Origin of the sequence: Halomonas halophila, from assembly GCF_030406665.1 — a bacterium.
Classification (GTDB): Bacteria; Pseudomonadota; Gammaproteobacteria; order Pseudomonadales; family Halomonadaceae; genus Halomonas; species Halomonas halophila.
Genome location: NZ_CP129121.1, coordinates 1,854,240 through 1,965,730 on the forward strand (window position 1 = coordinate 1,854,240; position 111,491 = coordinate 1,965,730).

At 66.7% G+C, this 111,491-nt stretch carries 108 protein-coding genes, 5 tRNA genes and 2 pseudogenes (2 of these 115 cut by a window edge); 54 read left to right on the forward strand and 61 right to left on the reverse strand.

The annotated features are described in order from the left end of the window. From QWG60_RS08515 to pdxH, 7 genes are all read left to right on the forward strand, one after another. Positions 1-105, forward strand: the 3' portion of a protein-coding gene (locus QWG60_RS08515) for a type II toxin-antitoxin system HipA family toxin (protein ID WP_046078661.1). The gene continues 1,200 nt to the left of window position 1, outside the view; the window shows 105 of its 1,305 coding nt (coding positions 1,201-1,305); the start codon falls outside the window, past its left edge; the stop codon is at positions 103-105. A gap of 80 nt (positions 106-185) precedes the next feature. Beyond that, the gene (locus QWG60_RS08520; protein WP_107181890.1) at positions 186-614 is read left to right on the forward strand and encodes a gamma-glutamylcyclotransferase family protein; all 429 of its coding nucleotides are present in this window, start codon (positions 186-188) and stop codon (positions 612-614) included. A 142-nt stretch (positions 615-756) separates the two neighbouring features. Continuing rightward, positions 757-1,224 carry an MgtC/SapB family protein gene (locus tag QWG60_RS08525; RefSeq protein WP_046078659.1) on the forward strand — a complete coding sequence of 156 codons (468 nt, stop codon included), beginning with the start codon at positions 757-759 and terminating at the stop codon, positions 1,222-1,224. Between the two features lie 100 nt (positions 1,225-1,324). Next, positions 1,325-1,666, forward strand: a complete 342-nt coding sequence (arsC, locus tag QWG60_RS08530; RefSeq protein WP_046078658.1) for an arsenate reductase (glutaredoxin) — start codon at positions 1,325-1,327, stop codon at positions 1,664-1,666. 31 nt (positions 1,667-1,697) lie between these two features. After that, positions 1,698-2,315, forward strand: coding sequence for an NAD(P)H:quinone oxidoreductase (wrbA, locus tag QWG60_RS08535; RefSeq protein ID WP_046078657.1), 618 nt, complete (start codon positions 1,698-1,700; stop codon positions 2,313-2,315). Continuing rightward, positions 2,312-2,707 (forward strand): DUF2069 domain-containing protein, encoded by a 396-nt coding sequence (locus QWG60_RS08540; protein ID WP_046078656.1) that lies wholly within the window; start codon positions 2,312-2,314, stop codon positions 2,705-2,707. The genes wrbA and QWG60_RS08540 overlap by 4 nt, the downstream gene beginning before the upstream one ends. Positions 2,708-2,927: 220 nt before the next feature. Then, the gene (gene pdxH / locus QWG60_RS08545) at positions 2,928-3,569 is read left to right on the forward strand and encodes a pyridoxamine 5'-phosphate oxidase (protein ID WP_035593279.1); all 642 of its coding nucleotides are present in this window, start codon (positions 2,928-2,930) and stop codon (positions 3,567-3,569) included. A 78-nt stretch (positions 3,570-3,647) separates the two neighbouring features. Here pdxH and QWG60_RS08550 read toward each other — a convergent pair whose 3' ends face one another. After that, positions 3,648-6,398, reverse strand: coding sequence for a bifunctional acetate--CoA ligase family protein/GNAT family N-acetyltransferase (locus QWG60_RS08550; RefSeq protein WP_146909789.1), 2,751 nt, complete (start codon positions 6,396-6,398; stop codon positions 3,648-3,650). Positions 6,399-6,506: 108 nt separating this feature from the next. Between QWG60_RS08550 and QWG60_RS08555 the strand changes: the two genes are divergently transcribed. The 5 genes from QWG60_RS08555 to QWG60_RS08575 all read left to right on the forward strand — a co-directional run bounded on the left by QWG60_RS08555 (position 6,507) and on the right by QWG60_RS08575 (position 10,401). Continuing rightward, the gene (locus QWG60_RS08555; protein WP_046078653.1) at positions 6,507-7,439 is read left to right on the forward strand and encodes a histone deacetylase family protein; all 933 of its coding nucleotides are present in this window, start codon (positions 6,507-6,509) and stop codon (positions 7,437-7,439) included. 155 nt (positions 7,440-7,594) lie between these two features. Next, positions 7,595-8,227: a helix-turn-helix domain-containing protein gene (locus tag QWG60_RS08560; RefSeq protein ID WP_046078652.1), complete on the forward strand. Its 633-nt coding sequence runs from the start codon at positions 7,595-7,597 to the stop codon at positions 8,225-8,227. 110 nt (positions 8,228-8,337) lie between these two features. Further along, a complete protein-coding gene (locus tag QWG60_RS08565) occupies positions 8,338-8,679 on the forward strand; it encodes a DUF1244 domain-containing protein (protein WP_146909786.1) in 342 nt (113 codons plus the stop codon). Continuing rightward, positions 8,676-9,197: a molybdenum cofactor biosynthesis protein B gene (gene moaB, locus QWG60_RS08570; protein WP_146909784.1), complete on the forward strand. Its 522-nt coding sequence runs from the start codon at positions 8,676-8,678 to the stop codon at positions 9,195-9,197. Before QWG60_RS08565 ends, moaB begins: the two co-directional genes overlap by 4 nt. Further along, the gene (locus tag QWG60_RS08575; RefSeq protein WP_146909782.1) at positions 9,190-10,401 is read left to right on the forward strand and encodes a molybdopterin molybdotransferase MoeA; all 1,212 of its coding nucleotides are present in this window, start codon (positions 9,190-9,192) and stop codon (positions 10,399-10,401) included. The genes moaB and QWG60_RS08575 overlap by 8 nt, the downstream gene beginning before the upstream one ends. Here the strand turns inward: QWG60_RS08575 and QWG60_RS08580 are convergent. From QWG60_RS08580 to QWG60_RS08605, 6 genes are all read right to left on the reverse strand, one after another. Continuing rightward, complete coding sequence (locus QWG60_RS08580) at positions 10,351-10,980, reverse strand: acyl carrier protein phosphodiesterase (RefSeq protein WP_146909779.1); 630 nt, start codon at positions 10,978-10,980, stop codon at positions 10,351-10,353. The genes QWG60_RS08575 and QWG60_RS08580 overlap by 51 nt on opposite strands. Before the next feature lie 10 nt (positions 10,981-10,990). Then, a complete protein-coding gene (locus QWG60_RS08585) occupies positions 10,991-11,344 on the reverse strand; it encodes a TusE/DsrC/DsvC family sulfur relay protein (RefSeq protein ID WP_046078648.1) in 354 nt (117 codons plus the stop codon). A gap of 2 nt (positions 11,345-11,346) precedes the next feature. Then, a complete protein-coding gene (tusB, locus tag QWG60_RS08590) occupies positions 11,347-11,637 on the reverse strand; it encodes a sulfurtransferase complex subunit TusB (protein WP_035593303.1) in 291 nt (96 codons plus the stop codon). A 21-nt stretch (positions 11,638-11,658) separates the two neighbouring features. Beyond that, entirely contained in the window at positions 11,659-12,039 is a 381-nt protein-coding gene (gene tusC / locus QWG60_RS08595; protein ID WP_146909777.1) for a sulfurtransferase complex subunit TusC, read from the reverse strand. Positions 12,040-12,052: 13 nt separating this feature from the next. Continuing rightward, positions 12,053-12,445 carry a sulfurtransferase complex subunit TusD gene (gene tusD, locus QWG60_RS08600; RefSeq protein ID WP_146909774.1) on the reverse strand — a complete coding sequence of 131 codons (393 nt, stop codon included), beginning with the start codon at positions 12,443-12,445 and terminating at the stop codon, positions 12,053-12,055. 70 nt (positions 12,446-12,515) lie between these two features. Next, on the reverse strand, positions 12,516-13,184 hold the full coding sequence (locus tag QWG60_RS08605; protein ID WP_146909772.1) for a Bax inhibitor-1/YccA family protein: 669 nt from the start codon (positions 13,182-13,184) through the stop codon (positions 12,516-12,518). Positions 13,185-13,925: 741 nt separating this feature from the next. Between QWG60_RS08605 and QWG60_RS08610 the strand changes: the two genes are divergently transcribed. Both QWG60_RS08610 and QWG60_RS08615 read left to right on the forward strand, forming a co-directional pair. Continuing rightward, positions 13,926-15,236 carry a tyrosine-type recombinase/integrase gene (locus QWG60_RS08610; RefSeq protein WP_146909770.1) on the forward strand — a complete coding sequence of 437 codons (1,311 nt, stop codon included), beginning with the start codon at positions 13,926-13,928 and terminating at the stop codon, positions 15,234-15,236. A 210-nt stretch (positions 15,237-15,446) separates the two neighbouring features. Further along, complete coding sequence (locus tag QWG60_RS08615; RefSeq protein WP_290130894.1) at positions 15,447-16,463, forward strand: IS481 family transposase; 1,017 nt, start codon at positions 15,447-15,449, stop codon at positions 16,461-16,463. A gap of 46 nt (positions 16,464-16,509) precedes the next feature. Here the strand turns inward: QWG60_RS08615 and QWG60_RS08620 are convergent. Next, a pseudogene (locus tag QWG60_RS08620) lies at positions 16,510-16,986 on the reverse strand (gamma-glutamyltransferase); the annotation flags it as partial. A gap of 27 nt (positions 16,987-17,013) precedes the next feature. Between QWG60_RS08620 and QWG60_RS08625 the strand changes: the two are divergent. The 4 genes from QWG60_RS08625 (at position 17,014) to QWG60_RS08640 (ending at position 19,995) form a co-directional block, all read left to right on the forward strand. After that, on the forward strand, positions 17,014-17,328 hold the full coding sequence (locus QWG60_RS08625) for a hypothetical protein (RefSeq protein ID WP_146908659.1): 315 nt from the start codon (positions 17,014-17,016) through the stop codon (positions 17,326-17,328). Between the two features lie 92 nt (positions 17,329-17,420). After that, complete coding sequence (locus QWG60_RS08630; protein WP_146908657.1) at positions 17,421-17,606, forward strand: helix-turn-helix transcriptional regulator; 186 nt, start codon at positions 17,421-17,423, stop codon at positions 17,604-17,606. Next, the gene (locus QWG60_RS08635) at positions 17,606-17,923 is read left to right on the forward strand and encodes a hypothetical protein (protein WP_146908654.1); all 318 of its coding nucleotides are present in this window, start codon (positions 17,606-17,608) and stop codon (positions 17,921-17,923) included. Before QWG60_RS08630 ends, QWG60_RS08635 begins: the two co-directional genes overlap by 1 nt. Further along, on the forward strand, positions 17,920-19,995 hold the full coding sequence (locus QWG60_RS08640) for an AAA family ATPase (protein ID WP_146908652.1): 2,076 nt from the start codon (positions 17,920-17,922) through the stop codon (positions 19,993-19,995). Before QWG60_RS08635 ends, QWG60_RS08640 begins: the two co-directional genes overlap by 4 nt. A 301-nt stretch (positions 19,996-20,296) precedes the next feature. Here the strand turns inward: QWG60_RS08640 and QWG60_RS08645 are convergent, their stop codons facing one another. After that, positions 20,297-20,653, reverse strand: coding sequence for a phage minor head protein (locus tag QWG60_RS08645; protein ID WP_146908650.1), 357 nt, complete (start codon positions 20,651-20,653; stop codon positions 20,297-20,299). Between the two features lie 211 nt (positions 20,654-20,864). On the opposite strand from QWG60_RS08645, the gene QWG60_RS08650 reads away from it, so the two are divergent. The 8 genes from QWG60_RS08650 to QWG60_RS08685 all read left to right on the forward strand — a co-directional run bounded on the left by QWG60_RS08650 (position 20,865) and on the right by QWG60_RS08685 (position 26,592). Then, positions 20,865-21,221 (forward strand): hypothetical protein, encoded by a 357-nt coding sequence (locus QWG60_RS08650; RefSeq protein ID WP_146908647.1) that lies wholly within the window; start codon positions 20,865-20,867, stop codon positions 21,219-21,221. Then, positions 21,218-22,609, forward strand: coding sequence for a hypothetical protein (locus QWG60_RS08655; RefSeq protein ID WP_146908645.1), 1,392 nt, complete (start codon positions 21,218-21,220; stop codon positions 22,607-22,609). The genes QWG60_RS08650 and QWG60_RS08655 overlap by 4 nt, the downstream gene beginning before the upstream one ends. A 393-nt stretch (positions 22,610-23,002) precedes the next feature. Then, entirely contained in the window at positions 23,003-23,809 is an 807-nt protein-coding gene (locus QWG60_RS08660; RefSeq protein ID WP_146908643.1) for a hypothetical protein, read from the forward strand. Positions 23,810-23,811: 2 nt separating this feature from the next. Then, entirely contained in the window at positions 23,812-24,273 is a 462-nt protein-coding gene (locus QWG60_RS08665; protein WP_146908641.1) for a hypothetical protein, read from the forward strand. Next, positions 24,270-24,425, forward strand: a complete 156-nt coding sequence (locus tag QWG60_RS08670) for a hypothetical protein (protein ID WP_186810064.1) — start codon at positions 24,270-24,272, stop codon at positions 24,423-24,425. The genes QWG60_RS08665 and QWG60_RS08670 overlap by 4 nt, the downstream gene beginning before the upstream one ends. Further along, a complete protein-coding gene (locus QWG60_RS08675; RefSeq protein ID WP_146908638.1) occupies positions 24,422-24,694 on the forward strand; it encodes a hypothetical protein in 273 nt (90 codons plus the stop codon). The genes QWG60_RS08670 and QWG60_RS08675 overlap by 4 nt, the downstream gene beginning before the upstream one ends. After that, positions 24,694-26,157 carry a lytic transglycosylase domain-containing protein gene (locus QWG60_RS08680; RefSeq protein ID WP_146908636.1) on the forward strand — a complete coding sequence of 488 codons (1,464 nt, stop codon included), beginning with the start codon at positions 24,694-24,696 and terminating at the stop codon, positions 26,155-26,157. Before QWG60_RS08675 ends, QWG60_RS08680 begins: the two co-directional genes overlap by 1 nt. Further along, entirely contained in the window at positions 26,158-26,592 is a 435-nt protein-coding gene (locus QWG60_RS08685; RefSeq protein WP_146908634.1) for a hypothetical protein, read from the forward strand. A 49-nt stretch (positions 26,593-26,641) separates the two neighbouring features. Here QWG60_RS08685 and QWG60_RS08690 read toward each other — a convergent pair whose 3' ends face one another. The 5 genes from QWG60_RS08690 to QWG60_RS08710 all read right to left on the reverse strand — a co-directional run bounded on the left by QWG60_RS08690 (position 26,642) and on the right by QWG60_RS08710 (position 30,504). Next, positions 26,642-26,965, reverse strand: coding sequence for a hypothetical protein (locus QWG60_RS08690; protein WP_146908631.1), 324 nt, complete (start codon positions 26,963-26,965; stop codon positions 26,642-26,644). A gap of 333 nt (positions 26,966-27,298) precedes the next feature. Continuing rightward, positions 27,299-27,388: transfer RNA gene (locus tag QWG60_RS08695), tRNA-Ser, on the reverse strand. Positions 27,389-27,501: 113 nt separating this feature from the next. Continuing rightward, positions 27,502-28,089, reverse strand: coding sequence for a recombinase family protein (locus tag QWG60_RS08700; RefSeq protein ID WP_046078644.1), 588 nt, complete (start codon positions 28,087-28,089; stop codon positions 27,502-27,504). Positions 28,090-28,320: 231 nt separating this feature from the next. Further along, entirely contained in the window at positions 28,321-28,479 is a 159-nt protein-coding gene (locus QWG60_RS08705) for a YqaE/Pmp3 family membrane protein (RefSeq protein ID WP_035593311.1), read from the reverse strand. A 318-nt stretch (positions 28,480-28,797) separates the two neighbouring features. Further along, the gene (locus QWG60_RS08710) at positions 28,798-30,504 is read right to left on the reverse strand and encodes a potassium/proton antiporter (protein ID WP_035593314.1); all 1,707 of its coding nucleotides are present in this window, start codon (positions 30,502-30,504) and stop codon (positions 28,798-28,800) included. Positions 30,505-30,680: 176 nt separating this feature from the next. On the opposite strand from QWG60_RS08710, the gene QWG60_RS08715 reads away from it, so the two are divergent. Then, positions 30,681-31,859 (forward strand): ABC transporter substrate-binding protein, encoded by a 1,179-nt coding sequence (locus QWG60_RS08715; RefSeq protein WP_146908629.1) that lies wholly within the window; start codon positions 30,681-30,683, stop codon positions 31,857-31,859. Between the two features lie 24 nt (positions 31,860-31,883). On the opposite strand, the gene QWG60_RS08720 is transcribed toward QWG60_RS08715, so the two are convergent. The 3 genes and pseudogenes from QWG60_RS08720 to QWG60_RS08730 form a co-directional block, all read right to left on the reverse strand. Then, positions 31,884-32,660: an alpha/beta fold hydrolase gene (locus tag QWG60_RS08720; RefSeq protein ID WP_146908626.1), complete on the reverse strand. Its 777-nt coding sequence runs from the start codon at positions 32,658-32,660 to the stop codon at positions 31,884-31,886. 18 nt (positions 32,661-32,678) lie between these two features. Then, a complete protein-coding gene (locus QWG60_RS08725) occupies positions 32,679-33,353 on the reverse strand; it encodes a 7-cyano-7-deazaguanine/7-aminomethyl-7-deazaguanine transporter (RefSeq protein ID WP_035593322.1) in 675 nt (224 codons plus the stop codon). 126 nt (positions 33,354-33,479) lie between these two features. Continuing rightward, positions 33,480-35,208: pseudogene (locus QWG60_RS08730) on the reverse strand (AMP-binding protein). A 295-nt stretch (positions 35,209-35,503) separates the two neighbouring features. Between QWG60_RS08730 and QWG60_RS08735 the strand changes: the two are divergent. Then, entirely contained in the window at positions 35,504-35,830 is a 327-nt protein-coding gene (locus QWG60_RS08735; RefSeq protein ID WP_146908624.1) for an ArsR/SmtB family transcription factor, read from the forward strand. A 5-nt stretch (positions 35,831-35,835) separates the two neighbouring features. Here QWG60_RS08735 and sohB read toward each other — a convergent pair whose 3' ends face one another. Then, positions 35,836-36,873 carry a protease SohB gene (gene sohB / locus QWG60_RS08740; RefSeq protein WP_146908622.1) on the reverse strand — a complete coding sequence of 346 codons (1,038 nt, stop codon included), beginning with the start codon at positions 36,871-36,873 and terminating at the stop codon, positions 35,836-35,838. Between the two features lie 164 nt (positions 36,874-37,037). Here sohB and QWG60_RS08745 point away from each other — a divergent pair, with 164 nt between their 5' ends. Next, complete coding sequence (locus tag QWG60_RS08745) at positions 37,038-37,352, forward strand: SCP2 sterol-binding domain-containing protein (RefSeq protein WP_046078638.1); 315 nt, start codon at positions 37,038-37,040, stop codon at positions 37,350-37,352. 65 nt (positions 37,353-37,417) lie between these two features. Here the strand turns inward: QWG60_RS08745 and nudC are convergent, their stop codons facing one another. From nudC to QWG60_RS08765, 4 genes are read right to left on the reverse strand one after another with little or no spacing between them, the layout of a single operon-like run. After that, positions 37,418-38,188 (reverse strand): NAD(+) diphosphatase, encoded by a 771-nt coding sequence (gene nudC, locus QWG60_RS08750; RefSeq protein WP_046078637.1) that lies wholly within the window; start codon positions 38,186-38,188, stop codon positions 37,418-37,420. Further along, positions 38,188-38,946, reverse strand: a complete 759-nt coding sequence (gene dnaQ / locus QWG60_RS08755; RefSeq protein ID WP_146908620.1) for a DNA polymerase III subunit epsilon — start codon at positions 38,944-38,946, stop codon at positions 38,188-38,190. The genes nudC and dnaQ overlap by 1 nt, the downstream gene beginning before the upstream one ends. 40 nt (positions 38,947-38,986) lie before the next feature. Further along, positions 38,987-39,430: a ribonuclease HI gene (gene rnhA, locus QWG60_RS08760; protein ID WP_375700486.1), complete on the reverse strand. Its 444-nt coding sequence runs from the start codon at positions 39,428-39,430 to the stop codon at positions 38,987-38,989. 23 nt (positions 39,431-39,453) lie between these two features. Next, complete coding sequence (locus QWG60_RS08765; protein WP_046078634.1) at positions 39,454-40,221, reverse strand: methyltransferase domain-containing protein; 768 nt, start codon at positions 40,219-40,221, stop codon at positions 39,454-39,456. A 99-nt stretch (positions 40,222-40,320) separates the two neighbouring features. Between QWG60_RS08765 and gloB the strand changes: the two genes are divergently transcribed. The 7 genes from gloB (at position 40,321) to QWG60_RS08800 (ending at position 50,173) form a co-directional block, all read left to right on the forward strand. Then, positions 40,321-41,088 (forward strand): hydroxyacylglutathione hydrolase, encoded by a 768-nt coding sequence (gene gloB / locus QWG60_RS08770; RefSeq protein WP_046078633.1) that lies wholly within the window; start codon positions 40,321-40,323, stop codon positions 41,086-41,088. 68 nt (positions 41,089-41,156) lie between these two features. Beyond that, positions 41,157-42,347 (forward strand): transglycosylase SLT domain-containing protein, encoded by a 1,191-nt coding sequence (locus QWG60_RS08775; protein WP_107181870.1) that lies wholly within the window; start codon positions 41,157-41,159, stop codon positions 42,345-42,347. A gap of 45 nt (positions 42,348-42,392) precedes the next feature. Beyond that, the gene (locus QWG60_RS08780; RefSeq protein WP_146908617.1) at positions 42,393-44,213 is read left to right on the forward strand and encodes an extracellular solute-binding protein; all 1,821 of its coding nucleotides are present in this window, start codon (positions 42,393-42,395) and stop codon (positions 44,211-44,213) included. Positions 44,214-44,476: 263 nt separating this feature from the next. Continuing rightward, a complete protein-coding gene (locus QWG60_RS08785; protein WP_146908615.1) occupies positions 44,477-45,553 on the forward strand; it encodes a microcin C ABC transporter permease YejB in 1,077 nt (358 codons plus the stop codon). A gap of 2 nt (positions 45,554-45,555) precedes the next feature. After that, a complete protein-coding gene (locus QWG60_RS08790) occupies positions 45,556-46,653 on the forward strand; it encodes an ABC transporter permease (protein ID WP_146908613.1) in 1,098 nt (365 codons plus the stop codon). Next, positions 46,650-48,242: an ABC transporter ATP-binding protein gene (locus tag QWG60_RS08795; protein WP_146908611.1), complete on the forward strand. Its 1,593-nt coding sequence runs from the start codon at positions 46,650-46,652 to the stop codon at positions 48,240-48,242. The genes QWG60_RS08790 and QWG60_RS08795 overlap by 4 nt, the downstream gene beginning before the upstream one ends. 191 nt (positions 48,243-48,433) lie before the next feature. Further along, positions 48,434-50,173, forward strand: a complete 1,740-nt coding sequence (locus tag QWG60_RS08800) for a GGDEF domain-containing protein (RefSeq protein WP_146908609.1) — start codon at positions 48,434-48,436, stop codon at positions 50,171-50,173. 25 nt (positions 50,174-50,198) lie between these two features. Here the strand turns inward: QWG60_RS08800 and QWG60_RS08805 are convergent, their stop codons facing one another. Next, positions 50,199-50,900, reverse strand: coding sequence for a pseudouridine synthase (locus QWG60_RS08805; RefSeq protein WP_046078625.1), 702 nt, complete (start codon positions 50,898-50,900; stop codon positions 50,199-50,201). Beyond that, complete coding sequence (locus QWG60_RS08810) at positions 50,900-51,715, reverse strand: amidohydrolase (protein WP_046078624.1); 816 nt, start codon at positions 51,713-51,715, stop codon at positions 50,900-50,902. Before QWG60_RS08810 ends, QWG60_RS08805 begins: the two co-directional genes overlap by 1 nt. Positions 51,716-51,840: 125 nt before the next feature. Here QWG60_RS08810 and rarD point away from each other — a divergent pair, with 125 nt between their 5' ends. Then, positions 51,841-52,746 (forward strand): EamA family transporter RarD, encoded by a 906-nt coding sequence (rarD, locus tag QWG60_RS08815; RefSeq protein WP_035593360.1) that lies wholly within the window; start codon positions 51,841-51,843, stop codon positions 52,744-52,746. Here rarD and QWG60_RS08820 read toward each other — a convergent pair. Then, positions 52,729-55,035, reverse strand: coding sequence for an EAL domain-containing protein (locus QWG60_RS08820; RefSeq protein ID WP_146908607.1), 2,307 nt, complete (start codon positions 55,033-55,035; stop codon positions 52,729-52,731). The genes rarD and QWG60_RS08820 overlap by 18 nt on opposite strands. 345 nt (positions 55,036-55,380) lie before the next feature. Between QWG60_RS08820 and QWG60_RS08825 the strand changes: the two genes are divergently transcribed. The 3 genes from QWG60_RS08825 (at position 55,381) to QWG60_RS08835 (ending at position 57,637) form a co-directional block, all read left to right on the forward strand. Continuing rightward, positions 55,381-56,565, forward strand: a complete 1,185-nt coding sequence (locus QWG60_RS08825; RefSeq protein WP_246124665.1) for an NAD(P)/FAD-dependent oxidoreductase — start codon at positions 55,381-55,383, stop codon at positions 56,563-56,565. A 75-nt stretch (positions 56,566-56,640) separates the two neighbouring features. Next, a complete protein-coding gene (csiR, locus tag QWG60_RS08830; protein WP_146908605.1) occupies positions 56,641-57,327 on the forward strand; it encodes a DNA-binding transcriptional regulator CsiR in 687 nt (228 codons plus the stop codon). 91 nt (positions 57,328-57,418) lie between these two features. Continuing rightward, entirely contained in the window at positions 57,419-57,637 is a 219-nt protein-coding gene (locus tag QWG60_RS08835; protein WP_035593372.1) for a hypothetical protein, read from the forward strand. Positions 57,638-57,643: 6 nt separating this feature from the next. Here QWG60_RS08835 and QWG60_RS08840 read toward each other — a convergent pair whose 3' ends face one another. The 14 genes from QWG60_RS08840 to osmF form a co-directional block, all read right to left on the reverse strand. Beyond that, the gene (locus QWG60_RS08840) at positions 57,644-58,600 is read right to left on the reverse strand and encodes a 5-oxoprolinase subunit C family protein (protein ID WP_046078620.1); all 957 of its coding nucleotides are present in this window, start codon (positions 58,598-58,600) and stop codon (positions 57,644-57,646) included. Next, positions 58,597-59,316 carry a 5-oxoprolinase subunit PxpB gene (gene pxpB / locus QWG60_RS08845; RefSeq protein WP_146908603.1) on the reverse strand — a complete coding sequence of 240 codons (720 nt, stop codon included), beginning with the start codon at positions 59,314-59,316 and terminating at the stop codon, positions 58,597-58,599. Before pxpB ends, QWG60_RS08840 begins: the two co-directional genes overlap by 4 nt. Next, a complete protein-coding gene (locus QWG60_RS08850) occupies positions 59,313-60,080 on the reverse strand; it encodes a 5-oxoprolinase subunit PxpA (RefSeq protein ID WP_146908601.1) in 768 nt (255 codons plus the stop codon). Before QWG60_RS08850 ends, pxpB begins: the two co-directional genes overlap by 4 nt. A gap of 78 nt (positions 60,081-60,158) precedes the next feature. After that, entirely contained in the window at positions 60,159-61,406 is a 1,248-nt protein-coding gene (locus tag QWG60_RS08855; RefSeq protein ID WP_146908599.1) for a hypothetical protein, read from the reverse strand. Beyond that, a complete protein-coding gene (locus QWG60_RS08860) occupies positions 61,403-62,029 on the reverse strand; it encodes a condensin complex protein MksE (RefSeq protein ID WP_046078775.1) in 627 nt (208 codons plus the stop codon). Before QWG60_RS08860 ends, QWG60_RS08855 begins: the two co-directional genes overlap by 4 nt. Positions 62,030-62,070: 41 nt before the next feature. Further along, positions 62,071-65,751 carry an ATP-binding protein gene (locus QWG60_RS08865; RefSeq protein WP_146908597.1) on the reverse strand — a complete coding sequence of 1,227 codons (3,681 nt, stop codon included), beginning with the start codon at positions 65,749-65,751 and terminating at the stop codon, positions 62,071-62,073. Positions 65,752-65,984: 233 nt separating this feature from the next. Next, on the reverse strand, positions 65,985-67,841 hold the full coding sequence (locus QWG60_RS08870) for a protein kinase domain-containing protein (RefSeq protein WP_146908595.1): 1,857 nt from the start codon (positions 67,839-67,841) through the stop codon (positions 65,985-65,987). A 29-nt stretch (positions 67,842-67,870) separates the two neighbouring features. Continuing rightward, on the reverse strand, positions 67,871-69,181 hold the full coding sequence (locus tag QWG60_RS08875; RefSeq protein ID WP_146908592.1) for a 2-oxo acid dehydrogenase subunit E2: 1,311 nt from the start codon (positions 69,179-69,181) through the stop codon (positions 67,871-67,873). 22 nt (positions 69,182-69,203) lie between these two features. Continuing rightward, positions 69,204-70,181 carry an alpha-ketoacid dehydrogenase subunit beta gene (locus tag QWG60_RS08880; protein ID WP_146908590.1) on the reverse strand — a complete coding sequence of 326 codons (978 nt, stop codon included), beginning with the start codon at positions 70,179-70,181 and terminating at the stop codon, positions 69,204-69,206. A 1-nt stretch (position 70,182) separates the two neighbouring features. Further along, on the reverse strand, positions 70,183-71,388 hold the full coding sequence (locus tag QWG60_RS08885) for a thiamine pyrophosphate-dependent dehydrogenase E1 component subunit alpha (RefSeq protein ID WP_046078611.1): 1,206 nt from the start codon (positions 71,386-71,388) through the stop codon (positions 70,183-70,185). Positions 71,389-71,546: 158 nt separating this feature from the next. Further along, the gene (locus QWG60_RS08890) at positions 71,547-72,299 is read right to left on the reverse strand and encodes an ABC transporter permease (RefSeq protein WP_146908587.1); all 753 of its coding nucleotides are present in this window, start codon (positions 72,297-72,299) and stop codon (positions 71,547-71,549) included. Then, complete coding sequence (locus tag QWG60_RS08895; RefSeq protein WP_046078609.1) at positions 72,292-73,236, reverse strand: ABC transporter ATP-binding protein; 945 nt, start codon at positions 73,234-73,236, stop codon at positions 72,292-72,294. Before QWG60_RS08895 ends, QWG60_RS08890 begins: the two co-directional genes overlap by 8 nt. Beyond that, a complete protein-coding gene (locus tag QWG60_RS08900) occupies positions 73,233-74,426 on the reverse strand; it encodes an ABC transporter permease (protein ID WP_146908585.1) in 1,194 nt (397 codons plus the stop codon). The genes QWG60_RS08895 and QWG60_RS08900 overlap by 4 nt, the downstream gene beginning before the upstream one ends. After that, positions 74,423-75,349, reverse strand: a complete 927-nt coding sequence (gene osmF / locus QWG60_RS08905; protein ID WP_146908583.1) for a glycine betaine ABC transporter substrate-binding protein OsmF — start codon at positions 75,347-75,349, stop codon at positions 74,423-74,425. Before osmF ends, QWG60_RS08900 begins: the two co-directional genes overlap by 4 nt. Positions 75,350-75,445: 96 nt before the next feature. Between osmF and QWG60_RS08910 the strand changes: the two genes are divergently transcribed. Beyond that, positions 75,446-76,402, forward strand: coding sequence for a DUF1853 family protein (locus QWG60_RS08910; protein ID WP_146908581.1), 957 nt, complete (start codon positions 75,446-75,448; stop codon positions 76,400-76,402). Between the two features lie 472 nt (positions 76,403-76,874). Continuing rightward, positions 76,875-77,093 (forward strand): hypothetical protein, encoded by a 219-nt coding sequence (locus QWG60_RS08915; RefSeq protein ID WP_046078604.1) that lies wholly within the window; start codon positions 76,875-76,877, stop codon positions 77,091-77,093. A gap of 75 nt (positions 77,094-77,168) precedes the next feature. Here QWG60_RS08915 and cysS read toward each other — a convergent pair whose 3' ends face one another. Together cysS and QWG60_RS08925 are read right to left on the reverse strand one after the other, a co-directional pair. Then, positions 77,169-78,578: a cysteine--tRNA ligase gene (gene cysS, locus QWG60_RS08920; protein WP_107181848.1), complete on the reverse strand. Its 1,410-nt coding sequence runs from the start codon at positions 78,576-78,578 to the stop codon at positions 77,169-77,171. Between the two features lies 1 nt (position 78,579). Beyond that, the gene (locus tag QWG60_RS08925; RefSeq protein ID WP_146908579.1) at positions 78,580-80,259 is read right to left on the reverse strand and encodes a glutamine--tRNA ligase/YqeY domain fusion protein; all 1,680 of its coding nucleotides are present in this window, start codon (positions 80,257-80,259) and stop codon (positions 78,580-78,582) included. A 152-nt stretch (positions 80,260-80,411) separates the two neighbouring features. Between QWG60_RS08925 and QWG60_RS08930 the strand changes: the two genes are divergently transcribed. Beyond that, complete coding sequence (locus QWG60_RS08930; protein WP_046078599.1) at positions 80,412-80,918, forward strand: peptidylprolyl isomerase; 507 nt, start codon at positions 80,412-80,414, stop codon at positions 80,916-80,918. A 77-nt stretch (positions 80,919-80,995) separates the two neighbouring features. After that, positions 80,996-81,760 carry a UDP-2,3-diacylglucosamine diphosphatase gene (locus QWG60_RS08935; RefSeq protein WP_046078598.1) on the forward strand — a complete coding sequence of 255 codons (765 nt, stop codon included), beginning with the start codon at positions 80,996-80,998 and terminating at the stop codon, positions 81,758-81,760. A gap of 163 nt (positions 81,761-81,923) precedes the next feature. Here QWG60_RS08935 and QWG60_RS08940 read toward each other — a convergent pair whose 3' ends face one another. From QWG60_RS08940 to QWG60_RS08990, 11 genes are all read right to left on the reverse strand, one after another. After that, a complete protein-coding gene (locus QWG60_RS08940; protein WP_146908577.1) occupies positions 81,924-82,976 on the reverse strand; it encodes a CobW family GTP-binding protein in 1,053 nt (350 codons plus the stop codon). Between the two features lie 239 nt (positions 82,977-83,215). Then, positions 83,216-85,036 carry a SurA N-terminal domain-containing protein gene (locus tag QWG60_RS08945; RefSeq protein WP_146908575.1) on the reverse strand — a complete coding sequence of 607 codons (1,821 nt, stop codon included), beginning with the start codon at positions 85,034-85,036 and terminating at the stop codon, positions 83,216-83,218. A 178-nt stretch (positions 85,037-85,214) separates the two neighbouring features. Further along, positions 85,215-85,487: an HU family DNA-binding protein gene (locus tag QWG60_RS08950; RefSeq protein WP_016855018.1), complete on the reverse strand. Its 273-nt coding sequence runs from the start codon at positions 85,485-85,487 to the stop codon at positions 85,215-85,217. A gap of 177 nt (positions 85,488-85,664) precedes the next feature. After that, positions 85,665-88,073, reverse strand: coding sequence for an endopeptidase La (gene lon / locus QWG60_RS08955; RefSeq protein ID WP_035593426.1), 2,409 nt, complete (start codon positions 88,071-88,073; stop codon positions 85,665-85,667). Between the two features lie 164 nt (positions 88,074-88,237). Next, complete coding sequence (gene clpX, locus QWG60_RS08960; protein ID WP_035593428.1) at positions 88,238-89,515, reverse strand: ATP-dependent Clp protease ATP-binding subunit ClpX; 1,278 nt, start codon at positions 89,513-89,515, stop codon at positions 88,238-88,240. A gap of 76 nt (positions 89,516-89,591) precedes the next feature. Beyond that, positions 89,592-90,212 (reverse strand): ATP-dependent Clp endopeptidase proteolytic subunit ClpP, encoded by a 621-nt coding sequence (gene clpP / locus QWG60_RS08965; RefSeq protein ID WP_016855021.1) that lies wholly within the window; start codon positions 90,210-90,212, stop codon positions 89,592-89,594. Between the two features lie 235 nt (positions 90,213-90,447). Further along, positions 90,448-91,803 carry a trigger factor gene (tig, locus tag QWG60_RS08970; RefSeq protein ID WP_035593431.1) on the reverse strand — a complete coding sequence of 452 codons (1,356 nt, stop codon included), beginning with the start codon at positions 91,801-91,803 and terminating at the stop codon, positions 90,448-90,450. Between the two features lie 306 nt (positions 91,804-92,109). Beyond that, positions 92,110-92,184: transfer RNA gene (locus QWG60_RS08975), tRNA-His, on the reverse strand. A gap of 23 nt (positions 92,185-92,207) precedes the next feature. Then, positions 92,208-92,282, reverse strand: a tRNA-His gene (locus tag QWG60_RS08980). 50 nt (positions 92,283-92,332) lie between these two features. Next, positions 92,333-92,409: transfer RNA gene (locus tag QWG60_RS08985), tRNA-Arg, on the reverse strand. A gap of 68 nt (positions 92,410-92,477) precedes the next feature. Next, positions 92,478-92,554 (reverse strand) — tRNA-Pro (locus tag QWG60_RS08990). A 263-nt stretch (positions 92,555-92,817) separates the two neighbouring features. Here QWG60_RS08990 and folD point away from each other — a divergent pair. The 4 genes from folD (at position 92,818) to QWG60_RS09010 (ending at position 96,031) form a co-directional block, all read left to right on the forward strand. Beyond that, on the forward strand, positions 92,818-93,678 hold the full coding sequence (gene folD, locus QWG60_RS08995; protein ID WP_035593433.1) for a bifunctional methylenetetrahydrofolate dehydrogenase/methenyltetrahydrofolate cyclohydrolase FolD: 861 nt from the start codon (positions 92,818-92,820) through the stop codon (positions 93,676-93,678). Between the two features lie 157 nt (positions 93,679-93,835). Beyond that, positions 93,836-94,309, forward strand: coding sequence for an S-ribosylhomocysteine lyase (locus tag QWG60_RS09000; protein WP_046078594.1), 474 nt, complete (start codon positions 93,836-93,838; stop codon positions 94,307-94,309). A 42-nt stretch (positions 94,310-94,351) separates the two neighbouring features. Continuing rightward, the gene (gene mtnN, locus QWG60_RS09005) at positions 94,352-95,086 is read left to right on the forward strand and encodes a 5'-methylthioadenosine/S-adenosylhomocysteine nucleosidase (protein WP_046078593.1); all 735 of its coding nucleotides are present in this window, start codon (positions 94,352-94,354) and stop codon (positions 95,084-95,086) included. A gap of 3 nt (positions 95,087-95,089) precedes the next feature. Further along, positions 95,090-96,031, forward strand: a complete 942-nt coding sequence (locus QWG60_RS09010) for an alpha/beta hydrolase (RefSeq protein ID WP_146909359.1) — start codon at positions 95,090-95,092, stop codon at positions 96,029-96,031. A 98-nt stretch (positions 96,032-96,129) separates the two neighbouring features. Here the strand turns inward: QWG60_RS09010 and pyrC are convergent, their stop codons facing one another. Beyond that, entirely contained in the window at positions 96,130-97,167 is a 1,038-nt protein-coding gene (pyrC, locus tag QWG60_RS09015; protein WP_046078591.1) for a dihydroorotase, read from the reverse strand. Positions 97,168-97,517: 350 nt separating this feature from the next. Between pyrC and QWG60_RS09020 the strand changes: the two genes are divergently transcribed. Continuing rightward, positions 97,518-97,940, forward strand: a complete 423-nt coding sequence (locus QWG60_RS09020; protein ID WP_035593445.1) for a hypothetical protein — start codon at positions 97,518-97,520, stop codon at positions 97,938-97,940. Between the two features lie 24 nt (positions 97,941-97,964). On the opposite strand, the gene QWG60_RS09025 is transcribed toward QWG60_RS09020, so the two are convergent. Both QWG60_RS09025 and QWG60_RS09030 read right to left on the reverse strand, forming a co-directional pair. Then, complete coding sequence (locus tag QWG60_RS09025) at positions 97,965-99,218, reverse strand: NAD(P)/FAD-dependent oxidoreductase (RefSeq protein ID WP_046078590.1); 1,254 nt, start codon at positions 99,216-99,218, stop codon at positions 97,965-97,967. Between the two features lie 69 nt (positions 99,219-99,287). Next, positions 99,288-99,743 carry a tellurite resistance TerB family protein gene (locus QWG60_RS09030; protein WP_046078589.1) on the reverse strand — a complete coding sequence of 152 codons (456 nt, stop codon included), beginning with the start codon at positions 99,741-99,743 and terminating at the stop codon, positions 99,288-99,290. Between the two features lie 13 nt (positions 99,744-99,756). On the opposite strand from QWG60_RS09030, the gene QWG60_RS09035 reads away from it, so the two are divergent. Further along, the gene (locus QWG60_RS09035; protein WP_046078588.1) at positions 99,757-100,218 is read left to right on the forward strand and encodes a DUF3592 domain-containing protein; all 462 of its coding nucleotides are present in this window, start codon (positions 99,757-99,759) and stop codon (positions 100,216-100,218) included. Positions 100,219-100,266: 48 nt separating this feature from the next. Here QWG60_RS09035 and QWG60_RS09040 read toward each other — a convergent pair whose 3' ends face one another. Together QWG60_RS09040 and QWG60_RS09045 are read right to left on the reverse strand one after the other, a co-directional pair. Continuing rightward, a complete protein-coding gene (locus QWG60_RS09040) occupies positions 100,267-101,175 on the reverse strand; it encodes a hypothetical protein (RefSeq protein ID WP_146909357.1) in 909 nt (302 codons plus the stop codon). A 142-nt stretch (positions 101,176-101,317) separates the two neighbouring features. Then, a complete protein-coding gene (locus QWG60_RS09045) occupies positions 101,318-102,319 on the reverse strand; it encodes an NAD-dependent epimerase (protein WP_146909355.1) in 1,002 nt (333 codons plus the stop codon). A gap of 213 nt (positions 102,320-102,532) precedes the next feature. Between QWG60_RS09045 and QWG60_RS09050 the strand changes: the two genes are divergently transcribed. Beyond that, positions 102,533-103,600, forward strand: coding sequence for a glycosyltransferase (locus tag QWG60_RS09050; RefSeq protein WP_146909352.1), 1,068 nt, complete (start codon positions 102,533-102,535; stop codon positions 103,598-103,600). Between the two features lie 2 nt (positions 103,601-103,602). Then, positions 103,603-104,307 (forward strand): lipopolysaccharide kinase InaA family protein, encoded by a 705-nt coding sequence (locus QWG60_RS09055; protein WP_290130895.1) that lies wholly within the window; start codon positions 103,603-103,605, stop codon positions 104,305-104,307. A gap of 29 nt (positions 104,308-104,336) precedes the next feature. Here QWG60_RS09055 and QWG60_RS09060 read toward each other — a convergent pair whose 3' ends face one another. Then, entirely contained in the window at positions 104,337-105,158 is an 822-nt protein-coding gene (locus tag QWG60_RS09060) for a hypothetical protein (RefSeq protein ID WP_246124690.1), read from the reverse strand. Between the two features lie 515 nt (positions 105,159-105,673). Between QWG60_RS09060 and QWG60_RS09065 the strand changes: the two genes are divergently transcribed. Next, the gene (locus QWG60_RS09065; protein WP_146909348.1) at positions 105,674-106,843 is read left to right on the forward strand and encodes a glycosyltransferase; all 1,170 of its coding nucleotides are present in this window, start codon (positions 105,674-105,676) and stop codon (positions 106,841-106,843) included. Next, positions 106,827-108,122 carry a PIG-L deacetylase family protein gene (locus QWG60_RS09070; protein ID WP_186810082.1) on the forward strand — a complete coding sequence of 432 codons (1,296 nt, stop codon included), beginning with the start codon at positions 106,827-106,829 and terminating at the stop codon, positions 108,120-108,122. The genes QWG60_RS09065 and QWG60_RS09070 overlap by 17 nt, the downstream gene beginning before the upstream one ends. Before the next feature lie 165 nt (positions 108,123-108,287). Here the strand turns inward: QWG60_RS09070 and QWG60_RS09075 are convergent, their stop codons facing one another. The 3 genes from QWG60_RS09075 to QWG60_RS09085 all read right to left on the reverse strand — a co-directional run. Further along, a complete protein-coding gene (locus QWG60_RS09075) occupies positions 108,288-109,457 on the reverse strand; it encodes a glycosyltransferase (protein WP_146909344.1) in 1,170 nt (389 codons plus the stop codon). Further along, complete coding sequence (locus tag QWG60_RS09080; protein ID WP_246124688.1) at positions 109,454-110,767, reverse strand: O-antigen ligase family protein; 1,314 nt, start codon at positions 110,765-110,767, stop codon at positions 109,454-109,456. Before QWG60_RS09080 ends, QWG60_RS09075 begins: the two co-directional genes overlap by 4 nt. Before the next feature lie 180 nt (positions 110,768-110,947). Further along, positions 110,948-111,491, reverse strand: partial view of a polysaccharide biosynthesis protein gene (locus QWG60_RS09085; RefSeq protein ID WP_246124687.1) — the 3' end only. 1,436 nt of this gene lie beyond the right edge of the window; the window shows 544 of its 1,980 coding nt (coding positions 1,437-1,980); its start codon lies off the right edge, out of view; it ends in the stop codon at positions 110,948-110,950.

The following is a 111,491-nucleotide window of genomic DNA, read 5'->3' on the forward strand; positions in this document are numbered from 1 at the left end:
GACCTCGCCGCCGACCTGCCCGCCGACTTCCCGGCGGCGACCAGCGACCCCATCCTCGAAGGCGTCCTCCAGCAGGCATCGAGACTGGCGGACTTCCTGGCCTGAGCCGCGACGCCCCGCCGTGCTGTTGCGCCGGTGGCGGCTATGGCAGCATGGCCCCCGTTCTGCCGCCCCGGAGTCTCCCCATGCCCTCCCCGCGCCTGCTGATCGGTCTGCCGCTGCTCGCCACCCCGCTGGCGATCGCCGCCTGGCTGTGGCTGACGATGCTCAGCCCCTGGACCTACGAGCGCCCCGAACATCTGGCGCCCATCGGCGAGGGCCCGCATGCGCTGTTCGTCTACGGCACCCTGACCCATGCGCCGATACGCTGGGTGGTCTATGGCCGCGCGGGCGATCCCGAGCCCGCCTCACTCCCGGGATACCGGCGCACCGGACTGGATCTGAAAGCCTGTGCCGACTGCACGGTGGAAGGCCTGGCGCTGACGGTCAGCGCCGAGGAACTGGCCCGCCTCGACCGCTACGAGCGGCTCGGCATACGCTACCTGCGGATCCGGGCCGAGCTATCCGACGGCAGCACCGCCTGGGTCTACCGCCGACTGCCTGACGCCGATTGATCCCGGCTCTTTCGCGATCCTCAGGATGGTTTCTAATGAATAGATAACGGTATAAATTTTTGGCGCGTATCGCCTTCGTGTTTCCTCCAACGGCACGATGCCGCACTATCGAGACGAGAGGACGCGACACGGAGGCATCACCATGGACGCCGGAATCACCCTGCTCGACATGTTCACTCGCCTGGGCGTGGCCGCCGGCCTGGCACTGGTGCTGGGCCTCGAACGCGAGCTACGCGGCAAGCCGGCCGGGCTGCGCTCCCACATGCTGGTGGCACTGGGCGCCGCCTCCTTCCTGATCGTCGGCCTCGAGATCCTGTATGCCACCGCCGAAGGTGACCCCTCCGCCCGCATCGATCCGACCCGCATCGTCGAGGGCGTGATCGGCGGCATCGGCTTCCTCGGCGCCGGCAGCATCATCCGCAGCGGTACCAGCGTCCAGGGCATCACCACCGGCGCCTCCATCTGGCTGGCCGGCGCCATCGGCATCGCGGCCGGGGTGCGCAACTTCCCGCTGGCGGGCATGGTCACCCTGATGGCGCTGGTGATCATGGTGGTGCTGGGTGGCATCGAACGCACCTTGCCGCACAACCGCCGACGCGGTGGCGACTGATCCGGGCCGGCAGTTGTGACGGCATTCGGCCGCGGCCTACAATGAGCCGCGTTTCTGACCTGCGATACGACGTTTCGGACAACACCAAGGACCCTCGCCCATGATCACCCTGCTGCATAACCCGCGCTGCTCGAAGTCACGCCAGGCCCTGTCGCTGCTGGAAGAGCGTGGCGTCGCCGTTCAGGTTCGTCGCTACCTGGACGACCCGCTCGACGGCGCCGAACTGCGTGCGCTGATGGCGCGCGTGACGGCCGAGCCGCGGGATCTGGTGCGTACCGGCGAGGCCGAGTGGAAGGCGCTGGGAGCGGATCGTGACGACCCCGAACAGGTGATCGAGGCCATCGTCGCTCATCCCAAAATCCTGCAGCGCCCCATCGCCGACGACGGCCAGCGGGCGATCATCGGCCGTCCACCGGAAGACATCCTCGCCCTGCTCGACTGACACTCTTTCCTCCCCGGTATCAGGAAGCTCCATGTCCGCCCTGCCCTATGTGCTGATCCTCTACTATTCCCGCTCTGGTGCGACCCGCGCCATGGCCGAGCGCCTGGCCGCCGGCGTCGAGTCCTGTCGCGGCATCGAGGCGCGACTGCGCACCGTGCCCCCGGTGTCGCCCACCTGCGAGGCGGTCGATCCCGAGATCCCCGCCGAGGGCGCCATCTACGCCGAGCTCGATGACCTGCGTCACTGTGCCGGCCTGGCGCTGGGCAGCCCCACGCGCTTCGGCAACATGGCCGCGCCGCTCAAGCACTTCGTCGACACCACCAGCGAACTGTGGCTGGGCGGCGCCCTGGTGGACAAGCCCGCCACCGCCTTCACCTCCACCGCGAGCCTCCACGGCGGCCAGGAGACCACCCTGATCTCGATGCTGTTGCCGCTGCTGCACCACGGCATGGTCTACGCCGGCCTGCCCTACAGCGAGACCGAGCTGACCGAGACCCGGAGCGGCGGCACGCCCTACGGCGCCAGCCATCTGGCCGGCAAGCGCAGCGACCGCCCCCTCGACGAGACCGAGCGCCAGCTCGCCTACGCCCAGGGCAAGCGCCTGGCGCGGCTGGCCCTGGCGCTCGAGGGTGTGGGGGATCGCTCATGAGGCGCTGGCTGGAAGACCTGGAAACCCGCCAGGGGCTCGACCAACTGACCGCGCGGTCGCGGCAGCTGGTCATCGGCAGCTACACCGTATTAATCGCCGCCATGCTGGGATGGGGCTGGCTGTTGAGCGAGAACGTCGGCAGCCTGGTACCGACCCTGGTCTTCGTGCTGCCGCTGGTGCTGTTCCTGCCGTCGATCCTCGCCCGGCGGGCCCGCGGCCACGCCTGGCTAGCCTTCGTCAGCCTGCTGTATTTCATGATTGGGGTGAACGTCGTCATGGTGCCCAAGGTCGGTGGGCTGGGTCTGCTGATCGCTTTGACGGCCCTTTCACTGTTCACCGGCTGCATGGGCTATGCCCGTTTTCGCAGCCGCCAGCTCAAGCCCCGGCAGTAAACCGACCGCCCGAGCGGCTGGAACCGCCTCTTGCGAGGCGGTTCACGCTCTCCTGTCCTGGCTGCCGACCCCGTGGCAGCGATGATCCAGCTCAATGGAATCCCGCTCACATGGCGTATGATAGCCATGGTCGACCCGTCCGCCTGCCCAGAGTCGACGGCACGAGGTTGAGCTTGGCGCGGCAAGCGGCGACCATGGGGGCACATTCGAGGAGAACACCATGACACGTGATATCGCCGATATCCGGCGCGACTACGAGGGCGGCCGCCTGGACGAGGCCCAGCTGCCCGAGCAGCCCATGCCGCTGTTCGAAGAATGGATGGCCCTGGCGCTGGACGCCGAAACCCAGGACGCCAACGCCATGACCCTGGCCACGGTGGACAGCCAGGGCCTGCCCCACGCCCGGGTGGTGCTGCTCAAGGGCGCCGACGAGCAGGGGTTCCAGTTCTTCAGCAACTACCACAGCCACAAGGGCAGCGAGCTCGCCAACGTTCCCCATGCCGCGCTGGTGTTCTGGTGGCCGTCGCTGGCCCGCCAGGTTCGCGTGGAAGGCGCCGTCGAGCAGGTCAGCGAACAGGAATCCGATGCCTACTTCGCCCGCCGCCCCCGCGCCAGCCAGCTGGGCGCCTGGGTCGCCACTCAGAGCGTGGTGATTCCCGGCCGTCAGTGGCTCCAGGAGCGTGAGACCCGCTTCGAGCAGGCCTACGAGGGACAGGACATTCCGCGCCCGGTGCACTGGGGCGGCTATCGCCTGATTCCCGAGATGATCGAGTTCTGGCAGGGACAGCCCAGCCGTCTGCACGACCGCATCCGCTTCGAACGCCGCGACGATCGCTGGCATCGCTTCCGCTTGGCGCCCTGATCCCCCAGGCCAGCGCCAGCAGGACCTTCCGACCCCGCCATCGCGCGGGGTCGGGCCTTTCCTCCTCGGCTTGTGTCCTCAGCCTGCTACCGAACTCTCCAGCCGCAGGCGCTGCCAGTCGCTCTCGGGCTCGTTGAGTCTGAGCACCGCGTCCATGACCTCCTCCTCCATGTTGTAGCTGAGCCGGAAGCCGAGATGCGCCATCAGCGCGCGCATCGGTCGGTTATCGACCATGATCTTGCCGATCATCTCCAGCGTCCCCACGCTGCGGCAGTAACGGATCATCTTGTCCATCAGCAGGCTGCCGATGCCCAGCCCCTGCAGGTCGTCGCGCACGATGATCGAGAACTCGGTGCGGATGTTGTCGGCGTCGTTCCATACCCGCACCACCCCGAGCATCTCCTTGCCCCCCTCGGGCAGCGGGTGCTCGGCGATGAAGGCCATCTGACGGTCGTAGTTGATGTGCGAGAGCAGCGACAGGTCCCGCTGGGTGAGATCGGCCTTGTGGTGAAAGTAGCGGAAGCGAATGCTCTCCTCGGACAGCCGCTGGTGAAAGCCGGTGATCAACGGCGCATCCTCGGCGCGGATCGGCCTCACCTCCACTTCCCAACCGTTGTTCAGGGTCACCCACTCACGCAGCTCTTCCGGGTAGGGCATGATAGCGAAGCGCGCCGGGGCGCCCAGGTCCATCGCGAAGTCCACCGCCAGCATGCCGTCGCGGTTGAGCACCAGCGGGTTGAGCTCGAGGCCGCGCAGCTCGGTGAGATCGCTGGCGATCTGCGAGAGCGTCACCAGCAGCTCGCCGATGCGGGTGAGATCCCGCTCGGGGTCGCTGGAATGCTCACGGATCAGCCGCGCGGCATGGGTCCGCCCGACCAGGTCGGCGGCCAGGCTCATGTTCAGCGGCGGCAGCGCCACCTGACGGTCGGCGAGGATGTTCACCTTGTACCCGCCGATACCGAACACGATCAGCGGCCCGAACACCGGGTCGCGGGTGATGCCGGCGCATAGCTGCATGGAGTGCTTGCCGCGCTGCATGGGCTGCAGGCAGTACTCGCGCACCGTGAAGGCGGGAAACTTCTCGGCCACCTTGTCGCCCAGCCGGGTCACGCCCTCGGCGACCCGCTCGGGGCCTTCCAGGTCCTGCAGCAGGCCGGCGGACAGCTTGTGGGGATGCTGACGATAGCGGAACGGCCGACAGTTGCCGTCATGCACCACCTTGAGCGCCAGCGGCCCGGCGAGCGTGCACGACGCCTCGGCCGCCTGCTCGGGGGTCGTCACGTAGCGGCTCTCGGCCACCGGGATGCCGTAGGCGGCCAGCACCCGGGCGGTCTCGGAGTGCGAGAGACACTCGCGTTGCTCGTTCTTCACGCGCTCGATCAGCGTCCGACAGGCGGCCCGGCTCTCCCGGGTGGTGGCGAACGGCAGGCTCGGCGGCGTCTCCTGCAGCAGCTTCTGGACCCGCTGGTAGTTGACCATGAGCATGAAGGCCTTGACCGCCTTCTCCGGCGAGAGATAGGTGGGGATGCCGGCCTCGTGACAGGCCTGTCGGGCGGCCAGTGCCTCGCCGAGGCCCATCCAGCTGGTCAGCAGGTTGCGCCGGAAGCGCTGTCGCGCGGCAATCAGCGCCTGGGCGGTGTCCAGGGACGGCGCCATTCGTGTCGGCGCATGCACCACCAGCACCGCATCCACCCCCGGGTCGGCGGCCACCAGCTCGATGATCTCGGTGAACCGTTCGGGGGTGGCGTTGCCGCCGATGTCCACCGGATTCTCCCCCGGCTTGCTGATGTCCATGTCGTCGCGACACAGCGCATGGTAGGTCGCCTCGCTGAACGTCGCCAGCCGACCGCCGGCGCTGATCAGCTTGTCGATGGCCAGCATCGCCGGCCCCAGGCCGTTGGACACCACCGCCAGCCGGTCGCGCTTGAGCGGGCGCATGCGCGACAGCGTCTCCAGGGCGTCGAACAGCTCGTCGGAATCGTCGACGCGCAACACGCCGGCCCTGGCGAAGGCCGCATCGAAGATCTGGTCGCGATGGGCGATGCCCGGCGTGGGCGGCAGGTTGGCGATGTCCGAGGCCGCCGTGCGGCCACTCTTGATCGCCAACACCAGGCGATGCCGCGAGGCCTCACGTACCGCGGTCATGAAGTGCTGGGCGTCGTGGATGTGCTCCAGGTGCAGCATCAGTGCCTGGGTCGGCGCGAACTGGTTCAGGAAGTCGATCATGTCCGGCAGCAGCACATCGACGCTGTCGCCGACGGTCAGCAGATGCGAGAAACCGATGTCGCGCCCCGCGGCCCAGTCGATCATGGCATTGCCCAACATGCCCGACTGGCCGAGATAGGCGACCCGCCCCTTCTGGACCGGCTGACTGGCGTAGGAAGCGTTGAGCCGCCGACCGGGAACGATCAGCCCCATGCAGCCCGGCCCCAGCACCCGGATACCGGATTCCCGCGCCGCCGCGAGCATGCGCGCCCGGATCGAGGCCTCACCGTCGCGCGCCTCGTCCAGGTTCGCCCCGCCGGACAGCACCAGGGCCGCCCGCACCCCGAATCGCCCGAGCTCGGCGATCACCCTCGGCACGCGAACGATCGGCGCACAGACCACGGCCAGGTCCGGCACCCGAGGCAGCTGGTGCACCCTGGCCACGGCGTCGACCCCGTGCACGCTGTCATAGCCCTTGGGGTTGACCGCCCACAGCGTGCCCGGGAAACGCCCCTCGAGAAGATTGCGGATCACGATACCGCCCATGGAGTGCGGCTTTTCCGACGCCCCGATCACGGCGACGCTGCGCGGCGAGAAGAAGTGGTGCAGGAAGCGTGTGCTCATCCGGGGCTCCGTGGCGAATCGGCTCAGCCTCCTGTGTACGACTTATGGCCACTGTCACGCAAGGCCCCATCACGCTTAGGGTAACCTTGTCGCACCTGGAGCCCCTGCATGATCACGGCCTATCTGACCCACCCCGAGTGCCATCGCCACCACATGGGGCCGGAACATCCCGAGAGCCCGAAACGCCTCGACGCCATTCACGCGCGACTGATGCGCGCCGGACTTCTTCAGCAGACCATGCAGGGCGACGCCCCCGCCGCCAGCGACGAACAGCTCACGCGGGTCCACCCCGCCAGCCATCTGAAGAGCCTCGAGGCCTGCGTCCCCGAGCACGGGCTGATCCTGATCGATGACGACACCCTGATGAACCCCCACAGCCTGCAGGCCGCGCGTCACGCGGCGGGCGCCGTGGTGCGCGGGGTCGACCGCGTCTTTCGCCACCAGGCCCACAACGTCTTCTGCGCGGTGCGGCCCCCGGGGCATCACGCCGAACGCGACCAGGCCATGGGGTTCTGCTTCTTCAACAACGTGGCGGTCGGCGCGGCCCACGCTCGCGCCCGATACGGCGCGAAACGGGTGGCGATCCTCGACTTCGACGTCCACCAGTGCAACGGCACCATCGACATCTTCCGCGACGACCCCGAGGTGCTGATCTGCACCAGCTTCCAGTCGCCCTTCTATCCCTGGCGCCACCTCGAGACCGAGGCGTCGAACGTCGTCCATACGCCGCTGCCCGCCGGCACCGACGGTGCTGCCTTCCGCCGAGCCATCGAGCGGGACTGGCTACCCGCCCTGAACGACTTCGCCCCGGAGCTCGTGCTGCTCTCGGCCGGGTTCGACGCCCACCGTCAGGACCCGCTGGCCGATCTCTGCCTGGAGGACGAGGACTACTACTGGATCACCCGGCTGGCGATGGACATCGCCGAACGCCATGCCGAGCATCGTCTGGTCTCGGTGCTCGAGGGCGGCTACGACCTCGATATCCTGGGCCGCGGCGTCGAAGCCCATCTCAAGGCGCTGATGGGCCAGCCCTCCGACTGAACACGGCGAGTTTCCCGCCCCCGGGAAACGGACCACCCGGGCAACCGACGACCCACGACATGTCGCAGCCCACCTGCCACGGGTCGCACCCGAGTCCGCAGGCCATCGGCGATATGATAGTCTGGAGGAAACCACGTTTCCGATAGTGAACCCGCATGCCCGCCAACAACGATCAAGACGCCGCCCTGCGCATCGCCTCCGGGCGCAAGGCCTTCGTCGAGCCGCTGCGGCTCGGCGAGCGCCTCAAGGAGATCCGCCTGGCCAACCAGTGGACCCTCGGCGACGTCAGCGAGCGTACCGGCCTGGCCCGCTCCACCCTGTCCAAGATCGAGAACGACCAGATCTCGCCGACCTTCACCGCGGTACAGAAGCTGATCAGCGGCTTGGACATCGACCTGCCGCAGCTGCTGTCACAACCGCGCCCCCAGGCCCGCACCATGGGCCGACGCGACCTGACGCGCCGTGGCGACGGCCAGCAGCACCCGACGCCGACCTACGAGCACGAGCTGCTCAGCTGCGAGATGGCACAGAAGCGCATGATCCCGTTCAAGACCATCGTCCGGGCCCGCAGCTTCGACGAGTTCTGTCAGTGGGTGCGCCACGACGGCGAGGAATTCCTGATGGTGCTCGAGGGCGAGATCCAGCTCTACTCCGAGTTCTACGAACCGCTGCACCTGGTCAAGGGCGACAGCATCTACTTCGACAGCGACATGGGCCACGCCCTGGTCTCGGTGAGCGAGGAAGACGCCACGGTGCTCTCCGTGTGCACGCCCCGCGAATCCCAGTAGCCCGCCCGGCTTCCTCTCCGCCACGCACGCCAGCACGCGCGCTAAGCCCGGCCGACTTTTGATAAGCTGGACGCCATCCCATGGACCGGAACGACAATGGAGCCCGCCCCATGCAACACCTGGACGACAGCACCCGCACCGAGCTCGAAGCCGCCGCCTTCCGTCGGCTGCTGAGCCACCTGGACGAGCACAAGGACGTCCAGAACATCGACCTGATGATCCTCGCCGACTTCTGCCGCAACTGCCTCTCCAAGTGGCTGGTAGCCGCCGCCGAGGAACGCGGCGAAACGCTGGACTACGAGGTCGCCCGCGAATACGTCTATGGCATGCCCTACAGCGAGTGGAAGTCGCTGTATCAACCCAAGGCCACGCCGGAGCAGCTGGCCGCCTTCGAGGCCCGCCAGGCAGAGAAAGCGGAGAAGCAGGACGGCCAGTCGGACGGTCAATCATGAGCGAGGCCATGATCCCGCTGTCGGTGGCGGTGCTGACGATCTCGGACACCCGCACCGAGGACACCGATCGCAGCGGCCAGGCGCTGGTCGAGCGGCTCACCGCCGCCGGCCACCGGCTGGCCGACAAGCGCATCGTGCCCGACGACGTCTATCGCATCCGCGCCGTGGTCGCCGACTGGATCGCCGATACCGAGGTACAGGTGGTGCTGACTACCGGTGGCACCGGCTTCACCGGCCGGGATTCCACCCCCGAAGCGGTCTCGGCGCTGCTGGACAAGCGCATCGAAGGCTTCGGCGAGCTGTTCCGCCAGCTGTCCTGGCAGGAGATCGGCAGCTCCACGGTGCAGAGCCGCTGCCTGGGCGGTCTGGCCAACGCCACGGTGGTGTTCTGCCTGCCCGGCTCCACCGGCGCCTGCCTCACCGGCTGGGACGGTATCCTCGCCGAACAGCTCGACAGCCGGCACAGGCCATGCAATTTCGCCAACCTGGTGATACCCGAGAGGGGCCAGCATGGCTGATCTCCAGCCCGTCGAGACGGCACTGTCGGCGCTGCTGGAAGGCGTCGCTCCGCTTGAGGCCGAACGCGCGGCGATCGATGCGGCCTCGGGGCGTGTGCTGGCCGAGGCGGTCAACGCCCGGCTCGACGTGCCGCCCTTCGACAACAGCGCCATGGACGGCTATGCCCTGCATCATGCCGATGCCGGGCGCTGGCTGCCGGTCCGTCAGCGCATCGCCGCCGGCCACACGGCCGAAGCGCTGGAACGCGGTCACTGCGCGCGCATCTTCACCGGCGGCGAGATCCCGCCCGGGGCCGACTGCGTGGTGATGCAGGAGAAGGTCGAGGTGGAGGGCGAGCGAGCCCGGATGCCCAAGGACGTGCCGGAAGGCGACAACCTGCGCCGCCGAGGCCGCGACGTGGCGGCCGGCAGCGTACTGCTCGATGCCGGCAGCCGGCTCGATGCCGCCGCGCTCGGGCACCTGGCCGGCCAGGGCATCACCGAGGTGATGGTGCGACGCCGCCCGAGGATTGCCCTGCTCTCCACCGGCGACGAGATCGTCGACCCCGGCCAGCCGCTGGGGCCGGGACAGATCTACAACTCCAACCGGCCGATGCTGACGACGCTGCTCCAGCGCTTCGGCGCCGACGTGGTCATGACCGCCGCGGTGCCGGACGATGCGCCGAGCACGCGACACCTGCTCGGCGAAGCGGCCGAGGTCGCCGACGTGGTGATCACTACCGGCGGGGTCAGCGTGGGGGAAGAGGATCACGTCCGCGGTGCGGTCGAGGCCCTGGGGCGGCTCGACCTGTGGCGGCTGGCGTTGCGTCCCGGCAAGCCGCTGGCGCTGGGCCGGCTGCCCGGCTCGGGTGCCAGCGGTGAGACGCGCTTCGTCGGCCTGCCGGGCAACCCGGTCTCGGGCTATGTGGGCGCCTGGCTGTTCCTGCGCCCGCTGATGGGCGCGCTGCTGGGCTGTCCCGCCATGGGCTCGCTGCCGGCGCTGAGCGCCCGCGCCGCCTTCGCCACTCGCACCGGGCCTCGCCAGCACTACATGCGCGTGACGCTGGACTTCGGCGCCGACGGCATCGAGGCTCATGCGTTCGCGGATCAGAACTCCGGGGTGCTCTCGTCCTGCGTCGGCGCCGACGCCCTGGCGGTGATCCCGCCCGAGGCGTCAGTGGCGCCCGGCGATGCGGTCCGCTGCCTGTGGCTGCGTGCCGACTGAGTCCGCAACGCCCGGCTCGACCGACACCTCGAGATGGGCTTCCAGGTCCGGCCACAGTCGGGTGAAGGCCTCGTCCAGCGCCAGATAGTCGCGTTCGAGCCACGGCAGCAGTGCGGCGAGACGGTTGGGGCCCGAGAGCCGGCGCCCCAGCCCCGCCACGGCGCGACAGGTGAAGCCGAAATCGGCATAGCCTCGCAGCCAGTCCTGGCGCACCAGGGCCGGCATCATGGTCGCCAGTCGCGCCGGTGCCGGCCGCGTTTCCAGCAGCCGATAGCAGCGCGACACCAGCCAGTCGCGTTCGACCACGGTCAAGCGGCGCGCCAGGCAATGATCCCACATCAGATCCAGGGCGATGCCGGCCACGCGACGTCCGTCGCGCGGTGCCCGTGCCTTGACCTCGAGCAGCACCGGATGGCGATCGATGTAGGCATCGACTCGCCGATGATGGCGGATGCCCGCCGCCACGCCGGATCCCCAGGCGTCGAGATCGACGCCCTTGACCCCGTCGGCGATCAGGTTGCCGTAGAGGAAGTCGTCGTTGCCGCCGCGGGCGAGCCAGCCGTGGGCCAGAAAGTTCATGGCGAGGCCTTCACAGGCAGTTGCTCGGCTTGGGCAGACCAGCCAGTCGCGCCGCCCGCTTGGCGGGGCTGTCGGGAAACAGCCGCATCAGGTGCATCGAACGCCCCTTGTCGGGGCCCAGCTCGCGCCCCACCGCCTTGACCAGCGGGCGCATCGCCGGGGCCATCTCGTATTTCACGTAGAACGCGCGCAGCACCTCGAGCACCTCCCAGTGCTCGGCGCCCAGCTCGATGCCTTCTTCCTCGGCCAACGCCTCGGCCACCGCCGGCGACCACTGATCGAGATCGACCAGATAGCCCTCCGGGTCGAGGCCGATCTCGGTCTCGGAGACGGTGAGATAACGGGTGATTTCGGTGCTTGCCATGCTCAGTACCAGCTCAGGGTGTGTTCGGCTTCCTCGGTCAGCTGAACGAAGCCATCGACGTCGACCACCTGCACCGAGCCGTCGCAGCGACCCAGCAGCCCGCGCGCCTCGAGGTCCTCGCGCAGCGCATAGAGTCGCCCGGCAATCGCCTCGAAGTGACGCACCAGCTGCGGCAGCCCGCCCTGCACGCCGTCCTCGATCAGCAGCAGGCGATCCTCGGGTCCCATGGCGGCCAGCGCCTGTTCGTGAACGCGATGACTGGCCGGCGAACGGTTCAGGATATGGAGTTTCATGGTTTCGGCTCCCGGGCCAGGCTAGAAGGTGAGCACACGCGGGTGATTCTGGACCGCCTCGGCGATCGCTCCGGCCTCGAGGGCGCGGGGAGCGAGCATCAGCTCGTCGGCCGTCAGGCCGAACCGCGTCAGCGCTTCGGCCTCGACCCACAGCGTCTCGATATCATACATCTCCAGCATCTCGAGCGTGGGCGCGGTGCCCTTCTGGCCCAGCGCTCCCGACGCCTGACCCTCGACCAAGGCCGTGACGCCCTCGCCCATGAACAGAAGCGAGACGTCGGTGCCGAAGGCCGCGGCCACCAGGGCGACATCCAGGCCCTCGCGCAGCCAGCTGCTGCCGTGAGGCGCATGGCGCAGGATCACCAGCAGATCGCCGGCAAGCGGTTCGTGTTGGTCACTCATGTCACACTCTCCCTCAGGCCCCGAAGGTCACCAGACGGTCGCAGCGCTGGCTCAGGTCGACCAGCTGGCCGACGCCGGTCAGCTCGAAGGGCGCCTCGACGCTGTGCCCCGTCTTGCCGTGGCGGGCCGCCTCGCGCTCGTCCATCAGCCCACGCCGCAGCGCCGCGGCGATGCACACCTGCATCGCCACGCCGTGCGCCTCGTGCAGTTCCACCCAGCCGTCGGTCAGATGCGGTTCGTCCTGGGGCGGCGCCGACAGCCGCGCGGCGTTGTAGACCCCGTCGTGGTAGAAGAACACCGCCTCCAGGCGGTGTCCTCGCGCCAGCAGCGCCCGGGCGAATCGCAGCGCCGAGTGGCTGGCCTGATCGCTGTAGGGGGACCCCATCAGCAGGATCGCGTAGCGCATATCATCCTCTCAGAAACAGGCTGGCCCCGCCGAAGCGGGGCCAGCAATTCTCGCATCGCCGTGGCTGGCGTCAATCCTGGCTCATGATGCCGAGCAGGGACAGCAGGCTGACGAAGAGATTGTAGATCGACACGTACAGGGTGATCGTGGCGAGGATGTAGTTGGTCTCGCCGGCCCGGTGCACGATCTCGCTGGTCTGATAGAGGATGGCCGCGGAGGCGAACAGCACGAAGCCGGCGGACACCATCAGCGACAGCGCCGGAATCTGGAAGATCAGCCCGGCGACCATGGCCAGCACCAGCACGATGGCACCCGCCATCAGGAAGTTGGCCAGGAAGCTGAAGTCCTTGCGGGTCACCAGCGCCACGGCGGAGAGGCCGAAGAAGGTCAGGCCGGTCAAGCCCAGCGCGGTCATGATCAGCTGGGCGCCGTTGGGCAGCGTCAGATAGTCGCTGAGGATCGGCCCCAGGGTGAAGCCCATGAAACCGGTGAAGGCGAAGGTCGCCAGCAGGCCCATGGCGGAGTTGGCGGTCTTGTGGACCAGGAACATCAGCCCGTAGGCGCCGATGAAGAAGACGAAGATGTTCATCTGCTGAACGCCGAGCGCCATGGCGGCACCGGCCGTGACGGCGGAGAACAGCAGGGTCATCGCCAGCAGGCCATAGGTGTTGCGCAGGACCTTGTTGGCACTGACGGCACTCGTCTGTTGCGTCGTCATTTGCGTGTCTTGGTAAGCCATCGATCCAAAGCTCCGTGTGGTTGATCTTGGCAATAGATACCTCACAGGATGCCGCCTGGACGGTGGGGACGCAAGTTTCGACCCGACACGCGTGTCCCCCTGCGGCGTTATGAGCGAGGCGCGACGACCCGCCGGTAACGAGCCCGAGGCAGGCTAGCGGCGTCTACGGCAACACTCATCGCAGGCGGAGGCGCGTGAAGCGCGCCGCCTGAGCGCCCTCACGGGGCAGCGGAGAAGCCGGCCGATCGCGCGATACACCCTCGCGAACGCCGCAGCGCGCGCTGCAGCATTGCGGCGCTCGATCTCTCGCATCTTCGGATCTGGATGGTGAAAGGCCATGGGCGTCGCTTCTCCTGATCCTCGAAGGCTAGCACGGCGACAGCAGCGGCGAGTCGGGCGACCCACCACCGGCATCTTTGAGGAAGGCAGGGCATGAGGCAGATAACGTGACCGGGAGCGGGCAAACGCCATGCTCACAATCCTGTGACAGTGAAACACCGGCCTAGCGTATGGAGGGGCTGCACAAACGAAAAAAGCGCCCGTAGGCGCTTAATTCTTAAGAATAAGGTGGCGGAGGGACAGCCCGCCTCTGCCATGTCTCGTCATGTCGCAATATCTATCAATTAGTCATTAAATATCAATAGCTTGTGCGGGGTAGGCCTTTTCTCCCGTCTTAGCTTGTCGCAATCCAAATCACCCAATGTTATTATTTATGTGGGGATAGATGATTGGAGTAGCGACATGCCTAAGAGAGCAAAAGAGCTTACCGCCACTGAGGTGCGGCGGCTGACGCAGAAACCGGGCTTCCACGCTGTGGGTGGCGTGGCTGGCTTGTATCTCTCCGTAGCAAAAGATCGTGATACCGGCGAGGCGACCGGGGCCGCCTCATGGATACTGCGCACCAAGATAGGCAATCGCCGCCGCGACATTGGCCTAGGCGGCTTCCCAGAAGTGAAGCTAGCCCAGGCTCGCGAGCGCGCCCTAGATGCGAAAGACAAGATCAAGGCCGGCATCGACCCAGTAGCCGAGCGCAAAGAGGCTCGTAGCCGCCTGCTGGCGCAACAGGTGAAAGAAGTCACCTTCGACCATTGCGCCGCGAAGGTGATCGCCAAGAAACAGGCAGAGTCCAGCAACCCGAAGCACGCCCAGCAATGGGAAAACACGCTCAAGACCTACGCCAGCCCCGTGCTTGGCTCGATGCGCGTGGAAGACATTGAGATTAGCCACGTCCTGAAGGTGCTCAAGCCGATATGGTCCTCCAAGCACGAGACGGCGACCCGCGTTCGCCAACGCATCGAGGCAGTGCTGGCATGGGCAACCGTCCACGGGCATCGCAGCGGCGACAATCCCGCCCGCTGGAAAGGCAACCTTGACGCCAGCGAGCTACCGAAGCCCGCCACTGTGAACAAAGGGAAGAATCACGCCGCCTTGCCCTATGCACGGGCTGCCGAGTTCATGGCCGACCTTCGCACCCGCGAGGGTATGGCGGCGCGCGCCCTAGAGTTCGCCGTCCTGACCGCTGCCCGCTCGAATGAGATACGCGGCGCCCTTTGGTCAGAGATCGACCTAGAGCAAAAGGTGTGGACGATCCCCGCCACTCGTATGAAGGCGGGCAAAGAGCATCGTGTCCCCTTATCCGATGACGCCATGGCGTTACTTGAGGGCCTGCCCCGCATCGACGGTAACGAACTGGTGTTCCCCGCGCCGCGTGGCGGTCAAATGTCTGTGAATACCATGGCAGCCGTCATTAAGCGCATGAACACTGATAAGCCCAAGGACGAAGGCTATATCGACCCGAGGCAGGACGGCCACGCGATTACTCAGCACGGCTTCCGCTCTACGTTCCGCGATTGGGCTGGCGAGTGTACCGCCTACCCCGGCGAGGCCATCGAGCAAGCCCTGGCCCACACGATCAAGAATGCCGCTGAAGCCGCCTACCGGCGCGGCGACATGCTCGACAAGCGCCGCCTGCTAATGACCGATTGGGCGACATACCTGAATAACACTGCGCCGAAGGCTGGCACCGTGACCCCGATTCGCAAGGAGGCGTGAAGATGAGTCTACAGATGCAGGACAAAGCCGAGGCCGAGGTTCGTGCCTTCCTGGAGCTGTACGGCGCCGGTCTGACGGAGGAGGCGCCCGACTGGCTGGTTCCGCGCTCAAGGGCTAGCTGTAGGGTCCCGGATGATCAAATGAGCTATAGGAGTTATCCTCTGCTGGCAGCCAGAGAGCTTCTAAAGCAATTCATTCGGGAGCAGGTTCATGGACATCAAGCTGCATAAGCAGGCCACCACGACACCGAAGATCCGTGCTGAAATCCAGGCGGCACCGTCCAGCATCACGGATAGCGAGCTGGCCCGCCAGTATGGTGTCTCCCACGCGACCATCCGCCGCTGGCGGTACCGCAACGATGTCCATGACCGACCGCACACGCGTCACAACCTACTCGCCACCCTCTCGTCTGAGCAGGAGGAGGTGCTGATCGCCGCTCGTGAATTCCTGCGCCTCGGTCTGGATGATCTGCTCGTCGTGGCACGTGAGTTCCTGAACCCTCGACTGTCCCGCTCAGGCCTACACCGCATGCTCCAGCGGCGCGAGGTGCCGACACTGGCAGAACTGGCTCGGCAGGACGCTGGCGATGATGGGAAGCCCCGGCACAAGCCCTTCAAGGACTACGAGCCCGGGTACGTGCATATCGACATCAAGCACCTGCCTCAGATGCCTGATGAGGAGCAGAAGCGCTACCTGTACGTCGCCATCGACCGTGCCACACGCTGGGTCTATCTGGAGATCAGGCGAAGCCAGTCTGCCAAGGATGCCAAGGCGTTCATGAGGTGCGTCGAGGAGAAAGCTCCCTTCACGATCCAGACGGTACTCACTGACAACGGCAAGTCGTTCACCGATCGCTTCACACGGGCAGGTGAGCGCAAGCCCAGCGGCCGCCACCCCTTCGACCAGGAGTGCCAGGCCCATGATATCGAACATCGCCTGATCAAGCCGGGAAGGCCACAGACGAACGGTATGGTGGAGCGGTTCAACGGCCGCATCAGTGACGTGCTGGCGACCCGGCGCTATACCTCAGGCGAGGATCTGGAGCAGACGCTCAAACGCTACGCTTGGCTGTACAATCACCACATCCCTCAGAAGGCGCTGCATCATCAATCACCGATTGCAGCGATGAAGGAATGGCAGGCCAAGCGGCCGGAGTTATTCACCAAGCGGGTAGTCAATCACACGGGACCCGACACCTATGGAAGGGTTTACAGCGCCCTCGCGTAACTTTTCCCCGGTGTGGCCTGCCACTTTACGGCCGTCATCGCCTTTCTCAGAGCCCCATCGCCGAGGAGGTGGAACGGCGCGGGTCGGCGCCGCCGTAGAAGCGGCCGTCGTCGATCACGATCGACTGGGCGGCGCCCATGGCCGACTGCTGGCTGATGGTGTGGCCGCGGGCCTCGAGCAGCGACAGGGTGTCGGGGCTGAAACCGGCCTCGACGCGCAGCTCGTCGGGCAGCCACTGGTGGTGCAGGCGCGGGGCGCTCACCGCCGACTGAACGTTCATGCCGTGGTCGATGACGTTCATCAGCACCTGCAGGGTGGTGGTGATGATCCGCGAGCCGCCGGGGCTGCCGGTGATCAGGAAGTTCTCGCCGTCGCGCCTGACGATGGTCGGGGTCATCGACGACAGCATGCGCTTGCCGGGCTCGATCCTGTTGGCCTCGCCGCCGATCAGGCCGTAGGCGTTGGGCACGCCGGGCTTGGCGGAGAAGTCGTCCATCTCGTTGTTGAGCAGGAAGCCCGCGCCGCACTTGGTGAGCTTATAGAGATGCTTATGCAAGACGGCATCGCCATCCCTTCGAGCTTGGGAAAGTTTGCTGCTGATGTCTTTCGCGGTCGCAGCTTGAAGAGCAAAAGAGGGCGTCCCAAGTTCGGTAATCTGGGCCGAGACTCTATTATCCACGAGTGTGTCGCGATAGCTGGGGAGTATGTCCGGCCCTATTATCAGGATGACGCGGCGATAACCGCTGTGGTTATCGTTAGCTGGTGCCTGCCCGACTACGGACTTGATGATGATGCAATGGGAGTGGAAGGCATCACGCGCGTTTTCAAGAAGTATGAGAGCATCCAATCAGGCCGAACAGTCTAAGGGATGAATTAGTCGCTTTTAGTGTCCCCTGCTGAACTAGCCGCCCCTGAAACAATGCACCTGTCGCAATCAAAAACGCACAGGTGCAAAGCATGACTATCGAGAATTATCTTTCAGACAAATACGTCGCCGGACGTTATGGCGTTTCCCGCGCCACTATTTGGCGCTGGGCTCAATCAGGCCGATTCCCCAAACCCGTGAAGCTGTCACCGGGCTGCACACGCTGGCGTGCATCCGATCTTGAGCAATGGGAAACCCAGCAAGGGGAGCGTGCTTAATGGATAACCAAAGAAAAGCCCCCGAGCTGGCGGCCACCAGCGTCGAGGGCACAGATACTACTTCTCCTAACGCCTTCCAGTTTAACGCACTCGATGCGCTTCGCAAGTCTATTTTGTGGCGTCTGTCGAACCTCAACGTATATGAGCAGATTGGCCCGAGAGGCGTTTATCACGGCATCCTGATCGGCCACGGCACTAAGCAGGGCTTTACCGAATCCCAGGCGCGTAAATGTATCGAGGCACTGGCCGCCGATGGATTGGCAACGTTTCATGTCAATGACGCTGGGCGCGTTGTCGTTCGGGAGGTGCTGTCATGAGCACATTTTGGCAGACCAGCGCCGGGGATTGCCTTGATACGCCGATGGCCACTCACGAGGTTATCGACAGGTTCCGGGATGCTATCGCAGCGGCGGGGATTACCCCGCCCGATCATATCGAGGCAGACGGGGAGCTGCACCGCTTCAGTACCAACGGCAAAACCAGCGACAAGGCTGGTTATTATTGCCTGCACCTAGATGGCGTGGCCGCTGGTCACTTTGGCTGCTGGCGGCAGGGTATTGGCCAAGATTGGAGCGCCCGCAATGGCGCCCGCCTGGATCGTGCCGAGCTGGCAAAGCTGAGCGAGTCCATTAGGCAGCGAGAGGCTGAGGGAGAGCGCCGACAAGCTGCCCGCGCCCAGGTGGCCCAGACGATCTGGGACGCTGCCCAGCCCGCCCAGGACTCACACCCGTATCTGATGCGGAAAGGCGTTCGCGTGGCTGGCGAGATCCGGCAAGCCGACGTGAGCCGCGCCGAGTTTTTCGGCGATGACGCCAAGACCGGCACGATGGAAAACTGCCTTTTGGTGAAGGTCGAGGACGCCGAGGGCCTGCAATCGCTCCAAGCGATTACCCCGGAAGGCGCCAAGCCGTTCATGGGCGGCGCAAAGAAGGCCGAGGGCTGCACCATCCTGCCGGGCGAGGCATCCACCCTATACATCGTGGAAGGGCTCGCCACGGGCCTGAGCATCCATCAATCGACCGGCGCGACCGTAGCCGTTGCGTTTGATAGCGGAAATCTGCCCAAAGTGGCCAAGCGCATGAAGGCCGAGGCCCCCGGCGCTCGCCTTATTATCGCTGGCGACAACGACCACGAGAGCGACAAGAACCCCGGCAAGGCTGCTGCCGACAAAGCTGCCGCCGATACCGGGGCCGAGATCGCTCTATCGCCCGATGAGAGCGGCGTTAGCGATTGGAACGACTACCACGCCGCGCATGGCCTAGAGAGCGTCAGAGAGGCTCTTGAGGGCCGAGAGAAGGCCGATGCTGATGCCATGCTCGATGCGCTGGAAGGTGCCAAGGCTAAAAACCTGCTGGCCGTCGAGCCGCCTCCGATGCGTTACGTGGTCGACGGTCTGCTACCCGAGCCCATTGCCGCCGCCGTCGTGGCGCCGGGCAGTACGGGTAAATCGTTCTGGCTGATGCAGCTTGCCGCCTGCGTCTGCACTGGCGTTCCCTTCATGGGGCAGGCAATCCCGAACCCCGGCGCGGTGCTGATGCTGGGCGCTGAGGATGATGCGGACGAAATTTCGCGCCGCCTTCATTCCATCGTTCGAGAGTACGAATGGGACGGCGACCGACTCGACCCCGAGACGCTGGGCGAACGCTTCTACGCCTTCCCGCTGGTGGGGCAGGATAACCGGCTGGTGAAGGATGGCGAGCGTGACGAGGCGAAGATAAACGCCATCATCAACATGGCCCGTGCCATCACGGACCTTCGCCTAATCATCCTGGACCCGGTTAGCCGCTTCCGCTCCGGCGAGGAGAACAGCAACGACGACAACACCCGCTTCGCTGAGGCCCTGGAGCATATCCGCAAGGAAACCGGCGTTACCGTCCTGGTGGCTCACCACAGCCGCAAGGGCTCCAACGGTGACAGCGCGGACGACGTGCGGGGCGGCTCCGCGTTCGTAGATGCGCTGCGATTCGTGGCCACGCTGGCGAAGCTGCCTTTCAAGGAAGCCGAACGGCTGGGCATGTCCCCCGAGGATGCCGCCAACCTGATCCGCTTCACAGTGGTCAAGGCCAACTACAAGCATGACATGGTCATGCAGTGGATGCGCCGTGGCATGGGTGGCGTACTGAAGCCCACAGACCCGCCCGAGGAGCCGCCCAAGCGGACGGAAGCGAAGGGCGAGGAGCGATATTCCGCTGCCCTGCCCAAGCTGCGCGACCTTGTGCGCCAGAAAGACGAGGAAGGCAAGCCGCTGACCCGTAGGGCGCTCCGAGAATACGCCGGTCAGGCCGGACTATTCGGCATGGGCGACCAAAGCCTGCGTGGCGTGCTGAGTCGCGCCATTGAGGAAGGCCAGGTAATCGCACACGAGGACGGAACCTTGCGACTCTGGTAGTCACCAAAACCCACTAACCAGCCCGGCCACTGAGCCGGGTTTTTTATGCTGGGGTGCTGGGATGATTACTGGGGTGGGGTGCTGGGGTGAACCACCCCACTTTGCCACCCCACCCCGGGTGAGCCCGCGTGGCTGTGCCTTTGTTTGGAACTAGCGGGGTGAAATCAAAATCACCCCACCACCCCGCTGAAAGCCCCGTATGACGCGGTGGGGTGCGGGGTGGTTTTTCTCCCCTAAAGGGGGAGTGGTGTTTTCACCCCACCCCCCTCAGGGAGCCGCCCAAAGGAGCGGCTACAACAGATTAATAGTCAATTCCCTTGAACATCGGAACAATGACACAGCGGCACACCTGGTCGCCCTTGCAAATAAACTCACCAGGGAAAAAATCTTCAGAGCTATCATTTAGCTCAAAAACTTTGCCATCTTGTTCTGAGCAAAAATCACATACCTTTTCATCATTGGAAGAGCTCCATCGAAACTTAGATGCCCCAGTTTCAAGTATTCGAAAACGCGTAGCGACATTTCTTTTTATCCTTTCAATGTGCTCAGTTTTGGCGCCTAGTGCGCGGTTGGCGATCTCATTTTGTGCCACGGACAACTTTTCGTTCGCTGATGAGCCAGCTTTTTTTCGCGAGCTAAATAAGTTTCGAAAAAACATGAGCTGCCATTCCTCCAGTGTCGTCGTGTAGTTAGTTAAAGTGAACTTTGTACAGAGCCCAAGTCGAGACCGCTACCCTTCTACCTATGGTGGCGGACACTTATTCCGCCACAGACGCGCCATTGAAGGGCTTGGAGGATAGCTGTAGTTTGATTACCATCATAGGAACCATCATAATAGAGGGTAAATAGAACTCAGATAGGCGATCTATATGCCCAAACAGAACGACGTTCCCGCCGAGTTCTCCCCCGGCTGGATTCAATCTCTCGATGGACGAACCGCTATCGCCCGCGAGATGCGCCGACGCTTCGACGAGGTGGCTAGTGACCTTGGCGGGGCCGAGAGCCTGTCCTACCTACAACGCTCCCTGGTGAGTCGCTACCTGTGGGCCGAGTTCTGGATTCAGCGGCAAGAGCAGGCGATGGCCGAGGGTAACGATGTGGATATGGGCCGCTACACGCAGGCGGTCAACTCGGCCAGTGGTTTGGCCAACAAGCTGGGCCTGGACCGAGTGGCGCGCGACGTGCCGACCGTCCGCGAGCTGGTGAGCGGAGGTGGTGGCCAATGAACATCGTTGACTTCATCGAGCACGACGCCCTGACCCCTGGCAGCTTCGAGGGCGATACCTGGGAACCTTGGAAGGCGATCTTGTCGGGCGCGTTCGGCCTGCCAATGGATGACGAGCGGTTGGCACTGTTCAAGGAACTATCAGGGGACCGAGAGGCGCCCACAGAGCGTGTCAGGGAGCTTTTCGTTATCGCGGGCAGGCGGTCGGCCAAGTCGAACACTGCGGCGGCTGTGGCCGTGTATCTGGCGACCGTGGGCGCTGAAATCGACGGGCTGCTGGATAAGCTGAAGCCTGGCGAGCGGGGCGTGGTGCAGTTGGTGGCGGTGGATCGGGATCAAGCCAAGGTTCTGCTCGGGTACATTCACGGCATGTTCGATGCCAGTCCGTCGCTTAACGCCATGGTGACGAAGCGCAATGCTGAGAGCATCGACCTGGACAACCGCGTGTCGATTCAGGTGGCGACCAACTCGTTTAAGAGCGTTCGAGGCCGCACCGCGATTGCCGTGTTGATGGACGAATGCGCGTTCTTCAAGGACGAGCATTCCGCCTCACCAGATATTGAACTATACCGCGCCCTAGTGCCTGCCCTGGCCACCACTGGCGGGCTACTGATTGGCATCAGTTCGCCCTATGCCAAGAAAGGGCTTCTTCACCAGAAGTGGCGTAAGCACTACGGGCAGAACTCCGACATCCTGGTGATCCAGGGCGCCACCACGCAGTTTAACCCGACCATCGACCGCCGCGTGATTGATGACGCCATTGAGGAAGACCCCGAAGGCGCTAAGAGCGAGTGGCTGGGCCAGTTTCGTGACGACATTAGCGGCTTCATCCAGCGCGAAGTGGTCGAGCGGGCTATGCGAACTGACCCGCTGGAATATGGCCACGTTAAAGGTGTGAAGTATTTCGGGTTTGCTGACCCCGCTGGCGGTGGGAAAGACGAGTTCACCATGGCTATCGGCCACGTGGAAGACGAGACGACCGTGATTGATGTTGTGCGGGGGCAGCGTGGAACACCGGCGCAGATCGTGGCCGAGTATGCCGAGCTGTTTAAAGCCTATGGTGTCCGTAAGATCGTGTCGGATCGATTCGCGGGAACTTGGCCTGCTGACGAGTTCAAAAAGCACGGCATTGAATGCGAGCAGTCGGCCAGCCCAAAATCACAGCTATACGCCGATGCCTTGAGCCGCTTCAACAGCGGGCAGGTGGAGCTGCCGCCGGATGACAAGTTGGTGACGCAGCTTTGCAACCTGGAGCGCCGCACCTCGCGCGGTGGACGGGATTCCATCGACCACCCGGCGGGGCAGCATGATGATAGGGCCAACGCCGTCTGCGGTCTGTTAGATGTGGCGCGTGGGCGCCGTTACGTACCTATTTCGGAGTGGATGTAATGAAGGACCGATTCCTAATAGGCGCCCTGGTCGGCGCCAATATCGCGTTGCTGTATTGCGTGGCCGTGCAGTGGTGGTTTCACTAGCCTGTCACCGCTGACCCCACCACAAGCCCCGCCATCGAGCGGGGTTTTTTGTGCCGTGGCGCAGAACTGCATAACACGACCTGATTTGCATTGCCAATAAAATCTGACTATAATTGAAGATATTCGATAGAAATAGGTAATTACCCATGAACACACAAGCAAAGCCGGGGCGTCCACGGGGGCGGAGGAACACGAAACCTACCGCCACTGATGTTCGCCAAGCCTGGGAAACGCTCCGCGCGGCATCGAGCAAAGGCAACGTAGAAGCCGCCCGCCACATCATCGAGTTGACCACCGGGAAGTCCAAATGAATATTGAAGAACTGGAGCAGCTAACTGCCGCCCAAGACGAAGCCCAGCGTATCGCCGCTGAGTCTGCCCGTGATGCTCACGATAAGGCCCTTAAAGCCGCCTACAAGCTGCGCGATGAGCTGGCCGATACCATCGACCAGGTAAGCGAACGTGAGGCCCTGAAGGGCGTTGTGGAAGCCGCCGCCAAAGCCGAGTTCAACTCGAAGCCCCAGAAGGAAATGGCCTCGATTGTTATCGGTCAGTTCGCCGCCGCTGTCGCGGACATGCCTTTCCCCGCCACCGTATCCCGCAACGGCTCCGAGCTGGTGGCCCGCGCCGCTAGCGCTGCACAAGGGTATAGCGCCGATCAGAAACGCCAGGTATTCGCGGCTCTGGTGATGGCTTGCCTCGACTCCAGCGTGAAAACCGGGCTCCTGGCATTCCCCAGCGATTGGGCAAGCCTGCCGAGCGCTGATGGTATGCGCCAAATGGCGACCGCCCTCGACGCTGATGCCGTAGCCAAGCTGGATGCCGAGCACCAGACCCGCGCCGAGGAACTGGCCACCGCCCAGCGTTACGTCGATTCGCTCGAACAGGCCCGCCCCGCCCTGTGGGTGGTCGATGCCGACGCCGAGCCTTCTACCATGATCCGCAACAGCCGTGGCGGTGCATCCACCATTGCCGGGATCAGGTTCGAGCCCGGCGAGAACGTGCTTTCCGCCGAGGACTACGCAACCGTCCGCAACAATCGTTCATTCCTCGCCCATATCGAGAGCGGAACGCTTTCCATCGAATCAACCGCATCTCTGGTGCAGGAGGCATAACCATGACTAACCGCCGTTTCTTTTCCGATGTTCCTGCCGATGGCAAGTGGATTCGCCCCGGCACCGATCAAGCCACAGTAGGCCGTGAGATTGTCGGTAATGCGATGCGGGAATATCTGGCCCGCAATCCCGAACAGACCACCACTGACGCCCAGCAGCAGCGCCAGGCTGCTCGCCAGGAGTGGATCGAACGCCGCCAAGGCCGCGAGGTGATCGACGCGGCATATAACGCCGCCCAGGAACGCAAGGCGAATGCCTGGCGCGATGACGTACAGCGTTTGAGCGACGCCGCAGAGAGCAGCTATCGCCGCAATCTCCAGCCAGCCATTACCACCGATGCTGAGGCTCAAAAGCAACGGGAAGCCGCCCACGCTGAGTGGCTGGCCCGTCGTTACGGCAAGGATTCGGACGCCATCGAATCGGCGTACCAGGCCCACATGAAGCGGCTGGGAGATAAGCAATGATTGGCAAGAATCGACAGCCGTTAGGCTCCCGTGGATACCAGCAGGCCAAGGGTATTGGCGGCCACAACCGCAAGACGCACCAGAACGACAAGGCGGGCGATTCCCCCGCCGTTCGCAAGCTGCGCGAGCGCATCGGAGGGATTCGGGTATGAGCATGTACAGGCTCGGCGCGTATCAATGCGTGGCCAAGGCAATGGGAATCGAAACAGATGCCCAGATGAACACCCTCGTCAGCGAGACATGGAGCCTTGTCGCCCGCCATGTGGAAGCCAGCGAGGCCGACCCGATGGCGTTTATCACCAATCCGCCGAAAGCCGAGAGCAATACCGATGCGGTGGCCATCACCGTGGCGTCTACGGAGCTGGGCTTTATCGCCCAGCATGTTGGCCACATGGTCATTCCCGAGGGAGGTAAGCACTGATGGCGGAACGCATAGACGAGCTTCTCGTTGGCCTGGGCCTCGACGTACAAGAGGAGTCATTCAATCGCGGCGTGGGGGCGTTCAACTCTGTCCGCCAAGCTGCCATCTCAATGGGCGCCGTCATTGGTGGCTCGGCTGTGCTCGGCGGCGTTACCAAGTTTGCCCAGGAGCTGGATAAGCTGGGTCGCACCGCCGACCGCTTGAATGTGGGCGTATCCGGTATGCAGCAGCTCGGGTTCACATATGAATCCATCGGTGGCAACGCTCAACAAGCCGTGAGCGACATTGAGGCCCTACAGGGTGCCATCGACGATATGGCCGCCAACCCCAGCGGCGATTCATTCGCCATGCTAAGTGCTATGGGTGTGGACGTTAACGAGGTTCTTGAGCAGCGGGATGCAATTGGCTCGCTGGTTAACATGCTGGGCCAACTCGAAGACGCCTCCCCACAACAACGCCGTATCGCACTCGAATCTTTGGGTCTGAGTGATACGACCGTTTCGCTTGCACGAGAGGGCGACGAATTTGTGCAGCGGCAGATGGCGTTTGCTGCGAAAAATGCAGAGCTGACGGAAGAAATGACGGGCCAGGCACGGGAGTTCGTTCGCGAACTCGCTGAGCTGAACGAAACTGCCGGCGATCTTTACCGAGTTATCGCGCAGGACATGATGGGCACGTTGAAGCCCATGCTAGAACTGCTTACCCGCTGGGCTGGCGAAGATGGAAACTTTGACCTGGTGAGCGACCTTGCCACTGGCGGCCCGCTGAAGGCAGTGGAAGGCCCTGTTGACCAATGGCTGCGCGAGAACGGCCTTGGCTTTCTGGCCCGAGACATTGGCGAGTTCGTGCCCGGATTGAGCGGCAATGACGAGCCTCAGGCGAGCGCAGATGGAGAGGCGCAACCCGACGTGCCGCTCATGGGTGGCTTTGACATCAACAACCTGCGCAACAATACCGCCTTGCGCGAGATGATCGCCCAGGCTGAGCGTGACATCGGCGCCCCCGCCGGCCTGTTGAGAGCACAGATTGCGCAAGAATCCAGTTTCAACCGTTATGCCGTCTCCGAGGCGGGCGCCCGTGGCCTTGCGCAAATCATGCCGGAAACAGAAGCGAGCCTAGAGGACCGATTTGGGCGTGACCTAGACCCATTCGATCCACGCGACGCCATCATGATGCAGGAAGAGGTGATGCGCGAAAACTACCAGCGTTTCGGAAATTGGGACGACGCTATGCGTGCCTATAACGCCGGATGGGATCGTGAGGCATGGACGAACCCAGAGACTGAGGCATATGTTCCCAGTATCCGATCTCGCATGAATCAGCCCCAGGCCAGCAACACCACGAACCACAACACCTTCAATATCAGCGGCAACGATCCGCAGGCTATCGCGGCGGCGGTAGACAGCCGCCTCCGGCAGCACAGCGAGCGAGCCGCCGAAGACTTCCGGAATGGGCTTGTTTAGATGACCGCTGCCGAGCTGGTAATAGACGAGCCCCGTGGAGCTACTGAGACGGCAGACCTCGCGGGCCGCTGCGCGAACTTGTGGGGCCAGGCGTTGGGGCAATACTACAAGGACGCTCAGTCTGCGTGGCGCGGCTCGAAACAACCACACGACCACGGCGAAGCCCTAGAGGATTTGCTGGGCTCTCGTGAGCTGCTGGCGAACTTGCTCGGCGCCTATGGCGGCGACATGGATGCCGACGTGCTGGGGGACTTGATGCTCGAAGCCATGGAGGCGGGACGACGCTTTACGCCGTCAGCGATGACGCGGCCAGTGCCGGAGGTGGTGGAAGACTACAGCGGGCTCGATGGGTGGCGAGGCAAGGGGCAACGCTCAACCTGGCGCACCAAGCATGGCGGGCTGGGGCCGCTGAGTGGTGCCGGGAGCGGGACTTGAACCCGCATGGCCATCGCCGACGCGCAGCCGATATCGATAGAATACCTCATCACTGGCGATTCATGCATATGTCGCGGAATTGCAGGTCAAACCGGACTGCCAGATAATGCTTCTGATGAAACGTTAGGTTGCTCAGATCTGGGTTAGGCTTCTCGGTCAGTTGCAGCAACGAGGCGCAAACCGCGTCGCCCATGTTGTCACAGACATCTAGGACGTGGGCGCGCTGAGCCTCTAATGGTAAGTCCATGGCCTTTTGTAGAAACACATCGCCAGCTATCTGGGCCGCGTAGTCGCATTCAGCGCTGGCTGTAGCTTGAGCCGTCATGGGCAATGCTGCCAATCCGATGGCAACGAGCGTGGCCTTGCTTTTCATCTCACCCCCCACCTTGCGCACCGGCCACCGACACTCTCGCTTCATGTGAACGAGTATTGCGATTCCGGCGGCGCCGATGTGCCCTTTTTAGTACACATTAACCAGCTTGTCAGCTAACCGTTTAGGCGTCTACTCGGAGGGTGACACGACAAATTGGCTCGCCTTCATCCTGAACAACGTTTTTGTGCAGCGATAACGAGAGTGGTGCAAGCTGTGAGAGACACGACCCCTGAGGCTTGCTTGGGCACTATTTTCAGGTAGGTGGTGGGGTTGATGGTATTGATGCGCGGGCATTAAAAAAGCCCTGACGAATCAGGGCTTTAGGAATAGAAGTGGCGGAGGGACAGGGATTCGAACCCTGGGTAGGCTCTCACCTACGCCGGTTTTCAAGACCGGTGCATTCAACCGCTCTGCCATCCCTCCGGCTCACGGCGCATATATTACCAATCTTTCCGTTTTGGTCAAGAGTTTCATGCGATCAATGTGTTATCGCACTCCCCCGACGCGCTGAAGCTGGCGGTACGAGGGCACCAGACTCACTCGGTGTCGGCGAGACGCCGGTTCCAGTGCCGCTTGACGGTCGCGATGCTCAACCCGGAACGCGCCGCTGCCGCCGACTGGCTGACCCCCTGGTCCTTGAGCGCCTGCACCCTCTCGGTGGTATCGGTCGCCACGGGCCGACCGAGCTTCTTGCCCTGGCGCCTGGCCCGAGCCAGCCCTTCCCGGGTTCGCTCGCGGCGCCGGCCACGCTCGAGCTCGGCGAAGGCCTCGAACATGCAATGCAGCGGATGGCCCCCGCGGCTTGCCAGGTCATGCATCGGCAAATCCAGCGACACCACGGACGCACCGATCTCGGAAAGACGGGCGATACTCTGCTGAACGTCGATGCTGTCGCACCCGAGCCGATCCAGCTTCAACACCACCAGGGTGTCACCGGGCTCCAGCTTGTGCTCGACCAGGGTCCGGAAGGCCGGACGCTCGCTGGCCGGCACCAAGGCGCCAACCGACTCACCGACCGCCCGATAAGGCACAACGGAATAACCGGCGGCCGCGATGACCGAGAGCTGATCATCGAGAGCCGACTCCCCGGACCCGACACGACAATACGCGAAAGTTCTTCCCATGCTGCTCCCGATCCCTGGCGCCACCGATTCACGACCCGCAAGACTGGAGTCATATAACGCTTATTTAGTGATACCAATCATAAGCGGGAAATCCAGTATCACCAAGTCGGACATCACCTTTATTGGCACCGAGAAGAGTGACGAGAGAGGGCGAACGCCAGGGATCCAAGGCAGCCACCGGAAACCGAAAGGGGCGGCCAACGCCGCCCCCGCTAGATACCTTTGTGCAGATCACCGCCTGGCGATGATCCATACCGCATGCACGATGCCGGGAATGTAGCCCAGCAGGGTCAGTAGGATGTTGACCCAGAAATGCAGGCCGAAGCCGACCTGAAGAAAGACCCCCACCGGGGGCAACAGAATCGCCAGCAGTATACGAATCAGATCCATCGGAGCACTCCTTGTGTCGATCACTGCGCATCGCCGAGGTCGCGACCACGCTTGCTGTCGTGAAAAAACGTTCAACTTCCCGAACCGGCGGCCGATAGGGAAACGACATCCATCGCAACCCCTCGACGCCTGGGAGGTATCTTGTCGTTCCCCACCGAGTATGGCATGTGGATCGCCAGCGCCGCATCACTGATCGGCGCCATCGTGGTCTGGCGCATCGCCAAAGCCAAGGAATAACCCCGACCCGCCCTTTCCCCCTGAACCCGACCGGCCGCCCAGTCCTCGCCTGCCGAAGACGCCCGCATGCCGGTCCGGCACTCAATAGAGCCGCAGCCCCACCCGCGTCACCCGGTTGCCATCCATCTCGTTGACGACCCAGTGGATGCCGTGCCAGTCCACGTCGTCACCGACCACCGGATGCCCACCGACGCGCAGCGAGATGAAGTCGGCGAGCGTCATGTCGTGCTCGCCCGGGCTCAGCGTCAGGCCATAGGCCTCGGCGATATCACCCAGGCGCGCATCGCCATTGAAGTTGAAGGCACCGAAGAACGCGCTCTGGCGACGGAGCGTCGCGTCGCCATTGAACAGCCGGTTGAGGGCCGGCAGGTCGTCGCTGCGGCCGATCACGCACAGCACGTCCCCGCGCTGCAGCTGGGTGCTGCCCTTGGGGTGGACCATCACGCCATCGCGGAACAGGGCGGCGATGATCGCCCCCGAAGGGAAGCGCAACAGCCGGATCGGCACCTCCTCGAGGTCGGTGCTCTCCACGTGATAGACGAACATCTCGAAGTCGTTGTCGTGCTGGATCCCCAGCGGCCCGCGCCGTTTCGGCGTCACGCTGGGCGGCAGTTCGACCCTGAGCGTCTTCGCCACCCATGGCAGCGAGCCGCCCTGGATCAGCAGCGACAGCAGCACCACCGCGAAGGCGACGTTGAAGTAGAGCGCGGCATTCTCGACGCCACCGATGACCGGGAAGATCGCCAGCACGATCGGCACCGCACCGCGCAGCCCGACCCAGGCGATGAAGCCGACCTCACGCCAACGGAAGCGGAAGAAGGGCTTGATGGCGATCACCACCGCCAGCGGGCGAGCAACGAAGATCAGCGCCAGCGCCACGACCGCGGCCGGCAGTGCATAGACCATCATCTCGCTGGGATTGACCAGCAGGCCCAGTACCAGGAACAGGCCGATCTGGCTGAGCCAGGCCAGGCCATCGTGAACCGGCAGAATGAAGTTGAGATGGCGCCCGGGGCGATTGCCGATCATCAGGCCGGTCAGGTAGATGGCCAGAAAGCCGCTGCCGCCCAGCGCACTGGTCGCACCGAACACGCAGAAGCCCAGCGCCAGCGCCAGCAGCGAATATAGCCCCGGCGCCAGATCCACCCAGCTGATGAGACGCGCGATCAGCCAGCCGGCGCCCAGCCCCAGCGCGATGCCGACGCCGAACTGCTGCAGGAAGAACAGCGCGGTATCGAGCCAGCCGCCGATCTCGCCGACCAGGACCTCCACCAGCATCAGGGTCAGGAAGATCGCCATCGGATCGTTGGTACCGGACTCGATCTCCAGCGTCGCCCCGACCCGCTCGTTGAGGTTGATGCCGCGCCCGCCGAGCATCGAGAACACCGCTGCGGCGTCGGTGGAACCGACGATGGCCCCCACCAGCAGGCCCTGGACCAGGCTCAGCCCGAACACCCACATGGCGATCAGACCGACCAGCGCGCTGGTCACGAACACCCCGAGGGTCGCCAGCGACAGCGCCGGCCGGAAGCCGACCCGGAAGGTCTTGAGTCGGGTGCGCAGCCCGCCGTCGAGCAGGATCATCGCCAGCGCCAGGTGCCCGATCAGGAACGCCAGCGGGTAGTCGTCGAACTGGATGCCGAGCACGCCCTCCTCGCCCGCCAGCATGCCGAGACCGAGGAAGAGCAACAGCAGGGGAACGCCGACCAGGGTCGAGAGCCGGCTGGCCAGCACGCTCAGCGCGATCAGGAAGCCGCTGAGCAGAAAGAGGGTATTGATCGTATCCATGGCATCCTGCCCCAGAAGGTCATCCAAGTATCTCATGGCGCGCCGGTGGTCGCGACGATGGCGCCACGTTGACCGCCACGCTGGTCAGGCGGGACCGGGCGCCGATAGACTAGCCGCGATCATCCCCTTGCCCGAGCGCCTCATCGCAGCGCCCGGGCATCGCTGGAGCCGCTCACATGCTGTCATTCATCCGCCGCCCGGCGCGCCCCCGCACCTGGGCCACCCTGACCCTGGCGCTCGGCCTGCCGGCATTACCCGCGCTCGGCCATGCCGCCCCGGAAGCGCCCGAAGGCGGCTACCCGCCGCTCGGCACCGAGGTCATGGTCCCCGACCTGGGGCGGGACACGCCATCGGAGGCCACCGAGGATCCGCTGGCGGCCTTCGAGGGGCGTTCCGGCGGCCCCGCCGTGGACACGCCCACACGCCCCATCGCGCCGGCCGTGGCGGTGGGGCCCGTCGAGCCCATCGCGCCACCACCGGTCACGCGGCTCTCGCTGATGCTCGACTGGTATCCCAGTCCGCGCCACGCGGCGCTGTTCGTGGCCCGAGAACTCGACCTGTTCAGTGAACGCGGTCTCGAGGTGGATATCCGCACGCCCGCCGACCCCAACGTGCCCGCCAAGCTGCTGGCGACCTCCCGCGTGGACCTGGCCCTGACCCGCCAGCCGCTGCTGCACCTGCTGGTCGACCAGGGCCAGCCGGTGGTCCGCGTGGCGACCCTGGTCGGCCTGCCGCTCGCGTCGCTGGTCCTCGACGATGCCATCGCCCTCGAGTCGCTGGCCGGCAAGCGCATCGGCCACGTCGCCCCGGACGCCGAGCAGGTACTGCTGGCCAGTCTGCTGACGCACCAGGCCCTCACCCGCGACGCCCTGGACAGCCCCGACCTGCATTTCCGGCTGGAGCAGGCCATGCGCGAGGGGCGCGTGGACGGGGTGATCGGCGCGGTGCGCTACCTGCTGCCCCGCGCCCTGGCCGACGACGGCCTGGCGACACGCACCTACACCACCGAAGACATCGGCGTGCCGCGCTATGACGGCCTGATCCTGATGGCCAACCGCGATGAGCTCGCCACGCAGCGCAAGGCCATCGTCCAGCTGGTGGAGGCCCTGGAGGAAGCCACGGCCTGGATCGTCGAGCACCCCAGTGCCAGCTGGGAGCTGCTCGCCGAGGCCGAGCCGGCCATCGATACCCCGGCCAACCGGGCGGCCTGGCCCGAGGCCATGCGCCGACTGACCCTCACGCCCGCGGCGCTTCACGAACGCCGCTATGCCGACTTCGAGCGCTTCCTCAACCAGCGACATCTGGTGTCGGAGACCACGCCGGTCGAGCGCCTGGCCATCGACCCCAACCGTTGACGCCGACGCCTGTCCCGGCGCGGCTCAGTCCGCCTGGCGTGCCAGAAAGTCGTTGACCACGGCCTGGAACGCCTCGGGCTGCTCGGCATGCAGCCAGTGGCCCGCCTCCAGGGTCTCGAGCTCGGCGGTCGGCAGCACCTCGCGCAGCGCCGGCAGCATGGCATCGGTCACGTAGGGCGAACAACTGCCGCGCACCAACAGGGTCGGGCCCTCGAAGGCGCCCTCGCCGTCCGGTTCGCCGCTGATCGACGCGTAGTCCTCGGCGATCTGATCCAGCCCGACACGCACCGTCATGCCATCCTCGCCACGCACCAGGTTGGTGGCCAGGAACAGTCGCGTGGCACGCTCGTCGATATGGTCCGCCATCAGCGCGTCGGCCTGGCGGCGATCGGCGGGCCGCTCGTCGCGCACGCGCCGCAGCGCGCCGAGCTCCCTGTCGTGGCCGTGCCCGTAGGCCTGGGGCGCAACGTCGGCAACGACCAGCGAGGCCAGCCGCTCGGGCGCCAGCCGCGCCAGGGTGATCGCCACCTTGCCGCCCATGGAATGCCCCAGCACGTGCGCCTTGGCCACGTTCAGCTCATCCAGCAGCGCCAGCACGTCGCGGGCCATGTCGGCGTAGCCCATGCCGGACGCATGGGGCGAACGGCCGTGGTTGCGCAGGTCCACCGCGATCACCCGGCGCTGCTCCTGCCACTTCTTGATGTGCGAGCGCCAGTTGTCGGCGCTGCCCAGCAGGCCGTGGATCACCACCAGCGGCGTGCCGTCGCCGCCGGTGTCGATATGATGGAGAGCGAGAGTCATCGTGAACTCCTTGTCGGGTTAGCGGAACTGCTCGGGCGCCAGATCGCGGTCGCCGGTCAGCGTCACCAGGCGACGCGTCAGCCAGCCCAGCAGCACGCCGTAGAGCGGCAGGAAGAAGGCCAGGCTGATGCCCAGCTTGATGCCGTAGTCCACCCAGGCGATCTCCGGCCAATGAGTGGCCATGAAGGCATCGGGGCCGCGGTGGAAAGCGATCGAGAAGAAGGCGAAGGTATCGGCCAGGTTGCCGAACAGCGTCGACAGCGCCGGCGCCACCCACCAGGCCTTGAGCCGGCGCAGGCGGTCGAAGACCGTGACGTCGAGCAGCTGCCCCAGCACATAGGCCATAAAGCTGGCCAGGGCGATGCGCGCCACGAACAGGTTCCAGTCTCCCAGCGCCTCAAGCCCGGCGAAGCCACCGCGCGGAAACACCACCGAGACGACATAGGAGATCACCAGTGCCGGGAACATCACCCGCAGGATGATGGCCCGAGCCGGCTCCTTGCCGAACAGCCGCACGGTCAGGTCGGTGGCCAGGAAGATGAAGGGAAAGCTGAAGGCGCCCCAGGTGGTATGCAGCCCGAACAGGCTGAAGGGCAGCTGGACCAGATAGTTGCTGGCGGTGATGACGAGGATGTGAAAGGCGACCAGCCACGCGAGGCAACGGCGGGTCTGGGCGGCGGTAAGCGCGAACATCGAGCACCTTTTTGGCGGGAGGGGTGAGGGAACCCTCGTCGAATGACAGCCGGTACGCCGGCGAACGAGCGCGAATTATACGCGCCCGCCTGCCGGGGGCCAAACCCGCCTCAGGCAAACCGCGCCCTACTGCTGGCGTGCCCGTTCGGCGCTGCCCAGCGAACGCGCGACCATCGCCTCGTGTACGTCATTCAGGCTGGCCGGATCGTCGATGGTCGACGGCACCCCGAAGGCCTCGCCGTCGGCGATATGGCGCAACAGCTTGCGCAGGATCTTGCCGGAGCGGGTCTTGGGCAGGCGGTCGACCACCAGCACCTGCTTGAGACAGGCCACCGGGCCGATCATCTCGCGCACCCGCGCGACCAGCTCACGCTCCAGGGTCGCCTCGTCGCCGTCGAAACCGTCCTTGGGAATCACCAGCCCTACCGGCACCTGCCCCTTCAAGGCATCGTGGATGCCGATCACCGTGCACTCGGCCACCGCCGGATGTCCGCCCACCACCTCTTCCATCTCACCGGTGGAAAGCCGGTGGCCGGCCACGTTGATGACGTCATCGGTGCGCCCCATGATGAACAGGTAGCCGTCCTCGTCGAGATAGCCCGCGTCGCCGGTCAGGTAGTAGCCCGGAAAGGCCGCCATGTAGGCCGCCTGGAAGCGCTCTGGATCGCGCCAGATACCGGACAGGCAGCCCGGCGGCAACGGCTGCTTGATCATCACGCTGCCCTGCTCCAGCGACGGCGCGTCGAGGCCGCTGCGATCGAGGATGCGTACGTCGAAGCCCGGCACCGGCACCGTGGCCGAGCCCGCCTTGGCCGGCATCGGCTCCACCCCCAGCAGATTGGCGGCGATGGGCCAGCCGGTTTCGGTCTGCCACCAGTGGTCGACCACCGGCACGTCCAGCATCCCCTTCAGCATCCGGGGTCCGCACCGGCTTGCCCTCATACACGACGGTGGTACAGCCGCGCAGCAGCGGCCCATAGACGATATAGGAGTGCCCCACGACCCAGCCCACGTCCGAGGCCGAGAAGAACACCTCGCCCGGCGCCATGTCGTAGACCGCCTCCATGGAATAGTGCAGCGCCACGCCATAGCCGCCGGTGTCGCGCACCACGCCCTTGGGCTTGCCGGTGGTGCCGGAGGTATACAGCACGTAAAGCGGATCGGTGGCCTTCACCGGCACGCAGTCGGCCGGCGCCGCCGCGGCCTCCAGCGTCGCCCAGTCATGCTCGTCCTCGCCGAGTTCGGCCAGGCACTGCTCGCGCTGCAGGATCACGCAGGCCTCGGGCCGGTGGGCGCTCTGTTCCAGCGCCGCCCGCACGATCGGCGGGTAGGGCAGCACCCGGTCGACTTCGATGCCGCAGGACGCGGCCACCACCACCTTGGGCTCGGCGTCCTCGATACGCACCGCCAGCTCGTGGGGCGCGAAGCCGCCGAAGACCACCGAGTGAACCGCTCCCAACCGCGCGCAGGCCAGCATGGCGATCGGCGCCTCCGGCACCATCGGCAGATAGATGACCACCCGGTCGCCCTGCTCGACACCGAGATCACGCAGCGCCCCGGCGAAACGCGCCACCCGGTCACGCAGCTCGGCATAGCTGAGGCGAAGCTTGCCCCCGCTGACCGGCGAGTCCCACAGCAGCGCGGCCTGCTCGCCTCGCCCCTGCTCGATGTGGTGATCGAGGGCCGCGTGGCACAGGTTGAGCTCGCCGTCGGCGTACCAGCGGGCGTGGCCCTGTTCGTCGTACTCGAGGATGCGCGTGGGCGGGGCAACCCAGGGCAGGCGCTCGGCCTGCTCGGCCCAGAAGGCCTCGGGGTGCTGGATGGAACGCTGGAATTCGCTGCGATAGCTGGACATGGAGGCCTGCCTGTTCGATGAATGTCACCATGATTGTTGACACACTAGAACAGAAGAGGCCCACAGACCCTCATACCAAGGGCGAAATTCGACAAATGGACGATACTAGCCATCTAGTTGTCGACAAACAGCGCCGTCAGGCGTGACAACAGGGTCGCGGTGCCGCCCCTGAACTATAATTGAGCAATGACTGAATCAGGAAAGATGTGACGGATCACGACACCGTCCAGGAGCTTGCCATTCGGGCAGGGACGACCACCATCGGCTGCATCGGCAGCATGAGGGGTGAGACATCATGAGCACTTCGCAACGTCAGGCCGTACGCCTGCTGCACGACGGGGATGACGTCATCGATCAGGCCAGCGCCCTGCTCAAGGCGATGGCCAACGACAACCGACTGCGGATCCTGTGCCTGCTGGACGGACAGGAGCTGTCGGTCACCGAACTCAACCACCAGCTGGCGCTTAGCCAGTCCGCCCTTTCCCAGCATCTGGCCATCCTGCGACGCGAGCACCTGGTCAGTACCCGGCGCGCGTCGCAGACCATCTACTATTCGCTCAACGGCGATCGGGCGAGAACCCTGCTGTCGGCCCTCGCCCAGATGGAGCTGGGCGGCGACTGAGCCGCTCAGCGCTTCTGCCAGCCCCGCGCCTCCAGGCGCTCGACAACCCTCTCGACCCCGCATTCCACGCCGTGCGACACCGCCAGCCCCAGTCGTCCGGCCAGCGACTGACGATGCTCCAGGCGCAGCGATACCACCCGCGCCTCATTCATGCGCTCGACGAGATAGGCCTCGCTGGTGCCGATCTCGTCGGCCAGTCCCCGGGGCAGCGCCTGCTGCCCGTACCAGCTCTCGCCGGTGGCCACCGCCTCGATGTCCAGGTCCGGGCGGCGTTCGGCGACGTAGTGCTTGAACAGCCCGTGCACGTTCTCGAGATCTTCCAGGAACTTCTCGCGCCCTTCTTCGGTATTCTCGCCGAACACCGTCAGGGTGCGCTTGTAGCGACCCGCGGTCAGCACCTCCACGTCGACGTCATGGCGCTTGAGCAGGCGATGCAGGTTGGGCACCTGAGCGACCACGCCGATCGAGCCCAGCACCGCGAAGGGCGCGACCCGCAGCCGGTCGGCGCAGCAGGCCATCAGGTAGCCACCGCTGGCCGCCACCTTGTCGACGCACACGGTGGTGGAAAGCCCTGCCTGGCGCAGCCGGTCCAGCTCGGCGGCGGCGAGGCCATAGGCATGCACCAGCCCGCCGGGCGACTCGAGACGCACCACGACCTCGTCCTGCTCGCCGGCCACGTCCAGCACCGCCGAGACTTCCTCGGCGAAGCGCCCGGTGGCGCTGGCCTTCAGGTCGCCATGGAAATCCAGCACCCAGACCGTGCCGGCGGCCTCGGTGGCCTCGCCCTTCTGCTTGCCGCGCGCCTTGTCGTCGCGCCGAAAGGCCTTCTGCCGCCGCTTGCGCGCACCGGGCTCGCTGGCGGCCAGCTGCAACCGGCGACGGCGACGGCGGCGATCGCCGTTGAGTTCCTCGACCCGCAGCCGGGCCTGCTCGCCCTCACCGCCGCGGGCACGCATCACCACCATCACGCCCAGGGTCACGATGACCACCACCGCCACCAGCTGGGCCAGGAACATGCCGAAATCCGTCAGCCACTCGTTCACCGTGTCTCTCCTTCGTGGGGTCAATCCTTCGCGGCGTCGTTCGCCCGAGGCAGGGCTACCATCCTGCCCAGCCGCGGGCCCGGCCACAAGCCGGCCGACTTGATGGCACCGGCGCTTTTCCCTACTCTCGCGGATCGATCCTTCACCGTCTCCGGAGACCCCCGATGTCCGACAGCACCCTCGACAAGCTCCATGCCCGCTTCGATCCCGAGGCCGCCCGCGGTATGGACGAGGTCTTCCAGTTCCACTTCAGCGACGCCGGCGACTATCACCTGGTGGTGCAGGACGGCGAGCTGGACGTTCAGGAAGGCGTACACGAGGAGCCGTCGGTCAGCCTGAGCCTGAGTACCGAGACCCTCAAGGGCGTGATGAGCGGCGAGATCAGCGGCATGAGCGCCGTGATGAGCGGCCGGCTCAAGGCCACCGGCAACGTCATGCTGGCCACCAAGCTTGGCAGCCTGTTTCCCCGCCGCGGCTGATTTGCCCTGACGATCGGTATCCCGACCGGGGTCTGACCCCAAGTGGCCCCAAGTGACCAAGCGCCTTACCTGGCGCCGACCTCGGCCAGGTGCGTCTCGATCAGCGCCCGCGAGATCGAATAGGGCGGCGGCAGCTGGGGCAGCCGGCGCGGCGAGAACCAGGCGGCATCGCTGATCTCGTGGCCGTCGATGCGAATGCGCCGGCTGGCCGCCTCGGCGAAGTAGCCGAGCATCAGCGAGTGCGGGAAAGGCCAGGCCTGGCTCTGGAAGTAACGCAGCCGCCCCACCGTCAATCCCACCTCCTCGAACACCTCACGGCGCACCGCCTCCTCGGCGGACTCCCCCGGCTCGATGAAGCCGGCCAGCGTCGAGTAGCGCCCCGGCGGAAAACGCGGACTGCGGGCCAGCAGCAGCGACTCGCCGTGCGTCACCAGGGTGATGATGCACGGTGAGATACGCGGATAGTTGCGATGGCCGCAGCGTTCACAGTGCATGGCGAACTCGTGATCGAGCCGCGAGGCCGGCGCCCCACAGCTGCCGCAGAAACGGTGATGGCGCAGCCAGGCACCGACCTGCAACGCCGTGGACACCAGCGCGAACCAGGATTCCGGCAGTCGCGCCAGCCACTCCCGGCCCTCGATCCAGTCATCGCCGGGAGCGTCTTCCACCGACAGGGCCACCGGCGCGTCATGCCACCAGCACAGGGGCTGCATGGCCGGGGCCCAGGGCTGCCAAGACTGCAAGGGCCCTCCGTCGCCGGCCGGAGCGATGCGGCCCTGGGCCAGGCGAATCACCCGCCCGGCGGTTTCCTCATGGGGCAGTTCGCGACGCAGCATCAGGGCGTCTCCCGGCCGGGCCAGCCCTCCAGCGTGTCCCAACGGCACTCGCCGCCGGCCTCGCGCACGGTCGCCAGCTTGTCGCGATGGGCCTGCCATTCGGCCTCGTCCGGTGCCTGCACCTTGAGCGTGCCCGGCGTCAGCGAGACCCGGCGCACGTTCAGCCCGCCGCTGGCCGCGGACTCATTGCCCTCACCGGCGCTGGCATCCAGCGACAGCGCCGTCTGGCCGCCGGTCATCGCCAGGTAGACGTCGGCCAGGATCTCGGCATCGAGCAGGGCGCCGTGAAGGACCCGGTGGCCGTTCTCGATGTCGTAGCGCTTGCACAGGGCATCGAGATTGTTGCGCTGGCCCGGGTGCTTGTCCCGGGCCATCTGCAGGGTGTCGAGGATGCGGCAGTGATCGGCCACCGGGCCCAGACGAGGCTCGCCGCGGGCCTGGTTCAGCATGCCCAGCTCATGGTCGATGAAGCCCACGTCGAAAGGCGCGTTGTGGATCACCAGCTCCGCCCCCTCGATGAAGGCCCAGAACTCGTCGGCGATCTCGGCGAACAGCGGCTCGTCGGCGACCCGCTCGTCGGTGATGCCATGCACCGCCACCGCCTCGGCGTCGATGGTTCGCTGCGGATTGATGAACTGGTGATAGGTGTTGCCGGTCAGCCGGCGATTGACCATCTCCACGGCGCCGATCTCGATCAGGCGATGGCCGTCACGGGGGTCGATGCCGGTGGTCTCGGTATCCAGGATGATCTGGCGCATGGGGCGTTACCTGTGGTGATCGGCGGTATTGATGCGTGAATCAGGCCTTGGCCTGCATCTCGTCGATGGCCTCGTTGGCCAGGCTGTCGGCGCGCTCGTTGCCGGGATGTCCGCTGTGGCCCTTGACCCAATGCCACTCGACGCGATGCCGTTGCGCCTCTTCGTGGAGGGCCCGCCACAGCTCGGCGTTCTTGACCGGCTGCTTGGAGGCGGTCTTCCAGCCGCGCTTGATCCAGCCGTGAATCCACTCGGTGATGCCGCGACGCAGGTATTCGGAGTCGGTCCACAGCTCGACACGGCACGGCCGGGTCAGCGCCTTCAGCGCCATGATGGCGGCCATCAGTTCCATGCGGTTGTTGGTGGTCTTCTGCTCGGCGCCCTTGAGCGGCTTCTCGTGGGGGCCACTGCACAGCAGCGCGCCCCAGCCACCCGGCCCCGGATTGCCGCGGCAGGCGCCGTCGGTATAGATCGTCACTTCGGGCAACGCCCCTGATGGTGGTTGGTCTGTCACCCTCGATCACCTTCGTCGGTGGCGGACCGGCCAGACACATTGCCCAGCGCCGAGCCGGCCAGCGGCGTCGGAAAGACCACCCTGCCGCGCCCGGGCTGGACCAGCTGGGACCGGCGCCGCGCATGAATCATGTAGCTGTCGCCCAACGGCAGGTTGTGCCGGCGCCCGAGCGTCTCGAGCCGGGCATTGCGGGCCAGGCCGCCGGGCAGGCGAAAGCCACAGTAGTCTACCCGCTGGGCCTCGAAATCGACAAACGCCAGCCAGTCGGCAAGACGCCCCGGCGTGCGCCAGCGGCCGCGCCCGGGCAGCTGGCGGCGTCGGGCCGGTCGGCAGCGCCGCCAGCCGCTCGGGCCGAAGGGGTGCCAGCCGAACAGGATCAGGTGACCGTCGTCGGCGGTGACGCGAGCCGCTTCCTGGAGCAGGTGGTGGGGGTCGGGGGCGATCTCGAGCAGGTGATGCACCACCACCAGGCTCAGACAACCATCGGGTAGCGGCAGCGCGTCCAGGGGACACACCAGGGTGGATTCGTGCGAGGCCAGCTCAGGTGTCGGCGCCCAGCACAGCGCGTGACGCACCGGACACATGTCGGCCAGGCTCGGCGCCAGCCCGAGTTCCAGCCCGTGGGCCCCGAACCAGCGCTCGCACAACGGCCCCAGACAGGCGCGCTGGGCCTGCCACACGGCCTGGCCCGGAGGGCTCGCCCAAAAACGGCGCCCCTCTCGCACCAGTCGCGCCAGGCTCATCGCATCCTGCGAATTTGACATGATCCGTTCATCTCTCCAGAGTACTCGATTTTGCAAAGATCCGATTCAAGGCGCCACCGGCTCGGTTGATACCGGCCCCGGCGCGAGGACCCCGAGCCCATGTTGAGCGTGACACCGATTCCCGCCTTTCGCGACAACTATATCTGGATGCTGCGGCAGGACACGAGCCCCGAGGTCTGCGTGGTGGATCCCGGTGACGCCACCCCGGTGATCGAGACCCTGGAACGCGAGGGCCTGACCCTGGGCAGCATTCTCGTCACCCATCATCACGCGGATCACGTCGGCGGCCTGCCCGAGCTGATCCAGCGCTATTCGCCGCGGGTGATCGGCCCGCACAACCCCGCCATCGAAGGCATCGACGAGCGCGTCGGCGCCGGCGACGAGGTGCGGGTGATCGGACGCCTGTTCGAGGTCCTCGAGGTTCCGGGCCACACCCTGGATCATATCGCGTTCTTCACCGCCGGCATTCCGCCGCTGCTGTTCTGCGGCGACACCCTGTTCAGTGCCGGCTGCGGACGTCTGTTCGAAGGAACCCCCGAACAGATGCATGCCTCGCTGGCGCGCCTCACCGCGCTGCCCGAGGACACCCTGGTCTTCGCGGCCCACGAGTACACCCTGGCGAACCTCGCCTTCGCCAAGGCCGCCGACCCGGACAACCCCGACATCGACGCCGCCGAGCAGGAGTGCCGGCGGGCCCGGGAGCTCGAGCGCCCCACCCTGCCCAGCACCATCGGGCGGGAACGGCGCATCAACCCTTTCCTGCGCTGCGAGGACGCCGGCGTGCGTCGGGCGGCCGCACCCCAGGGCGACACCGCCGACGCCGTGACCACCTTCGCCACGCTGCGCGCCTGGAAAGACGACTTCTGAGACCCACCCGGCAACTCGCGTTGCCCGCCTGATTCACGGACGGCAACGCCCGCCCCGGAGGCCCCTGAATGACCTATCACACATCGCGCCGGCGACTCCTCGGATTCGCCAGCACGATCGCCATGACCGGCGCCCTGATCGCCGGCGCCTACACCAAGGCATCGACCCTGCCCGCCGGACAGCTGGGCGCCGACACCCCGAGCTTCGCCCCGGTGCATCGCGGCGAGCCGGAAGGCCAGCGCACCTTCTGGAGCCACCTGCAACTGCAGCCGGCCGACGCCTGGTCGCGCCTGCGCGACACCTTCCAGTGGCAGGATCAGTGGCAGAGCGGCGCCGGCCACGCCCGCGTTCAGCACTGGATCGACGAATACAGCGCCAAGCCGCACAACGTCGCCGAGATCGCCGAGCGCGCCCGCCCCTGGCTGGCGTGGATCCTCGAGCGGGTCGAGGACCGTGGCCTGCCCGGCGAGATCGCCCTGGTGCCCTTCGTCGAGAGCTCCTTCGACCCCGAGGCGCGCAGCCACTTCGGCGCCGCCGGCCTGTGGCAGATCATGCCGCGCACGGGCGATGCCTTGGGCCTGAACCGCTCGCGCGGCTGGGACGGCCGCCTGGACGTGGTGCGCTCGACCCAGGCCGCCCTGGACTACATCGAGTACCAGGCCGACCAGTGGTACGAGGGCGACATCGAGCTCTCGCTGGCCGCCTACAACGCCGGCGCCGGCACCGTGAACCGTGCCCAACGACGCGCCCTGGCCCAGGGCAAGCAGGGCGACTACTGGGATCTCGACCTGCCCAACGAGACCATGGACTATGTACCCAAGCTGCTGGCCATCGCCGCCATCGTCGGCGAACCGGAGCGCTACGGCGTGACGCTGCCCGATATCGAGGGCACGCCGGCCTTCGAGCGCGTGCCGGTGACGCGCACCGTGCGCCTCGGCGAGGCCGCGAAGCTGGCCGACGTGCCGACCGGCGAGCTGGCGGCCCTCAACCCCGGCCTGCGCGGCGACACCGCCCGCCCCGGCCAGGTCAGCGAGCTGCTGGTGCCCGCCGACCGGGCCGAACCGCTGCTGGTCGCCCTGGAGCGCACCGCCCCGAGCGCTGGCAGCGCTGAAGAGGTCCATGTGGTACAGCGCGGCGACACCCTCTCCGCCATCGCCTCCCGACACGCCGTGGCGGTCGCCGACCTGGCCCGCTGGAACGGCCTCGACAGCCCCAACGCTTTACAACCCGGCCAGCAGCTGACACTTTCCGGTAGATGATCAGGGGGGCCGTCGCCCCCCGACCTGGTACAAGGATGCTGACCGATGCGATCGATCGTCCTGCTGACGACGGCCCTGGCGGCGACACCCGCCCTGGCCGCGGCCCCGGCCGACGTGCCCACGCGCCACGGCCTGGCCCTCTACGGCGACCCGGCGCTGCCGGCGGATTTCGACCACTTCCCTCACGCCGATCCCGATGCCCCGGTCGGCGGCACCCTGACCCGCAGCGCCAACGGCAGCTTCGATTCCACCAATCCCTTCATCATCCAGGGCACGCCGGCCTCGGGCCTGAACGCCATCTACGACACCCTGATGGTGGCCAATCCGGACGAACCCTTCACCATGTACGGGCTGCTGGCCGAAGGCATCCGCCTCGACCCGGACCGCCGGTGGATCGAATTCGACCTCGACCCCGATGCCCGCTTTCATGACGGCGAGCCGGTCGACGCCGCCGACGTGGTCTTCAGCTTCGAGACGCTCACCGAGCAAGGCCAGCCGTTCTACGCCGCCTATTACGCCGACGTCAGCGACGTGCGGGTGGTCGACGAGAACACCGTGCACTTCGACCTCGCCGACAGCGATTCCCGCGAGTTGCCGCTGATCCTCGGCCAGATGCCGATCCTGCCGGCCCACTACTGGGAAGACCGAGACTTCGAGCGACCCACTCGCGACGCCCTGCTCGGCTCCGGCCCCTATCGCATCACCGAGGTCGATCCCGGCCGGCGCATCGTCTACGAACGGGTCGACGACTACTGGGGGAAGGCTCTTCCGGTCAATCGCGGCCGCCACAACATCGGCCGGCTGGTCTACGACTACTATCGCGACCAGACGGTGGCGCTCGAGGCCTTCAAGGCCGGCAATATCGACATGCGCATCGAGTCCAGCGCCCGCCACTGGGCCACCGCCTACGACTTCCCCGCCGCCGAAGGCGGCTTCGTCCGGCGCCTGGAAGTACCCGACGGCCAGCCGGCCGGCATGCAGGCCTACGTGCTGAACACTCGCCGCGACACATTCCAGGACGCCCGGGTGCGCGAGGCGCTGAACCTGGTCTTCGACTTCGAGTGGCTCAATCAAAACCTCTTCTACGGCGCCTACGAACGCACCCACAGCTACTTCGAGAATTCCGAGATGGCCGCCGAGGGCCTGCCGAGCGACGCCGAACTGGCCCTGCTCGAGCCCTGGCGCGACGACCTTCCCGAGCGGGTGTTCGACGAACCGCTGCCCGTGGAGCGGCCGGATGACATGCGTGCTCGCCTGCGCGAGGCGCTGGCGCTGCTCCATGCCGCCGGCTACGAGAATCGAGACGACGGTACCCTGGTGAACACGGAGACCGGCGAGCCGCTGTCCTTCGAAGTGCTGCTCTACGACACCCAGTTCGAGCGCGTCGTGCAGCCGCTGCTGCGCAACCTCTCACGGCTCGGCGTGCAGGGCGACATCCGCATCGTCGACGTCAATCAGTACCTCAACCGACTGCGCCGCTTCGACTTCGACGTGGTGGTGGGGAGCTTTCCGCAATCCGCCAATCCGGGTAACGAACAGCGTGAGTTCTGGGGCAGCGAGTACGCCGACGCGCCGCAGAGCCGCAACCTGATCGGCCTGGCCGACCCGGCGATCGACGCCCTGGTCGACGACCTGATCGCCGCCGACAGCCGCGAGGCGCTGGACACCGCCGCCCGGGCTCTCGACCGAGTGCTGCGCTGGGGCTTCTACGTCATTCCCCAGTGGCACCTGGACAGCACCCGCATCGCGGTCTGGGACAAGTTCGGCTGGAAGGAGCCCTTCCCCGAGTACAATCTCGACCTCGACGCCTGGTGGGTCGACCCCGATCGCGGCGCCGAGATCGAGGCCCGACAGCGCAATCGGTGAGGCGGCTACGAGGTACCATGCTCGCTGGCAGACAGATAAGCGCCAGGTCGAGGCGAGGTTCTTTTGACAGGGGGTGAGGCGATTCTCGCCGAACGGGTTGGCCAAGGAGGGCCAACACCGGCCCTGCAAGCGGCGCAGGACGCGCATTAGCGCCGCTGGTCAAGAGAAGCGCCCAGGGATGGGGTCACCGCGTCCTCGCCGAGGCTCGTCGCCGAGAAAGCGCTTCTCTCGTCGAGATTTCATAGAAGCCCTAAGGAAACGCCGTGGCCGCCTACGTACTGCGCCGCCTGCTGCTGATGATCCCTACCCTGCTGGGGATCATGCTGCTCAACTTCCTCATCGTGCAGGCCGCCCCGGGCGGCCCCATCGACCAGATGCTGGCCCGCTTCGAGGGCCTGTCGACCCAGGCCAGCACCCGCCTAGAGGGCGGCGGCGGAGACAGTGCCGGCGGTGGCGGTGAATCCCGCGGCTCCCGCGGCGTGCCGCAACAGTACATCGACCGCCTCGAAACCCAGTTCGGCTTCGACGAGCCGGCCTACCAGCGCTTCTTCGACATGCTGGTCGACTACGCCACCTTCGACCTGGGCGAGAGCTTCTTCCGCGGCGAGCCGGTCACCCAGCTGATGCTCGAGCGGCTGCCGGTGTCGATCTCGCTGGGCCTCTGGACCACCCTGCTGGTGTATCTGATCTCGATCCCGCTGGGCATCCGCAAGGCGCTGCGCCACGGCTCGCGCTTCGACGTCTGGAGCTCGGGGCTGGTGATCGTCGGCTACGCCATCCCGGGGTTCCTGTTCGCCATCCTGCTGATCGTGCTGTTCGCCGGCGGCAGCTACTGGGACGTCTTCCCGCTGCGCGGCCTGACCTCGCCGGACTTCGGTGAGCTCTCCGCCTGGGGCAAGCTCAAGGACTACTTCTGGCACATCAGCCTACCGGTGCTGGCCTCGGCGATCGGCAGCTTCGCCACCCTGACCATGCTGACCAAGAACAGCTTCCTCGACGAGATCCACAAGCAGTACGTGCTCACCGCCCGGGCCAAGGGGGCCAGCGACCGTCGCGTGCTCTACGGCCATGTCTTCCGCAACGCCATGCTGATCATCATCGCCGGTCTGCCCTCGGCGCTGGTGGCGATCTTCTTCACCGGCTCGCTGCTGATCGAGGTCATCTTCTCGCTCAACGGCCTGGGCCTCTTGGGCTTCGAGGCGGTGATGCAGCGCGATTACCCGGTGATCTTCGGCACCCTGTATCTCTATACCCTGATCGGGCTGATCCTGAAGCTGATCTCCGACCTGACCTACGTATGGGTCGACCCGCGGATCGACTTCGAGACCCGGGAGTCCTGAACATGGCACTGAGCGAGCGTTTCTCCCCCATCACCCGCCGCCGGCTGGCCGTGTTCCGCGGCAACCCGCGCGCGCGCCTGTCGCTGTGGCTGTTCCTGGCCATGTTCGTGATCAGCCTCGGCGCCGAGCTGGTGGCCAACGACCGACCGCTGCTGGTCCACTACCAGGGTCAGTGGTACGCGCCGCTGGTCGTCGACTACCCGGACAGCGAGTTCGGCGGTTTCCTGCCCACGCCGGCCGACTATCGCGATCCCTACACCCGTGAGGCGATCGAGGCCGACGGCTGGATGCTGTGGCCCCCGATCCCGTTCTCCTACGACACCCTCGATCAGGACCTCGACCATCCGGCGCCCTCGCCCCCCGACGCCCACCACTGGCTGGGCACCGACGATCAGGGCCGCGACGTGCTGGCTCGAGTGATCTACGGCTTCCGCCTGTCGGTGGTGTTCGCCCTGGTGCTGACCGCCGGCTCCCTGGCCCTGGGCGTGATCATCGGCGGCGTGCAGGGCTACTTCGGCGGCAAGGTCGACCTGATCGGCCAGCGCCTGATCGAGATCTGGTCCGGGCTGCCGGTGCTGTTCCTGCTGATCATCCTGGCCAGCCTGGTCGAGCCGAACCTGTGGTGGCTGCTCGGCATCATGCTGCTGTTCTCCTGGCTGGGGCTGGTCGACGTGGTGCGCGCCGAGTTCCTGCGCGCCCGCAACCTGGAATACGTGCGCGCCGCCAAGGCCATGGGGCTGCCGTCGCGAATCATCATGCGCCGCCACGTGCTGCCCAACGCCATGGTCGCCACCCTGACCTTCATTCCGTTCCTGTTCACCGGCGCCATCACCACGCTCACCGCCCTGGACTTCCTCGGCTTCGGCCTGCCGCCGGGCTCGCCGTCGCTGGGCGAGCTGGTGGCCCAGGGCAAGAACAACCTCCAGGCGCCGTGGCTCGGCATCACCGCCTTCCTGACCCTGGCGGTGATGCTGTCGCTGCTGGTGTTCATCGGCGAGGGCCTGCGCGACGCCTTCGATCCGCGCCACATCCAGCACGCCGGCGGCAAGTCCGAGCCGGCCGACGGCGAGCGCCAGACCGCTACCGGGAGCGCCAGATGAGCGACGAGACCCTGCTTCGCCTCGAGGATCTGACCATCGCCTTCGACGACGCCCCGGTGGTCGAGGGACTGTCGCTGGAAGTGCGCTCCGGCGAGACCCTGGCGCTGGTCGGCGAGTCCGGCTCCGGCAAGTCGGTGTCGGCACTCGGCGCCCTGGGCCTGCTTCCCCCCAGCGCCCGCGTCAGCGGTACGCGCCGGCTCGGCGACACCGATCTCGCGCGCCTGTCCGGCCGCGACTGGCGCGCGATCCGCGGCGGCCGGGTCGGCTTCGTGTTCCAGGAGCCGATGACCTCGCTCAACCCGCTGCACACCGTGGCCCGCCAGATCAGCGAGACCCTGCGCCTGCACCAGGGGCTGCGCGGCGCGGCCGCGCGACGGCGCGCCCGCGAGCTGCTCGAACAGGTCCAGCTGCCCCGCGCCGAAGAGCTGCTCGACGCCTGGCCCCACCAGCTCTCCGGTGGCCAGCGCCAGCGGGTGATGATCGCCATGGCCATCGCCAACAACCCGCGGCTGCTGATCGCCGACGAGCCGACCACCGCGCTCGACGTCACCGTACAGCAGGAGATCCTGGCGCTGCTGGCCGAGCTGCGCGATACCCACGGCATGGGCATGCTGTTCATCACCCACGACCTCAACCTGGTGCGCCGCCACGCCGATCGGGTCTGCGTCATGCGCCACGGCCGGCTGCAGGAGACCGGCCCGGTGTCGCGCGTGTTCGAGGCCCCGGAGAGCGCCTACACCCGAGAACTGCTGGCCGCCGATCCCACCGGACGCCCCGAACCGGTCACCCATCGCACCCCGCTGCTCAGCGCCCAGGGGCTGGGCATTCGCTTCCAGCGGCCGAAGAAGCTGTTCAGCCGCCGACCGCCAGCCTTCGAGGCGGTCAAGCCGCTGGACCTGACGGTGGCGCCGGGCGAGACGCTCGGTATCGTCGGCGAATCCGGCTCCGGCAAGACCACCCTGGCCCTTGCGCTTCTGCGCCTGCAGCAGAGCGAGGGCGAGATCACCTTCGACGGCGAGCGTCTCGACCGCCTCCACGGCGACGCCCTGCGTCGCCAGCGGCGGCGACTCCAGGTGGTGTTCCAGGACCCTTACGGCTCGCTGTCACCGCGCATGCCGGTGGCCGACATCGTCAGCGAGGGGCTTCGCTTCCACCATCCCGAACTGGACGACGCCGAGGTCGACCGCCGCGTGCGCGACACCCTGCGCGAGGTCGGCCTGCCCGAGGAATGCGGGGCCCGCTATCCCCACGAGTTCTCCGGCGGCCAGCGCCAGCGCATTGCCGTAGCCCGGGCCATCATCCTCGAGCCGTCGCTGCTGGTGCTCGACGAACCGACCTCGGCGCTGGACCGCACCGTGCAGAAGCAGCTCGTCACCCTGCTGCGCGAGCTGCAGCGCAAGCGCGGGCTCAGCTACCTCTTCATCAGCCACGACCTGGCCGTGGTGCGCGCCATGGCCCATCGCCTGCTGGTGCTCAAGGACGGCGAGGTGGTCGAACAGGGCGACTGCGAGGCCGTGCTGACCCAGCCGACCACCGACTACACCCGAGCACTGGTCGAGGCCGCGGGGCTGTCGCCAATGTCGCCATGAACGTCGTCGTCAGCGTCGCCGGCGTCTCCCCGCGGCCTGATGACCAGGACGCTTCAGGATCGATGATGGTTTAGCCGTTACGCAAGATAACGGTATAAAACACGACGACCGGCGCGACGGTTTTGCTGGTACCGAATCGGGACCTGTTTATACTTGCCGAATGCCGAGGGGAAGGAACGAGAGGAACCGGGATGCCTCAGACAAGGGCGTGGCTGACCACCGCCGTACTCCTGTGTGTGGCCGCCCTCTGGCTCGGCTCGGCGATGGCGGCACCTCGGGATCTGGGAACCGGCTGGGAGTATCGCTGGGGCGACTCCCCCGTGTCTGCCGATGGCGTCCCAACCTGGGTGAAACCAGGAGACGACGACGCTTGGAACGCCATCGATTTCCCCGCCAACCCGCCCGGACGCCGAGGACAAACCCTGGCCTGGTTCCGACTCTCCCTCCCTGAGGGTGATTGGCAAGATCCGGCACTCTACATTACCAGCATCAACCTGATCGCAGACGTCTACTTGGACGGCGAACGCCTCTACCAACATGGCACCTTCGATGATGATGGCAATGGCCGCTTCGCAGGCTGGCCCTGGCACATGATCCGCCTCCCCGAGGGCTTCGGCGGTCGACAACTGACCCTGCGGGTCTACTCCGACTACACCGCCATCGGCCTGTGGGGCGAGATCATGCTGATCGAACGCGCCGATCTCTTCCCCAAGCTTCTGCGCGACGCTCTGGGTGCACTCATCGTCGGCCCGCTGTGCCTGCTCCTGGCGCTTTTCGCGGTAGGTTTCGCGCTGTTCCAGGACGACCGTCGCCGTTTTATGCCCATCAGTCTGTTCGCGCTGGCCTCCGGCATCATGATCATTGCCGAAAGCCCGGTCGACCAGTTGCTGATCGACCGCCCCCTGCTGTGGGACAACCTCGCCGCCGCAGGCTACTTCACCCTTCCTATCGCGCTGGGGCGCCTACTGGAGCACTGGTTCGCCGATACGCGATCACGCCGTATCCGGCGTATCTGGCAGTTCCACCTTGTCTACCTGGTGGGCGCGCTGGGGGCCAGCGGGCTCGGCTGGATCAATCTCTCGATCACCTTTCCGGTCTTCGATGTACTTCTGGTGCTCAGCATCAGTCTGCTGCTGGCGATTATCGCGCCCCATCTCGGCCGGTTCGACGCTCGCCAGAGGGCCATACTGGCCGCCTTCGCTCTGTTCGGGGCGCTGTTGCTGGTCGACATGGCCGTGGCCCATGGCCTGCTGCCCTGGCAGCGGGTACCCACCAGCGCCGGCGCGCTGGCCTTTGCCCTGGTCATCGGGGGCATCTCGCTGATCGACTACGCCCACACACAGAGGGAACTCCGGCGCCTCAACCACCAGCTCGAACAGGAAGTCGAGGAACGGACGCACCAGCTACAGCAGCTGGTGGAACGCCTCGAGATCGACTCCACCACCGACCCGTTGACCGGCCTGCATAATCGCCGCCACTTCGACGAGTGCCTGCGACAGGAATCCCGCCGGGCCCGGTCCCGGCAGACGCCGCTGGCGATGGCGATGCTCGACATCGACCACTTCAAGCGGATCAACGATGGTCACGGCCATGCAGCGGGCGACCGGGTCCTGGCGGGCATCGCGATGGCGCTCCGGGAACACTTCCGCGACGATGATGAGATATGCCGCATCGGCGGCGAGGAATTCGTGGTACTGCTGCCCGGCACCGGCGCCGATACGGCAAGAGAGCGCGCCGCCTCGCTGATGGCGAGCCTGGCCGACCGCGTCTACTGGCACGACGGCCGCATGCTGGGCCCGGTGACCCTGTCCTGCGGTATCGCTGCCTACCCAGCGCACACCGCCGATCCCATGACGCTGCCCGATCTGGCTGACCGTGCGTTGTACGGCGCCAAGGAAACCGGCCGCAACCGGATCATCACTGCTAGCTGAGCATCGGCCTCACGAAGAAGCGCCGCTAGAAAAGCGCGACCTCGTCGGCCGTGAGCTCACGCCACTCACCGGGCGCCAGCTCCGAGTCCAGCGCCAGTGCACCGACCGACTCGCGATGCAGTATCTCGACGTGATTGCCGATGGCGGCAAACATGCGGCGCACCTGATGGTAACGACCCTCGTGGACGGTCAGCCGCGCGTGCAGCGGGTCGAGCATCTCGAGCTCGGACGGCCGCGTCGGCGCCTCGTCACCCTCGAGTTCGATGCCCTCGGCGAAGGCCGCCACCGCGCGCTCGGCCTCGGCGCCTTCCAGGGGGCGCGCCAGGGTCGCCAGATAGACCTTGGCGCAGCCGCGCTTCGGCGAGGTCACGCGATGCGACCACTGGCCGTCGTCGCTGAGCAGCAGCAGCCCGGTGGTCTCCACGTCGAGGCGCCCCACGGTCTGCAGCCGCTCGGCCTTGGGCAGGTCGATCAGATCCATCGCACGCGGATAGAGGCCGCGTCGCGCCGTACATTCCACGCCTTCGGGCTTGTGCAGCATCACGTAGCGCAGCCCGACCAGCGCCAGGCGCTCGCCGTTCCAGGTCACGCGGTCATCGGACGCGAGATGGCGGGCAGCCTTCTTTTCGCGCTCACCGTTGACCTCGACCTCGCCGCGCAGCAGCGCCCGCTTGGCCAGGCTGCGGGTCATCTCGGTACTTTCGGAGAGGAATCGATCCAGTCGCATCAGGCACCCACCCCGTCGGTCAGGCCGAAATGATCGGCATCGCGCCAGGCCGGAAACTTCTCGCGGAAGGCGTGCAGCTCATCCAGCGACAGCGTGCCGGTCTTGACGAAGGTCGTATCGCGGGGCTCGTCGATCAGCGGCTCGCCCTTGGCGTCCACCAGCATCGAATCACCGGCATAGGCCAGGCCCTTGGCATCCTCGCCGACACGGTTGACGCCGATCACGGGGCACAGGTTCTCCACGGCCCGGGCCTGCAACAGCACCCGCCACGGGTGGCGACGCGGTGCCGGCCAGTTGGCCACGCACAGCAGGGCATCGTACTCGAAGTGCTCGCCCGGCGCGGGCCGCTGGCGCAGCCACACCGGAAAGCGCAGGTCGTAACACACGCTGAGCAGGATCCGGAAGCCCTTGAGCTCGACGATCACCCGCTCGTGGCCCATGGCATAGCGCTCGTGCTCGCCGGCCATGCGGAACAGGTGCCGCTTGTCGTAGTGCACCAGGCTGCCGTCGGGGCGCGCCCAGATCAGACGGTTGAAGCAGTCGCCGTCTTCCACTATCGCCACGCTGCCGGTGACCACGCAGCCGCGCCGGGTCGCCTGCTCACGCATCCAGGCCACGGTGGCACTTTCTGCCATCGGCTCGGCCATCTCGCGGGAATTCATGGTGAAGCCGGTGGCGAACATCTCCGGCAACACGATCAGGTCGGTATCGCCGCCGTCGAGCTCGCCCAGCGACGCCTCCAGCATCCGGCAGTTCGCCTCGGGGTCTTCCCAGCACAGGTCGGCCTGCACCAGGGTCGTTCTGAGTTCGCTCATCGAGGACTCCATTGGGGATCGAAACGGCCCCCATAGCCTAAACGACAGCGGCCGATGGCGCAGCCACCACGCACCGGTCGACGCCCGCATGATAAGCTTTGGTTTCATTGATTAGGAAAGTAAAGATGTCATCGACCGATCGCGATACCCGGGCCGCCCAGGGAGTCGGCTATGGCCTGGCTGCCTACCTGATGTGGGGCTGCTTCCCGCTGTTCTTTGCCCTCTTCGACGAGGTGCCCGCCTACGAGATCCTGGTACACCGGGTGCTGTGGTCGTGCGTGTTCCTGGCCGGCGTGGCGACCGTACTGCGGCGCTGGAAGCCGGTCGGCGAGGCCCTGGCCCAGCCGCGGCGCCTGGGACGAGTGCTGGCCTGCGCGGTGCTGATCGCCGTCAACTGGGGGCTGTATATCTACGCCGTCGAGACCCATCGGGTGCTGCAGGCGAGCCTTGGCTACTACCTGACGCCGCTGATCAACATCGCCCTGGGCATGCTGGTGCTGCGCGAGCGCATGAGCCGCCTGCAAGGCCTGGCGGTGGGCCTGGCCGGGGTGGCCATCGCCCTGCAGCTGGCGCTGATCGGCACCTTGCCCTGGATCAGCCTGGTGCTGGCGCTGAGCTTCGGCACCTACGGGCTGTTGCGCAAGCAGGTGCCGCTGGACGGCCTCTCCGGACTGCTGGTCGAGACCCTGCTGCTGATGCCGCTGGGGCTCGTGGCCCTGGGGGCGCTCAGTCAGGCCGGCCTGTCGCATTTCCTCGGCGACAGCCGTACCACGCTGCTGCTGCTGGCCTGCGGGGTGATCACCGCCCTGCCCCTGCTGGCCTTCGCCGGCGCCGCCCGCCGCCTGCGCCTGGGCACCCTGGGGTTCCTGATGTACCTGAATCCCAGCCTGCAGTTCCTGATCGCGCTGTTCGTGTTCGACGAGCCGCTGAAGCCAACGCAGCTCGCAACCTTCGTGCTGATCTGGATCGGCCTGGCACTCTACAGCTGGTCGGCCTGGCAGCGACGCCCGGCCTCAGAGGTCCGCGCCTGATCGCACCGGGGCATAGCGAAACAGGAAGGTCTCGGATTCGCTCGGCCGCCCCAGATGGAAGCCCTGAAGCAGCTGCACGTCCAGCGATGCCAGCCAGCGGGCCTGGGTCGCGTTCTCCACGCCTTCGGCCACGACCTCCAGGCCCAGCTGGCGACAGAAGCGTATCATCGCCGCATAGGCCTCGACCGCCCGCTCGTGGCGCTCGGCCGCCGCAAGCAGCTCGCGGTCCAGCTTGACGGCGTCGAAGGGCAGCCGCTGCAGCAGCCGGAAGGCGGTGTAGCCGGTGCCGAAGTCGTCCAGCGAGACGCGCACGCCGAGGCGACGCAGGCCGATCAGCGCCTGCTCGATGTGTATCAGCTCCCCGAAGTCGGCGTGCTCGGTGATCTCGATCTCCAGGCAGCTCGGCGGCAGTGCACGCTCGTGCAGGGCATCCCCCAGTGCCGCGACGAAGTCCACGTCTTCCAGGCTCGACAGGCCGACGTTGATCGACAGTCGGAAGTCCCCATCCAACCGCTCCCGATGCCGGCACAGCCAGTCGATGGCCGTGCGGCTGACCCAGCGATCCAGCTGCCGGGTCAGGCCGAGGCTCTCGACCACCGGCAGGAACTCGCCGGGCGACACCTCGCCGAACTCGGGATGCTGCCAGCGCAGCAGGGCCTCGGCGCCCAGCAGGCGATGATCGAGGCGGGAAAACTGCGGCTGGAAGACCAGGCGCCACTGCGACTGCGGTGCCTCGATCAGAACCTCCAGCGCCTCTGCCAGATGACGGAAACGGGTCGTCCCACCGGGCGCACGAGGCGAGACGCGGCGCAGGGGCTGCGGCCAGCCGCGCCGCGCCAGATGCCTCACGCCCTCATCGAGGGCGTCGCGGCACTGGGTGATGTCGCCGCTATGCTCATCGAGACACAGCAGGCTGGCGTACCAGGTCAGCCGCTGGCCGCTACCGCCGGGCGAGAGCTCACCGAGGTGCGCCAGGATGCTGTCGAACAGCGCCTCCACGTCCTCCGGCCGCGACGATGCCGGCACCGCGCCCAGCAGGTTCATGCCGGTCCCCGCGTAGAGGTGCCAGTCCGCGGGCAGCGCCTCGCGCATCGCCGGCAGCTGTTCGCGCAGCATCGCCTGCGCGGTGACCAGCCCGAAGCGTTCGCGGGCCTCGCGCAGCTGCGGAGAAGCAAGTTCGAACAGGCAGCCGTCCCGACGCGGCGCCTCGACTTCCCAAAGCTGCTGGCTGGGCAGACCGGTCGCATGGTCGACCATCAGCCGGCGCTGGCGACGCGCGATGCGTCGCCGCGACCGGCTCAGCAACAGCAGGCCCGCGCCCAGCACACCACTGACACCGATCCCAACCCACAGCAACAACGAGCGCTGCCCCTCGACCTGCTGCATGGCAGCGTCGACGCCGACCCACTCGATGGTGGCGGCCAACGGCGTCGGCACCCGGGCATGCCAGCGGGCGTCCAGCACCCGACGGCCCGCCATGACAACCTCGCGCTCGGGCTGGCGCTCGAACACCGGACTCAGCAGCGTCTCGATGGCCAGGGTGGCCACACGCCGGGTGTCGAGCAGAACGCCACCGGCACAGCCCAGGTCCAGCTGGTACGGCAGATGGCAGAACACCGGCACGCCCTGGTCCTCCAGCGTCTCGAGCCAAAGACGCTGCCTCGGGTCCAGGTCGCCGCTGCCGGTGGTCTGCCCCTCGACCAGGTACACCCGGGTGTCGACCGGCAGGGTTTGCAGCGTGCGGACCACCTCTTCGGGCGTCCAGTCCCACAGCACACCGGCCAGGCGCCCCGACGAGGACGCCCGCAGGCGCGACACGAAGCCCCGGGTCAGATCCTCGCCGACGGCGGTCTCGTCCCCCAGCACCAGCCAGGGCAACGGCGCGCCGAACGCCTCACCGAGGAAAGCCAACGACGACTCGGCCACCCCGGTGGTCATGATGCGCTTGATGCCATGCGCCCGGGCCTGGCGCTGAAGGTCGGGATCGTTGATGCCGATCGCCACCACCCGGGAGGGCGACTGCCAGTCCTCGGGCCGGGCCAGGTAGAAGGCCAGGGCCGCATCATCGATCAACAGCAGGCGATCGCTGGGCGTCACCGCCTGCCGCCCTTCCAGGCGCTCCCGCTGCAGCATGAAGGCCCGCTCGCGGCCCAGACGCCGGGCATCCAGGTAGTCCACGTCGAGCGACGGCACGCCGAGCCGCTCGGCCGCCTCGTCGAGGCGGGCCAGCAGCTCGTCGGTCCACAGGTTACCGCGGTGATAGGACGCCAGCACCTGAATGCGCGGCACCACATTGTCAGGGCGTTCCGTCGTTTCACCGCGATCGGACTCGGCGGAGCTAAGCGAGGCGGCCAAGAGGGCGAGTCCTGCGAGGCAGGCCCCAAGGCATGACGTAAGGTATGGTCTCCGCGCTCGCACCCACATCGGGTTCATCCGACTCATTGTTGTTCAATGCTTTATCTGAGACCTTGTCATGCCAAACGTCAACCGAAAGTGCTAACGCACGGTGTCGGACGGTCTCATTCTCACCGCCTGCCCTGGTACCGGTTCTCCGACATGGCGTACGCGAGAGGAGTGGCGCACGCGGGCTCACCAGCCCAAGATGACGGTACCCTGGCCACCCGACGGCGCTCCATGGCGACCAACGCATCCCCCGACCTTTCCATGCCCGCGTCGATACCGACTCCGCTCGCCGACGCCCCGCTGCTGCTGGTGGGGGCCGGGCATGCGCACCTGCATCTGGTCAGCCAGCGCGCCCGTCTGCCCATGCCCCGGGTAATGCTGCTCGACCCCGGCGGCTTCTGGTACTCCGGCATGGCCGGCGGCGTGCTGGGCGGCCAGCATTCGCCCGCCGCGGACCGCCTGGAGCCCATGGCGCTGGCCCGCCGCCATGGGGTCGAGGGCCTGCGCGGCCGTCTGGCCGGGCTCGATCCCGACCGGTACGAGGCGCTGCTGGACGACGGCCGGCGTCTGGCGGTGTCGGCCGTCTCGCTCAACCTGGGCTCGACGGTGAACACGCCGCCCGCTCATCCCGAGGGCCCCGATATCTGGCCGGTCAAGCCGATTCCCCGACTGGTGGCGCTGCGACATCGGCTGGCGCACGACTTCGCCGCGGGAAAGTGCCCACGCCTGCTGGTGGCCGGCGGCGGCGCCAGTGGCGTCGAAGTGGCCTGCCAGCTGCGGGCCCTGGCCGATCGCCACGGCGTCGATCCGACCATTCGCCTGCTGACCCGGTCATCGGACCTGCTGCCGGGCGCCCCGCGAGGCGCGGTGCGCTGGCTGCATCGGCGGCTCGTCCAACGCCGCATCGCGGTCGAGACCGGGCTCGCGCTGGTCGGCCATCTGCCCGGTGGCAGCATGGCGACGCCACCGAATCAGCCGCCGAGTGAGGACAACGCCCATTTCATACCCGCCGATCACGTCATCCATGCCGTCGGCCTGGCGCCACCGACGCTGCTCGAGCGGCTCGGTCTGCCGATCATCCCCGGGCGGGGCCTGGCGGTCACCGACACCCTGCAGAGCCCGGCGCTCCCCTGGGTCTTCGCCGCCGGCGACTGCGCCGCCATGATCGACCACGAGCTGCCACGGCTCGGCGTCTACGGCGTGCGCCAGGCGCCGGTGCTGCTCGACAACCTCGCCGCCTGGTGGCACGGCGAGGCGCTGCGCCCTTATCGCCCGCAGTCCCGGGCGCTGTCGATCCTCGACCTGGGCCGTCGTCAGGCGTTGGCAATGCGCGGCGGCGCCTGGTGGGGCGGACGGCTGGCCTGGTACTGGAAGCGCCGGCTGGACGAGCGTTTCCTGACCGGCTATCGCTGCTGAACCCGGCCAGGGCGGATTCTCGACGGCGGCGCCGATCGGGTATCATGGCCGACCATCACAGGGAACGGCAGCACCATGGACAGCACTCCCAAGCAGAACCTCGGCATCAGCGCCTACCGCTGGCTCAAGCAGGACATCATCCGCGGCGTTTATCCGCCCGGGGAGAAGCTGCTGATGAGCCGGCTCAAGGAACGCTACGACCTCGGCATCGGTCCGCTGCGCGAGGCCCTGTCCCAGCTGGTCGCCGAGCGGCTGGTGGTGGCGATCAGCCAGCGCGGCTACCGGGTCGCGCCGATGTCGCGCGAGGAACTGGCCGACCTCTACGATGCCCGTTCCCAGCTGGAGGGACTGATGCTGGAGCTGGCCATCCAGCGCGGCGACGACGCCTGGGAAGCCGACGTGCTGGCCAAGGCGCACACCCTGGCCAAGGTCATGGAGGTGCACAGTCCCGAGGAGATGCTCGACGTCTGGGACACCCGTCATCAGGCCTTCCACACGGCCATCGTCGCCGGCTGCAACTCCCCCCACCTGATGCAGGCGCGCCAGGGGCTGTTCGACCAGGTCGAGCGCTATCGCCACCTGTGGCTGCAGGAAACCGTGCTCTCCGACGAGGCCCTGGCGCGCAAGCGCCAGGAACACGCCGCCCTGGTCGACGCCACCCTGGCCCGCGACGTGGAGCGCGCCCGCACGATGATGCGCGAGCATCTGATGACGCCGGTGCCAATCATCCTCGACGCGATGCAGCGCCGCGGCCTGGCATGAGCCGAGGCGGCAGGATCGCCTTGATCCCGGTCATCGTGCTGTCACGACCCATGCGGGATACTCCTCACGAGCCCACGGAGGAGTCTTCACCATGCCGCTACCTCATCTGCTTCACCTGACCCGCGACCAGTCACTGCGCCTCGAGCACCTGGCCGAACGCTGCGACCTGCCCGTCAACGAGTTGCTCAACCGCCTCGTCGGCGAAGGCATCGCCAACCTCGAAAGCGAGCTGATGGTCGAAGGTGCCGGCCTGCGCAAGGCCGAGCGCAGCATCGACCAGTTGCTGCGCGAAAGCGGCCTCGGCATCTGAACCGGGTCAAGCGAACGCACGGCGAAAACGACGATAGTCGGCCAGCGCCCGCTCGGCCGATACCGCCGCGAGCCGCACCTCCTGGCCCGGCAGACACTGCGCCAGCCGCGCGCAGGAGAGTGGCGTCAGTGCCCCTAGCCGCGGATAGCCGCCGATGGTCTGACGGTCGTTGAGCAGCGCGATGGGCTGGCCGTCCGGCGGCACCTGCACGGCACCGAGGCCGAGCCCTTCGGAGATCATGCTGGTCAGCCGACAGCGCAGCGTCGGCCCCCGCAGTCGCACGCCCATGCGGTCGGCGCGGTCGTCGACCCGCCAGGCCGTATTGAACGCCACGGCCAGGCTCGCGCCCTCGAACTCGGCGATCTGGGCGCCCGGCAGCAGCGACAGCCGCGGCATCGCCGTGTAGTCCAGGCGCGCCTCCGCGGGCGCCTCCCGCTCGTCGCCGATCGGGTGCTCCCCCGCCTCGGTGCCGACGTGGAGGACATCGCACTCGGCCAGCGCGTGGCCATGGCCATCGTGGCCGCCGAGCCCTTCGCGCACCACGCTGGCCAGGCTGCCGAGCACCGGCTCGGCACGAAAACCGCCGGCCACGGCCAGATAGGCGCGCAGCCCGCCGACCGGCTGGGCGAAGCGCAGCACCTGGCCGGGTCGCAGGCGAAACCGCTGCCAGGGCGAGAGCGGCGCGTCGTCGAGGGTCGCCCCGAGATCCGCGCCGGCCAGCGCCAGCGTCAACTCACGCTCGGCCTCCAGTGCCAGGCCGCCGAGCGTCACTTCCAGCGCCGCCGCCCCCCAGGCGTTGCCGGCCAGCCGGTTGGCCCAGGCCCAGGCGTGCAGATCGGCGGGGCCGCCCTGGGTCACGCCCAGCCGGCGCACGCCGAAGCGCCCGGCATCCTGCAGCAGCGCCAGCGGCCCCGGGCGCGTCACCCGCAGACCCGACACGGCATCCTCTATCGCCGCCGTCATCGCGTGTCCTCCATATACGTGACATCGGCGCCCCGTCGCACCAGTTCCTCCTTCGAGACCGGCACGAAGCGCACCCGGTCACCCACCCTGAGCAGGCTGAAGCCGTCACGGTCGCGATCGAAGAGCCGCGCGGCGGTGCGGCCGATCAGGTTCCAGCCCCCCGGCGAGACGGCGGGATAGGCGGCGGTCTGGCGTCCGGCGATGCCCACGCTGCCGGCGGGCACCCGCTTGCGCGGCGTCTCCAGGCGCGGCGTCTCGAGGCGCTCGTCGACGCTGCCCATGAAGGCGAATCCCGGCGCGAAGCCCAGCGCATAGACGCGATAGGTCACCTCGGCGTGCCGTGCGATGGTCTCCGCCACGTCGAGCCCCGCCCGCTCGGCCAGGTGCGGCAGCTCCGGGCCGACGCTCTCGTGGTACCAGGTCGGAAGCTCGTGGACCTCGCCCGTGGCGGCCTCGTCGTCGGGCGCCAGCGCGGCCAGTGTCTCGGCGAGCCGCTCTCGCGCCTCGTCGGGCGTCATCCGCATCGGATCGAAGATCACCAGCAGAGTGGTATAGGACGGCACCAGGTCCACCAGGGCATTGCCGAAGGCCGCCTCGCAGTCGCGCACCAGGGCGGTGATCCAGGGCAGGTTGGCCTCGTCGATGGCATCGAACAGCCGTACCAGCCAGCCGTCGAGCCCCGCCGACTCCAGTCGCGGCAGGCCGGGGACGCTCATGCGTTCCCCTCATCGCCGTCGTCGTCCTCGTCGAGGGCGCGGCGAATGGCCTGGATGGCGGCGATCGACTCGGCATTGTCGCCGTGCACGCAGAGGGTGTCGGCCGCGAGGATCAGCGCGCTTCCATCGCGGGCGACGAGTGGCTCGCCGCGGGCGATGCGCCGCGCCTGGTCGACGATCGTGGCCTGGTCATGGTGCACGCTGCCGGGCTCGCGCCGCGACACCAGCCGTCCCTCGCCGTCGTAGGCACGGTCGGCGAAGGCCTCGAACCACAGGGTGACGCCGAAGCGCTCGGCCAGCTCGCGGACGGCGGAATCGTCGCGGGTGGCCATCACCATCAGCGGCAGCTCGGCGTCGAAGGCCACGAGCGCGCGCATCACCCCGGCCAGGATCTCGGGATCGCGCATCATGTCGTTGTAGAGCGCCCCGTGGGGCTTCACGTAGCCCACCGACAGGCCCTCGGCGCGGCACACGCCGGCCAGCGCCCCGAGCTGATAGAGCACCAGATTCTCGATCTCCTCCGGCGTGCAGGCCATGTGCCGCCGCCCGAAGCCCACCATGTCCGGATAGGCCGGATGCGCGCCCACGGTGACGCCGTGCTTACGCGCCAGGCGCACCGTCATGCGGATCACATCGGGATCCGAGGCGTGGAAGCCGCAGGCCACGTTGGCCAGGTCCACGTGGGGCATCACCTCGGCGTCCATGCCCATGGTCCAGGCGCCGAAGCTCTCGCCCATGTCGGCGTTCAGCAGCAGTTTGCGCATGCGCGTCGTCTCTTTTTCCATCGTTGTTGCCATTAAAACAGGCACGCGGCGCGGCCTCACCCCCATGGAGCGATGTCGTCATGCGTTATCCCGGAGTTCGAGGCGCAGGTCGTGAATCAGCCGCACGTCGTTGAAGGCGGCCGCCCGGGTCTCCTGCTGTCGCAGCCGGAACGCAGCTTGCTCGCGCCTTGGCAGGCCCTGGAACTCGGCGAGCACCTGGAACAGCCAGATTTCGGAGCCCCAGTCGAGCCCGCCGGCCTCTAGGTACTCGAGCGCGCTCAGCGGCTCGCCGTTGCCCTCGACCACCGACAGGTAGAAGCGTTCGACGTCCTCCCTCAAGGCCTGCTGGCGGGCGGCGACCATCGAATCCTCGTGACGCTCGGCGGCCACGGCGGCGGCGACGGGCTCCGGCGCTGCGGCGGGCCGCGGCAGGTCGTGGAGCAGCTCAGTGACGACCCGGGCATCCGGGGCCTGATCGAGCGCCACCGCGCCGGCGGCGGTCAGCGGCGCGGCGCGGTTGACCAGCGCCGGCACCTCGCTACGCCGGGCGTAGTTGCCGGGCACGAAGCCGGGATGCTCGCGCAGGAAGGCGGCCATGCCCACCACCAGGCGGCTGCGCGACTGCTGCTGGCGGAAGCGCGCCATCAGCTCGATCAGCCGGCGCTGCACCTCGCGCAGGCTGGTGTAGTGCTGGCTGAGGCGATGCTGGAGCTGGCTGACCAGTAGCTTGCGCAGCGCCCCGTCGGCGCCCACCAGGTCGATCAGCTCGTCGAAGTCGATCAGCGCCAGGCCGTCGAGCAGGCGCACGATCTGCTTCTGGGCGCGGTCGTTCTCGCGGATCTTGTCGGCCAGCCGGCTGACGAAGCCGAAATCGCTGTTGAGGCGCCGCCAGAGGCTGTCGATGGCGTCGGCGAAGCGGCCGTCGAGGTCGTCCACCGCCTGGCGCAGGCGCAGCAGCTGCTGCTCCTGACGCCAGTACTCGGCGCCGTCACGAGCCTCGCGATAGCTCTGCACCAGGCCGCGCATCAGCTCAAGCGTCTCGGCCACGTCGGCGTTGACGTGGCGGCGGGTCTCGTCGGCCAGCATCTCGGCGATCAGCTCGCGCACCTTGGGCGCGAGCTTCACCCCGGCCTGCTCGTCGGGCCGCCACAGGATGCGCGCCGACAGCAGCCGATTCAGCGCGGTGGTGGAAAGGCCCTCCAGCGGCACCTCGTCGCGCACGTAGCCGGCCATCAGCGCCTCGGCGTGCTTGCCGAGCAGCGCCAGCCGCTCGGCGCCGGTGCCGAGCAGGCGGTTGTCCAGGGCGTCTGAGTCGCTCGCGCTCACAGCAGCCGCTCCTGGGCCTCCGGGGCCTGGTCGTCGACGGGCAGCTGCTCCTCGTCGCGGATGAAGCGCACCAGCTCGATCAGGTAGTCGATCTTGGCGGTGGCAATGAAATAGTGGCGGTCGGCGTGGGGCTGGCTCAGGTAGCCGCGCTCGCGCAGGCGCTTGAAGACCTGCTTGATCTGGGCATCGAGCTGCTCGCTCTGTGAGCCGAAGAACGGATCCGTGGCCAGGCGCTCGAGGCGCTCGCGCAGCCCCTGATTGTCCTCGCAGCGCGAGCTGAAGTCGGCCGGCTTGAGCACGTCGCCAGGCGACACCGGGCCGTCGCGGCCGAGCGCCTCCTGCACCAGCTGCAGCCATTCGAGCATCGGCAGCAGGCTGCCGACGGTCTCCGCCAGCTGGCGGGAGAGCTGGTCTCGGGCGGTGTCATCCAGCTGGCGCCAGGCCAGGAAGTAGACGCTGCCCTCCTCGTTGCTCGCCAGGCGCCGGTTGAGCGGACGCAGGTAGGCGTCGAGACGCTCGCGGGTCGCCTCGTCCTGCAGGCGGCGGAAGGCCGTATCGTCGCTGACCGCGCACAGGAAATCCCCGGCCAGCAGGCGCTCCAGCAGCGGACCCAGTTCCACCATGGAACGCTCTGCGGTCGAATGCTCTGACATCATGTCCTCGCTCATGCCGATGCCTCCTGACGGTCGCTCTGGCGCTCCTCCAGACGCTGGGCCAGGCGGCTCAGTCGCGGCTCGATGCGCTTGAGCCGGCGCTTGTCGGGCGCGGTCTCGTCGCGGTCGATCAGATAGCGGTGCTGGAACAGCATCAGCACGTCCGACTCCGGATTGGGGAAGGCGCCGACGATATGGATGCGGTTGTTGTCGCAGGCGTCGAACAGCTTCTCGACGTTGTGATACGCCAGGGTGCCGATCTCGTCGATGGGCCAGTGCACGGCCACCTCGGCCGGGCCGCGCAGCAGCCGGGTGAAGGCCAGCAGGAACTTGCACAGGATCAGGTAGGCCATGCCGTGGCTGGAGGACTCCAGCAGCTGGCGGTCGTTCTTGATCACCAGGTCGGCGCCACCCTCGTTGAGGTGCAGCTCCAGGCGCAGCAGGCTCTCGACGCTGTACTGCTGGTCGCTGCGCAACAGCTCCACCACGTCGCCCAGGGCGTCGAGGTAGTCGTCGTCCGGCAGCGTGCGGCCGCCGTCGCGCCACTCGCGGTAGCGCTGGGCGAAGCGCTTGAGCGGCTCCCAGAAGCCGAGCTCGTCGATGGTCGACTGGATCTTCACCTCGGCCTTGCCGATGCCCTCGAGCCTCAGGTCGTCGGCCACTTCGTCGGAAAGCCGCCGGCTCTGGGCGTTGATGCGCCGGTTGAGGTCGCGAAACACGGTGAAGAACTTGTCGAGATCGTCGCCGAGATTGCGCCCTTCCTGCAGCAGCTGCTGCTGTTGCCCCTCGAGCAGCTGCAGCATGTCGGCCAGCACCGCCAGCAGGCGGCGCGGACCGGTGTCCTCGAGCTTGGCGCGCTCGGCCTCCAGGGTGTCCTGGAAGTCGGCGCTGGCGCCCTTGATCAGGTCGGCCTCGATCTTCTCGCAGCCGCGGCGCAGCGCGTCGAGCGCGCGGGCATGGTCGGTGAGCGCCTGGCGGGCGCGCTCGATGCGCTCGTCGACGTCACCCGGTGCCTCGCCGAGCGGCTCGCTGGCCGGCGCCAGGGTCAGCCCCTCCAGGGTGTCGAGCAGCGGCGCCAGGGTCTCGACCAGCGCCTGCTCGGCCTCGCGGCGGGTCTTGAGTTCACCCACCGCCGACCGATGCTCGGCCCGGTCGGCGTCGAAGGCGTCCTTGAGCGTCTTGCGCTCGCGTTCGGCGGCCTGCTGGGCCTGGCTCAGCTCCGCTTCCCGCGCCACCAGCCGCGGCTTGCGCTCGCCCCAGTCGAGGCGCATGAAGCGGGCGTAGGCGTCGAGCTCGTCCCGCCGCGCCTCGGTGTCGTGGATGCGCTGGCCCAGGTCCTCGATCTTCGCCCGGGTCTCCCGCACCTTGACCGGGTCGACGCCGCGATCGGCCAGCTCGCGATCGAAGGCGGCCTCGAGCTCCTCGCGCTGGCGGCGGTTGTCTTCCCGGAGCTCGCCGAGCTGGCGGCGATACTGCTCGATCTGGCGATCGACGCCGGCCAGCTGGCCCTGGTGATCGGCGGTGAGCTCCATGCGCTGGGCGCGGTGGGTCTCGTCCAGCGTCGCCAGCGCCTGGTCGCGCTCCTCGCGCAGCGCCTGCTGCACCGCCTCCTGCTCCTCGAGGGCTCGGCGGCGGCTCGCCTGGCGTTCCTGCTGCGCCTGCTGATGACGCAGCTGACACTGGCTACGGGCCTGCAAGGCGTAGTCCACTTCCTCGGCGGCGCGACGCTTCTCGCCGCCCGCCCGTTCGAGACGCGCGTCGGCCTCCTGCACCCTGTCGTGACCGGCCTTGAGCGCCTTCTCGGCGTCCTGCTCCGCCCCCCGAGCGTCGTCCAGCGCCTGCTCGGCGGCGCCGATTTCGGCCTGCAGGCCGGCCTCGTCCTGGGCGTGGTCGGGCAGCGCGATGGCGGCCAGGTCGAGGGCCAGGCCGTGGAGGTCGTCGCTGGCGTCGTCGTTGAGCTGCGGGGCGAGATCGCGCCGTTCGAGCAGCGCCGGCGCCAGCACCTTGCCCAGGGTCTGCTCCCAGCCGGGCCGGTGATGGCGCAGGAAGTGCCGCAGGCTGCCCTGGGCCGGATCGCGCTGCACCTCCAGGGCCTCGAGACGGGCCTCGGCCCGGGCCCGCTGCTGGCGGACCCGGTCGAGCTCGCGTTCGGCGTCGTCGCGGGCGCGCTTGTGGCCGTCGAGCTCGCCGCGCAGGGCGTCGAGGGTGGCGGCGATGGCGTCCTGGGCGCTGCGCGCCTCGTCGACGCGCAGCTGGGCCCGCTCGGCCTCGCGGGCTTCCTCCTCGGTCTGGGTGCCGTGGGCGAGCTCGGCCTTGAGCTCGGAGAGGCGCGCGGTGAGCCGCTCGAGTCGCCCGCGGTAGTCGCCGTCCAGCGCCTGGCGGCGGGTCTGGTAGTCGGCGTCGAGGCGGCTCTCGGCCTCGCGCTGGCTCTCGCGGCGGGCTTCCTTCTCCTCGCCGAGGGCGTCGATCCGGGCCTGGAGCTCGTCGCGACGGCGCTCGAGCTGATCGCCGAGCTCGACCAGCCGGGCCTCGAGGCGGGCCTTGCTCTCCTGCACCGCCTGCTGCATGAACTCGAGATGGTCGCGCAGGCCCTGCTGCTGCTCACGCCACTGGGGCAGTGCCTTGAGGTCCTGCTCCAGGCCGGGCATGTCGGCCTCCTCGAAGGCCTCGAAGCGGCGCTGGAGATCGTCGAGCTCGGTGCGGGTCTGCTCGAGCTCGCTGCCCATTTCGCTGAGGCGGTCGTTGACGTCCTGGCGCGCCTGCTCGTAGGCCTGCTCGCGAGCCTGGAAGTCGCGCTGGCGCTCGCCGATCTGCGCTTCGAGATCGGCCCGGCCGCGCTCGGCCCGGGCGCGGTCGGCCTCGAGCTGGGGACGCAGCTGCCACAGGCCGGCCTCCAGATCGGCGATCTCGCGGTCCTGGCGCTGCAGGTCCGAAAGGGCCTTCTGCAGCGGCTCGAGGCGCATCGACTGGCGCATGCGGGCGATCCACTCCCGCGCCTTGGTGTTGCGGATGCGGGTCATCGGCAGCTCGACGCCGTCTTCCTCGAAGATCGCCGCCAGCATGGTCTTGAGGGTGTCCATCTTGCCCTCCTTGGCGTGCACCGCCGAGACCAGCTTCTCCATGTGGCGGATGCGACGGCCGGCGCGCACCAGGCTGAAGCGGGCGGCCACCTGGCGCAGCTTCAGGCCCTCGCGGCGGCCGCCACCGCCGCCGTGCTGGGTGAAGTCGTTCTGGATCACCGCGCGGTATTCCGAGGTGGCGCCGAGCTTGTGCGACACCGGGGTGCCCTGGCGGCGCAGCCCCTGGTTCCACTGGGCGTAGTCGAGGGCCACCACGCCGCCCTCGGTCTCGACCAGATAGTCCTCGGGGCGATAGGGCGCGCCGACGAAGCGATACTCGACGCCGCCCTCGCTCTTGCGAGTCAACACCGCCTGGCAGACGTCGCCCTCCTCTCGGCGATATTCGTAGACCAGATAGCTGTTGCGATGCGGCAGGTAGAAGGCATCGAACTTGCGACGGGTCTTGGGCACCACCCGGTTGGGCAGCTCCCCGTAGAAGACCGGCACCAGGCGCTGCAGGGTCGTCTTGCCCGAAGCGTTGGTGCCGCAAATGTTGGTGTGGCCATCGACATCCAGTTCGACCACCCCCTCGAGATGACCGTGGATCATCACGATGCGTAACAGCTGAGCCATGCGGCGTCCTTGATCTTTGCTGACAGTCGCGAGCGCCGGAACATGTGGGGCAACGCCGGGGGCAAGCCTTCGCGAGGACGCTGTAAACCCGTCCCTGGGCGCTTCTTTTGACGCCCCTGGTCAAAAGAACCTCGCTCCGCCTTGCCCCCGGCCCCCGATGTCTGGCTAACAGAAGGCGCTCCAAGGCCGCCTATCTTGCCAGAGTGACGGCGTAAGCTCATGGCCGAAAGGCCCTAAGGACGGCCTTCCGTGTCAGCCAGCTCCCTCATCGCGGCCAGGGCGGCGCGCGGGTCGCGGGGATAAAAGCGCTCCGGCTGGCGGGCCACGTGGGCGAAGACCCGGGTGTCCTTGTAGGGCATCTTCATGAAGCCCGAGACGCCGAGCCCCTCGATGCACCCCACCGCGGCGAGGATGTCGTCCAGCCGGCGGCGGAATTCGGCCTCCCGGGACGGGTCGAGCAGCCGGTAGTGGCTATGGATCTTCAGGTGCTCGGGCAGCGCCTCGAAGATGATCATGCCGGTGTGGTGGATCTCGTTGAGCGCCTCCAGCGAGGCGATGATGGCCTCCGGAAGCACCAGAAACTCCTCCGGGTCCGGGCCGTCCTCGAAGTAGCTGTGCAGCCGCGAACGGTCCTCGAGCTCCGGCACCGCGCTGACCTCGTAGGCCAGCCGCAGGTCGGACGGGATCACGAAGGGCCGATCCGGGCCCTCGCGGTCCAGGTGTAGGGTATCGCGGGCGTTGAACAGGCAGCTCTTGAAGATCCCACGGCGGTGGATGCCCCGGGCCAGGTCGACCATGTTGTTGACTGCGGCGATGAAGGCCGGCTTGAGCTCGGGATCATGCAGGTTCAGCGAGGAGTCGATGTAGACACCGTCGGCCTCCCAGCGCACCGCCAGCCCGCCCACCACCGGGTACTTGCCGAGCCGGCTGACCGCAGCGAGAAAGGCCTTCTCGGTCTCGCCCATGCCCTGCATGAAGTTCTTGTAGTAGCGGTCGAGCTGCACGTCGTTGACGTCGCTGAGGGTCTCCCGGCCGTCCTCCTCGCGCAGGAAGGCCTTGCGCGAGCTGTAGACCACGGTGTCGATCTCGCGGTCGGCGGCCCGGGCCCATACCGGCACCAATGGCGCCTCGGGCGGGCTCGGCAGGTCGAGCATCACCAGCCGCGACAGGCGCGGCATCTCGCGCAGGAAGTGATCGCCGGCCTTCATGCGGGTGCGCGGGTCGGGGTCGAGCATGCCGTCGAGCATGCGCGCGAACTCCATGGGCAGGCCCAGCGAGGTGGCCGGAATCGCGCGGTGACCGAAACGACACGACTGGGCCGAGGCCAGCGCATAGAGCGTGCCGGCGGCGCCCTGCTCGTCGAAGCGCGGCGACGACAGCGCGCCGTTGAGCTGGTCGTCGCCGATGAAATAGACGTCGCCCAAGCGGGCGTTGGTCTGCTGCAGGTTGTCCGACATCAGCTCCATGACGTTGGCCGCGACGAACTGCAGCTCGGCGTCGAGCTGGGCGAACACCGAGGAGCCCCAGTCGATCAGCGCCACGCTCTCGTCGCGTTCGTCGAACACCAGGTTGGAGGGCTTGATGTCGCCGTGGACGATGGGCCGGCCGGAGGGGCCGGACTCGCGGCGCAGGGCGCGCAGGATATCGGCCAGCTGGGCGGCGATGTGCACCACCCGCCGCGGCGACAGCCGTCCCTCGCGCAGCGAGACCTCCTCCAGGTTCTCACCGGGCGCGCGCTGCATCACCAGGATCGACTGGTGGCGCACCCGCTGGAAGGCGATCAGCCTCGGCACCCGGGGATGGGCCACCTGCTCGAGCATGAAGGCCTCTTCCTCGAGGCGGTCCTGCAGCGACTGGGGCAGGTTGACCCGGGTGAACTTGAATACGTACTGCTCGCCGCCGGCGGTGAGGCCGGCGAACACGAAGCCGTAGGCGCCCTTGCCGATTAGCTCGATGTGCCGGTAGCCCAGCTGCTCGAGCTGGGCCTGGCACAGTGCCACCCACTCCCGCAGCTTGCGGGCGTCGTGATGGCTCAGCAGATAGACCGACTGGTCTTCCGGAATATAGAACTGCTGCAGCGGCTGGGTCATCGTCCTCCCCGTGGCGATCCTCAGCTCAGCTAGAGCAGCATGGTTTCCGGGTCTTCCAGGTAGCCCTTCCAGGCGTTGCAGAAGCGCGCGATGGTGCCGCCGTCGAGCAGGCGGTGATCGCCGGCCCAGGTCACGGTCATGATCGCCCGGCGAGTCAGCTCGCCGGCCTCGTCGAAGCGCGGCAGCCACTGGCTCTTGCCGATGGCGACGATCGCGGATTCCGGGGCGTTGATGATCGGCGCGGCATAGGTGCCGCCCAGGGCACCGATGTTGGAGATGCTGATGGTGCCGCCCTGGAGATCCGCCTGGGCCACGCGCCCTTCCCGCGCCGCGGCGGTCAGCCGCTGGATCTCGCCGGCCACGTCCAGCAGGCTCAGGCCTTCCACGCCCTTGACGTTGGGCACCATCAGGCCGGCCCTGCCGTCCACCGCCATGCCGATGTTGCAGCACGGCAGATAGTGGATCTCGTCGCCGGCCTCGTTGAGCCGGCTGTTGAGCAGCGGGTAGTCCCGTATCGCCAGCGCCATGGCCTTCATGAAGAACGGCATCAGGGTCAGCCTGACCTCCCGCGCCTCGGCCCGGGGCTTCAGCCGCTCGCGCAGCGCCAGCAGCTCGGTGACGTCGATCTCCTCGCCGTACTGGAAGTGCGGGATGGTCGAGGCCGCGGCCACCATCTGGCGGGCCATGGCCGCGCGCACGCCGCGCAGCGGCTCGACGCGTATCTCACCCTGAGCCTGATCCTGCCCCCTGCCCGATGCGGCAGCGGGCGCCACCGGCTCGGCGGCTGCCCCGTCGCCTTGGACCAGCGCCAGCACGTCCTCCTTGAGCACCCGGCCGTCCTTGCCGGAGCCGGGCACGTCCTCGAGGCGCAGGTCATGCTCGCGCACCAGGCGGCGCACCGCGGGGCTGGCCGGAATCCGGCCATGGGGGCCCTGGCCCGAGGCGGCCCGGTCGGGGCGCTCCTGCTCGGCGGAGCACACGGTGCTCGCCTGCGGCGCCGGCGTCTCGAGGCGGGGCGCTCCTGTGTCGGTGTCAGCGTCGTCGTCGACCTCCTTCGCCGGCGCCGATGCCTCGGCATCCTCCGGCTCGGCGGCCGATTCACCGTCCGCCATCTCGTAGGCGAACAGCGGGGCGTGGACCTTGGCAATCTCGCCCTTGGCCACGTGCAGCTTGGTGACCCGCCCGCCCTCGGGGGCAGTGATCTCGACCAGGGCCTTGTCGGTCATCACCTCGACCACCGGCTGATCCTCCTCGATGGCGTCGCCCTCGGCGACCCGCCACTCGACGACTTCACACTCCACGATACCCTCGCCGATATCGGGCAGCTTGAACTCGGTCATCGTGCTTGCTCCTGTCCTGGACTCAGTAGTTGACGCTCTCGCGGATGGCCTCGAAGACCTTGAGGTGATCCGGCAGATACTCCTTCTCCAGCGTCAGCGGGAAGGGCGTATCCAGGCCGGTCACGCGCAGGATCGGCGATTCCAGGTACAGGAAGCAGCGCTCCTGCAGGGTGGCGGCGATCTCGCCAGCGAAGCCGCCGGTCTGCGGCGCCTCGTGGGTCACCACCAGCCGGCCGGTCTTGAGCAGCGATTCCGCCACGGTGTCGGCGTCCCAGGGCAAGAGCGTGCGCAGGTCGATCACCTCGCAGGAGATGCCCTCCTTCTCGGCCAGCTCGACCGCGCGGTCGATGATCTCTATCTGGGCGCCCCAGCCCACCAGGGTGACGTCGCTGCCCTCCTTGGTGATCTCGGCCTCGCCCAGCGGCAGCTGATAGTCCTCCTCCGGCACTTCGCCGGTGGACGCGCGATAGAGCCGCTTGGGCTCGAAGAAGATCACCGGGTCCGGATCGCGAATGGACGCCAGCAGCAGGCCCTTGGCCTCGTAGGGATTGCGCGGCACCACGATCTTCAGCCCCGGCGTATGGGTGAAGTAGGCCTCCGGCGACTGGGAGTGATAGTGGCCGCCGGAGATGCCGCCGCCGTAGGGCGCGCGGATGGTCAGGCCGCCGACGTTGAACAGGTCGCCGGAGCGATAGCGGAACTTGGCGGTCTCGTTGACGATCTGGTCGAAGGCCGGAAAGATGTAGTCGGCGAACTGGATCTCCGCTACCGGCACCGAGCCCTGAGCGGCCAGGCCGTTGGCGAAGCCGACGATGCCCTGCTCCACCAGCGGCGTATTGAAGCAGCGCGCCCGGCCGTAGCGTTCCTGCAGATGGCTGGTAGCGCGGAAGACCCCACCGAAGCCACCCACGTCCTCGCCGAAGCACAGCACCTTCTCGTCCTCGGCCATGGCGATGTCCAGGGCGTGGTTGATCGCCTGCAGCAGATTCATGGTCGGCATATCAGGACTCTCCCTCGTCGTCGGTGCGGCTCAGCTCGGGATCGAGGAAGCGCGCCCCCTTCGGATAGGCCTCCGGATGGCGGCGGATATGGGACTTGAGCGCATCGAGCTGCTGCTGCAGGGCCGGCGTGACCTCGGCGTAGACGTCGGTGACCAGGGTATCGAGGGGCGGCGGCGGGCGCTTCTCGGCGCGCTTCATGGCCTCCAGCACCTCGCGGCGCAGCCGCTCCTGCAGTTCCTTCTCCTCATCGTCGCTCCACCAGCCCTGGTCGTACATCCAGCGCTGCATGCGCAGGATCGGGTCCTTCTCGCGCCAGGCTTCCTCCTCCTTGCGCGAGCGATAGCCGGAGGGGTCGTCCGAGGACGAATGCGCGGCCAGACGATAGGTCATGGCCTCGATCAGCACCGGCTTGTTGTGCTCGACGGCGATGCGCCGTGCCTCCTGGGTGGCGCGATGGACCGCCAGGATGTCGTTGCCGTCGACGCGGATCACGTGCATGCGATAGCCGAAGGCTCGCGGCGCCACGCCGTCGGCGGCGAACTGCTCGATGGCCGGGGTGGAGATGGCGTAACCGTTGTTGCGGCAGAAGAAGATCACCGGCACCTCGTGCACCGCCGCCATGTTCAGGGCGGCGTGGAAGTCGCCCTCGGAGGCGGCGCCCTCACCGAAGAATACCGCGGTGCACTGGCCCTCGCCGGCCAGCTTCTGGCCGTAGGCATAGCCGGTGGCCTGGGGAATCTGGGTGGCCAGCGGCGAGGAAATGGTCATGTAATGGAGCTTGCGCGACCCGTAGTGGATCGGCATCTGGCGCCCCTTGCCGTAGTCGAGCTCGTTGCCGAACAGCTGGTTCATGAACTCGTCGAAGGTGAAGCCGCGATAGACCAGCGCGCCCTGCTCGCGGTACTGGGCCATGATCATGTCGGCCTCGTCGAGCGCCGCGGTGGCGCCGATCACCGCGGCCTCCTCGCCGGTGCACTGCATGTAGAAGCTGAGCCGGCCCTGGCGCTGGGCGGCCATCATGCGCTCGTCGAGCACCCGGGTGGCGATCATCGCCCGGTAGATGGCCCGAGCCTCGTCGCGCTCGAGGGTCGGAGCCTCGGCGCCCTCGCAGAGGGTGCCCTCCTGGGTCAGCACCCGATAGGTGGGAATGCTGAACTCGTCACCGGCCAGAAACTCCGGCACGTGAATATCTCGCGTCGTGGTCATCGTCGTGATCCTTACCCCTTTTGGGGGCAGTGTTGTCGCTCTTGTGTCGGACCGCCAGGGGATCGCCCGGGCGTCGATCAACGCACGACTCTGACGTTAACGTAAACTAAAAACCTTCGATAGCACGACGAAAGTCACACGCCGGCGAGGCCGCGTTCTTAAGCGGCGGCCGGCTGCAGCCGGGCGAAGACGCTGTCCACGGTCAGCGCCAGCAGCCCGATCAGCAGTGCGCCCTGCAGCACGTAGGCAGTATTGCCGTTGACGATGCCGGAGATGATCGGGTCGCCCAGATTGCTCGCCCCCACGGTGGCGCCGATCGCCGCGGTGGCGATATTGATGGTCACCGAGGTGCGGATGCCGGCCAGGATCACCGGCCAGGCCAGCGGCAGCTCCACCTGGCGCAGCAGCTGGCCGCTGGTCATGCCCATGCCTCGGGCGGCCTCGCGCACGCCGGAGTCGACGCCCTCGAGCCCGGTCAGGGTGTTGCGCACGATCGGCAGCAGCCCGTAGAGCAGCAATGCGACGATGATCGGCAGGGTGCCGAAACCCAGCACCGGCACCGCCAGCGCCAGCACCGCCACCGGCGGGAAGGTCTGCCCGATCGAGGCCAGCTGGGCGACCAGCGGCAGGAAGTCGCGGCCGGCACGCCGCGTCACCGCCACCGCGGCGCCGACGCCGATCGCCACCGCGGCCAGCGCCGCGACGGCCACCACCAGCAGATGGCGGCCCAGCAGCGTCAGGAAATCGGCCCGGGCATAGACGACGCTGCGGCTGTCCGGCTCGACCAGCCGGAACAGCCCCTCGAGCCAGGGCATGCCCACGCAGGCGGCGAGCAGCAGCACGGCCCAGGCCAGCGGCACCAGCCAGCGCGTCCCTCCCCGCGAGACCAGGCGACTCACCGCCTCACTCATGATGCTTCGCCCCCACCAGCTGGCGCAGCGACAGCTCGCCGACCGGCATGTCCTCGTCATCGACCACGGCCAGGCGCTCGGCGTGGCGCCACAGCATCATCGACAGCGCCTCGCGCAGGGTGGCGTGGCGGGAGATCCGCTCCCGCGGCAGCAGCCGCGGGCTCAGCGGCATCATCCGCTCGCCGACGGTCAGCAGCGCCGCCTCCTTGAGGCCGCGGTCCTCGCCGCCGAGCAGCGATTCGACGAAAGCGTCGGCGGGCTCGCGCAGCAGCTCAAGCGGATGACCCTGCTGGCGGATGCGTCCGCCGTCCATGACCACCAGCCGATCGGCCAGCCGCAGCGCCTCGTCCATGTCGTGGGTGACGAAGACGATGGTCTTCTGCAGCCGCGACTGAAGCTCGCGCAGTTCGTGCTGGAGCGTCTCGCGGGTGATCGGATCCAGCGCCCCGAAGGGCTCGTCCATCAGCAGAATATCGGGATCGGCGGCCAGCGCCCGGGCCACGCCGACCCGCTGGGCCTGACCGCCGGAGAGCTGGCGCGGATACTTGCCGGCGAATTCCTGCATCGACAGGCCGAGCATCGCCATCAGCTCCTCGACCCGCTCGCGGATCCGTGCCGGAGGCCATTTCAGCAGCCGCGGCACCAGGCCGATGTTGCGCGCCACCGTCCAGTGCGGAAACAGCCCGGTGCTCTGGATCGCATAGCCCATGCGCCGGCGCAGGGTCTCCTCGCGGAAGTCGCGGATCTGCTGGCCGTCGATGTGGATCTCGCCGTCGCTGTGCTCGATCAGGCGGTTGATCATGCGCAGCGTCGTCGACTTGCCGCAGCCGGAGGTGCCCACCAGCACGCACAGCTCGCCGCGTTCGACGCGCAGCGAGATGTCGTCCACCGCGGCGGTGTCACCGAAGCGCTTGGACACGCCGATGAGTTCGATCATGTGGCCTCTCCCTGGCGTGTAAGGTCGGTCAGGGCGCCCAGCAAGGCATCGGCGAGCAGCGCCATGACCAGGATCGGCAGGGCGCCGAGCAGCACCATGTCCATGGCCGCCTGCCCCAGCCCCTGAAAGATGAAGGTGCCGAGGCCGCCGGCGCCGATCAGCGCGGCCACGGCGGTCAGGCCGATGGCCTGCACGGTGGTGATGCGAATGCCCTCGAGGATCACCGGCGCGGCCAGCGGCAGGCGCACCTGACGGAACACCTGGCCGCGACTCATGCCCATGCCCCGGGCCGCGTCGATCACGCCGGGGTCGACCTCATCGAGGGCCACGAAGGTGTTGCGCACCATCGGCAGCAGGCTGTAGCCGACCAGCGCCAGCAGCGCCGGCGCGGCGCCGATGCCGCTCACGCCCAGCGCCCCCAGCCACTCGACGTGGGCGCCCAGCCAGGCCAGCGGCGCCAGCAGCAGACCGAACAGCGCCAGGCTGGGAATGGTCTGCAGGAAGTTGAGCACCGCGAAGCCGAGCATGCGGCAGCGCGCCCAGCGGCGCATGGCCAGCGCCAGGGCCACGCCGAGCACTAAACTGACGCCGACGGCGGCGCCGACCAGCAGCAGATGCTCGACAATGGCGGCGATGAAGCCGTCGCGGCGGGCCAGGAACTCCTGGCGCAGCGCCAGCGGTTCGAGGCCGAACGTCAGCCAGGCGGCGAAGCTCGCCAGCGGCACCAGCAGCAGCGACCAGCCCAGCGTCCGCGACAGCGCCAAACGCGTGCGCAGCTCGATCAGCGCCAGCAGCAGCAGGAACAGCGCCACCCAGACCCCGGCGCTCACGCCCATGCGCGCCTGGGGCAGATCGGCCTCGACCAGCCTGGCCGCGGCCAGCGCCAGCCAGGCCGGCAGTGCGGCGAGCATCGCCACCACCAGCCCCAGGGCCCAGCGCAGGCGGCATCGTTGCGGGCGCCAGGCCAGCGCCAGCACGGCGAGCAGCGGCGCCAGGCTGATCAAAAAAACCGGCCAGCCGGCCGCCTCCCAGGCGGCATGGCCCTGGCCGGGTACGATGCGATTGGGCGCCACGCTGACGGCATCGAGCCCGCTCCAGGCGACCAGGGTCGCCATCAGCAGGCTCAGCAGCACGACGTTGGGGCGAGGCACATCCCTGTTCCCTGTCTCCTCGTTCACCCCGCGGCTCATTCGTCCAGGGTGTCGAGGAAGTCGCCGGCCACCTTGGCCGGATCACGGCCGTTGACGGCCACATCGCCGTTGAGCCGCTGCAGGGTGTCGCGGTCCAGCGCCTCGAACACCGGCGCCAGCAGGGTCTCGATCTCGGGATGCGCCTCGAGCACCTCGGCGCGTACCACCGGCGCCGGCTGATAGACCGGCTGCACGCCGAGGGTGTCGTCCAGCACGTGCAGATCGAGGGCCTTGAGGCCGCCGTCGGTGCCGTAGGTCATGGCGGCGTTAACGCCGCTGGTCTGCTGGGCGGCGGCCCGCATGGTGGCGGCGGTATTGCCGCCGGAGAGCACCAGCAGCTCGTCCTCGGAGAGCTCGAAGCCATAGGCGTCCTGGAAGGCCGGCAGCGCCTGGGGCGACTCGACGAACTCGGCGCTCGCCGCCAGCTTGAACTCGCCGCCGTCGTCGAGATAGCCGGCCAGGTCCTCGAGGCTCGCCAGCTCGTGCGCGCGGGCCAGATCGCCGCGCACGCTGATCGCCCAGGTGTTGTTGGCCTCGGCGGGCGTCAGCCACACCAGATCGTTGGCTTCGCGATCCTTCTGACGGACCGTCTCATAGGCCTGCTGGGGGTCCTTCCACACCGGGCTGTCGGCCATGTCGAAGAAGAAAGCGCCGTTGCCGGTGTATTCCGGGTAGAGATCGATCTCCCCGGCGGTCAGGGCCGTGCGCACGATGCTGGTGGCGCCCAGCTGCAGGCGATCCTCCACCGCGATGCCGCCGGCCTCCAGGCGTTGCAGGATCAGCTGCCCGAGCACCGAGCCCTCGGTGTCGATCTTGGAGGCGATCACCACCGGCTCTCCGGCGGCGTCCTGGGCCTGCGCCGCGCCCAGGGTCATCAGGGTGCCGGCCGCGATGGCGGCGAGACGTGTCAGTGCTGGCTGCATGGATACCACCCGCTTCCCGAATGAATGTATGCTGGAGTATAAGACCTGTATAGCTTCGCTGTCAGAGCGCCATCTCAACGCCCGGAGCGAGACCGCATGCCGCCATTCCGCGATGACATCCGCCCCTGGCGCCACCCGCTGGTACGCGACCTGGCCTGGCTGTTGCAAGCACCTGACCTGATCACCCTCGAGACCCCCGGCCGCCCCGATCGCCGCAGCCTGGGTCTCGAGAGCGACGCCGCCCTGAGCGACTATCTGAGCCACCTGGACGACGCCCCGAGCGATCTGGAGCGCTACGTCGGCGCGGCCCTGGAGGGCCGCATGGGCCACTATCACGAGCGCCTGTGGCAGTTCCTGCTCGATACCGCACCGAATACCCGCCTGCTCGCCCACAACCTGCCGGTGCTTCAGGAACGTCGCACCCTGGGCGAGCTCGACCTGATCTACGCCGAGTCGCCGGATCCTGTGCCCGTCCATCTCGAGGTGGCGATCAAGTACTACCTGGGTCTCACCGAGGGCCCGGGCGCCGACGACGATCAGGCTCGCTGGGTCGGCCCCGGCGGGCTCGACAGCCTGGCCCTCAAGCGCCATCACCTGGAGCACCACCAGCTGCCGCTGGCCCAGCGCCCGCTGGCGCGCCAGGCGCTGGCCGAACGGCTGGGAGCGCCGGTGCCGGGGCTGCGTCAGCGCCTGGCCATGCCCGGGGTGCTGTTCTACCCCTGGCAGACGCCTCTGCCCTCCCCGCGCCAGGCCACGCCCGACCACCTGCGCGGCCAGTGGCTGCACTGGCACGACTGGCCAGCCTGGTGCGAGCGCCTGCCGGAAAACGCGCTCGGCGCCTGGCTGTGCAAGCCTCACTGGCTGGCGTTTCCTCCCCTCCCGCAGATGAGCCCGCTGTCGGTCCTCGAGCATCGGCTGCGCCTGCACTTTCTCCGCGGCGGCGCGCCGGTTCAGCTCGCCATCCTTCTCGACACCACCTCGTCCCCGAGCTGGCAGCGCGTCTTCGTCGTCGACGATGCCTGGCCCCATCGCCTCCCGCTGCCACCGGCATGATGCACTAACGGCCTTCTCGCGCCGGACTTGAGCGACATATTTTGTAACCTGAATTTACAAACAGCGTTTCTCAACTATGCTGACCATAAGGCCGCCCCCGGCGGTCCGACAGACCGGCGACAGTGAGTCGCTCCCTGGGTTACATGCCGTTCGGAGGAATGCCACATGAACCAGGTACTGCGGTTGCCCCACATGCCCGTTGAGCAACACTCACTCCCTCGAGCGCGGCCGATGGGCCGCGGCCAACGCCAGGAGTCACGCCTCCGAACGCGCTCCCGGCCCCATGAACGGGTCGACGTCGGCTGTCTCGCCCACGCCCCTCATGAAGACCTTGGCCCGGTAGACCTCGCCAACGCCCAGCGTCGGATCGATTTCTATTCACGCTGGCACGGGCTGACGGAACCCCGCCTGAAAATCTGGAAGGCTTGCTGAGCAATCGCCCGAGCGGGCGGCTCACGAAGGAAGGTGACGCATGAACATGAACGCTCGGATCGCCCCGCGCTGGCATCATGTCCACGCCGACTGGTGGCAGGACGACCGGGGCAACGACATCCACCGTGTCGACATCGATGACGATGCCCTCTACCACTGCCATCTCGTCGGATCGACCCTGCCCTGGGACGCGGTCGCCGTCAGCCTCGACGAAGCCATGGCACTGGTCGACGAGACGCTGGGCGAGGAAACGCACTGAGTCTTCTGCCCCCAGACGCGAAACGCCCGGCACAAGGCCGGGCGTTTCCATTGCGGATCGATCGAGTATCAGGACTCAGTCGCCCGGCGCCTCGAACACCCAGCCGGTACCTTCGCGGCTGTCCTTGAGCACGATGCCCAGTGCGGCCAACTCGTCGCGGATGCCGTCGGCGGTGGCGAAGTCGCGGGCCTTCTTGGCCGCGGCACGCTCGGCGATTTTGGCCTCGATCTCGGCCTCGGTCAGCGGCAGCTCGCCGGCCCCGGCGCCCTTCAGGAAGGCCGCCGGCGCCTGCTGCAGCAGGCCGAGCACCCCGCCCAGGCGCCTGAGCTCGGCGGCCAGGGCCGGCGCCTGCTCGGGGCTTTCCTTCTTGGCGCGGTTGAGCTCGCGGGCGAGGTCGAACAGCACCGACACCGCCTCGGCGGTGTTGAAGTCGTCGTCCATGGCCGCGGTGAAGCGCTCGTCGAAGCGCGCATCGACCTCGCCTTCGCGCACCTCGACGCCGTCCAGGGCCAGCCCGTCCAGAGCATTGTAGAAACGCTCCAGCGACTTACGGGCGTCGGCCAGCGACTCCGGCGCGTAGTTGATCGGGCTGCGATAGTGGCTCGACACCAGCAGGTAGCGCACCACCTCGGCGTCGTGATGCTCGAGCACGTCGCGGATGGTGAAGAAGTTGCCCAGCGACTTGGACATCTTCTCCTGGTTCACCCGCACCGCGCCGGCGTGCATCCAGGTGTTGACGTAGGGCTTGCCGGTGGCGGCCTCGCTCTGGGCGATCTCGTTCTCGTGGTGCGGGAAGGTCAGGTCCGGCCCGCCGCCGTGGATGTCGAAGGTCTCGCCCAGGCAGCAGGTGGACATCGCCGAGCACTCGATGTGCCAGCCCGGACGCCCCTCGCCCCAGGGCGAGAGCCAGTTGACCTCGCCGGGCTTGGCGGCCTTCCACAGCACGAAGTCGAGCGGGTCTTCCTTGTGCTCGTCGACGTCGATCCGGGCGCCGGAGCGCATGTCGTCCAGGTCACGGTTGTTGAGCTTGCCGTAGCCGTCGAACCTGCGCACCCGGTAGTAGACGTCGCCGTTGTCCGCCGCGTAGGCATAGCCCTTGTCGATCAGCGTCTGGATCATCGAGACAATCTCGTCCAGGTGCTGGGTCGCACGCGGCTCGGCGTCCGGACGCAGCACGCCCAGGCGGCCCTCGTCCTCGTGCATGGCATCGATCATGCGGTCGGTGAGCGCCTCGATGGTCTCGCCGTTCTCGTCCGCCCGCTTGAGGATCTTGTCGTCGATGTCGGTGATGTTGCGCACGTAGCTGACGTCGTAGCCGCGGGCCCGCAGGTAGCGGGTGATGACGTCGAAGGCCACCATCACCCGGGCGTGGCCCAGGTGACAGAAGTCATAGACGGTCATGCCGCAGACGTACATGCGCACCTTGCCCGGCTCGATGGGCGTGAAGGTTTCCTTGCGACGCGTCAGGGTGTTGTAGATCTGCATGTCAGCCCTTCTTCTGGGCCTTGGCCCAGCCATCCTTGAGTCCCACGGTGCGGTTGAACACCAGCGTGCCGTCGCGGCAGGCGTGGCGGTCGGCGCAGAAGTAGCCGACCCGCTCGAACTGGAAGCGACTCTCGGGCGCGGCATCGGCCAGGCTCGGCTCGCCCATGGCCTGCACCACGGTCAGCGACTCGGGGTTGAGGTGCTCGAGGAAGTCGGCGTCCTTGTCCTTGTCCGGCTGCTCGACGGTGAACAGGTTGTCGTAGAGACGCACCTCCATCGGCACCGCCTGGGCGGCGCTGACCCAGTGGATCACGCCCTTGACCTTGCGGCCCTCGGGGTTCTTGCCGAGGGTATCGAAATCGACCGAGCAGCGCAGCTCGCTGACCTCGCCGGCCTCGTCCTTGATCACCTCGTCGCAGCGGATGACGTAGGAGTTGCGCAGCCGCACTTCCTTGCCCGGCGCCAGGCGGAAGAACTTCTTCGGCGGCTCCTCCATGAAGTCGTCGCGATCGATGTAGATTTCCCGGCCGAAGGGAATCTCGCGCACACCCATGTCCTCGCGGGCCGGATGCCCGGCGACCCGGTAGGTCTCCGCGAAGTCCTCGGCGACATTGGTCAGCACCACCTTGAGCGGCTTGAGCACGCACATGGCGCGCGGCGCGTTGTCCTCGAGGTCAGAACGGATCGCGTGGTAGAGCATGGCGATATCGACCAGGCCGCCGTCGGCGCGGGTCACGCCGATCATCTCGCAGAACTTGCGGATCGAGGCCGGGGTATAGCCGCGGCGACGCATGCCGGACAGCGTCGGCAGGCGCGGGTCGTCCCAGCCGTCGACGATGTTCTCGTCCACCAGCAGCTTGAGCTTGCGCTTGGAGGTCAGGGTGTAGTTCAGGTTCAGCCGCGCGAACTCGATCTGGCGCGGCTTGGCCGGCACCGGAAGGTTGTCCAGGAACCACTCGTACAGCGGGCGGTGATCCTCGAACTCCAGGGTGCAGACGGAGTGCGTCACCCCTTCCAGGGCATCGGACTGGCCGTGGGTGAAGTCGTAGGACGGGTAGATCTTCCACGTGTCGCCGGTCTGATGGTGCGAGGCGTGGCGGATGCGATAGAGGATCGGGTCGCGCAGGTTGATGTTCGGCGCGGCCATGTCGATCTTGGCGCGCAGCACCTTCTCGCCCTCGGCGAACTCGCCGACGCGCATGCGCTCCAGCAGGTTGAGGTTCTCCTCGACGCTGCGCTCGCGGTAGGGGCTCGGCGTGCCGGCCTCGGTCAGGGTGCCGCGATACTCGCGCATCTCTTCCGGGGACAGATCATCGACGTAGGCCTTGCCCTCGCGGATCAGGTGCTGGGCCCACTCGTAGAGGGTCTCGAAGTAGTCCGAGGCGAAGCGCACATCGCCGGCCCACTCATAGCCCAGCCAGCTGACGTCTTCCTTGATGGCGTCGATATAGGCCTGCTCTTCCTTCGCCGGATTGGTGTCGTCGAAGCGCAGATGACAGTCGCCACCGAACTGCTCGGCGAGCCCGAAATTCAGACAGATCGACTTGGCATGGCCGATGTGCAGGAAGCCGTTGGGCTCCGGCGGGAAGCGGGTGACGATCTTCCCCTGTCGGCCGGCCTCGATCTCTTCGCTGATCTGGTTGCGAATGAAGTTCGGCGCGCTGGTGGTCTCGCTGGTCATGTTGATTGGGCAACCTCTGGTTGAACGCGGGCCTGTCGTCGCGACGCCGCGGGCCTGACCACGGCTTCGCGCATCGACGCAAAACGGCTATTATAGCGCCACCTGCCCATAGGGCGCCAAGGCATCCCGCTTCGAGAAGACAGGACATCATGATGATCATCTTGCAGACCAATTTCGGCGATATTCATGTCGCCCTGAACCACGACAAGGCGCCGAAGACCGCCGCCAATTTCGAGCAGTACGTGCGCGACGGCTACTACGACAACACCCTGTTCCATCGCGTGATCGACGGTTTCATGGTCCAGGGCGGCGGCTTCGACCTGGACTTCAACCAGAAGCAGACCCGCGGCCCGATCGAGAACGAGGCCGACAACGGCCTGGCCAACACCCGCGGCACCCTGGCCATGGCCCGCACCCAGGACCCGCACTCCGCCAGCGCCCAGTTCTTCATCAACGTGGCCGACAACGACTTCCTCAACCATCGCGGCAAGAACCTGCAAGGCTGGGGCTACTGCGTGTTCGGCGAGGTCGTCGAGGGCATGGACGTGGTCGAGCGCATCAAGGGCGTGGCCACCACCCGCCGCGGCATGCACGCCGACGTGCCGGCCGAGGACGTGATCATCCAGCGCGCCTACGTCCAGGACGACGCCGAGGCCTGAGTCCTCGCCCCGTGAGTCCCGCGCCCTCGCCTTCCGGCGGGGGCGTTTTCCTTCATCCTCTGCCCGCGAGAGATGCCATGTCGACCCTGCTGATCTCCGATCTTCACCTGCATCCCGGCGCCCCGGCCATCACCGAGGGCTTCCTGAACTGGCTGGAGACCCGCGCCGCCGGCGCCGAGGCGCTCTATATCCTCGGCGACTTCTTCGAGGCCTGGATCGGCGATGACCTGCTGGACCTCGGCGCCGCCGACCCCACCGGCACCGCCGCGCTCGCCGCGCGCATCGCCGAGGCCCTGAAGCGGCGCGCCGAGGCCGGCACCACGATCTACCTGATGCACGGCAACCGCGACTTCCTGCTCGGGCAACGCTTCGCCGAAGCCGCCGGCGCCACCCTGCTTCCCGATCCCAGCGTGGTCAACCTCGGCGACGAGCGGGTGCTGCTGATGCACGGCGACAGCCTGTGCACCCGGGACGAGGCCTACATGACCTTCCGCGCCAAGGCCCGCGACCCGCAGTGGCAGGCGCAGATCCTGGCCATGCCGATTCCCGAGCGCATCGCGCTCGCCAGGCAGCTGCGCGACCAGTCCGGGGAGGCCAACTCGAACAAGGCCGAGGACATCATGGACGTGACGCCGGCCGAAGTGGTCGAGGCCCTGCGCGAGCACGGCGTGACCACGATGATTCACGGCCATACCCACCGCCCCGCCATCCATGACGTCGACATCGACGGCACGCCGGCGCGTCGCTTCGTGCTGGGCGACTGGCAGCCGGACCAGGGCTGGGAAATCGAGAGCGTCCCGGGACAGGCGCCGGTGCTGCGCGACTTCCCGCTGCAGGACTGAGGCACACTCTCATTTTACCTTGGGGTCAGACCCTTCAGCGGCCTTAGGATTGCAAATCCTAAGGCCGCTGAAGGGTCTGGCCCCGTCTCTGCTCAACAGCAAGTAAGTTTAGTGAGTCATCGCGAGGCCGCCAGCGACAGAGCGAAATGATGCCTGATCCAGGTCAAGTCACCGATCGACGACAGCCGACAAGCCCGGCCTCGAGCGCCTCGGCGTCCGGCATCCCTCCGGCCTCGGCGATCAGCTCCAGGCGCGAGTCGCGGCGCCACTCGCTGGGCGAGAGCGGCGCGTCGTTCCTCGCGCGATTGACCGTGACCCATCCCGTGTCCGTGTGCAGCACGCCCTTGACCCGCAGCGCCGCCGGCAGGGCGTCCAGCCAGGCCGTGATGGCCGCGGCGGCGAAGACCTCATCGGCATGCCAGCGCCAGCCGAGGCTTTCATGGCCCAGTGACGCGCCGCTCTCGCGCACCGGCGCCCCGACGCGCGGCGCCCGGGCGTCGAGATCGAGCAAGAGCCCCGGCGTCTGGGTCTGGATCTGGGCCTGAGCCGTGGCCTGAGCACGATGCGCCGCCGGAGAGGCAGGCTCGGCTCCCTCCCGGTGAGCGCCACCCTCGAGCAACCGCGCGACCGGCAGGCGACCGTGAGGCGCCTCGACGACCCAGCGTTCACCCGGCAGCGTCTCGGCCAGCCAGTCCCGCGCCGCCGTCACCCGCGCCGCGTCGAGCCGATCGACCATGGTCAGGGCCACGCCGTCGGCCAGCCGCAGCTGATCGAGGAAGGTCTCGTGGCCTCGCGCGCGCGGATCGTCCAGGCGCCGCGGATCCAGTACCGTCACCACGTCCCGAAGCGAGAGCACACCGGCGAAGGCCTCTCCCCGCAGCAGCTCGATCAGCCCCGACGGGTGGCCGAGCCCGGAGGGCTCGATGATCAGCCGGTCGGGCCGCTCGCGTCGCAGCAGCTGCACCAGGCTCGTCTGCAGCACCGTGGCCAGCTGACAGCACAGGCAGCCGCCCGGCAGGGCCTGAACCACGACATCGTCGCGTTCGGCGAACATCGTCTGGTCGACGCCGACCTGGCCGAACTCGTTGATCAGCACCGCCCAGCGCTCGCCGGGTGGCTTGTGCGCGATCAGGTGGTGGATGAGCGTACTCTTGCCACCCCCCAGGAAGCCGGTGATCAGATGGGCGGGAATATCGCGAAGCGGCGGCCGGGCCATGGGCAACTCTCGTCGACGGAAGGAAGATCGGTGGTCATCATCGCATGCTCACCGCTCCGCGCCCCAGGACGACGCCTCAACGAGGGTAAAGCATGAAAGATAACGGTATAAATAGCGAGCCGACTGGCTCGGTCAGATTCGCTGCGACAACACGAACGACAGACGCGAACGACAGACACGAAAAAAGGGGGCCGAAGCCCCCTTCTTCCTCTTGCCTCTACCGTGGCGCGAGTCGACCGTCAGGGACGCTCGATCTCGGCCTGCTCACGCAGATGGTCGAGCAGGCCGTTGACCGCCGCCTGGGAGCGCAGCTGCTGGGCCATGCGCGCCACGAAGGACTCGATCTGCGCATTGGCCTCGCCCTCGGTGACGGACTCCAGCCCGATCAGCACCACCCGCTGACCGTCGTTGGCACGGCCGTAGACGGTCTCGCCCTCCGACGGATGCGGCAGACGGAAGGCGGCCTCGATCACCGGTTGAGCCAGACCGCTCTCGGCCTGGCGGCTCAGCGATTCGGCGCGCTGCCAGTCGAGTCCCAGGGTCTCGCCGCCACGCAGCGACGCGAGCATCTCGTCGGCGCGCGCCTCGAGGGCCTCGCGGGTCTTCTCGGCCTCGACGGCCGCCACGACACGGTCGCGCACCTCGTCCAGCGGCAGCGTGGTGGCATCGCGATGCTCGACCACGCGCAGCACCATGCGGCGATCCTCGTCCAGCTCGATGACCTCGCTGTTGAAGCCCTCTTCCAGGACGTCATCGCTGAAGGCCTGGCGCATCACGCCCGGCTCCGACAGCACGCCGTCGACATCATCACGGCTCACCCAGTCGCTCTGGCGACGCTCGAGACCGAGATCCTCGGCCACGCTGGCCAGGTCCTCGGCGGCGAAGCTCTCGTCGATCAGCCGCTGGGCCTTGTCGTTGAAGGCGTCTTCGACCTGCGCCAGCGCCACGTCCTGGCGCAGGCGGTCGCGGGCCTCTTCGAACGGCGGGCGATCGAGCTCGGTGACCTGGATCAGGTGCAGGCCGTTGTCGGTCTCGACGATATCCGACACCTGCCCCTCGTCGAGCGCGAAGGCCGCGTCCTCGAAGGCCTCGCCGAAGAAGCCGCGGCCGATCACGCCCAGGTCGCCGCCGGCATCGCTGGTCGAGGTATCGTCGGAATAGTCGGCGGCCAGATCGGCGAAGGCCTCGCCGTCGGCCAGCCGGGACTTGACCTCCTCCAGGCGGGCCCCCGCGTCCTCGCGGCTGCGCTCGTCACCGAAGCTGACCATGATGTGGGAGACACGGCGGTCGGCGCTGGCCGCTTCATCCTGCCAGGCTTGGCGCAGGTCCTCGTCGCTGACCTCGACGTCCTCGGCCATGGCCTGCTTGTCGAGCACCACGTAGGCCAGCTTGACCTGCTCGGGGCGCTGGTAGGCGTCGGCATGAGCCTCGTAGTAGGCCTGGAGGTCGGCGTCGTCGATATCGGGCGCCGCCTCCAGGTCGGCCGGGGTCAGGGCATAGTGACGGAAGGTGCGCGCCTGACGCTGCAGTTCGGCGAGGCGCTCCTGCTCGCTCGGCAGGCTGAACTCGCTGATGACCAGGCCCTGCTGGAGCTGGCGACGCTTCATGTCCTCGCGCAGCTGGGCGCGGAAGGAAATGGGCGTGAAGCCGGCGCTGGCGAGACGATTCTTGAACAGCTCGCTGTCGAAACGGCCGTTGGCGTCCTGGAACTCCGGCAGGGTGACGATCAGCTGGTCGATCTGGGCATCGGAGAGATGCAGGCCGCCCTCCTCGGCATACTGGGTCAGCAGCTGGTTGGTGATCAGGCTGTCGAGCGTCTCGGCCCGCAGCTGACGCTCCTGCTCCGGCGGCACCTGGCCGCTGCGGATCGCCCGCTGCACCTGCAGCTCGAGCTGCTGACGCGTGATCGGCTCGCCATTGACCGTGGCGACCTCCTCACCGTCGCTGTTCAGCAGCCCCACCAGGGACTCCACGCCGAACAGGGCCATGGTCACCACCACGGCACCGACCAGGATCTTGGCACCCCAACTGGTGGAGCGGTCACGAATACTTTGCAGCATGCAGGCCTCTGCGGATCAAGTGGTTCGGGACGCCCATCTTACAGGCGTCCACCTTGGCCACGCGACGGCGAGCACAGCACGCTCGGCGCCTGCGGGGCTCCGAAAACGAAACAGGCGCACCGCGACAGCGGTGCGCCTGTAGGGAAACGTCGGTCAGGAAGACGGCAAGGCCGTGTCCTTAGTTGACGGAATCCTTGAGCGCCTTGCCGGCCTTGAAGCTCGGCACCTTGGCGGCGCTGATCTCGATCGGCTCACCGGTCTGCGGGTTACGGCCGGTACGCGCGGCCCGCTCCTTGACGGTGAAGGTGCCGAAACCCACCAGGGAGACGCTGTCGCCCTTCTTCAGGCTGTCAGCCACGGCGTCGACCATGGCGTCCAGCGCACGGGAAGCGGCTGCCTTGGGAATATCGGCAGACGCAGCAATGGCTTCGATCAGCTCGGACTTGTTCACACTTCACCCCTTGACTGTTACGTAAATTGGCTCTAATCGGCGAGACTTACGGCTGACTGACGCGATCACAGCATGGCGATAGTTTATAGCAATGCGATGAAAGACGTGTCAAGCAACCTTCCCTGACAATCCCCGTCATGCCGGGGTTTTCACCCCGGCAAGCAGGAAAAAATGTCGTCAGTGTGTACTGATCATCGAGTGAGAAGAGGCCTTGTCTTCCGCTCGAGATTCTTCATCCTGGCCACCGGTTTTTTCACCCAGGGCGGTCTCGAGAACTTCGTCGATCCAACGCACGGGCCGGATGTCGAGTGCCTGCTTGATGTTGTCCGGGACCTCTTTCAGGTCGCGGCGGTTCTCTTCAGGAATAAGCACGGTCTTTATACCACCGCGCCTGGCGGCCAGCAATTTCTCCTTGAGCCCGCCGATCGGCATCACCTCGCCGCGCAGGTTGACCTCGCCGGTCATGGCCACGTCGCAGCGTACCGGGCGGCCGGTGTAGGCAGAGATCATCGCCGTGACCATGGCGACGCCGGCGCTCGGACCGTCCTTCGGCGTGGCGCCCTCCGGCACGTGGATGTGCAGGTCTTCCTTCTCGAACCGTTCGGGATCGATGCCGAAGCTTTCCGCCCGCGCCCGCACCACGGTCTGGGCGGCGCTCACGGACTCCTTCATCACGTCGCCCAGCGAGCCGGTCTTGTTGATGCGCCCCTTGCCGGGCGTCACCACCGACTCGATGTTGAGCAGCTCGCCGCCCACCGAGGTCCAGGCCAGGCCGGTGACGCGACCCACCTGGTCCTCCTGATCGGCCAGGCCGTAGCTGTAGCGACGCACGCCGGCATAGGCCTCGATGTCGGCGGCAGCGAGGATGGCCGGCGCCTGGGCGCCTTCCTTGCCTTCCTTCTCGATGCGCTCGCGCAGCACCTTGCGGCAGACCTTGGCGATCTGGCGCTCGAGCTCGCGCACGCCGGCCTCGCGGCTGTAGTAGCGAATCAGCTCCAGCAGGGCCTCATCGGCAAAGCCAAGCTCGTCGTCCTTGAAGCCGTTGGCCTTGAGCTGCTTGGGCACCAGATAGCGCTTGGCGATGGCGAGTTTCTCGTCCTCGGTGTAGCCGGGCAGACGAATCACTTCCATGCGGTCGAGCAGCGGGCCGGGGATGTTCATCGAGTTGGCGGTACAGATGAACAGGGTCTCGGACAGGTCGTAGTCCAGCTCCAGGTAATGGTCGCTGAACTTGTCGTTCTGCTCCGGGTCGAGTACCTCGAGCAGCGCCGAGGACGGGTCGCCGCGGTGGTCCATGCCCACCTTGTCGACCTCGTCGAGCAGGAACAGCGGGTTCTTGACCCCGGCCTTGCTCATGCGCTGGATCGGCTTGCCGGGCAGCGAGCCGATGTAGGTGCGGCGGTGGCCACGAATCTCGGACTCGTCACGCACCCCGCCGAGGGCCAGGCGCACGTACTTGCGGTTGGTGGCGCGGGCGATGGAGCGCCCCAGCGAGGTCTTGCCGACGCCGGGCGGGCCCACCAGGCACAGCACCGGGCCCTTGAGCTTCTTGACCCGCTTGTGCACGGCCAGGTACTCGAGAATGCGCTCCTTGACCTCCTCGAGGCCGTAGTGATCCTCGTCCAGCACCTTCTGGGCGTGAGCCAGGTCATGGCGTACCCGGGTGCGCTTCTTCCACGGCACCGCGATCAGCCAGTCCAGATAGGAGCGCACCACCGTGGCCTCGGCGGAGGACGGCGTCATCATGCGCAGCTTGCCGAGCTCCTGACGCGCCTTCTCGGCGGCGTCCTTGGGCATCCCGGACGCCTCGATGGCCTGCTCGTACTTGTCGGCCTCGTTGGGCGCATTCTCGAGCTCGCCCATCTCCTTCTGGATGGCCTTCATCTGCTCGTTCAGGTAATACTCGCGCTGGGACTTCTCCATCTGGTCCTTGACCCGCGAGCGAATGCGCTTTTCCACCTGCAGCAGGTCGATCTCGGACTCGATCAGCGCCATCAGATGCTCGATGCGGTCGCGCACGCGATCCATCTCGAGCAGCTGCTGCTTGTCGTCGATCTTCAGCGACAGGTGGGCGCAGATGGTGTCCACCAACCGGCTCGGATCCTCGATGCCCGACAGCGAGTTGAGCACCTCGTTGGGCACCTTCTTGGACATCTTGACGTACTGCTCGAACTGGTTGAGCAGCACGCGCACCAGGGCATCCTGCTCGCGCTCGGACAGCGGTTCGCTGTCGCGCAGCACCACCTCGGCGCGGCTGTAGCCGTCGTCGACGGACAGGATGTCCTGGATGTCGGCCCGGGATTCGCCCTCGATCAGCACCTTGACGGTACCGTCGGGCAGCTTGAGCAGCTGCATGATCTCGGCCACGGTGCCGATGGCGAACAGGTCCTCGTTATCCGGATCGTCCTTGCTGGCCTCGCGCTGCGCCACCAGCAGCACGCGCTTGTCGGCCTCCATGGCGGCTTCCAGGGCCTGGATGGACTTTTCACGGCCGACGAACAGCGGGATGACCATCTGCGGGTAGACGACCACGTCCCGCAGCGGCAAAAGGGGCAGACTCAGGGTCTGTTCGGCGTTCTGCTGCATCGCAGACCTTCCTCAAACGATCAGTGGAGATACCCAAGGAATGGGGGCGATGACGCGGCATTGCAAGGCCAAGGCAATGACGGCGCAAAGAAAAGGGCCGCCGAGGCGGCCCTTGGGTCGACGCGGCCCGATCGCGGGCAGCGCACCGGCGCGAGACGGGCGTCTCAGCCGTCGGTGCCGTCGACCTTCTGCGATTCCTGCTGGGAGTAGATCAGCAGCGGCTCGCTTTCGCCGGCGATGACGGATGCATCGATCACCACCTTGGAGACGCCTTCCAGGGAAGGAATCTCGTACATGGTGTCGAGCAGCACCGACTCGAGGATGGAGCGCAGGCCGCGCGCCCCGGTCTTGCGCTCCATGGCCTTGTGAGCCACCGCACGCAGCGCGTCCTCGCGGAAGTCGAGCTCGACGTTCTCCATCTCGAACAGCCGGGCGTACTGCTTGATCAGCGAGTTCTTCGGCTCGGTGAGGATCTGGATCAGCGCATCCTCGGTGAGCTCGGTCAGGGTCGCGATCACCGGCAGACGGCCGACGAACTCGGGAATCAGGCCGAACTTGACCAGATCCTCGGGCTCCACGTCCATCAGCAGGTCGCCGACACCCTTGGTCTCGTCCTTGCTCTTCACCTCGGCGTTGAAGCCGATGCCGCCCTTCTCGGCGCGATCACGGATGACCTTGTCGAGGCCGGCGAAGGCACCGCCGACGATGAACAGCATGTTGGTGGTGTCGACCTGGACGAACTCTTGCTGCGGATGCTTGCGACCACCCTGGGGCGGCACCGAGGCGGTAGTGCCCTCGATCAGCTTGAGCAGCGCCTGCTGCACGCCCTCACCGGAGACGTCCCGGGTGATGGACGGGTTGTCCGACTTGCGCGAGATCTTGTCGATCTCGTCGATGTAGACGATGCCGCGCTGGGCCTTGTCCACATCGTAGTCGCACTTCTGCAGCAGCTTCTGGATGATGTTCTCGACATCCTCGCCGACGTAGCCCGCCTCGGTGAGCGTGGTGGCATCGGCGATGGTGAACGGCACGTTGAGCAGCCGCGCCAGCGTCTCGGCCAGCAGCGTCTTGCCACTACCGGTCGGGCCGATCAGCAGGATGTTCGACTTGCCGAGCTCCACTTCGTCCTTGGACGCATAGCGCAGCCGCTTGTAGTGGTTGTAGACCGCCACCGACAGCACCATCTTGGCGCGGTCCTGGCCGATCACGTAGTCGTCGAGGGTGTGACGAATCTCGCGGGGGGCAGGCAGACGCTCCTCGTCGCTCTCGGCATCGGCATCGAGCACCTCCTCGCGAATGATGTCGTTGCACAGATCGACACACTCATCGCAGATATAGACGGACGGGCCGGCAATCAGCTTGCGCACTTCGTTCTGGTTCTTGCCGCAGAACGAGCAGTACAGCAGCTTGCCGCCTTCGTCCTTGCCTTTGCCGTCGGCCATTCGCGTACCTCTCTCGCAGCGGCGGCCCGTGGGCCGCCGGGAATCACGTAATCACAGCGTGGTTGATTTCACGCTATCAGGATGTCGGCCGCTTATCCAGCACGGCGTCGATCAGGCCATATTCCGCCGCCTGAGGACCGCTCATGAAGTTGTCGCGGTCGGTATCCCGGGCGATCGTCTCGAAGTCCTGACCGGTATGATCGGCCAGGATCTGGTTGAGCTTCTCGCGAATACCGAGGATCTCGCGGGTGTGGATCTCGATGTCCGAGGCCTGACCCTGGTAGCCGCCCAGCGGCTGGTGGATCATCATCCGCGAGTTGGGCAGGCAGTAGCGCTTGCCCGCCGCGCCGCCGGCCAGCAGCAGCGCACCCATGCTCGCCGCCTGACCGATGCACACGGTGGAGACGTCGGGCTTGATGAACTGCATGGTGTCGTAGATCGACATCCCCGCGGTGACGGAGCCACCCGGCGAATTGATGTACAGATGGATGTCCTTGTCCGGGTTCTCGGACTCCAGGAACAGCATCTGTGCCACCAGCAGGTTGGCCGTGTAGTCCTCGACCGGCCCCACCAGGAAGATCACGCGCTCCTTGAGCAGGCGGGAGTAGATGTCGTAGGCCCGCTCGCCGCGTGCGCTCTGTTCGACCACCATCGGCACCAGGCCGCCGGCGGATTGGGTATCGAACTCGTTGCTCATGGTGATGTCCTTGCGTCCGATGTGTGGGGGCGACACCAGTAGCCCGCCGGGCTGGGCTGATCTCGCGAGGGTCACGGAGTTTTCATACCTCAGGGAAAGGTGGGGGTGAATAGCGCACTATTCAACGCCGCGCCTCGCCGATGGCGAAAAACGCCATGCGTCACCGCCGATCAGCGACATCCCGGCAGGACGTCCACCCTTCCGCCCGCGGCGGGCGGAAGGGTGAAAGCGGCCATCAGGCCTGGGCTTCGGCCTCGTCGGCCTCTTCGTCGTCGGCCTGGCCACCCTGCTGCTGGGCGGCGGCCAGCGCATCCTGGTAGCTCATCTCGACGTCTTTGACGCCGGCCTGGCCGAGCAGCACGTCGACGGCCTTCTCCTCGAGGACCGCGGACTTGACCTGATCCTTCATCTGGTCGTTGCCCATGTAGTAGTCGACGACCTGCTGCGGCTCCTGGTACTGCTGAGCCAGCTCCTCGACCTTGGCCTTGATCTCGTCGTCGGAGACGTCGAGCTCGTTGACCTTGATCACTTCGGCCAGCAGCAGGCCGATCTGCACGCGGCTCTTGGCCTGCTCGGCGAACAGCTCGTCCGGCAGCTGGCTGACGTCGAAGTCCTCGCCGAGGCCGAACTGCTGAGCGGCCTGACGCTTGAGACCATCGGTCTCCTGCTGGATCAGGGCCTGCGGCACCGGAATCTCGTTGGCCTGCTTGAGCGCCTCGAGGACCTGCTGCTTGACGCGATTGTCGACGGCCTGGCTGGCCTCGCGGGTCATGTTCTTGGTGATCTCGTCACGGAACTTGGCCAGATCACCGTCTTCGACGCCGAACTTCTCGACGAAGGCCGCATCGATCTCGGGCAGGGCCTGGGCCTTGACGCCGTTGACCTTGACCTTGAAGGTCGCTTCCTGACCGGCCAGCTGCTCGGCCTGGTAGTCCTCGGGGAAGGTGACCTTGAGCTCCTTTTCCTCACCGGCCTTGGCGCCGATCAGCTGCTCTTCGAAGCCGGGGATGAAGCTGCCGGAACCGATCACCAGGTCGTGACCCTCGGCGCTGCCGCCTTCGAACGGCTCGTCGCCCAGGTAGCCCTGGAAGTCGATGTTGACCTGATCGCCGTCCTCGGCAGCACGCTCCACCTCTTCCCAGGCGGCGTTCTGCTTGCGCAGGGTCTCGATCATCTCGTCGACGTCGGCGTCGGTGACCTGGACCACCGGACGCTCGACCTCGGTGCCCTCGATGGAAGCCAGCTCGATTTCCGGGTAGACCTCCAGGGTCGCGGTGAACTCGAGGTCCTTGCCCGCCTCGTTGACGTGGGCTTCGATCTGCGGGTTACCGGCCGGGTTGAGGCTCTCGTCGGTGATGGCCTTGACGTAACGCTCGCGCATCACCTCGCCGACCACCTCGTCGCGCACGCCGCGACCATAGCGCTGGCGGATCACGGACATCGGCACCTTGCCCTGACGAAAACCATCCAGGCGCACGTTCTTGGCGGCGTCCTTGAGGCGAGCGGCAACGGCATCGTCGATTTCGGCGGCCGGCACCTGAACCGTGACGCGGCGTTCAATCTGGGAGGTCGTATCGACGGAAACTTGCATGAATTGTCCTCTGCCGACTGGGGCGTTCAGTGTGTGAAAAAGCGCTGCGTGAAGAGCGTTGAAACATTCAAGGGCAAGGATTCTATGAATCCCGCCCAGCAGTGGCAAGCGCCATGCACGAAGTTATGGGGGCGATCACCCGATTAGACAAGGGGATATCGTCGATTCTCCGTGCCCTGGTCCGACCGGACGCGGCAATCGCAGCTGCCGGAAACGACAACATCGCCGCCCACCCCGAAATGGATGGCAGCGTCACGAAACGATAACGACGGGAGATCACTGAAAAACAAAGAAGAAGGGAGGCAATGGGGTGGATGATGGGGATCGAACCCACGACCACCGGAGCCACAATCCGGGGCTCTACCACTGAGCTACATCCACCACTGCCTGGGGTGATATCGAAATGGGGTGGATGATGGGGATCGAACCCACGACCACCGGAGCCACAATCCGGGGCTCTACCACTGAGCTACATCCACCATTTCGATTTCGCTCGACCGACACGAGACCGCTAAGACGCCATCTGGACTGGCACGCCCAGCAGGACTCGAACCTGCAACCTACGGCTTAGAAGGCCGTTGCTCTATCCGGTTGAGCTATGGGCGCATTCTACGTTCCCGAGCATCTTACCGCAAGCAGAAAATTGAACTTTTTTCTATTCAATCAACAGCTTGTGGTCGGGGTGGAGGGATTTGAACCCCCGACATCCTGCTCCCAAAGCAGGCGCGCTACCAGACTGCGCTACACCCCGCCGGCTCTTGCACGGCCTCGACGCCGCCGCAGGGGCCTCATCGAGCGCTGCGTATTTTACGGATCTCTCCGCGCTCGTCAAGCCACAATGCCCTTTGATCAGGATGTTAGCCGATCCTCCTTTGTCTTCATCTCCGCCCGCCGGCTCCCCATGACCGCCCTGCCCCGCGGCCGGCCCCCGAGATCGCTTTGCCTGAACGCCGGCTCATGCGAAAATCGCCGCTCTTTTTCTCACCGTCTTCTTTTCACCCAGAGGGAAACTCGATGTCCGCCCAACTGATCGATGGCAAGTCCATTGCTGCCCGAGTCCGCCAGCAGGTCGCACGCCAGGTGCAGGCACGCCGCGAGGCCGGAGCACGGGTCCCCGGGCTTGCCGTCGTGCTGGTGGGGCAAGACCCGGCATCCGCCGTCTACGTGCGCAACAAGCAGCGCGCCTGCGAGGAAGCCGGCATCCAGTCGATCAAGTACGAGCTGCCCGCCGAGACCTCCCAGGCCGAGCTCGAGGATCTGGTCGATCGCCTCAACGCCGACACGAGCGTCGATGGCATTCTGGTCCAGCTGCCGCTGCCCGACCACCTCGATTCGCGCCCGATCCTCGAGCGCATCCTCCCCCACAAGGACGTCGACGGCTTCCACCCCTATAACCTGGGCCGACTCGCCCAGCGCCTGCCGCTGCTGCGTCCCTGCACGCCCAAGGGCATCATTACCCTGCTGCAGGACACCGGCGTGGACGTGCGCGGCCTGGACGCCACCGTGGTCGGCGCCTCCAACATCGTGGGCCGCCCCATGGCCATGGAACTGATGTTGGCCGGCTGCACCACGACCGTCTGCCACCGCTTCACCCGCAACCTCGAGGAGCACGTGCGTCGTGCCGAGTTGCTGGTGGTCGCCGTCGGCGTGCCGGGGCTGGTCAAGGGCGAATGGGTCCGTGACGACGCCATCGTCATCGACGTGGGCATCAACCGCCAGGACGATGGCCGCCTGATCGGCGACGTGGAGTTCGAGCCCGCCGCCGCCCGTGCCAGCTACATCACGCCGGTCCCCGGCGGCGTGGGGCCGATGACCGTGGCCTCGCTGCTCGAGAACACCCTGCTCGCCGCCGAGATGCACGACGCTCAAGCCTAACTCCCTCTTGGGGTCAGAGCTTCAGTCCCCCTTGGGGTCTGACCCCGGCAACATGACCCCGGCAACAGGGCCACGGAGACCGGCGCCTGCCGTGCACCCGTGGCCCGATTTCGTTAAGATGTGCCGCTGATTTCCACCGACTCGCGAGGTCCGCCCGATGAGCGACAAGATGAACGTCGAAAGCTTCAATCTCGACCACACCAAGGTCAAGGCGCCCTACGTCCGTCTGGCCGGCGTCACCGTTGGCCAGCACGGCGACGAGATCACCAAGTACGACATGCGCATCTGTCAGCCCAATCAGGACCACATGGCCATGCCCGGCCTGCACTCCCTCGAGCACCTGATGGCCGAGATGTCGCGCAACCATACCGACAAGGTCGTCGACATCAGCCCCATGGGCTGCCAGACCGGCTTCTACTGGGCGATGATCAACCATGACGACTACGAGGGCATCCTGACGCTGATCGAGAAGACCCTCGAGGACGTGCTCGAGGCCAGCGAAGTCCCCGCCTGCAACGAGATGCAGTGCGGCTGGGCCGCCAGTCACAGCCTCGAGGGCGCCAAGGACATCGCCCGCGGCTTTCTCGCCAAGCGTGACGAGTGGGCTCAGGTCTTCGGCGAAGACGCCTGACTCCCTCCTTCTGACACCTCACTTCGCGGAGACACCGGATAGATGAAACGCATCGGCATCATCGGCGCCATGGCCCAGGAAGTCGCTCGACTGGCGGACATGCTCGAGGATCGCGAGACCCGCACCCACGTCGGCTCCACCTTCCATCACGGCCGCCTGCACGGCGTCGAGGTGGTGATCCTGCAGTCCGGAATCGGCAAGGTGAACGCCGCCATCGGCACCACCCTGCTGATGGACATGTATCAGCCGGAAGCGATCATCAATACCGGCTCCGCCGGCGGCTTCGGCGAAGGGCTCGAGATCGGTGACGTGGTGGTCTCCAGCGAGGTGCGCCACCACGACGTCGACGCCGTGGTGTTCGGCTATGAACATGGCCAGGTGCCGCAGATGCCGGCCGCCTATCTGCCCGACACGCGGCTGGTGACAGTGGCCCGGGAATGCATCGAGGCGATGAACGAGGTCAACGTGGTCGAGGGGCTGATCGCCACCGGCGACGTCTTCATGGCCTGCCCCGAGCTGGTGGCGACCACGCGCTCACGCTTCCCCACCATGCTCGCCGCCGAGATGGAGGCTGCGGCCATCGCCCAGACCTGCCATCTCTACGGCTGCCCCTTCGTGGTGATCCGCGCGCTGTCCGACATCGCCGGCGGCGGCGACAACCATCTTTCCTTCGAGGAGTTCCTCGACAAGGCCGCCGACCACTCGACGCGCATGGTCACCGCCATGGTGGCCAGGCTCGCCGAACCGGCGACCGCGAGCGTCACCGTCGAGGACTGACGCATGCCACGCTGCCGCCTCCGCCTGCTGGGGCTGGCCCTGTGCCTGCCCCTGCTGCTTGGCGGCTGCGCCAGCCAGCGCAGCACCGATGGCATCCCCGCCATCGAGGCCCAGGACAACCCCGCCAAAGCCGAGACCAGCTTCCGGCGGCTTCCCGACCGCGTCTACACACCGCCGGACTGGCCTGCCCCGCTGACCGCCCGGGTCTATCTGCCGGACACGCCGGGCGACGCCCGTCGCCCGGCGGCGCTGGTCGTCCACGGCGGCGGCTGGCAGCGGCGCTCCCCCGACGACATGACGCCGATCGCCGAGCGACTGGCCGCCCGCGGCTACGTGGTCGCCAACATCGGCTATCGCTTCGCCCCCGACCACCGCTTTCCCGCCCAGCTGCACGACCTGCAGATCGCCATGACCTGGCTGCATGACAATGCCGACGCCTGGCGCATCGACACCGACCGCATCGTCGGCGTGGGCTATTCCAGCGGCGCCCACCTCGTCAGCCTGCTCGCGGTACAGCAACCCGGTTCCCCACTCGACCGCCCTCATGGCGGAGAGAGGACACGCCTGGCCGCCGTGGTGGCCGGCGGCCTGCCCAGCGACCTGATGAAGTTCGACGACGGCCGCCTGGTCAGGGAATTCATCGGCGGCACCCGTGCCGAGAAGCCCCGCGCCTATCGCCTGGCCTCCCCCGCCCGCCAGGTCGGCCCGCTGACGCCGCCCCACTTCCTGTTCCACGGCGATCGGGACAGCCTGGTCCCCGTGGATCACGCCACCGACATGTATCGTCGCCTCGACGCCGCCGGCGTTCCCGCCGAGCTTTACCTGCAGACATGGCGCGGCCATATCACCGCCTTCCTGACCCGCGACGACGCCATGGACGCCGCCCTGGCCTTCCTCGATGAGCAGCTCTCGGTTCCGGAGGCTGGTACGGGGTCAGACCCTTAAGTGGCCTTAGGGGCTCCGCCCCCTAAGGCCACTTAAGGGTCTGACCCCATTCTGATCCTAATGCCGCTTAAGGGTCTGACCCCATTCGGATCCGCCCGTTAGCCGCTCAGCTTCCAGCCCAGCGTCTCGCCGGCCTGCAGCGGCACGATGACCTGGCCGTCGGGATAGGGCAGGCTCTCCGGCAGCGTCCAGTCCTCGCGCACCAGGGTCACGGTGCCGGTGTTGCGCGGCAGGCCGTAGAAGTCGGGCCCATGGTGGCTGGCGAAGCCTTCCAGACGATCCAGCGCACCGGCCTGCTCGAAGGCCGTGGCGTAGAGTTCCAGGGCGTGCGGCGCGGTGTAGGCGCCGGCACAGCCGCAGGCACTTTCCTTGTCGCCCTTGGCATGGGGCGCGCTGTCGGTGCCGAGGAAGAACTTGCCGCTGCCCGAGGTGGCCGCCTCGATCAGCGCCTGGCGATGGCGCTCGCGCTTGAGGATCGGCAGGCAGTAGTAGTGGGGCTTGATGCCGCCGACCAGCATCTGGTTGCGGTTGAACAACAGGTGATGGGCAGTAATGGTGGCCGCCACGTTGGCCGGTGACTCGGCCACGAAGGCCGCCGCGTCGGCGGTGGTGATGTGCTCGAAGACCACCTTGAGCGACGGGTGACGCGCCAGCAGCGGCTTCATCACCCGCTCGATGAACGTCGCCTCGCGATCGAAGATGTCGATCTCGGCGTCGGTCACCTCGCCGTGCACCAGCAGCGGCATACCCAGCCGCGCCATGGCCGCGATGGCCGCATCGCAGTTCGCCAGGTCGGTCACGCCGGAATCGGAGTTGGTGGTGGCCCCCGCCGGATACAGCTTGACCGCCTGCACCCGCCCGGAGGCATGGGCACGCTCGATCTCCTCGGCCGCGGTCCGATCGGTGAGGTAGAGCGTCATCAGCGGCTCGAAGTCGAGCCCCGCCGGCACCGCCGCGAGGATGCGCTCGCGATAGGCCAGCGCCTGCTCGGTGGTGGTCACCGGCGGCTTGAGGTTGGGCATGATGATGGCACGGCCCATCTGCCGGGCACTGGCAGGGACCACAGCATCCAGCACTGCGCCATCGCGCAGGTGAAGATGCCAATCGTCGGGGCGGGTCAGGGTCAAGGAGGTCACGATCTATCCTGTCTCGGCGATTCCGGGGATGAAAGGGGCCGCAAGGCCCGGCGCTGGCGGCAGTATACAGGAAGCGGCCTCCAAGGCGGGATGCGAGATGTGAGAGGCGCAGGATGTGAAAGGCAATGCGCCATCGCCCTGCCCGACGGCCGGCCCCGCTGACGAACGCGGGTGCGCCGGCCCGCCGCGATGCCGTATCATGGGCGCCGATCCTGCCAGGCCTGTCGAGCCTTCGCCGCGACCCGCGGACGTGAGTCGCGCGACTGCCCGCGTCACGTCGGGCGGCCTTGGCCAAGAGGCCGGGCTCATGGCGGATCCGCGACACGTCCGACAGTTTCCTGGGAGAGAACATGCCGAAGGTTCGTCACTACGCCGACCTCGTCGCCATTCTGGCCGGCCTGATGTGGCTGCTGGTCTACTGGTCGGTGAGCTACTCGGTGTACATCGACAACATCGAGCCCACCATGGCGGCGCTGCTGATCGCGGGCAGTCTCATCATGATCAGCTTCGTGCACCGCCCGATTCGCGTGCTGCTGAGCCGCTACCACGTGCGCAAGCGACGCACCGAGATGTGGATGCACATCCTCGCCCTGCCCCTGGGCCTGGCGTTCTTGATCGCCATCCTGATCGAGCATCTCATCACGCCCATCGACGGCATTCAGAAGATGCTGCTGTTTAACGTGCTGGCGACCGCCGGCTGGCTGGTGTTCATCTTCACCCTGGCGGTCAAGCTGCTGATTCACATGATCAAGGAGAAGCGCAAGGCCCGCTAGCCAAGCGCTCCCTCCCCGGCCGGTTCAGAAGCGGTCGACCCGGAAGGGCCGCATGTCGATCGCCGGCGTCTCCCCCGCCATCATCTGCGCCAGCAGCTGGCCGGTCGCCGGCCCCAGGGTGAAGCCCTGGTGGCCATGGCCGAAGGCGCACCACAGCCCCGCCTGCCCATCCACCGGCCCGATCACTGGCTTCATGTCCGGCGTGCAGGGCCTCGCGCCCTTCCAGGGCTCGGCGTCGAGCCGCTCACCGAGCGGATACAGGCGACGTGCGCTGGCCTCAGCGGCGGCCAGCTGATCGAGATGCGGCGGCGCCTCCAGGCGCTCGAGCTCGGCACCGGTGGTCAGGCGGATGCCGGCCCGCATCGGCGCCAGCAGATAGCCGACCTCCGCGTCCATCACCCAGTGATGCAGCCGCGCCTCGCCTCGACTGGCGTAATGCATGTGATAGCCGCGCTTGGGAAACAGCGGCAGCGACACCCCGAGGCGCGACAGCCACCGGCGCGACCAGGGGCCGAGCGCCAGCACCACCGATTCCGCCGACAGCGTCTCGCTCCCGATGCCCACCTGCCAGCCGCCGGCACCCGTCGACAGCGTCTCGACCTCCGACCGGACGATACGCCCGCCCTCGCGCTCGAACGCCTCGGCATAGGCCGAGACCAGCGCGCCGGGATCGGCTACCGTCCAGGGATCCAGCCAATGAATCGCCCCGGCCAGCCCGTCGTTCACGTCGTTTCCCAGGCTCGGCTCCATGGCGGCCAGCGCCTCGGCATCGAGGGCCCGATAGCGGACACCGAACCGTTCCGCGTTCTCTTCGGCTTCGGCGAGACGCGCCTGGAGCGCGGAGCGATGACGATATACCTCGAGCCAGCCCTCGCGGCGCACCAGCGACTCGGCGCCGGCGGCCTCGATCATTGCCCCGTGGGCATCCAGGCAACGCTCGATCAGCGACGCATATTCAGGCACGATCCGCCGATATCGATCGGGGGCGGAGTGTTTCCAGTACTGCCAGAGGGGGCCGGCCGCCTCGAGCATGCCGCCGGGCCGATAGCGGATATCCACCTGGCGATTGGGCAGCACGCGCCACAGGGTGGCGAGATCCCGCGGGAAGGGATAGGGCCGCACCGCCTCGCGCTGGATGATGCCGGCGTTGCCGAACGAGGTCTCGCGCCCGGGGGCGCGCCGGTCCACCAGGGTCACGTCCTGCCCCCGCCGGGCCAGGTGCCAGGCCACCGACACGCCGACCATGCCCGCTCCCAGTACGATGGTGCCGCTGCTCATCCGTTCATTCCCTTGTCGATGCTGTGACCCCATCATCCCCAAGAGCGCCGGAGCATCGCAAGCATGGCCTCATGTGTCGCCGCCTTCCGCCTCGATGCGGGCACGGATGAAGTCGCCGTGGCCGACGTGCAGCAGCTCGGCCAGGCGACGAATGCGGTGCTCCTCGAGCGGATGCTTGTCGCCGTCGACCAGCGCCAGCGACCACATCTCGCGAACCAGCGCGACCCGCTGGTCGTAGTCGCAGCCATCGCGCACCGCGCGCAGGAAGCGGTGGTGGTCCACCGCCGACTCCGTCTCGTCGCAGGCCTGGCGCACCAGCGCCTGCGCCTCCTCGCCGGGAAGCCCGAAGCGAGCGGCGAGAATCGCCGCAAGATGCTCGAGCTCGGCCTCTTCCAGGCGATAATCCGCGCGGATCACCTCGCACAGCAGCACCGCCGCCGCCAGCGCCTGGCCGGGCTCGGCCTGTTCAGACGACGCCGCCGGCGCCATCATGTCCTGAAAGAGCCGTTGCAAGGACTGGATCATAGGAACTCCCGACATGCCGAACATGATTCCCCTCATCGTCGCCCTGGCCTGCGGGCTGGGCGCCGCCCTGGCCGCACGCGGCGCCTGGCAACGACGCGACGTGAATCGCTGGCCCACGGCACTGGCGACGGTCGAACGCACCGAGGTGCAGGTCGTCGACGACCATCACCGCCGCGCCGACCGCGACGAGCATCCCAGGCGCTTCCTCGCCCGCCTCCACTACCGCTTCGAGGTCGAGGGGAACGAATATCGCTCTGACAACGGCCAGTTCGACGGCGTTCCCGACTTCACGAGCCGGGAAGCCGCCGAAGCGTTTCTCTCCCGAACGCCACCGGGCAGCCGGTTGACCGTTCGCTACGACCCCATGGGGCCCCATCTGACGCAGCATGGCGAACATCGCCAGCCCACGGCCCGGCTTGGGCTGGCAGCGTTTCTGGGCGTGGCGGCGATTGGGGCGCTGTGGGTATGGTGGTGAGCTCGGCATCGACACCTGGAGCAGACAGGCCCAGGCTGGCGACGAACGTCACGGCAGCATCCGGCCGACCAGGCTGGCCAGGCGCAGTCGCCAGCGATGGCGCCGCTCCAGGGCATGCATCATGCTCAGATCGTTGCGATCACGCCAGCTACCGCGATGCCGCTTGAACGCACGAGCCGTACCGAAAGACACGAACGTCAAGCCATCCAATACGACATGATGCCGGGCATCCTCGAGGAGCCGTGTGCGATCGGCACAGAAGTGTTCGAACTCATCCGAGGCGATGACCCGGAGCGGTCCTCCCGTCAGCGAGACCGTCGCCTTGGTCAGCACATCAATATAGCGGGCCTTCCTCAGGCCGTACACCTGAATCAGCGCTTCCGGGCCGAACAGCACCTCTTGCGACGACACACCGGCCTGAGAGAGCAGGCCACGGAGTTCTGCGCTGAAGTCATGGGCAAGCTTCTCCCGCCGGGTATGCAGCGCATGGTTCAGGAAATGCCGGCCGCCGGGCGTCAGCACAAGCTCGGCGATACGCTCCCGTTCCTGCGGGCAGCTGAGCAATAACCAGCCCTTCTGCGCCACGCGCGCGGGGGGCCGCATGCCGACCGCCATGACCAGCCGTTTGACCACAAGCGGCGCCTTGTGCGGCCTCGAGCGGGGCCAACCAGGCGGCACGGGGTCCAGGCAACGCAACAGGTACTGCCAGCCGCCGGGCGACACCGACACCTCCTGCCTCTCGGTCACCACCCCGGGAAGAACCATCTCGCTGCTCCAGGCATCCTCCATGGGGGTCAGGGCAAGCAGCCTGGGGCCTTCCTGAGCCCCATCGAGCTCCCGGGCCGCGGTGACGACCGCCGACGTGGCACCGCTCTGAGCCATCGACAACACCTCTTTCTTCGGGCACACGCCTGCCGAGCGCTGGATAACGTCAGAAGCGTTCTTGACGTGAAGCACCCGGCCTCGGCGTATCGCCATGCCGCTGGACCGGCACAGCCGTTAACACAAGGTTACATTGTTAACATGCCGTCAGAATGATGGTTTTTCCCATGACAGCGTGATCAGGCGAGACGTGAGGAGGTCAGTCGAAAGAGGTGGATCACACCCCGTAATACTCCCGGTACCAGGCCACGAAGCGACGCACACCCTCTTCGACGCCGACCCGAGGGCAATAGCCCGTAAGGTTGAACAAGGCCTCGGTGTCCGCCCAGGTACGCGGTACGTCACCTGGCTGCATGGGCTGGAAATCGCAGATCGCTTCGCGGCCGGTGGCAACTTCCACCGCATGCACGAAGTCCATCAGCGATACCGGGCTGCCATGACCGATATTGTACAGCGCATAGGGCGCGTCGCTGATATCGGGCGTCTCGGTCGTGCCGCCAGGCTGTCGCGCAGGCACCTCGTCCAGAATGCGCGAGATCCCCTCGACGATATCGTCGATATAGGTGAAGTCGCGTGACATGTCGCCGTGGTTGAAGATCTGGATCGGCTCACCGGCCAGGATAGCGCGTGTGAACTTGAACATGGCCATGTCCGGGCGCCCCCAGGGACCGTAGACCGTGAAGAAACGCAGGCCGGTGGTTGGCAGGTCGTAGAGATGGGAGTAGGTGTGCGCCATCAACTCGTTGGCCTTCTTGGTGGCCGCATAGAGGCTGATGGGATGATCGACGTTGTCGGAGGTAGCGAAGGGCGTCTTGTCGTTGGCGCCATAGACCGAGCTGGAGGAAGCATACACGAGATGCCCCACCCGCCCGTGACGACAGCCTTCCAGCACGTTGAGGTGCCCGATCAGGTTGGCGTCTGCATAGGCATGCGGATTCTCCAGCGAATAGCGAACCCCCGGCTGAGCGGCCAGGTGGATCACGCGATCAAAATGCTCGGCCTCGAACAGCGCGGCTACGGCTTCGCGGTCGGCAAGATCGAGACGTTCGAAGCGCACGTCCTGGCAGTCCTGCAGGTCATCCAGCCGAGCCTGCTTGAGCGCCACGTCGTAGTAGGGGTTGAGGTTATCGACACCGACGATCTCATGCCCCTGACCCGAGAGCTTCCGGGCGACGGCATGACCGATGAATCCTGCCACGCCCGTGATCAATACCTTCATGCTCTCCTGCGCCTCCTGGCTCGTGTTCTACGGGCACTGCTGGCCCTTATGGTGGTGCGCATTGTACCTCAGTGCCAGAACGGGCCGCAGCACTCCGCCCCTGCCGCCACGCGACGACCATGCTAGAATTTTGCCTTTTGCGCCGACACTCGCGCCGCGCCAATCGCTCGGCTCTGAGCGTCACAGGATGAAACCGCCGTGCAGGACGACACCATGACCCGCAAAAGATTCGCCTTCGTCATCGAGGACCTCTACGGCGGCGGCGCCCAGAAATCGCTGCTCTATACGGCCGACCAGCTGCGCCAGCGCGGCCATGCGGTCAAGGTATTCACGCTGCGCGAGCGCATCGAACATCGACTTCCCGAAGGGCTCGAGATCGAGAACCTCGCCGTGGTCACCCGCTTCACCAAGGCCACCAGCACGGTACTGACCGAGAAATGGCAGGCCTCACGGATCAAGCGTGCTCTGACGCCCTGGCGACCGGACGTGGTGATCTCCTGCTCCTGTGACAAGATCACCCGCCATCTCGACTTCCCGAACCTCTACTTCTGGATCAAGTCGGACGTCTCGGCCAAGTTCAGCGATCCCAGGCAACGCGAGCGTGCCTTCGACAAGGTGCGGCGCTTCTATAAAGGCCGCCAGGTCATCGCCGTGTCCCAGGGCGTGAAGGAGAATCTGGAGAACGTGGTCGGGCTAGAGGCCGAGCGCATCGTGCCGATCTACAACCCCTATGAGCGCGACCCCTTCGTGGCCATGGCCGAGGAAGACGCCCCGGTTCCTGAGGGCGACTATTTCCTGTGCGTGGCGGCCGTTGAGCCACGCAAGCGCCATGACCGCCTGCTGCGGGCCTATGCCGAAAGCGCCGTGACCACGCCCCTGGCGATCATGGGCAAGGGCAAGCCGGAACACGAAGCCGCCGTTCACGAGCAGATCACGGCACTCGGGCTCGAGGACCACGTGCTGTGGCTGGGCTATCACCACAACCCGTATCCCTTCATCCGCCACGCCAAGGCGATGGTGCTGACCTCGGATGCCGAGGGGCTGCCGCGCGTGCTGATCGAGGCCCTGCTGCTGCACACTCCCGTGGTCAGCGTAGACTGCCCCAGCGGCCCTCGAGAGATCCTTACCCAGGAGCTGGCCGATTTTCTCGTCGCCCCTGATGACGAAACAGGCCTGGCTCAGGCATTGGCGAACATGGACCGTGCGCCAATCACCATCGAGCCGCGCCACTATCAGCAGTTCCTCAAGGAAACGGTCCTGCCCCAGTTCGAGGCGCTGTGACGGTGAAGCTGCTCGACATCCCCTTCGACGACCGCCGACGTCGCTATCTGGTGTTTCATGCCGCCGGCCTGCCAGCCCAACTGCGCCTGGCCAGCACCAGCACCACCGCCGCCTTCGAGGCGGCGGGCAGCAGCCGCTTCTATCTCTCACAGGACGGGAAGATCCTCGCCAAGGTGGTGCCCGACAAGTTCACCAAGCGCAAAGCGCCATTCAGCTGGTTCAGCCGCGACTACCTGGAGAAGCGCTGGCTGCTGCAGTCGGATGCCCGCAAGGAATTCCTCAGCCTGCGCATCCTCCAGCGAGCCGGCCTCGCCACACCTCGCTGCCACGGTTGGGGGCTATCGCTGAACCCGGCGAATCGCAACGCCTCGCTGTTGCTGATGGAACACCGTCAGGATGCCAGGCCGGGGGGCGATGTCTTCGAGTCACTGGACGACGCCGGCCGGTACCGTTTCCTGGAACGCTTCTGCGAAGAGGTGGCCCGGCTCGCTCGCGCCGGCTACGTTCACCGCGATCTTCACTACAACAACCTGCTGGTGGCCGATGACGGCACGCTGATCTGGATCGATGCCCACGTGCGGCGGCTGCCCAGAAAAAAAGCCGACCAGTGGCCGGCTATCAGCAACTCTATTACCTCAGACAAGCTGCGTGGAGAGAGGTACCGGGCATTATGCAGCGAGCGGCTTCGTCAACATCTCATGCTTTAACGCGGACTCAAGTTATCAGAGCCTCCCTGTCACACTGGCCAATCGAATTCGCTCGGCCACTCGGCAGGATCCAGCTCGCCCGGGCGCTGCTCGGGCATGCAATCACGTAATCCATCAGCGACACGCTCCAATGCTTCCTGCCCCGTGGCACCGCCAGTAATACGCTGCCACCACTCACGATGTACCGCCATGACCCGTACCGGCACGCAGTCCAAACCCAGCCGCTGCGCCATCGCCAGACGATGCAGGCCACGATTGATCTTGATCAAACGCCCTTCTCGGCTTACCGCCACGCCCAGCTTGTCCTTGCCGCGAGCACCATCGAACCCTCGTACGGCCATGTCATCGAGAAAGCTCAGATACACGCGCAGGTACATCAGGATTCGCTCTTCGGAGTCCAACAACACCCCTTGCTGATGGGAAGACCACGGTCTGCCGGCTTTCAAGCGAGCCGCATACCTGGCGAAGCTTTCACTCCGTGTCAGATCGTCGCGATGTTCATCGAGATCGCTGATAAAACGGTAACGGGAACTGAAGCGCAGATCGCCACGCCGAAGATCCCATTCGCCATCCCAGAGGAAACGCGATGAGGAAGGACGCTGGCGACGATCATACCCACGCCAGTCGGTGCTCTGGATCAGCTCACGCGGGTCGACTTCAAGGGTCAGCCGATCCCCGAGAGATTCTTCCATCGCTCGCCGCGGCAGCCCCTTTCGTTCGATCGTGGCACTGCCGTATCGGCCCCTGAGCCACCGGCGCAACAACCGCCTCTCCAGTGGCAGGCCAACTCCCTCCTGGAATGCTTCACGTACCGAGACCTGCAGACGGGCACGGCGAATGGGCCAGCGCATGCGATCATCGTAAAGAGGAAAGAACGCCGGATCGCCGGCAGGCGCCAATGGAATCGAGTGGCGAGCCGCTGGTTGGTGGCAAAATGATTTCATGGATGTGGTAACAGTTCCCTGATGCGGTGAGTCGGCAGTCTCCCGGCTGCCTTGCTCGCTTCTTGTAGGCCACCAAGGCCTCTTGTTATTCGAAATAAACGCCCGAGTGCACGGTATATATTGCACATATCACTATTGAACTCGGCCAATGCGCAAGAAGCCGAGACACTTTACCCAAGCCCCTTCGTCTCGTACATAGACCGGCGGTCATAGCCGGCAACCGCGTGGCAGACGTGTGTGCAGCAGTGGCACTCACCGGTAAAAACCATATCCTACGCCAATGCAAACAGTTAGAATGCTACACATATGCTTGATGGCCTGACAAGCGTCTCCGACACATCGAGCCACGGCAAGCCGAAAGCACGAAGCCCTCCCCGGATAGTGAAACATTGCAACCTTCGACATTTCCTCCCAGACGCATCATGATCGTTTTGCGCCGCCTCGGTACCGGTGGCATCGAGACCGCCACGATGACACTGGCCAACGCCATGGCGGCGGCCGGGCACGAGGTTCACCTGCTGGTGCTGAAAGGCCAGCCGATCCAGCAGCCCTCCCCCGACGTCATCGTTCACTGCCGTGACATAGACAGGGAACAGCGCCGCAGCGCTGCCGGGATGGCGTGGCACCTTCTCAGTCGGCTGATGCTTTCTCCCCTCATCCCTCAGTCTGGGTTCATATGGCAAGGATGGCGCTGCAGCCGAGCCTTCGATGCCTTCGTGACCGACGTCGAGCAGCAATACGGCAAGCTGGACCAGATCTTGATCCGCGGCCAGGGGGCCTTCGAGCTACTGTGGCGTGTCAAGGATCCGCGAACCTGGCGCGTCGTGGAAGCCGTGACAGGGCGCTTTCCCGAAAATGTACTGGGGCGCTGGCTGACGCGCTGCCTGTTCAAGAACCACCGCGTGATCAGCGTCTCCGAGGGAGTGAAAGCGAACCTGCAGGCTTACCTCGACGCCCAGGGAGTTTCCATCGAGACGAGTCACGCCATCCATAATGCCGTGCCCTTTGAAGCGATCCGTCACTCGGCATCAGCGCCCCCGCCGGACGAGATCCCCGGGCCTTTCCTCGTCCATGTCGCCCGACTGGTACCGGTCAAGAGGCAATGCCTGCTGCTCGAGGCCTTCGCCCTGGCACGCCAACAAGGGCTGCAGCATCGCCTGGTGATCATCGGCGACGGCTCCGAGCGTGCCCGACTGGAAAACCTGTCCCAAGCACTGGGCATCGACAACGCCGTCGATTTCCTCGGCCATCAGGCTAATCCCTACCCCTGGATGGCACGCGCGGATGCACTGGTGCTCAGTTCCCGCTTCGAGGGGCTCGGTATCGTACTGATCGAAGCGCTGGCGCTCGGCACGCCCTGTGTCGCCACCCGGGCGCCAGGGGGCATCAACGAGGTGCTGGTCGACGAACAACAGCAATTGATCACCGACGCCACCCCGGAGGCACTGGCCGCCGGCATGCATCGGGCCGTCGCATCACCGATCGAGGTTCAACCGGCCTGGATAGAGCGCTTCAGCGAGCGCAGAATCGTCAGCCAGTTTCTCGATCTCATCGATGACCGCCAGGAGCCCGCCGATGCCAACCACGCATGATCACACCCTGCCCCTGGCGCCCGAACGCGAGGTCGACGGCAGCATCGATGAAAAGGGCAAGCTGCACCTATCGGAAGCCACGTCCTCGACCAGCGGCTGGAGCTGGATGCTGGAAGTTCGCTATCAGGCTCGCGGCCGCTGGCGGCAACCCGGCATCAAGGTTCGAGAAAATGGACATGAGCGCTTCATCCAGTACCTCGAGCCCGGGCAGGCCGGCAAGCGTCTGCTCAATCTTGCCGGTATCGACGATCTCGGCGCAGTGACACTCTCGGCCGAAAGATGCCGGCTGGCCCCCCAAGCGCGACTGCTCGGCTTCCAGCGCCCGGCACTCGAAGACGGGCCACTGATGATCATCGCTCCCCACCCGGATGACGCCGAGCTCGCCGCCTACGGCCTGTACCGCCAGCATGCCGAACGCACCTGGATACTGACCCTCACCGCGGGCGAACGCCACAAGCGGCTCGATCGACAGTACCTGCCGTTCCTCGATCACGACCTAAAGAGCGCCAGCCGTCGCAAAGGCTGGATTCGGAGCTGGAACAGCGCAACGACGCCCCAGCTCGCCGGCGTCGCCCAGGATCGGCTCTACATGCTCGGTTATTTCAACGACACCCTGGCCACTCTGCTGGACACCCCGAACATCTGCGCCCCCTCTCTGGCCGATGACGCGCTATCACCTGCCGACTTCAGGCGTTGGAACGCGCGGCCACTGGCCTCCGATGAGCTCCCGGGCGGGCCCAGCAACCGGGGAGACGACCTGCTGGCCGATCTGATAGGGCTGCTCGATCAGGTGCGCCCCAGTACCGTGGTGGTGCCCCATCCAGAACTCGATCCGCACCCCGACCACCAAGCCGCCGCAGCGGCTTTGGCAACGGCACTAAATGCCACGACGCATCGACCCGAGCGAGTGCTGCTCTATGCCAATCACCTCAAGAGTCAACGCGGCTTCCCCCGCGGGCCGGCCCATGCCGCATCCGGCGTCTGGCCCGTCGCTTGCTCGACATCAGGCCTGGGGGCATGGTCGCTCTACAGCCAGCCGCTCGACCTGGAAGCGCAGCGGGAAAAAGCCGTGGCCATGGACAGCATGCACGACCTGCGCGATAAACCAGGCTGGGAGCGTCGGCTGAAACGTGCAGTGAAACGCCGACTGAGCGGCATTCAGCCCGAGCGTTGGGCCGACTACGGCCAGCATGACTTCTTCCAGACTCACATCAAGGCGCAGGAAATGTTCGCGCTCGTCGGCACCGAGGCGCTCATGGAATATTTCGAACCCTACTGAACATCAGGCCATCACCCCCCAGCGACATGGCAAACACCACGCGCAGCGATGGCCGTTCAGCCCCCCCCTCCGATGGCGCCATCGGAGGGGGCGGCATTGGCGCTGAACCGTTCGGCCTGGCGATGCGATATTGGCGCCGCAAGCCCGGCACCGGAGAAGTATCGTTCACATCCGCTCAAACCAGTTGCCCCGGGAGGGGGATGCAAGAAATGCCTCAGCGACGACATCGGGCCGGAAATTCTCCAGCCAGGTTTCCTGGATGGCAGGCTTGTCTCGAGCGAGCGCGTGGCGAATGCCCTCCGCCAGACCCTCGACCGAGTGCGGCGTGATGCAGGCCTCGAGATCCCCCTTGAGGATCTCGCGAATGCCGCCTGGGCAGTCGACGCTGAGCACCGGGGTGTCACAGGCCAGCGCCTCGAACAGCACGATGCCCATGCCCTCGAAACGCGAGCTGAGCACGAACAGCCGGGCATGATGCATCCACGGATAAGGGTTGGCACGTTGCCCCGCGAAGATCACGCGCTCGGCGATCCCCAGCGTCTCGGCCAGCGCCTCAAGCCGCTCACGCTCCTGCCCATCGCCCACCAGCACCAATGGCATCGACGTGTCGGCCGCCGCATAGGCGCGTAACAGCAGGGCATGATCCTTGGCCGGCACCAGGCGGGCGACGTTGACCAGATAGGGGACCTCGGGCAGGTCGGGCTCCGGCTCCGTCATGGCCTGCCGAATACCGTCGATCGGGCAAGGATTGGGAATGACCGTCACAGAGGCCGGCGTAAAGCCCCAGCATTTCGCCGCTTCATCGAGGCTCTCGGCCACCCCATGCGATACCGTCACCAGGTGGCGGCGGTCATACAGGCAACGACTCAGCAGCCGCCCCCGCCAACCGACCTTTCGAACATGCAGGATGTTTTCCAGCACATAGCGCGCCCGCTCATCGCGGAACGTCCAGACGAGTTCGAAGGTACCAACGCCCCGGAAGACGATGCGATCGAAGCGCCCGTACCGACGCTCGGCGCGACGTAGCCAGCGATGAAAGACCCAGCCGCCCATCACGCCGGTGCCCAGGAAAAGCGAGCGTTTCATGAGCGGGTTGATGAAGAGGCGAGCGAACAGCTCCAGCAGCAAGCCGATGCCGGTCAGCCGGCTCCACCAACGCAGGTTGAGCGGATGCACTCGTACCTCATCGCGTGCCGGACGCAAGGGATCGGCCACCTCGCGCAAGCTGAGCAGATGGCTCTCGTGCCCCGCCTCCGCGAAGGCATCGGCGAGGTTGACCGCCACGCGCTCCATGCCACCCATCTTCAAGGAGCGAACGACCACCAGGGTTCTCATCGGACCGCCTTTCGAAAAACAAGGACCGCCAAGCCACTAGACCGTTGCCAGTGCCAGATATGGGTCACCAGTCCGCCCATGACCAGGGTGAACACATAACCGCCGGACCAGAAGGCCAGATAGGACTCGAACAGGTTAGCGATCATGAAGAACACGAAGAAGCCGAAACCGAACAGCGCCATGTCCCCCGGCATCACACCGCCTCGCCAGGCCAGCCAGGTACCGCGCGCTACCCAAGTGGCCAACAGCGCCACCACGCTCGCACCCAGCAGCCCATAGCCAACCAGTACCTCCAGGAAGGTATTGTGCAGATGTCCAAAACGTTGGCGAATAGTATCCGGCAGCCACGCCGTCTGTTCCATCACCAGGCTGCGCCCCTCGCCGCCCCAACCAACGAGCGGACGCTCGGCAATCCACTCCGTGGCCGCACGCCAGGAGTGGATTCGAATGCCAACGCTGGAATAGGGTACGCCGCCCCAGTCGCCCTCGATAACGCTGGTGATCACCTGCTGTTCGACCAGCAGCCTGCGCTCCACGGTGCCATGGAAAGCCGAGAACAGCACCACGATGGCCAGCAAGACACCGATGACGGCCGCCCATGACCAGCGACGAGACGCCTCGGCGTGTCGGCTGAGCTTCCTGGCTCTCCAGGCCCAGCCTCCCAGCATCACCAGCGACGCGACGATGGTTGCCAGCCAGACGCCGCGCGTCTGAGTCACGACGAGCCCCACGAGGCACACGATCAGCATGGCGCACCAGGCCAGGCGGCGCCCCAAGGCCAGTCGCCCTGCCGAGCACATCCGCGGGGCGAAAGATGCCAGCCCCAGGGCCGCCGCGCCGAACAGCATTGCCACATGCTGAGCATTGTGGATGCCGAAATCGACGCGACTTCCTGCCAAGCCACGCTGCCAACTCTGCCAACCATGGCCCTCGAGCCACACCGCCAGCACGAAACCCGGCACGGCGACTGCCCAGACCCATAAGGTCAGCCGCGTGCTGCCCCCCAGCCACCAGGCCATGCCGATGAACAGGAACCACTTGGCCAGGCGATCCAGCTCGGGATTGTCCGGCACCCACTGCGGGTGATGCAGGTAGCCGAGCCCCCAGCTCAGCAGCTGAACCAGCACGATCACCAGCAGCAGCCACAGTGGCGCCGACGACTTAAGCCGCCGCCCCCAATACAGCACCGCGAATAGCCCCAGCAGCGCCATGGCCGTGCCCGCTTTCTGGCCGACATCCGGCCACGCCACACGTCCTGCGCCATACAAGAAGGTGGCAAGCAACCCGAGCCATGTCAGAAGGCGCGGCACACGCGCATCAGAAACGAGACAGGGCAATACTCTGCCGGTAGAAGATGAGAGAGGTAACACGAATCTCGCCGCCTGCATCGCGAAGGAAATGGCCGAGCATGCTACCAGAATTCCCACGCATCCGAACGGAGAACTCCCATCACCAGGCGCCGATTTTCCCGGTAATGCCGGCCATGCACCTCATCGCGCCTGTCCTCGGGTCTCCAGCCGAACGACGGGGGCCGCCTCGGCGTTCTGCGATTCACGCCCCAGCAGATCGCACAGCCCGCTGCCGTGGGTGAAACCGTCCACACCGAGCTTGAGCGTTTCGCAGGCTTGGTGGCTGTCCATCTGGTGCTCGGCGTCATGCAGCGCCTGAAGTAGCTCACGCAGCGTCTCGGTGGGCAACACGGCCTCGCGGGCACGCATGATCTTGGGGTGCGAAGTGCCGACCACGTTCTCGCCGATCAGCAGTTCCTCGTAGAGCTTTTCCCCGGGCCTCAGGCCGGTAAAGGTGATCTCGATATCGCCCCCAGGGCTATCATCATCGCGCACCTCCAGCCCCGTCAGCCGGATCATGCGCCGCGCCAGGTCGACGATCTTCACCGGGTCGCCCATGTCCAGCACGAAGACATCCCCGCCCTTGGCCATGGAGCCCGCCTGGATGACCAGCAAGGCCGCCTCGGGAATGGTCATGAAGTAGCGGGTGATCTCGGGGTGGGTCACGGTCAAGGGGCCGCCCTGC

What these genes read in the sequence shown, in the direction of transcription:
- QWG60_RS08645 (WP_146908650.1), bottom strand. Translation starts at nt 20,653, where the DNA reads ATGTTTTTTCGAAACTTATTTAGCTCGCGAAAAAAAGCTGGCTCATCA.
- QWG60_RS08850 (WP_146908601.1), bottom strand. Translation starts at nt 60,080, where the DNA reads ATGCGCAAACTGCTGCTGAACGCCGACATGGGCGAGAGCTTCGGCGCC.
- pxpB (WP_146908603.1), bottom strand. Translation starts at nt 59,316, where the DNA reads ATGAGCGTCCCCGGCCTGCCGCGACTGGAGTCGGCGGGGCTCGACGGC.
- osmF (WP_146908583.1), bottom strand. Translation starts at nt 75,349, where the DNA reads ATGCAGCCAGCACTGACACGTCTCGCCGCCATCGCGGCCGGCACCCTG.
- QWG60_RS08780 (WP_146908617.1), top strand. Translation starts at nt 42,393, where the DNA reads ATGCGATCGATCGTCCTGCTGACGACGGCCCTGGCGGCGACACCCGCC.
- QWG60_RS09050 (WP_146909352.1), top strand. Translation starts at nt 102,533, where the DNA reads ATGACCCGCAAAAGATTCGCCTTCGTCATCGAGGACCTCTACGGCGGC.
- QWG60_RS08550 (WP_146909789.1), bottom strand. Translation starts at nt 6,398, where the DNA reads ATGAGCACACGCTTCCTGCACCACTTCTTCTCGCCGCGCAGCGTCGCC.
- QWG60_RS08810 (WP_046078624.1), bottom strand. Translation starts at nt 51,715, where the DNA reads ATGAGCGAACTCAGAACGACCCTGGTGCAGGCCGACCTGTGCTGGGAA.
- QWG60_RS09065 (WP_146909348.1), top strand. Translation starts at nt 105,674, where the DNA reads ATGATCGTTTTGCGCCGCCTCGGTACCGGTGGCATCGAGACCGCCACG.
- QWG60_RS08885 (WP_046078611.1), bottom strand. Translation starts at nt 71,388, where the DNA reads ATGACCACGACGCGAGATATTCACGTGCCGGAGTTTCTGGCCGGTGAC.
- moaB (WP_146909784.1), top strand. Translation starts at nt 8,676, where the DNA reads ATGAGCGAGGCCATGATCCCGCTGTCGGTGGCGGTGCTGACGATCTCG.
- QWG60_RS09000 (WP_046078594.1), top strand. Translation starts at nt 93,836, where the DNA reads ATGAGCGACAAGATGAACGTCGAAAGCTTCAATCTCGACCACACCAAG.
- QWG60_RS08930 (WP_046078599.1), top strand. Translation starts at nt 80,412, where the DNA reads ATGATCATCTTGCAGACCAATTTCGGCGATATTCATGTCGCCCTGAAC.
- pdxH (WP_035593279.1), top strand. Translation starts at nt 2,928, where the DNA reads ATGACACGTGATATCGCCGATATCCGGCGCGACTACGAGGGCGGCCGC.
- QWG60_RS08835 (WP_035593372.1), top strand. Translation starts at nt 57,419, where the DNA reads ATGCCGCTACCTCATCTGCTTCACCTGACCCGCGACCAGTCACTGCGC.
- QWG60_RS08680 (WP_146908636.1), top strand. Translation starts at nt 24,694, where the DNA reads ATGGCGGAACGCATAGACGAGCTTCTCGTTGGCCTGGGCCTCGACGTA.
- QWG60_RS08585 (WP_046078648.1), bottom strand. Translation starts at nt 11,344, where the DNA reads ATGGCAAGCACCGAAATCACCCGTTATCTCACCGTCTCCGAGACCGAG.
- QWG60_RS08670 (WP_186810064.1), top strand. Translation starts at nt 24,270, where the DNA reads ATGATTGGCAAGAATCGACAGCCGTTAGGCTCCCGTGGATACCAGCAG.
- QWG60_RS08560 (WP_046078652.1), top strand. Translation starts at nt 7,595, where the DNA reads ATGCCCGCCAACAACGATCAAGACGCCGCCCTGCGCATCGCCTCCGGG.
- QWG60_RS08940 (WP_146908577.1), bottom strand. Translation starts at nt 82,976, where the DNA reads ATGGCCCGGCCGCCGCTTCGCGATATTCCCGCCCATCTGATCACCGGC.
- folD (WP_035593433.1), top strand. Translation starts at nt 92,818, where the DNA reads ATGTCCGCCCAACTGATCGATGGCAAGTCCATTGCTGCCCGAGTCCGC.
- QWG60_RS08795 (WP_146908611.1), top strand. Translation starts at nt 46,650, where the DNA reads ATGAGCGACGAGACCCTGCTTCGCCTCGAGGATCTGACCATCGCCTTC.
- QWG60_RS08725 (WP_035593322.1), bottom strand. Translation starts at nt 33,353, where the DNA reads ATGTTCGCGCTTACCGCCGCCCAGACCCGCCGTTGCCTCGCGTGGCTG.
- QWG60_RS08945 (WP_146908575.1), bottom strand. Translation starts at nt 85,036, where the DNA reads ATGCTGCAAAGTATTCGTGACCGCTCCACCAGTTGGGGTGCCAAGATC.
- QWG60_RS08520 (WP_107181890.1), top strand. Translation starts at nt 186, where the DNA reads ATGCCCTCCCCGCGCCTGCTGATCGGTCTGCCGCTGCTCGCCACCCCG.
- QWG60_RS08720 (WP_146908626.1), bottom strand. Translation starts at nt 32,660, where the DNA reads ATGACTCTCGCTCTCCATCATATCGACACCGGCGGCGACGGCACGCCG.
- QWG60_RS08540 (WP_046078656.1), top strand. Translation starts at nt 2,312, where the DNA reads ATGAGGCGCTGGCTGGAAGACCTGGAAACCCGCCAGGGGCTCGACCAA.
- QWG60_RS08805 (WP_046078625.1), bottom strand. Translation starts at nt 50,900, where the DNA reads ATGCGACTGGATCGATTCCTCTCCGAAAGTACCGAGATGACCCGCAGC.
- QWG60_RS08790 (WP_146908613.1), top strand. Translation starts at nt 45,556, where the DNA reads ATGGCACTGAGCGAGCGTTTCTCCCCCATCACCCGCCGCCGGCTGGCC.
- QWG60_RS08625 (WP_146908659.1), top strand. Translation starts at nt 17,014, where the DNA reads ATGCAAGACGGCATCGCCATCCCTTCGAGCTTGGGAAAGTTTGCTGCT.
- QWG60_RS09030 (WP_046078589.1), bottom strand. Translation starts at nt 99,743, where the DNA reads ATGATCCAGTCCTTGCAACGGCTCTTTCAGGACATGATGGCGCCGGCG.
- QWG60_RS08650 (WP_146908647.1), top strand. Translation starts at nt 20,865, where the DNA reads ATGCCCAAACAGAACGACGTTCCCGCCGAGTTCTCCCCCGGCTGGATT.
- QWG60_RS08925 (WP_146908579.1), bottom strand. Translation starts at nt 80,259, where the DNA reads ATGACCAGCGAGACCACCAGCGCGCCGAACTTCATTCGCAACCAGATC.
- QWG60_RS08890 (WP_146908587.1), bottom strand. Translation starts at nt 72,299, where the DNA reads ATGAGTGAGGCGGTGAGTCGCCTGGTCTCGCGGGGAGGGACGCGCTGG.
- lon (WP_035593426.1), bottom strand. Translation starts at nt 88,073, where the DNA reads ATGCAGCAGAACGCCGAACAGACCCTGAGTCTGCCCCTTTTGCCGCTG.
- wrbA (WP_046078657.1), top strand. Translation starts at nt 1,698, where the DNA reads ATGTCCGCCCTGCCCTATGTGCTGATCCTCTACTATTCCCGCTCTGGT.
- QWG60_RS09010 (WP_146909359.1), top strand. Translation starts at nt 95,090, where the DNA reads ATGCCACGCTGCCGCCTCCGCCTGCTGGGGCTGGCCCTGTGCCTGCCC.
- QWG60_RS08800 (WP_146908609.1), top strand. Translation starts at nt 48,434, where the DNA reads ATGCCTCAGACAAGGGCGTGGCTGACCACCGCCGTACTCCTGTGTGTG.
- QWG60_RS08895 (WP_046078609.1), bottom strand. Translation starts at nt 73,236, where the DNA reads ATGATCGAACTCATCGGCGTGTCCAAGCGCTTCGGTGACACCGCCGCG.
- QWG60_RS08865 (WP_146908597.1), bottom strand. Translation starts at nt 65,751, where the DNA reads ATGGCTCAGCTGTTACGCATCGTGATGATCCACGGTCATCTCGAGGGG.
- QWG60_RS08735 (WP_146908624.1), top strand. Translation starts at nt 35,504, where the DNA reads ATGAGCACTTCGCAACGTCAGGCCGTACGCCTGCTGCACGACGGGGAT.
- QWG60_RS08840 (WP_046078620.1), bottom strand. Translation starts at nt 58,600, where the DNA reads ATGACGGCGGCGATAGAGGATGCCGTGTCGGGTCTGCGGGTGACGCGC.
- QWG60_RS08660 (WP_146908643.1), top strand. Translation starts at nt 23,003, where the DNA reads ATGAATATTGAAGAACTGGAGCAGCTAACTGCCGCCCAAGACGAAGCC.
- QWG60_RS08935 (WP_046078598.1), top strand. Translation starts at nt 80,996, where the DNA reads ATGTCGACCCTGCTGATCTCCGATCTTCACCTGCATCCCGGCGCCCCG.
- QWG60_RS08640 (WP_146908652.1), top strand. Translation starts at nt 17,920, where the DNA reads ATGAGCACATTTTGGCAGACCAGCGCCGGGGATTGCCTTGATACGCCG.
- QWG60_RS08715 (WP_146908629.1), top strand. Translation starts at nt 30,681, where the DNA reads ATGCTGTCATTCATCCGCCGCCCGGCGCGCCCCCGCACCTGGGCCACC.
- QWG60_RS08775 (WP_107181870.1), top strand. Translation starts at nt 41,157, where the DNA reads ATGACCTATCACACATCGCGCCGGCGACTCCTCGGATTCGCCAGCACG.
- cysS (WP_107181848.1), bottom strand. Translation starts at nt 78,578, where the DNA reads ATGCAGATCTACAACACCCTGACGCGTCGCAAGGAAACCTTCACGCCC.
- QWG60_RS08575 (WP_146909782.1), top strand. Translation starts at nt 9,190, where the DNA reads ATGGCTGATCTCCAGCCCGTCGAGACGGCACTGTCGGCGCTGCTGGAA.
- QWG60_RS08635 (WP_146908654.1), top strand. Translation starts at nt 17,606, where the DNA reads ATGGATAACCAAAGAAAAGCCCCCGAGCTGGCGGCCACCAGCGTCGAG.
- arsC (WP_046078658.1), top strand. Translation starts at nt 1,325, where the DNA reads ATGATCACCCTGCTGCATAACCCGCGCTGCTCGAAGTCACGCCAGGCC.
- nudC (WP_046078637.1), bottom strand. Translation starts at nt 38,188, where the DNA reads ATGCTGCGTCGCGAACTGCCCCATGAGGAAACCGCCGGGCGGGTGATT.
- QWG60_RS08880 (WP_146908590.1), bottom strand. Translation starts at nt 70,181, where the DNA reads ATGCCGACCATGAATCTGCTGCAGGCGATCAACCACGCCCTGGACATC.
- QWG60_RS08610 (WP_146909770.1), top strand. Translation starts at nt 13,926, where the DNA reads ATGCCTAAGAGAGCAAAAGAGCTTACCGCCACTGAGGTGCGGCGGCTG.
- QWG60_RS08630 (WP_146908657.1), top strand. Translation starts at nt 17,421, where the DNA reads ATGACTATCGAGAATTATCTTTCAGACAAATACGTCGCCGGACGTTAT.
- QWG60_RS08605 (WP_146909772.1), bottom strand. Translation starts at nt 13,184, where the DNA reads ATGGCTTACCAAGACACGCAAATGACGACGCAACAGACGAGTGCCGTC.
- QWG60_RS09045 (WP_146909355.1), bottom strand. Translation starts at nt 102,319, where the DNA reads ATGAAGGTATTGATCACGGGCGTGGCAGGATTCATCGGTCATGCCGTC.
- QWG60_RS08860 (WP_046078775.1), bottom strand. Translation starts at nt 62,029, where the DNA reads ATGGTGGAACTGGGTCCGCTGCTGGAGCGCCTGCTGGCCGGGGATTTC.
- QWG60_RS08915 (WP_046078604.1), top strand. Translation starts at nt 76,875, where the DNA reads ATGAACATGAACGCTCGGATCGCCCCGCGCTGGCATCATGTCCACGCC.
- mtnN (WP_046078593.1), top strand. Translation starts at nt 94,352, where the DNA reads ATGAAACGCATCGGCATCATCGGCGCCATGGCCCAGGAAGTCGCTCGA.
- tusC (WP_146909777.1), bottom strand. Translation starts at nt 12,039, where the DNA reads ATGAGTGACCAACACGAACCGCTTGCCGGCGATCTGCTGGTGATCCTG.
- QWG60_RS08710 (WP_035593314.1), bottom strand. Translation starts at nt 30,504, where the DNA reads ATGGATACGATCAATACCCTCTTTCTGCTCAGCGGCTTCCTGATCGCG.
- QWG60_RS08875 (WP_146908592.1), bottom strand. Translation starts at nt 69,181, where the DNA reads ATGACCGAGTTCAAGCTGCCCGATATCGGCGAGGGTATCGTGGAGTGT.
- QWG60_RS09025 (WP_046078590.1), bottom strand. Translation starts at nt 99,218, where the DNA reads ATGAGCAGCGGCACCATCGTACTGGGAGCGGGCATGGTCGGCGTGTCG.
- QWG60_RS08565 (WP_146909786.1), top strand. Translation starts at nt 8,338, where the DNA reads ATGCAACACCTGGACGACAGCACCCGCACCGAGCTCGAAGCCGCCGCC.
- QWG60_RS08870 (WP_146908595.1), bottom strand. Translation starts at nt 67,841, where the DNA reads ATGACCCAGCCGCTGCAGCAGTTCTATATTCCGGAAGACCAGTCGGTC.
- QWG60_RS08765 (WP_046078634.1), bottom strand. Translation starts at nt 40,221, where the DNA reads ATGTCAAATTCGCAGGATGCGATGAGCCTGGCGCGACTGGTGCGAGAG.
- tusB (WP_035593303.1), bottom strand. Translation starts at nt 11,637, where the DNA reads ATGAAACTCCATATCCTGAACCGTTCGCCGGCCAGTCATCGCGTTCAC.
- csiR (WP_146908605.1), top strand. Translation starts at nt 56,641, where the DNA reads ATGGACAGCACTCCCAAGCAGAACCTCGGCATCAGCGCCTACCGCTGG.
- gloB (WP_046078633.1), top strand. Translation starts at nt 40,321, where the DNA reads ATGTTGAGCGTGACACCGATTCCCGCCTTTCGCGACAACTATATCTGG.
- QWG60_RS08655 (WP_146908645.1), top strand. Translation starts at nt 21,218, where the DNA reads ATGAACATCGTTGACTTCATCGAGCACGACGCCCTGACCCCTGGCAGC.
- QWG60_RS08825 (WP_246124665.1), top strand. Translation starts at nt 55,381, where the DNA reads ATGGCGACCAACGCATCCCCCGACCTTTCCATGCCCGCGTCGATACCG.
- rarD (WP_035593360.1), top strand. Translation starts at nt 51,841, where the DNA reads ATGTCATCGACCGATCGCGATACCCGGGCCGCCCAGGGAGTCGGCTAT.
- QWG60_RS08910 (WP_146908581.1), top strand. Translation starts at nt 75,446, where the DNA reads ATGCCGCCATTCCGCGATGACATCCGCCCCTGGCGCCACCCGCTGGTA.
- QWG60_RS08745 (WP_046078638.1), top strand. Translation starts at nt 37,038, where the DNA reads ATGTCCGACAGCACCCTCGACAAGCTCCATGCCCGCTTCGATCCCGAG.
- clpX (WP_035593428.1), bottom strand. Translation starts at nt 89,515, where the DNA reads ATGGCCGACGGCAAAGGCAAGGACGAAGGCGGCAAGCTGCTGTACTGC.
- QWG60_RS09060 (WP_246124690.1), bottom strand. Translation starts at nt 105,158, where the DNA reads ATGCGCTGGCCCATTCGCCGTGCCCGTCTGCAGGTCTCGGTACGTGAA.
- QWG60_RS08675 (WP_146908638.1), top strand. Translation starts at nt 24,422, where the DNA reads ATGAGCATGTACAGGCTCGGCGCGTATCAATGCGTGGCCAAGGCAATG.
- QWG60_RS08900 (WP_146908585.1), bottom strand. Translation starts at nt 74,426, where the DNA reads ATGAGCCGCGGGGTGAACGAGGAGACAGGGAACAGGGATGTGCCTCGC.
- QWG60_RS09075 (WP_146909344.1), bottom strand. Translation starts at nt 109,457, where the DNA reads ATGAGAACCCTGGTGGTCGTTCGCTCCTTGAAGATGGGTGGCATGGAG.
- QWG60_RS09020 (WP_035593445.1), top strand. Translation starts at nt 97,518, where the DNA reads ATGCCGAAGGTTCGTCACTACGCCGACCTCGTCGCCATTCTGGCCGGC.
- QWG60_RS08615 (WP_290130894.1), top strand. Translation starts at nt 15,447, where the DNA reads ATGGACATCAAGCTGCATAAGCAGGCCACCACGACACCGAAGATCCGT.
- dnaQ (WP_146908620.1), bottom strand. Translation starts at nt 38,946, where the DNA reads ATGCGCCAGATCATCCTGGATACCGAGACCACCGGCATCGACCCCCGT.
- clpP (WP_016855021.1), bottom strand. Translation starts at nt 90,212, where the DNA reads ATGAGCAACGAGTTCGATACCCAATCCGCCGGCGGCCTGGTGCCGATG.
- QWG60_RS09035 (WP_046078588.1), top strand. Translation starts at nt 99,757, where the DNA reads ATGCCGAACATGATTCCCCTCATCGTCGCCCTGGCCTGCGGGCTGGGC.
- QWG60_RS08580 (WP_146909779.1), bottom strand. Translation starts at nt 10,980, where the DNA reads ATGAACTTTCTGGCCCACGGCTGGCTCGCCCGCGGCGGCAACGACGAC.
- tusD (WP_146909774.1), bottom strand. Translation starts at nt 12,445, where the DNA reads ATGCGCTACGCGATCCTGCTGATGGGGTCCCCCTACAGCGATCAGGCC.
- QWG60_RS08685 (WP_146908634.1), top strand. Translation starts at nt 26,158, where the DNA reads ATGACCGCTGCCGAGCTGGTAATAGACGAGCCCCGTGGAGCTACTGAG.
- QWG60_RS08525 (WP_046078659.1), top strand. Translation starts at nt 757, where the DNA reads ATGGACGCCGGAATCACCCTGCTCGACATGTTCACTCGCCTGGGCGTG.
- QWG60_RS08665 (WP_146908641.1), top strand. Translation starts at nt 23,812, where the DNA reads ATGACTAACCGCCGTTTCTTTTCCGATGTTCCTGCCGATGGCAAGTGG.
- QWG60_RS09070 (WP_186810082.1), top strand. Translation starts at nt 106,827, where the DNA reads ATGCCAACCACGCATGATCACACCCTGCCCCTGGCGCCCGAACGCGAG.
- tig (WP_035593431.1), bottom strand. Translation starts at nt 91,803, where the DNA reads ATGCAAGTTTCCGTCGATACGACCTCCCAGATTGAACGCCGCGTCACG.
- QWG60_RS08705 (WP_035593311.1), bottom strand. Translation starts at nt 28,479, where the DNA reads ATGGATCTGATTCGTATACTGCTGGCGATTCTGTTGCCCCCGGTGGGG.
- QWG60_RS08690 (WP_146908631.1), bottom strand. Translation starts at nt 26,965, where the DNA reads ATGAAAAGCAAGGCCACGCTCGTTGCCATCGGATTGGCAGCATTGCCC.
- QWG60_RS08555 (WP_046078653.1), top strand. Translation starts at nt 6,507, where the DNA reads ATGATCACGGCCTATCTGACCCACCCCGAGTGCCATCGCCACCACATG.
- QWG60_RS08700 (WP_046078644.1), bottom strand. Translation starts at nt 28,089, where the DNA reads ATGGGAAGAACTTTCGCGTATTGTCGTGTCGGGTCCGGGGAGTCGGCT.